At 70.7% G+C, this 115,343-nt stretch carries 76 protein-coding genes, 2 rRNA genes, 1 other RNA gene and 9 pseudogenes (2 of these 88 only partly in view); 48 read left to right on the forward strand and 40 right to left on the reverse strand.

The annotated features are described in order from the left end of the window. The 3 genes from KGS77_RS21990 to KGS77_RS22000 all read left to right on the forward strand — a co-directional run. Nucleotides 1–2,381, forward strand: a 23S ribosomal RNA gene (locus tag KGS77_RS21990); it begins 740 nt to the left of the window's first position. A gap of 75 nt (nucleotides 2,382–2,456) precedes the next feature. Beyond that, nucleotides 2,457–2,573 (forward strand): 5S ribosomal RNA (gene rrf / locus KGS77_RS21995). A 121-nt stretch (nucleotides 2,574–2,694) separates the two neighbouring features. Then, a complete protein-coding gene (locus tag KGS77_RS22000) occupies nucleotides 2,695–3,228 on the forward strand; it encodes a DUF1648 domain-containing protein (RefSeq protein ID WP_242584523.1) in 534 nt (177 codons plus the stop codon). Nucleotides 3,229–3,274: 46 nt separating this feature from the next. Here KGS77_RS22000 and KGS77_RS22005 read toward each other — a convergent pair. The 5 genes and pseudogenes from KGS77_RS22005 to KGS77_RS22025 all read right to left on the reverse strand — a co-directional run bounded on the left by KGS77_RS22005 (nucleotide 3,275) and on the right by KGS77_RS22025 (nucleotide 8,946). Then, nucleotides 3,275–4,584, reverse strand: a pseudogene (locus tag KGS77_RS22005) (DUF58 domain-containing protein). Nucleotides 4,585–4,595: 11 nt separating this feature from the next. Next, complete coding sequence (locus KGS77_RS22010; protein ID WP_242584525.1) at nucleotides 4,596–5,561, reverse strand: MoxR family ATPase; 966 nt, start codon at nucleotides 5,559–5,561, stop codon at nucleotides 4,596–4,598. Beyond that, entirely contained in the window at nucleotides 5,542–6,768 is a 1,227-nt protein-coding gene (locus KGS77_RS22015; protein ID WP_242584527.1) for a DUF4350 domain-containing protein, read from the reverse strand. Before KGS77_RS22015 ends, KGS77_RS22010 begins: the two co-directional genes overlap by 20 nt. Further along, a complete protein-coding gene (locus KGS77_RS22020; protein ID WP_242584529.1) occupies nucleotides 6,765–7,457 on the reverse strand; it encodes a DUF4129 domain-containing protein in 693 nt (230 codons plus the stop codon). Before KGS77_RS22020 ends, KGS77_RS22015 begins: the two co-directional genes overlap by 4 nt. A gap of 4 nt (nucleotides 7,458–7,461) precedes the next feature. Continuing rightward, nucleotides 7,462–8,946 (reverse strand): hypothetical protein, encoded by a 1,485-nt coding sequence (locus tag KGS77_RS22025; protein WP_242584531.1) that lies wholly within the window; start codon nucleotides 8,944–8,946, stop codon nucleotides 7,462–7,464. Between the two features lie 152 nt (nucleotides 8,947–9,098). On the opposite strand from KGS77_RS22025, the gene mtnA reads away from it, so the two are divergent. The 7 genes from mtnA (at nucleotide 9,099) to KGS77_RS22060 (ending at nucleotide 17,998) form a co-directional block, all read left to right on the forward strand. Further along, nucleotides 9,099–10,289, forward strand: coding sequence for an S-methyl-5-thioribose-1-phosphate isomerase (mtnA, locus tag KGS77_RS22030; protein ID WP_242584533.1), 1,191 nt, complete (start codon nucleotides 9,099–9,101; stop codon nucleotides 10,287–10,289). After that, nucleotides 10,286–10,963 carry a two-component system response regulator MtrA gene (gene mtrA / locus KGS77_RS22035; protein WP_242584551.1) on the forward strand — a complete coding sequence of 226 codons (678 nt, stop codon included), beginning with the start codon at nucleotides 10,286–10,288 and terminating at the stop codon, nucleotides 10,961–10,963. Before mtnA ends, mtrA begins: the two co-directional genes overlap by 4 nt. A 70-nt stretch (nucleotides 10,964–11,033) precedes the next feature. Continuing rightward, nucleotides 11,034–13,232 (forward strand): MtrAB system histidine kinase MtrB, encoded by a 2,199-nt coding sequence (mtrB, locus tag KGS77_RS22040; RefSeq protein ID WP_242584595.1) that lies wholly within the window; start codon nucleotides 11,034–11,036, stop codon nucleotides 13,230–13,232. An 85-nt stretch (nucleotides 13,233–13,317) separates the two neighbouring features. Next, nucleotides 13,318–15,117, forward strand: coding sequence for an LpqB family beta-propeller domain-containing protein (locus tag KGS77_RS22045; protein WP_242587616.1), 1,800 nt, complete (start codon nucleotides 13,318–13,320; stop codon nucleotides 15,115–15,117). A gap of 152 nt (nucleotides 15,118–15,269) precedes the next feature. Then, a complete protein-coding gene (locus KGS77_RS22050) occupies nucleotides 15,270–15,989 on the forward strand; it encodes a ComF family protein (protein ID WP_242584597.1) in 720 nt (239 codons plus the stop codon). A gap of 318 nt (nucleotides 15,990–16,307) precedes the next feature. After that, nucleotides 16,308–17,000, forward strand: a complete 693-nt coding sequence (gene raiA, locus KGS77_RS22055) for a ribosome-associated translation inhibitor RaiA (RefSeq protein WP_242584599.1) — start codon at nucleotides 16,308–16,310, stop codon at nucleotides 16,998–17,000. Between the two features lie 233 nt (nucleotides 17,001–17,233). After that, nucleotides 17,234–17,998 carry a response regulator transcription factor gene (locus KGS77_RS22060; RefSeq protein WP_242584601.1) on the forward strand — a complete coding sequence of 255 codons (765 nt, stop codon included), beginning with the start codon at nucleotides 17,234–17,236 and terminating at the stop codon, nucleotides 17,996–17,998. 208 nt (nucleotides 17,999–18,206) lie between these two features. Here KGS77_RS22060 and KGS77_RS22065 read toward each other — a convergent pair whose 3' ends face one another. Together KGS77_RS22065 and KGS77_RS22070 are read right to left on the reverse strand one after the other, a co-directional pair. After that, the gene (locus KGS77_RS22065) at nucleotides 18,207–19,403 is read right to left on the reverse strand and encodes a crosslink repair DNA glycosylase YcaQ family protein (RefSeq protein ID WP_242584603.1); all 1,197 of its coding nucleotides are present in this window, start codon (nucleotides 19,401–19,403) and stop codon (nucleotides 18,207–18,209) included. Nucleotides 19,404–19,584: 181 nt separating this feature from the next. Then, entirely contained in the window at nucleotides 19,585–20,172 is a 588-nt protein-coding gene (locus tag KGS77_RS22070; RefSeq protein WP_242584605.1) for a GNAT family N-acetyltransferase, read from the reverse strand. 238 nt (nucleotides 20,173–20,410) lie between these two features. Between KGS77_RS22070 and secA the strand changes: the two genes are divergently transcribed. Beyond that, nucleotides 20,411–23,254, forward strand: coding sequence for a preprotein translocase subunit SecA (secA, locus tag KGS77_RS22075; RefSeq protein WP_242584615.1), 2,844 nt, complete (start codon nucleotides 20,411–20,413; stop codon nucleotides 23,252–23,254). 182 nt (nucleotides 23,255–23,436) lie between these two features. Here secA and KGS77_RS22080 read toward each other — a convergent pair whose 3' ends face one another. Then, on the reverse strand, nucleotides 23,437–24,081 hold the full coding sequence (locus KGS77_RS22080) for an Rv3235 family protein (protein ID WP_242584618.1): 645 nt from the start codon (nucleotides 24,079–24,081) through the stop codon (nucleotides 23,437–23,439). 312 nt (nucleotides 24,082–24,393) lie between these two features. Here KGS77_RS22080 and KGS77_RS22085 point away from each other — a divergent pair, with 312 nt between their 5' ends. Together KGS77_RS22085 and KGS77_RS22090 are read left to right on the forward strand one after the other, a co-directional pair. Next, nucleotides 24,394–24,900 carry a hypothetical protein gene (locus KGS77_RS22085; RefSeq protein ID WP_242584620.1) on the forward strand — a complete coding sequence of 169 codons (507 nt, stop codon included), beginning with the start codon at nucleotides 24,394–24,396 and terminating at the stop codon, nucleotides 24,898–24,900. A 116-nt stretch (nucleotides 24,901–25,016) separates the two neighbouring features. Beyond that, nucleotides 25,017–25,685: an HAD family hydrolase gene (locus KGS77_RS22090; RefSeq protein ID WP_242584622.1), complete on the forward strand. Its 669-nt coding sequence runs from the start codon at nucleotides 25,017–25,019 to the stop codon at nucleotides 25,683–25,685. Between the two features lie 53 nt (nucleotides 25,686–25,738). Here KGS77_RS22090 and KGS77_RS22095 read toward each other — a convergent pair whose 3' ends face one another. Next, nucleotides 25,739–26,305: a DJ-1/PfpI family protein gene (locus tag KGS77_RS22095; RefSeq protein WP_242584624.1), complete on the reverse strand. Its 567-nt coding sequence runs from the start codon at nucleotides 26,303–26,305 to the stop codon at nucleotides 25,739–25,741. A gap of 462 nt (nucleotides 26,306–26,767) precedes the next feature. Between KGS77_RS22095 and KGS77_RS22100 the strand changes: the two genes are divergently transcribed. Next, a complete protein-coding gene (locus tag KGS77_RS22100; RefSeq protein ID WP_242584626.1) occupies nucleotides 26,768–31,753 on the forward strand; it encodes an NAD-glutamate dehydrogenase in 4,986 nt (1,661 codons plus the stop codon). Between the two features lie 248 nt (nucleotides 31,754–32,001). Here KGS77_RS22100 and KGS77_RS22105 read toward each other — a convergent pair whose 3' ends face one another. Together KGS77_RS22105 and KGS77_RS22110 are read right to left on the reverse strand one after the other, a co-directional pair. Next, on the reverse strand, nucleotides 32,002–33,843 hold the full coding sequence (locus tag KGS77_RS22105) for an FG-GAP-like repeat-containing protein (RefSeq protein ID WP_242584628.1): 1,842 nt from the start codon (nucleotides 33,841–33,843) through the stop codon (nucleotides 32,002–32,004). A 79-nt stretch (nucleotides 33,844–33,922) separates the two neighbouring features. Continuing rightward, nucleotides 33,923–34,453, reverse strand: coding sequence for a hypothetical protein (locus KGS77_RS22110; protein WP_242584630.1), 531 nt, complete (start codon nucleotides 34,451–34,453; stop codon nucleotides 33,923–33,925). A 388-nt stretch (nucleotides 34,454–34,841) separates the two neighbouring features. On the opposite strand from KGS77_RS22110, the gene KGS77_RS22115 reads away from it, so the two are divergent. Next, nucleotides 34,842–38,786 (forward strand): polymorphic toxin-type HINT domain-containing protein, encoded by a 3,945-nt coding sequence (locus tag KGS77_RS22115; RefSeq protein WP_242584632.1) that lies wholly within the window; start codon nucleotides 34,842–34,844, stop codon nucleotides 38,784–38,786. Then, the gene (locus tag KGS77_RS22120) at nucleotides 38,786–39,046 is read left to right on the forward strand and encodes a hypothetical protein (RefSeq protein ID WP_242584633.1); all 261 of its coding nucleotides are present in this window, start codon (nucleotides 38,786–38,788) and stop codon (nucleotides 39,044–39,046) included. Before KGS77_RS22115 ends, KGS77_RS22120 begins: the two co-directional genes overlap by 1 nt. A 106-nt stretch (nucleotides 39,047–39,152) precedes the next feature. On the opposite strand, the pseudogene KGS77_RS22125 reads toward KGS77_RS22120, so the two are convergent. The 6 genes and pseudogenes from KGS77_RS22125 to KGS77_RS22150 form a co-directional block, all read right to left on the reverse strand. After that, nucleotides 39,153–40,434 (reverse strand): annotated as a pseudogene (locus tag KGS77_RS22125) (site-specific integrase). 31 nt (nucleotides 40,435–40,465) lie between these two features. After that, nucleotides 40,466–40,671, reverse strand: a pseudogene (locus KGS77_RS22130) (helix-turn-helix domain-containing protein). Beyond that, nucleotides 40,665–42,113 carry a replication initiator gene (locus KGS77_RS22135; protein WP_347404519.1) on the reverse strand — a complete coding sequence of 483 codons (1,449 nt, stop codon included), beginning with the start codon at nucleotides 42,111–42,113 and terminating at the stop codon, nucleotides 40,665–40,667. The pseudogene KGS77_RS22130 and the gene KGS77_RS22135 overlap by 7 nt, the downstream one beginning before the upstream one ends. Before the next feature lie 164 nt (nucleotides 42,114–42,277). Then, nucleotides 42,278–42,966, reverse strand: a pseudogene (locus tag KGS77_RS22140) (IS630 family transposase); the annotation flags it as partial. Nucleotides 42,967–43,014: 48 nt separating this feature from the next. Then, a pseudogene (locus KGS77_RS22145) lies at nucleotides 43,015–43,790 on the reverse strand (ABC transporter ATP-binding protein). Then, nucleotides 43,783–44,721 carry an ABC transporter permease gene (locus KGS77_RS22150; RefSeq protein ID WP_242584635.1) on the reverse strand — a complete coding sequence of 313 codons (939 nt, stop codon included), beginning with the start codon at nucleotides 44,719–44,721 and terminating at the stop codon, nucleotides 43,783–43,785. The pseudogene KGS77_RS22145 and the gene KGS77_RS22150 overlap by 8 nt, the downstream one beginning before the upstream one ends. Before the next feature lie 127 nt (nucleotides 44,722–44,848). Between KGS77_RS22150 and KGS77_RS22155 the strand changes: the two are divergent. The 4 genes and pseudogenes from KGS77_RS22155 to KGS77_RS22170 all read left to right on the forward strand — a co-directional run bounded on the left by KGS77_RS22155 (nucleotide 44,849) and on the right by KGS77_RS22170 (nucleotide 50,056). After that, a pseudogene (locus KGS77_RS22155) lies at nucleotides 44,849–45,555 on the forward strand (TetR/AcrR family transcriptional regulator). A 195-nt stretch (nucleotides 45,556–45,750) separates the two neighbouring features. Beyond that, nucleotides 45,751–47,208 (forward strand): glycosyltransferase, encoded by a 1,458-nt coding sequence (locus KGS77_RS22160; RefSeq protein ID WP_242584638.1) that lies wholly within the window; start codon nucleotides 45,751–45,753, stop codon nucleotides 47,206–47,208. Next, nucleotides 47,202–47,366 carry a hypothetical protein gene (locus KGS77_RS22165; RefSeq protein WP_242584640.1) on the forward strand — a complete coding sequence of 55 codons (165 nt, stop codon included), beginning with the start codon at nucleotides 47,202–47,204 and terminating at the stop codon, nucleotides 47,364–47,366. The genes KGS77_RS22160 and KGS77_RS22165 overlap by 7 nt, the downstream gene beginning before the upstream one ends. A gap of 296 nt (nucleotides 47,367–47,662) precedes the next feature. Further along, the gene (locus KGS77_RS22170) at nucleotides 47,663–50,056 is read left to right on the forward strand and encodes a PIG-L family deacetylase (RefSeq protein WP_242584642.1); all 2,394 of its coding nucleotides are present in this window, start codon (nucleotides 47,663–47,665) and stop codon (nucleotides 50,054–50,056) included. A gap of 348 nt (nucleotides 50,057–50,404) precedes the next feature. Here the strand turns inward: KGS77_RS22170 and KGS77_RS22175 are convergent, their stop codons facing one another. From KGS77_RS22175 to KGS77_RS22190, 4 genes are all read right to left on the reverse strand, one after another. Further along, complete coding sequence (locus KGS77_RS22175) at nucleotides 50,405–50,830, reverse strand: GtrA family protein (protein ID WP_242584644.1); 426 nt, start codon at nucleotides 50,828–50,830, stop codon at nucleotides 50,405–50,407. A 44-nt stretch (nucleotides 50,831–50,874) separates the two neighbouring features. Continuing rightward, a complete protein-coding gene (locus tag KGS77_RS22180; RefSeq protein WP_242584646.1) occupies nucleotides 50,875–51,846 on the reverse strand; it encodes a glycosyltransferase family 2 protein in 972 nt (323 codons plus the stop codon). Between the two features lie 83 nt (nucleotides 51,847–51,929). Further along, entirely contained in the window at nucleotides 51,930–53,474 is a 1,545-nt protein-coding gene (locus KGS77_RS22185; protein ID WP_242584648.1) for a YfhO family protein, read from the reverse strand. Continuing rightward, on the reverse strand, nucleotides 53,447–54,862 hold the full coding sequence (locus KGS77_RS22190; protein WP_242584650.1) for a YfhO family protein: 1,416 nt from the start codon (nucleotides 54,860–54,862) through the stop codon (nucleotides 53,447–53,449). The genes KGS77_RS22185 and KGS77_RS22190 overlap by 28 nt, the downstream gene beginning before the upstream one ends. A gap of 135 nt (nucleotides 54,863–54,997) precedes the next feature. On the opposite strand from KGS77_RS22190, the gene KGS77_RS22195 reads away from it, so the two are divergent. Genes KGS77_RS22195 through KGS77_RS22205 form a run of 3 tightly spaced genes read left to right on the forward strand, consistent with a single transcriptional unit; the run spans nucleotide 54,998 to nucleotide 60,704 of the window. Next, nucleotides 54,998–56,629 (forward strand): hypothetical protein, encoded by a 1,632-nt coding sequence (locus KGS77_RS22195; RefSeq protein WP_242584652.1) that lies wholly within the window; start codon nucleotides 54,998–55,000, stop codon nucleotides 56,627–56,629. A gap of 47 nt (nucleotides 56,630–56,676) precedes the next feature. Continuing rightward, a complete protein-coding gene (locus KGS77_RS22200) occupies nucleotides 56,677–59,541 on the forward strand; it encodes a bifunctional glycosyltransferase family 2 protein/CDP-glycerol:glycerophosphate glycerophosphotransferase (protein WP_242584654.1) in 2,865 nt (954 codons plus the stop codon). 14 nt (nucleotides 59,542–59,555) lie between these two features. Beyond that, complete coding sequence (locus KGS77_RS22205) at nucleotides 59,556–60,704, forward strand: glycosyltransferase (RefSeq protein WP_242587617.1); 1,149 nt, start codon at nucleotides 59,556–59,558, stop codon at nucleotides 60,702–60,704. Nucleotides 60,705–60,800: 96 nt separating this feature from the next. Here the strand turns inward: KGS77_RS22205 and KGS77_RS22210 are convergent, their stop codons facing one another. From KGS77_RS22210 to KGS77_RS22225, 4 genes are all read right to left on the reverse strand, one after another. Continuing rightward, a complete protein-coding gene (locus KGS77_RS22210) occupies nucleotides 60,801–61,988 on the reverse strand; it encodes an acyltransferase (RefSeq protein WP_242584656.1) in 1,188 nt (395 codons plus the stop codon). 265 nt (nucleotides 61,989–62,253) lie between these two features. After that, nucleotides 62,254–63,177: an endonuclease/exonuclease/phosphatase family protein gene (locus KGS77_RS22215; RefSeq protein WP_242584658.1), complete on the reverse strand. Its 924-nt coding sequence runs from the start codon at nucleotides 63,175–63,177 to the stop codon at nucleotides 62,254–62,256. 66 nt (nucleotides 63,178–63,243) lie between these two features. Then, on the reverse strand, nucleotides 63,244–65,376 hold the full coding sequence (locus KGS77_RS22220; RefSeq protein WP_242584660.1) for a glycoside hydrolase domain-containing protein: 2,133 nt from the start codon (nucleotides 65,374–65,376) through the stop codon (nucleotides 63,244–63,246). A gap of 134 nt (nucleotides 65,377–65,510) precedes the next feature. Further along, the gene (locus KGS77_RS22225) at nucleotides 65,511–66,950 is read right to left on the reverse strand and encodes a VCBS repeat-containing protein (protein ID WP_242584662.1); all 1,440 of its coding nucleotides are present in this window, start codon (nucleotides 66,948–66,950) and stop codon (nucleotides 65,511–65,513) included. A gap of 752 nt (nucleotides 66,951–67,702) precedes the next feature. On the opposite strand from KGS77_RS22225, the gene KGS77_RS22235 reads away from it, so the two are divergent. Continuing rightward, nucleotides 67,703–68,890, forward strand: coding sequence for an FG-GAP-like repeat-containing protein (locus tag KGS77_RS22235; RefSeq protein WP_277994256.1), 1,188 nt, complete (start codon nucleotides 67,703–67,705; stop codon nucleotides 68,888–68,890). Nucleotides 68,891–68,966: 76 nt separating this feature from the next. Here the strand turns inward: KGS77_RS22235 and galE are convergent, their stop codons facing one another. The 8 genes and pseudogenes from galE to KGS77_RS22275 form a co-directional block, all read right to left on the reverse strand. Further along, nucleotides 68,967–69,956, reverse strand: a complete 990-nt coding sequence (gene galE / locus KGS77_RS22240; RefSeq protein WP_242584664.1) for a UDP-glucose 4-epimerase GalE — start codon at nucleotides 69,954–69,956, stop codon at nucleotides 68,967–68,969. Between the two features lie 220 nt (nucleotides 69,957–70,176). Then, nucleotides 70,177–71,927: pseudogene (locus tag KGS77_RS22245) on the reverse strand (glycosyltransferase family 2 protein). Nucleotides 71,928–72,111: 184 nt separating this feature from the next. Further along, the gene (locus tag KGS77_RS22250) at nucleotides 72,112–73,164 is read right to left on the reverse strand and encodes a class I SAM-dependent methyltransferase (RefSeq protein ID WP_242587619.1); all 1,053 of its coding nucleotides are present in this window, start codon (nucleotides 73,162–73,164) and stop codon (nucleotides 72,112–72,114) included. A 210-nt stretch (nucleotides 73,165–73,374) separates the two neighbouring features. Next, entirely contained in the window at nucleotides 73,375–74,256 is an 882-nt protein-coding gene (locus tag KGS77_RS22255) for a carbohydrate ABC transporter permease (protein ID WP_242584666.1), read from the reverse strand. Continuing rightward, nucleotides 74,253–75,533: a sugar ABC transporter permease gene (locus KGS77_RS22260; RefSeq protein WP_242584668.1), complete on the reverse strand. Its 1,281-nt coding sequence runs from the start codon at nucleotides 75,531–75,533 to the stop codon at nucleotides 74,253–74,255. The genes KGS77_RS22255 and KGS77_RS22260 overlap by 4 nt, the downstream gene beginning before the upstream one ends. A gap of 314 nt (nucleotides 75,534–75,847) precedes the next feature. Next, nucleotides 75,848–77,218 (reverse strand): ABC transporter substrate-binding protein, encoded by a 1,371-nt coding sequence (locus KGS77_RS22265; RefSeq protein ID WP_242584670.1) that lies wholly within the window; start codon nucleotides 77,216–77,218, stop codon nucleotides 75,848–75,850. A gap of 240 nt (nucleotides 77,219–77,458) precedes the next feature. After that, a complete protein-coding gene (locus KGS77_RS22270) occupies nucleotides 77,459–80,503 on the reverse strand; it encodes an FtsK/SpoIIIE domain-containing protein (protein WP_242587620.1) in 3,045 nt (1,014 codons plus the stop codon). Beyond that, nucleotides 80,500–81,480, reverse strand: a complete 981-nt coding sequence (locus tag KGS77_RS22275; protein WP_347404520.1) for an FHA domain-containing protein — start codon at nucleotides 81,478–81,480, stop codon at nucleotides 80,500–80,502. The genes KGS77_RS22270 and KGS77_RS22275 overlap by 4 nt, the downstream gene beginning before the upstream one ends. A 602-nt stretch (nucleotides 81,481–82,082) precedes the next feature. Here KGS77_RS22275 and KGS77_RS22280 point away from each other — a divergent pair. From KGS77_RS22280 to KGS77_RS22295, 4 genes are all read left to right on the forward strand, one after another. Further along, nucleotides 82,083–83,888, forward strand: coding sequence for a serine/threonine-protein kinase (locus KGS77_RS22280; RefSeq protein WP_242584680.1), 1,806 nt, complete (start codon nucleotides 82,083–82,085; stop codon nucleotides 83,886–83,888). 322 nt (nucleotides 83,889–84,210) lie between these two features. Beyond that, nucleotides 84,211–85,605, forward strand: a complete 1,395-nt coding sequence (locus KGS77_RS22285) for a serine/threonine-protein kinase (protein ID WP_242584682.1) — start codon at nucleotides 84,211–84,213, stop codon at nucleotides 85,603–85,605. A 230-nt stretch (nucleotides 85,606–85,835) separates the two neighbouring features. Further along, nucleotides 85,836–86,942, forward strand: a complete 1,107-nt coding sequence (gene prfB / locus KGS77_RS22290; protein ID WP_242584684.1) for a peptide chain release factor 2 — start codon at nucleotides 85,836–85,838, stop codon at nucleotides 86,940–86,942. 311 nt (nucleotides 86,943–87,253) lie between these two features. After that, entirely contained in the window at nucleotides 87,254–88,174 is a 921-nt protein-coding gene (locus KGS77_RS22295) for a hypothetical protein (protein WP_242584686.1), read from the forward strand. A 266-nt stretch (nucleotides 88,175–88,440) separates the two neighbouring features. Here the strand turns inward: KGS77_RS22295 and KGS77_RS22300 are convergent, their stop codons facing one another. After that, a complete protein-coding gene (locus KGS77_RS22300; protein ID WP_242584688.1) occupies nucleotides 88,441–88,635 on the reverse strand; it encodes a hypothetical protein in 195 nt (64 codons plus the stop codon). A 304-nt stretch (nucleotides 88,636–88,939) separates the two neighbouring features. Here KGS77_RS22300 and ftsE point away from each other — a divergent pair, with 304 nt between their 5' ends. From ftsE to ssrA, 5 genes are all read left to right on the forward strand, one after another. After that, the gene (ftsE, locus tag KGS77_RS22305; RefSeq protein ID WP_242584690.1) at nucleotides 88,940–89,629 is read left to right on the forward strand and encodes a cell division ATP-binding protein FtsE; all 690 of its coding nucleotides are present in this window, start codon (nucleotides 88,940–88,942) and stop codon (nucleotides 89,627–89,629) included. A 9-nt stretch (nucleotides 89,630–89,638) separates the two neighbouring features. Then, entirely contained in the window at nucleotides 89,639–90,550 is a 912-nt protein-coding gene (ftsX, locus tag KGS77_RS22310; protein ID WP_242584692.1) for a permease-like cell division protein FtsX, read from the forward strand. A 67-nt stretch (nucleotides 90,551–90,617) separates the two neighbouring features. Further along, nucleotides 90,618–92,081: a S41 family peptidase gene (locus KGS77_RS22315; protein WP_242584694.1), complete on the forward strand. Its 1,464-nt coding sequence runs from the start codon at nucleotides 90,618–90,620 to the stop codon at nucleotides 92,079–92,081. Nucleotides 92,082–92,099: 18 nt separating this feature from the next. Beyond that, nucleotides 92,100–92,603, forward strand: coding sequence for an SsrA-binding protein SmpB (gene smpB, locus KGS77_RS22320; protein ID WP_242584696.1), 504 nt, complete (start codon nucleotides 92,100–92,102; stop codon nucleotides 92,601–92,603). A gap of 91 nt (nucleotides 92,604–92,694) precedes the next feature. Continuing rightward, nucleotides 92,695–93,064: a transfer-messenger RNA gene (ssrA, locus tag KGS77_RS22325) on the forward strand. Nucleotides 93,065–93,200: 136 nt separating this feature from the next. Here ssrA and KGS77_RS22330 read toward each other — a convergent pair. After that, on the reverse strand, nucleotides 93,201–94,424 hold the full coding sequence (locus tag KGS77_RS22330) for an MFS transporter (RefSeq protein ID WP_242587621.1): 1,224 nt from the start codon (nucleotides 94,422–94,424) through the stop codon (nucleotides 93,201–93,203). A gap of 346 nt (nucleotides 94,425–94,770) precedes the next feature. Between KGS77_RS22330 and KGS77_RS22335 the strand changes: the two genes are divergently transcribed. Then, entirely contained in the window at nucleotides 94,771–95,799 is a 1,029-nt protein-coding gene (locus tag KGS77_RS22335) for a LysR family transcriptional regulator (RefSeq protein WP_242584698.1), read from the forward strand. A 64-nt stretch (nucleotides 95,800–95,863) separates the two neighbouring features. After that, a complete protein-coding gene (locus KGS77_RS22340) occupies nucleotides 95,864–96,376 on the forward strand; it encodes a DUF4232 domain-containing protein (protein ID WP_242584700.1) in 513 nt (170 codons plus the stop codon). Here the strand turns inward: KGS77_RS22340 and KGS77_RS22345 are convergent. Together KGS77_RS22345 and KGS77_RS22350 are read right to left on the reverse strand one after the other, a co-directional pair. After that, complete coding sequence (locus KGS77_RS22345; protein WP_242584702.1) at nucleotides 96,373–96,639, reverse strand: DUF397 domain-containing protein; 267 nt, start codon at nucleotides 96,637–96,639, stop codon at nucleotides 96,373–96,375. The two genes, KGS77_RS22340 and KGS77_RS22345, sit on opposite strands and share 4 nt — an antisense overlap. Further along, complete coding sequence (locus tag KGS77_RS22350; protein WP_242584704.1) at nucleotides 96,636–97,421, reverse strand: helix-turn-helix transcriptional regulator; 786 nt, start codon at nucleotides 97,419–97,421, stop codon at nucleotides 96,636–96,638. Before KGS77_RS22350 ends, KGS77_RS22345 begins: the two co-directional genes overlap by 4 nt. Before the next feature lie 153 nt (nucleotides 97,422–97,574). Here KGS77_RS22350 and KGS77_RS22355 point away from each other — a divergent pair, with 153 nt between their 5' ends. The 4 genes and pseudogenes from KGS77_RS22355 to KGS77_RS22375 all read left to right on the forward strand — a co-directional run bounded on the left by KGS77_RS22355 (nucleotide 97,575) and on the right by KGS77_RS22375 (nucleotide 102,213). After that, nucleotides 97,575–97,997, forward strand: a complete 423-nt coding sequence (locus tag KGS77_RS22355) for an ATP-binding protein (RefSeq protein ID WP_242584706.1) — start codon at nucleotides 97,575–97,577, stop codon at nucleotides 97,995–97,997. A 29-nt stretch (nucleotides 97,998–98,026) separates the two neighbouring features. Then, nucleotides 98,027–99,052, forward strand: a complete 1,026-nt coding sequence (locus tag KGS77_RS22360; protein ID WP_242584708.1) for a cation diffusion facilitator family transporter — start codon at nucleotides 98,027–98,029, stop codon at nucleotides 99,050–99,052. A gap of 191 nt (nucleotides 99,053–99,243) precedes the next feature. Beyond that, nucleotides 99,244–100,821: a nitrate/nitrite transporter gene (locus KGS77_RS22365; protein ID WP_242584710.1), complete on the forward strand. Its 1,578-nt coding sequence runs from the start codon at nucleotides 99,244–99,246 to the stop codon at nucleotides 100,819–100,821. Nucleotides 100,822–101,083: 262 nt separating this feature from the next. Further along, nucleotides 101,084–102,213: pseudogene (locus KGS77_RS22375) on the forward strand (uroporphyrinogen-III synthase). 121 nt (nucleotides 102,214–102,334) lie between these two features. Here the strand turns inward: KGS77_RS22375 and KGS77_RS22380 are convergent. Continuing rightward, nucleotides 102,335–103,114 carry a class I SAM-dependent methyltransferase gene (locus KGS77_RS22380; protein ID WP_242584712.1) on the reverse strand — a complete coding sequence of 260 codons (780 nt, stop codon included), beginning with the start codon at nucleotides 103,112–103,114 and terminating at the stop codon, nucleotides 102,335–102,337. A gap of 220 nt (nucleotides 103,115–103,334) precedes the next feature. Further along, nucleotides 103,335–103,796: a MarR family transcriptional regulator gene (locus tag KGS77_RS22385; RefSeq protein WP_242584714.1), complete on the reverse strand. Its 462-nt coding sequence runs from the start codon at nucleotides 103,794–103,796 to the stop codon at nucleotides 103,335–103,337. Nucleotides 103,797–103,868: 72 nt separating this feature from the next. Here KGS77_RS22385 and KGS77_RS22390 point away from each other — a divergent pair, with 72 nt between their 5' ends. The 9 genes and pseudogenes from KGS77_RS22390 (at nucleotide 103,869) to KGS77_RS22430 (ending at nucleotide 114,684) form a co-directional block, all read left to right on the forward strand. Then, nucleotides 103,869–104,237, forward strand: a complete 369-nt coding sequence (locus KGS77_RS22390) for a VOC family protein (RefSeq protein ID WP_242584716.1) — start codon at nucleotides 103,869–103,871, stop codon at nucleotides 104,235–104,237. A 157-nt stretch (nucleotides 104,238–104,394) separates the two neighbouring features. Beyond that, a complete protein-coding gene (locus tag KGS77_RS22395; RefSeq protein ID WP_242584719.1) occupies nucleotides 104,395–105,057 on the forward strand; it encodes an ABATE domain-containing protein in 663 nt (220 codons plus the stop codon). 167 nt (nucleotides 105,058–105,224) lie between these two features. Then, nucleotides 105,225–106,220 carry a MerR family transcriptional regulator gene (locus KGS77_RS22400; RefSeq protein WP_242584721.1) on the forward strand — a complete coding sequence of 332 codons (996 nt, stop codon included), beginning with the start codon at nucleotides 105,225–105,227 and terminating at the stop codon, nucleotides 106,218–106,220. A 342-nt stretch (nucleotides 106,221–106,562) separates the two neighbouring features. Further along, a pseudogene (locus tag KGS77_RS22405) lies at nucleotides 106,563–107,315 on the forward strand (MerR family transcriptional regulator); the annotation flags it as partial. 638 nt (nucleotides 107,316–107,953) lie between these two features. Next, nucleotides 107,954–108,493, forward strand: coding sequence for a sigma-70 family RNA polymerase sigma factor (locus KGS77_RS22410; RefSeq protein ID WP_277994257.1), 540 nt, complete (start codon nucleotides 107,954–107,956; stop codon nucleotides 108,491–108,493). After that, nucleotides 108,490–109,404 (forward strand): zf-HC2 domain-containing protein, encoded by a 915-nt coding sequence (locus KGS77_RS22415; RefSeq protein WP_242584723.1) that lies wholly within the window; start codon nucleotides 108,490–108,492, stop codon nucleotides 109,402–109,404. Before KGS77_RS22410 ends, KGS77_RS22415 begins: the two co-directional genes overlap by 4 nt. A 251-nt stretch (nucleotides 109,405–109,655) precedes the next feature. After that, nucleotides 109,656–112,055, forward strand: a complete 2,400-nt coding sequence (locus tag KGS77_RS22420) for a UvrD-helicase domain-containing protein (RefSeq protein ID WP_242584725.1) — start codon at nucleotides 109,656–109,658, stop codon at nucleotides 112,053–112,055. A 501-nt stretch (nucleotides 112,056–112,556) separates the two neighbouring features. Continuing rightward, nucleotides 112,557–113,993 (forward strand): NAD-dependent malic enzyme, encoded by a 1,437-nt coding sequence (locus KGS77_RS22425; protein WP_242584727.1) that lies wholly within the window; start codon nucleotides 112,557–112,559, stop codon nucleotides 113,991–113,993. A gap of 409 nt (nucleotides 113,994–114,402) precedes the next feature. Continuing rightward, entirely contained in the window at nucleotides 114,403–114,684 is a 282-nt protein-coding gene (locus tag KGS77_RS22430; protein ID WP_004571953.1) for an HU family DNA-binding protein, read from the forward strand. A 268-nt stretch (nucleotides 114,685–114,952) separates the two neighbouring features. On the opposite strand, the gene murA is transcribed toward KGS77_RS22430, so the two are convergent. Then, nucleotides 114,953–115,343: the end of a UDP-N-acetylglucosamine 1-carboxyvinyltransferase gene (murA, locus tag KGS77_RS22435; RefSeq protein WP_242584729.1), read on the reverse strand. 947 nt of this gene lie beyond the right edge of the window; only the last 391 of its 1,338 coding nucleotides appear in the window; its start codon lies beyond the right edge, outside the window — the gene reads right to left on this strand; the stop codon is at nucleotides 114,953–114,955.

A 115,343-nucleotide genomic window follows, 5' to 3' on the forward strand; every position in this document is an offset into this window, starting at 1 on the left:
TCCGAAGAGGGCGTTGAGTAGCGTGCCCAAGACCCGAAGCGGAGTGATCTAGCCATGGGCAGGTTGAAGCGGAGGTAAGACTTCGTGGAGGACCGAACCCACCAGGGTTGAAAACCTGGGGGATGACCTGTGGTTAGGGGTGAAAGGCCAATCAAACTCCGTGATAGCTGGTTCTCCCCGAAATGCATTTAGGTGCAGCGTCGTGTGTTTCTTGCCGGAGGTAGAGCACTGGATAGGCGATGGGCCCTACCGGGTTACTGACCTTAGCCAAACTCCGAATGCCGGTAAGTGAGAGCGCGGCAGTGAGACTGTGGGGGATAAGCTCCATGGTCGAGAGGGAAACAGCCCAGAGCATCGACTAAGGCCCCTAAGCGTGTGCTAAGTGGGAAAGGATGTGGAGTCGCAGAGACAACCAGGAGGTTGGCTTAGAAGCAGCCACCCTTGAAAGAGTGCGTAATAGCTCACTGGTCAAGTGATTCCGCGCCGACAATGTAGCGGGGCTCAAGCACACCGCCGAAGTCGTGTCATTGCGGTATTACCCCTAACGGGGATCGTGATGGGTAGGGGAGCGTCGTGTGCCGGGTGAAGCAGCACTGGAAGGTAGTTGTGGACGGTTCACGAGTGAGAATGCAGGCATGAGTAGCGATACACACGTGGGAAACGTGTGCGCCGATTGACTAAGGGTTCCTGGGTCAAGCTGATCTGCCCAGGGTAAGTCGGGACCTAAGGCGAGGCCGACAGGCGTAGTCGATGGACAACCGGTTGATATTCCGGTACCCGCTTTGAAACGCCCAGTATCGAGCCCATTAATGCTAAGGCCGTGAAGCCGCCCTGCGCTCTTCGGAGCAAGGGGAGTGGTGGAGCCGCTGACCCAAGGTGGTAGTAGGTAAGTGATGGGGTGACGCAGGAAGGTAGTCCAGCCCGGGCGGTGGTTGTCCCGGGGTAAGGGTGTAGGCCGTGCGGTAGGCAAATCCGTCGCACGTTAAGGCTGAGACCTGATGCCGAGCCGATTGTGGTGAAGTGGATGATCCTATGCTGTCGAGAAAAGCCTCTAGCGAGTTTCATGGCGGCCCGTACCCTAAACCGACTCAGGTGGTCAGGTAGAGAATACCGAGGCGTTCGGGTGAACTATGGTTAAGGAACTCGGCAAAATGCCCCCGTAACTTCGGGAGAAGGGGGGCCATTGCTGGTGAGGGGTCTTGCATCCTGAGCTGGTGGTGGCCGCAGAGACCAGCGAGAAGCGACTGTTTACTAAAAACACAGGTCCGTGCGAAGCCGTAAGGCGATGTATACGGACTGACGCCTGCCCGGTGCTGGAACGTTAAGGGGACCGGTTAGTGACCTTTCGGGGTTGCGAAGCTGAGAACTTAAGCGCCAGTAAACGGCGGTGGTAACTATAACCATCCTAAGGTAGCGAAATTCCTTGTCGGGTAAGTTCCGACCTGCACGAATGGCGTAACGACTTCTCGACTGTCTCAACCATAGGCCCGGTGAAATTGCACTACGAGTAAAGATGCTCGTTTCGCGCAGCAGGACGGAAAGACCCCGGGACCTTTACTATAGCTTGATATTGGTGTTCGGTTCGGCTTGTGTAGGATAGGTGGGAGACTGTGATCTCGTCACGCCAGTGGCGGGGGAGTCGTTGTTGAAATACCACTCTGGTCGTGCTGGATGTCTAACCTGGGTCCGTGATCCGGATCAGGGACAGTGTCTGGTGGGTAGTTTAACTGGGGCGGTTGCCTCCTAAAGGGTAACGGAGGCGCCCAAAGGTTCCCTCAGCCTGGTTGGCAATCAGGTGTTGAGTGTAAGTGCACAAGGGAGCTTGACTGTGAGACTGACGGGTCGAGCAGGTACGAAAGTAGGGACTAGTGATCCGGCGGTGGCTTGTGGAAGCGCCGTCGCTCAACGGATAAAAGGTACCCCGGGGATAACAGGCTGATCTTCCCCAAGAGTCCATATCGACGGGATGGTTTGGCACCTCGATGTCGGCTCGTCGCATCCTGGGGCTGGAGTCGGTCCCAAGGGTTGGGCTGTTCGCCCATTAAAGCGGTACGCGAGCTGGGTTTAGAACGTCGTGAGACAGTTCGGTCCCTATCCGCTGTGCGCGTAGGAGTCTTGAGAAGGGCTGTCCCTAGTACGAGAGGACCGGGACGGACGGACCTCTGGTGTGCCAGTTGTTCTGCCAAGGGCATGGCTGGTTGGCTACGTTCGGAAAGGATAACCGCTGAAAGCATCTAAGCGGGAAGCCTGCTTCGAGATGAGGGCTCCCACCTCCTTTGAGGGGTTAAGGCTCCCAGTAGACGACTGGGTTGATAGGCCAGATATGGAAGCGCCGTAAGGTGTGGAGTTGACTGGTACTAATAGGCCGAGGGCTTGTCCTCAGTTGCTCGCGTCCACTGTGTAGGTTCTGAAGTAACGAACTCGCCTGTGCTGGCTGGAGTTCATCTTCATAGTGTTTCGGTGGTCATAGCGTTAGGGAAACGCCCGGTTACATTCCGAACCCGGAAGCTAAGCCTTTCAGCGCCGATGGTACTGCAGGGGGGACCCTGTGGGAGAGTAGGACGCCGCCGAACAATAATTCAGCTCCGGTCCCTGAACCTTTGTGGTTCAGGGACCGGAGCTTTTTTGTTTTGGGCTGGACGAGTGGCCTGAAGAGTTCTTTCCGCACGTACGTCCGCGGTAGACGATCAATGCATGGTGTTCACTTCCCCCGTCCGACCGTGGTTGGTTTCCCCCATCATCCTCCTCGTCGCAATGACCGTCTGGGGTGTGCTCCGGTACGCCCATCTGCCGGATCAGATCCCGAAGCACATCGGCACGAGCGGAGTGGATGCCTGGACGGACCGGTCGATCGGCAGTGCGTTCCTGCTGGTCTTTGTGTACGTGGGGGTGACCGTACTGATGGTCGCCTGTGCCGAACTGACCCTGCGCGTGACACCACGCGACGAATTGCGGAGCGCGGCGCCGTTCGCCGGGGGACCATCCTCCTCCCTGGTGAACAGACCGGGCAGCCGCGCCTCGGCACGCCGGGCCGCCCGGGCCGTGCTGCTGCTCAACACGTCAATCGGCGTCTCCCTTCTCGTGGGCTGCGGGATCCTGTGGCGTTCCGCGCCTGATCCGGACATACCCCTGTGGATGTTCGCCGGAATGTTGATCCCGCTCCTTGCCGGCACCGCGGTCACGGTCGTCGTGGCCGTCAAGGACCGCTGCCGGGTGGAGAAACAGTAGATAGTGAGTCCCGGCCGCAGGCTGAGCGGCCTGCTGGACAGGCTTGCTACAGCCTGCCGCCGGCCTTGAGGGACAGGTAGGCATCCGCCAGCTCGGGGGCGAGGCGGGCCGGGGTGGCGTCGATGACGGTGACGCCGTGACGGCGCAGGCGGTCAGCGGTGAGGCGGCGGGCCGCGCGGCTCTGTTCGGCGGCGGCTGCGGCATACACGGCTTCGGGCGTGTGGCGGCCGGCGGCCATTTCCTCGATACGGGGGTCCGCGACGGCGGCGACGAGGACCTCGTTGCGCCGGGTGAGGCCGGGGAGCACGGGCAGCAGCCCCTCTTCGACCGGGGCCGTGTCCAGGCCGGTGAACAGGACGACGAGGCAGCGGCGTGGTGCGGCGCGGTGGATGGCCGAGGCCAGCCCGCGGGCGTCCGCCTCGATGAGTTCCGGTTCCAGCGGGGCGAGCGCGTCGGTCAGCGCGGGAAGCAGGTCGCGGGCCGTGTGTCCCTGGACCGAAGCGCGTACGCGACGGTCGTAGGCGAGGAGGTCCACGCGGTCGCCGGCGCGCGCGGCGAGGGCTGCGAGCAGGAGGGCCGCGTCCATGGAGGCGTCCAGACGAGGTGTGTCGCCGACGCGGCCGGCGGAGGTGCGGCCGGTTTCCAGCACCAGCAGGATGCGGCGGTCGCGCTCGGGCCGCCAGGTGCGTACGGCCACGCTCTGCCGGCGGGCGGTGGCGCGCCAGTCGATGGAACGCGTGTCGTCGCCGGGGCATAGTCGCGCAGGCTGTCGAACTCCGTGCCCTCACCGCGGGTCAGGATGCTGGTGTGTCCGTCCAGTTCGCGCAGGCGGGCCAGCTTGGCGGGCAGGTGCTTGCGGCTGGCGAAGGCGGGCAGGGCGCGCAGGGTCCAGGGGATGTGGTGGCTGCCCTGCCGGGCCGCCAGGCCGAGGGGGCCGTAGGAGCGGACCGTGACGCGGACGGCGCGGTGGTCGCCGCGGCGGGTGGGACGGAGCGCGGTGGTCACGCGGCGGCGTTCCGCGGCCGGGACCCGCAGGGCGTGGCGGGAGGCGGGTACCTCGGTACCGGGGTGGAAGGTGCTGGGCGGCCAGGCGTCGCGGAGGTCGGCACGCAAGGGGCGGCGAGCCGGGTTGGTGATGGTCAGGTGCACCTGGGCCGCCTCGCCGAGTCGAACGCACGTATCACCGGTTCGAGTGAAATGGAGCTTTCGCACTGGTGCGGCAAGGGCGAGATCGCACAAGATTGCTACGAGCAGGGAGAGTTGGACGGTGAGAATGCCGGTCCAGCTCGGGAGCAGCAAGCCGACGAAGAGAGCTCCGAGGGCGGCGAGGAGGGCGGTGCGTCCGGTCAGGGCCACGGTGCGCTCCGTCAGCGGGGGACGGGGAGGTGGGCGAGCACGGCGTTGATGACGGAGTCGGCGGTGACTCCCTCCATCTCGGCTTCGGGGCGGAGCTGGACGCGGTGGCGGAGTGTGGGCAGGGCGAGCGCTTTGACATCGTCGGGAATGACGTAGTCACGGCCGGTCAGCCAGGCCCAGGCGCGGGAAGTGGAGAGCAGTGCGGTGGCGCCTCTGGGTGAGACGCCCAGGGCGAGCGAGGGGGATTCGCGGGTGGCACGACAGATATCGACGATGTAGCCGGTGACTTCGGGAGAGACGGCGGTCTCGCCGACCGCGGCGCGGGCTGCTTCCAGGTCGGCGGGGCCGGCGACGGGGCGCAGGCCGGCGGCGTCGAGGTCGCGCGGGCTGAAGCCTTCGGCGTGCCGGGTGAGGATGTCTATCTCGTGCTGGCGGGTGGGCAGCGGAACCGTCAGCTTCAGCAGGAACCGGTCGAGTTGGGCCTCGGGCAGCGGATAGGTGCCCTCGTACTCGACGGGGTTCTGGGTGGCCGCGACGAGAAAGGGTTCGGGAAGCGGGCGGGGCGTTCCGTCGACGGTGACCTGGCGTTCTTCCATGGCTTCGAGCAGAGACGCCTGGGTCTTGGGGGGAGTGCGGTTGATTTCGTCGGCGAGCAGGAGATTGGTGAAGACCGGGCCGGGCTGAAAGGAGAATTCGGAGCTGCGGGAGTCGTAGACGAGCGAGCCGGTGACGTCGCTGGGCATCAGGTCCGGGGTGAACTGGACGCGCTTGGTGTCGAGTTCCAAGGTCGCGGAGAGGGCGCGTACGAGCAGGGTCTTGGCGACGCCGGGGACGCCTTCGAGCAGGACGTGCCCACGGCAGAGCAGGGCGACGACCAGGCCGGTGACGACCGGGTCCTGGCCGACGACGGCCTTGGCTATCTCGGTGCGCAGATCTTCCAGGGAAGCTCGGGCGCGCTCAGCGGTCGGGGTGCTCACGGGGGACGGGCCTCTCTTGGGACAGGATCGAGCGTTCGAGGTGGTCGAGGTCGTCGGCCAGGCCGACCAGTGCCTTGTCGTCCGCGGGCGCCGGGCCGAAGAGCAGCGCGCGCAGGCCGGGTTGCACGTCAGGGTCCGTGCCCAGGCGGGCGGCGACGGCCGGGAAGAGGACGTCGGGGGTGTGGGCGTGGGCCGGTGCCACACCGGTGAGCAGGGCGATCCGGGTGCGGGTGGCGGCCCGCAGGACGTCGCCCGCGCGGTCGCGGGCCTGCGCCTGTTGGTAGAGGCGCGCGTGGCCCTCGGTCGTCTCGGTGGCGGGGACGGCGACCGGAAGCCGTTCGGGTACCAGCGGGCCGAGACGGCGGGCCCGCCACAGGGCCGCGAGTACGGCGGCGATGGCCAGTTGGAGCAGCCCCCATCGCCAGCCGGAGGGGATCAGATCGAAGAAACCGCGCCGGTCGTCCGGGGTGGAGGCGGGATCGCTGACCGAGGGGAGGTACCAGACCAGATGCTTGTGGGAGCCGAGGAGCTGGAGGGCGAGCGAGGCGTTGCCGTGCTCGGCCAGACGCCGGTTGTAGAGGATGTCCGCGGAGCCGAGGAGCACGGTGTCGTGGCCGGCAGTGGCCGGCAGGCGCAGCAGGGTGGCCATGCCGTCGTCCGGGTAGCAGCGGTCGGCGTGCCGGTCGCCGGTGGAGTAGCGCGGGCCGCCCAGTTCGGCGTCGCCCGCGCGGCGGGCGGCGGGCAGGGCGCAGCCCGGCGCGCGGACCGCGACACCGGTGGGCGCGCCCGTGGTGACGCCGGGGGCGAAGGTGTCCAGGGCGGCGGGGCCGGGGGCGAGCAGGACGGTGCGGCCCGCGGTGTGCCCGGCGGTCGGGCCCAGAGTGGCCAGTTGGCTGGGGGAGAGCAGGTCGGGGTCGGTGATCAGGAGGGTGGAATCCGGCCCGGCAGACGCGGCGGCTTCGCGGGTGGAGGTGACGACCTCGGTGGTGACACCGCGGTCGGCGAGGAGCTTGGCCAGTGCGTGGCTGCCGTAGCGGTCGGCCGAGCGGGGGTCGAGCCGTCCGTGCTGTTCCCCGGACCGCAGGGTCGCCAGCAGGACGCCGCTCATCAGGAGGACGAAGAAGGCGAGCAGCAGCCCGCGGAACCGGGTCCACAGGTGCCGGGCCGTGAGGGAGACGGAGCTGGTGTCCGTGGTGGCCGCGCTCACAGGCCGCCACCCTGGGACGCGGCGGTCAACTGGGGCTTGGTATGCCGCAGGTCGGTGTCCAGGGTGGCCAGGAAGGTGTACTCCTGCTCGGTGCCGGGACGGCCGCCGTATGTGACGTCGTCGAAGGTACGGGCCGCGGTGCGCAGCCGGCCGGCGTGGGCGGGCAGGGTGCGGCCGGCCTCGGCGGCGGCCTCGTCGGCGGTGCGGCCGGGTACGGGAGTCAGCAGCGCGCGTTCCTCCAGGGCGAGGACCAGGGCACGCATCCGTTCCTGGACGGCCTCGGTCCACCGGCCGAGGGCCGCGTGCCGTTCGGCGGCGGCGCGGTGTTCGGCCGCGCTGTGCGGGCGGTCGTCGAAGAGCGTGCCGGCGCTGGTGGTGGCCCGGCGCAGCGCGCCGAGCCGGAGCCGCAGGGCGACGGCGAGGAGTACGGCGACGGCGGCGATGACGAGCAGCCCGACCCAGCCGCCCGGGCTGGTCCCGGCGGCTGCGGCGAAGAGATCGCCGATGCGGCGCCAGATCCACTCCAGGACGCGCTGGAGCAGGTTCGGGTCGTCCTGGTGGTACCGCGGATCGGACAGTTCACGTTCCGCCGCCTCCCGGGCGGGGCCGCGCGGGGTCCCCACCGGTACCTCGTCACCGGAGCGCGCCAAAAGGCGCGCGAGCGCCGACGTCCTCCCCGCCGCCGTCACGGCATCAGCCTCCCGAGGCGGTGCCGTCAGCAGGCCGGCCGACGCCGCCGGCGTCCGCGCCCTGGCCGCCGGCCGCGCCGGTCCCAGCCTCGTAACCGGGCAGTCCGGCGGCGCGGGCGAGTTCGAGGTCGAGGGCCTCGCGGCGGATGCGCTGGTCCATGTAGAGCAGCGCGGTGACACCGGCGCTGATGGGGAAGGTGATGGCCGAGCTGATCACGGCGCCGACCCCCATGCAGATCAGGAAGGTCCAGCCGGTGGTGCTGCTGTCCCCGTTCGCCCAGGCCGCCAGGTCCTCGCCGCCCAGGAGGTAGGCGACGATCGTGGCGGGGATCTGGACGATCAGGTTGACCACGGCGATCAGCAGGTAGGCCAGGAGCTGGACGCCGAGCACCCGCCACCAGGAGCCGCGTACGAGCTTGGCGGAGCGGCGCATCGAGGTCAGGACGCCCTGCTTCTCCAGCATCAGGGCCGGTGCGGCCAGGCTGAAGCGCACCCAGAGCCAGGTCACCACGGCAACGGCGGCCAGCCCCCCGATCGCGGCGAGAGAGACGCCCGCCATGGGCGAGGCGGTGACGGCCAGGATGACGCCGGGAGCCATACCGGCGGCCATGACCGCCGTCGCGATCACGGGAAGCAGCAGGAGGAGCCCGAGGAGCCGGGGAAGCTGGGCGCGGGAATCCTGCCAGGCTTCACGGGCGGTCACCTGACGGCCCAGGACGGCCCGGCTGACAACGATGGTGAGCAGCCCGGTGACGACCAGGGTGCTGAGCAGTCCGATCAGCGAGCTGACGCCCGCGCTGCCCAGGGCGTTGCCCAGGGTGTGGGCGGCGTCCCGGAACGACACGTCGGCGTTCTGTTCCAGGGTGACCGTGCTCGTTTCGGGGAACCACAGGCCGGAGACGAGGGTGACCGCGGTCTGCGAGAGAACCGCGACGGCCAGGGATATGCCGAGCACGGTGCGCCAGTGGGCGCGCATGGTGGACACCGCGCCGTCCAGTATCTCGCCGACGCCGAGCGGACGCAGCGGGATGACACCGGGCTTGGCGGCGGGCGGCGGGGCCCAGCCGCCCCAGCCGGCAGGCCCGTACCAGCCCGCCGGGCCGCCCGGGGCGCCCTGCTGGTGGGGTCCGCCCAGGCCGCTCTGCGCGCGGGACCGGTCGCCCGGACCGGGCGTGCCCGCTGCGGCGGACGGGCCGGGGCCGCTGGTTCCGCCGTCGTCCGTGCCGCCTGCGGGCGCGGACCACTGTCCGGCGGGAGGCCGGTCCTTGGACCACTGCGGCGGTATCTGCCGCCCGGCGGAACCGTGCTGATCCGCGGGCTCCTGCTGATCCGCCGTCTCGGGACGATCTGCGGTCTCAGGCCGGTCCGCTGTCTCGGGAGGTTCCGTGGCGCCGGACCCGCTCGTGGGGTGTGGCTGCTCCTTGGTGCCGCGGTCCGGCTCGTCGGAAGGGGAGGATCCGGGCGAGGCCCAGCCCGGAGAGTTGTTCATCGTCGCTCCTTCATGCTGCCCGTCCGCCTGCGCGGCCGGGGTCCGGGGTCCGCGGTGCCAGTCATCGTGTCATGGCGCGGGGGATGCCGTCCTTGGGCCCTTACCCGAAGAAGACCTTCTGCTCCACGTGCTGTCGGCGGCAGACTGGGCGGATGGCCGATCGGTACGAGGTATCTGTGGCGGGCGTCGCCGAGGCACCCGCAGTTCCGACACTGCGATGGGAGGAGCCGCCGGAGGGACCCGTACTGGTCCTTCTCGATCAGACGCGACTGCCCGCGGAGGAGGTCGAGCTCTTCTGTACGGATGTGCCGGCCCTGGTCCAGGCGATCCGGAGCCTGGCCGTCCGTGGGGCCCCGCTGCTGGGCATCGCCGGGGCGTACGGCGTCGCACTGGCCGCCGCCCGGGGGTATGACGTGGCCGAGGCGGCCGAGGCGCTGGCGCACGCCCGGCCGACGGCGGTCAATCTGGCGTACGGCGTACGACGGGCCGCCGGGGCGTACCGCGAAGCGCTCGACGGCCCCGGCGGGAACGGGCCGGGAGCCGTGGAGCGGGCCGCGGCGGCGGCGCTGGCCGAGGCCCGGGCGGTGCACCAGGAGGACGCGTGGGCCAGCGCGCGGATGGCGGAGCACGGTCTGGGGCTGCTGGACGAGCTGCTGCCGGGCGGCGGCCACCGGATACTCACCCACTGCAACACCGGCGCGCTGGTGTCCGGCGGTGAGGGGACCGCCCTGGCGGTGATCCTGGCGGCGCACCGTGCGGGACGGCTGCGCCGGCTGTGGGTGGACGAGACCAGGCCGCTGCTGCAAGGAGCCCGGCTGACCGCTTACGAGGCGGCGCGGGCGGGCATGGCCTACACGGTGCTGGCGGACGGTGCGGCGGGGTCGCTGTTCGCGGCGGGTGAGGTGGACGCGGTGCTGATCGGCGCGGACCGGGTGACGGCGGACGGGTCCGTCGCCAACAAGGTCGGCAGCTATCCGCTGGCGGTGCTGGCCCGCTATCACCACATTCCGTTCGTGGTGGTGGCGCCGACGAGCACGGTGGATCTCGGTACGGCGGAGGGAGCACTGATCGAGGTGGAGCAGCGGCCGGGACACGAAGTGACGGAATTCCCATTTCCGTTCGTCCCGGGGTTCGGGACCGAGCCCGGAATCGGGACCGCGGTGGCCCCGCTGGGCGCGCAGGCCTACAACCCGGCCTTCGACGTCACGCCGCCGGAGCTGGTGACGGCTCTGGTGACCGAAGCCGGGGTGGTGTCTCCGGTGACCCGGGAGGGCGTGGCGAAGCTGTGTTCCACATCACGATTGGGAAAGTCACGATCAGGTAATGGGATGATGGCCGAATGAAGGGACGCGTCCTGGTCGTCGACGACGACACCGCACTGGCAGAGATGCTCGGCATCGTGCTGCGCGGCGAAGGCTTTGAACCGTCGTTCGTGTCGGACGGCGACAAGGCTCTCGCCGCCTTCCGCGAGACCAAGCCCGACCTGGTCCTGCTCGACCTCATGCTGCCCGGCAGGGACGGCATCGAGGTGTGCCGGCTGATCCGGGCCGAGTCGGGCGTGCCGGTGGTCATGCTCACCGCCAAGAGCGACACCGTCGACGTGGTGGTCGGGCTTGAGTCGGGCGCGGACGACTACATCGTCAAGCCGTTCAAGCCCAAGGAGCTGGTGGCCCGGATCCGGGCGCGGCTGCGGCGCTCGGAGGAGCCGACGCCCGAGCAACTGGCGATCGGTGACCTGGTCATCGATGTGGCAGGGCACTCCGTCAAGCGGGACGGCCAGTCGATCGCGCTGACGCCGCTGGAGTTCGATCTGCTGGTGGCGCTGGCCCGTAAGCCGTGGCAGGTCTTCACCCGTGAGGTGCTGCTCGAACAGGTGTGGGGCTACCGGCATGCTGCGGACACCCGGCTGGTCAACGTCCATGTGCAGCGGCTGCGCTCGAAGGTCGAGCGGGACCCGGAGCGGCCGGAGATCGTGGTGACGGTGCGGGGCGTCGGTTACAAGGCCGGACCAAGCTGACATGACCCGGGACGACGGTGTGGCCCCGGAGGAAAACAGACGGGGGCGGGCCGTCGGCACGGCGGGTGAAATGTCTAACTCCGGACGGTTTATCGATCGGTGGTCCGGCCGCCTGCTGCGCGGCGGGCAACTGCTGCCCGACGGCGCGGCGAGCGGCCCGGTCCACCCCCTGCTCAGGCTCTTCGGCCGCTGGGTGCGCCGTCCGCTGCTGCCCGCACTGCGGCTGTGGCGGCGCAACATCCAGCTCCGGGTGGTCGCGACCACGCTTTTGATGTCCCTGGCCGTGGTGCTGCTGCTGGGCTTCGTGGTCATCGGGCAGGTGCGCAACGGTCTGCTGGAAGCCAAGCGGCAGGCGGCGCAGAGCCAGGCCGCGGGCGGATTCGGCGTCGCCCAGAAGATGGCCGACGGCGCCGGGGACGTACGGACCGACGACAGCGGGCGGACCGGCAACCGGGGCACGCAGGACTCCGCCACCTGGCTGACCAGCCTGGTGGAGCAGCTCGCCAGCGGTGGCCAGGGCGTCTTCTCCGTCGTGGTGCTCAGCTCCGGATCCGCCGCGGAGGAGCCCTTCGGCGACGGCAGCCCGGCCACCCGGGGCCCGCGGGCCTCCGGGGACGTCGACCCCGAGCGCAGCGTCCCCGCCGAGCTGCGCCGGGAGCTGGACAGCAAGGCCGGGACGTACCGCCAGTACACCCAGATCAAGCGCATCGGGTCGGACGAGGGCGAGCCCGCGCTCGTCATCGGCAAGCGCCTCAACGACGCCAACAGCAACCCGTACCAGCTCTACTACCTCTTCCCCTTCAGCCAGGAGGAGAAGTCCCTGAAGCTGGTGAAGGGCACGCTGGCGACGGCCGGGGTGTTCGTGGTGATCCTGCTCGGCGCGATCGCCTGGCTCGTGGTGCGCCAGGTCGTCACGCCCGTACGGATGGCCGCCGGGATCTCCGAGCGGCTGGCCGCCGGGCTCCTCCAGGAACGCATGAAGGTCACCGGCGAGGACGACATCGCCCGGCTCGGCGAGTCCTTCAACAAGATGGCACAGAACCTCCAGGTCAAGATCCAGCAGCTTGAGGAGCTGTCCCGGATGCAGCGCCGCTTCGTCTCCGACGTCTCGCACGAACTGCGGACGCCGCTGACGACCGTACGGATGGCCGCGGAGGTCATCCACGACGCGCGCGAGGACTTCGATCCGGTCACCGCGCGCTCCGCCGAACTGCTCAACGGACAGCTCGACCGCTTCGAGTCGCTCCTCGCCGACCTGCTGGAGATCAGCCGGTTCGACGCGGGCGCGGCGGCGCTGGAGGCCGAGCCGATCGACCTGCGGGACGTGGTCAACCGCGTCATCGAGGGCGCCGAACCGCTGGCCGAGCGCAAGGGCAGCCGGATCGTGGTACGCGGCGCCGAGCGGCCCGTCGTCGCCGAGGCCGACGCCCGGCGCGTGGAGCGCGTGCTGCGCAACCTCGTCGTCAACGCCGTGGAACACGGCGAGGGCCGGAACGTCGTGGTGCGGCTGGCGTCCGCCGGCGGCAAGAACGGCGGGGCGGTGGCGGTCGCGGTGCGCGACTACGGCGTCGGGCTCAAGCCCGGCGAGGCCACCCGCGTCTTCAACCGTTTCTGGCGCGCGGACCCCGCTCGGGCCCGCACCACCGGCGGTACGGGTCTGGGCCTGTCGATCGCGGTCGAGGACGCCCGGCTGCACGGCGGCTGGCTCCAGGCGTGGGGCGAGCCGGGCGGCGGCTCGCAGTTCAGGCTGACGCTGCCGTGTGTGGCCGGTGAGGCGCTGCGCGGCTCGCCGATACCGCTCGAACCGGAGGACTCGCGGCGCAACCGCGCGCTGGGGGGCGCCGGCCGGCCGCGCGGCACGGTCCGCAAGAGCTCCACGATTCCGGCCCAGAGCCGTGCGCCGGAGCAGCGCGGCGCGGCCCGCCCCGAGGCCGACCCGGCGGCCCTGCCCGGCAGCGGCGCCCGGGTGGTCGGCCCGACGGACGGCACGCCACGCGGTGACGTACGGGATGGCGTGCGAAGCAACGGCGTACGGGGCGATGGCGTGCGAAGCAACGGTGCACGGGGCGATGGCGTCCGGGGCAACGGCGTACGAGGTGACGGCGCGCGAGGCAGCGGCGTACGGAGCGACGGCGCGCCGACCGACGGCGTACACGTACCGGTCGATGGTGTCCGCGTACGGGATGACGAGGTGGACGGACGGAACGGTGGCGTGCCGGTGAGCAGGACGCCGGACGCGAACCGGGGGGATGAGCTGGGTGGCCGCTGAAGACGGACGCGAGGAGGCTGGGGTGCGCACCGGCGGCGCGGGCGCGCGGCGGCGCCCTGTCCACGCCCGCGCGCGCACCCGCCGTATCGCGCTGCTGAGCTGCGGCGCGCTGCTGCTGGCGGGCTGTGCGTCGATGCCGGACAGCGGCGAGGTGCAGGCGGTCGACCAGTCACCGCGCGCGGACGCCGACTCACAGGTACGGGTCTACGGCGTACCGCCGCAGGACGGCGCCCAGCCGACCGAGATCGTCAGCGGCTTCCTCGACGCGACGACCAGCGACGAGGTGGACTTCCGTACGGCGAGCCAGTACCTGGCCAAGTCGGCGAAGCGCAGATGGCAGCCGTTCGCGGCGACCAGTGTGCTCCAGGAACGCCCGAAGGCCGAGCCCAAGGGGCCGGCCAACCGTGAGGACCCCAACGGCTACACGGTCACGCTCTCCGGCAGCCAGGTCGCCACCGTGGACCGCAGCCACACCTACACGCCGCAGGAGAAGGCGTACAAGCAGAGCGTCCACCTGACCAAGGAGCGCGGCCAGTGGCGCATCGACCGGCTGCCGGACGGGCTGGTGCTCGGGCAATCCGACTTCCGGCGCATCTACCGTTCGGTCAACAAGTACTACTTCGCCAACTACAAGTCGGAGGCCCAGGAGCCCAAGGCGGGCCGTAACGTCCTGGTCGCCGACCCCGTCTACCTGCGCCAGCGGATAGACCCGGTCACCGCCAGCGTGCAGGCGCTCCTGGAGGGCCCCACGGACTGGCTCGACCAGGTGACCGCCACCGCCTTCCCGACCGGCACCCGCCTCAAGAGCCGCGCGCTGTCGCTGGACGACTCCAACGCCCTGAAGGTGCGTCTGAACAAGCAGGCGGCGCGGGCCGACGCCGGGCAGTGCCGGCGGATGGCGGCGCAGCTCTTCTTCACCGTCCAGGACATGACCCGGGCGTCCAAGATCAGCGAGGTGCAGCTCCAGGACGAGCACGGCGAGGAGCTGTGCGTCCTGACGCAAGGGCAGGCCGGGGCCTCCTTCGCCCCGTACCGGCGGGTGGGCCGGCCCGCCCAGGAGTACTTCATCGACGCCGGTCAGAAGGTCGTCAGCATGTCCGACACGGCCACGGACCCGCTGCCCGTACCGGGACCGTTCGGCCGTGGCAAGACCCCGCTGCGCTCGGTGGCGATCTCCCGCGGCGAGGACACCGCGGCCGGGGTCACCAGCGACGGCAGGTCGTTGTACGTGGCCGCGCTGGAGGACGGCGCCCAGCGCGGTCCCGCCCGGCTGACGAGCGCGGGCGGCGGCAAGGGCCCCGACGACGGGCTCACCGCGCCGAGCTGGGACGGACTGGGCGACCTGTGGATCGCCGACCGGGACCAGCGGGGCTCGCGCCTGCTGCGGCTGCGGGAGGGGCAGGGCGACCCCGAGCAGGTCGCGGTGCCGGGGCTGCACGGCCGGCGGATCAAGGCGATCAAGGTGGCCGCCGACGGCATACGGATCGCCGTACTGGTGGAGGACAAGGGCCGTACGACACTTCAGCTCGGCCGCGTGGAGCGGGGCGGCACGGCCCGTCACCCGGTGCTGGCCGTGGAGGAACTGCGCCCCATCGCCCCTCAACTGGAGGACGTGGTGGCCGCTTCCTGGGCGGGCGGCAGCCGGCTGGTGGTGGTCGGCAGGGAGTCCGGCGGCGTACAGCAGATGCAGTTCATGGAGACGGACGGTTCGGCGTCCAACGTGCAGACGGTGCCCGGCGTCAACGGGGTCAAGGCGGTGGCGGCGTCGGAGGACGACACCAGGCCGCTGCTCGCGGACGCGGAGGAGGGCATCGTGCGACTGCCTTCTGACGCGAACTGGAAGACGGTGGCGAAGGAGGGACAGGCCCCGGTCTACCCGGGATGAGGTTCCCCGGGCCCCGCCCCGCGCCCTTCCGTACGGCGGCCCCGCGGCCAGGGCCGCCCTGTGGCCACGGCGGCCCTGCGGCCCTCGCATCCCCCCGCGCGAGTTGTCCACAGCCCCTGGCAGCCCCGGCCGGGTGGCGGGAGAGTGGGGCCATGCGGGGAATGTGGCGGGAAATCGCCGGTCTGGTGCTGCCGGCCGGCTGCGCGGGGTGTGGCCGGCCGCGTACGGAACTGTGCGCGGCGTGCCGCGGGGCACTGCTGCGGGGCGCGGGCGGGCGAGGGCCGCGGCGGGTGCGCCCGGATCCGGCACCCGCGCGGCTGCCCCGGGTGTGTGCCGCAGCGCCCTACGCCGACGAGGTACGGGCGACGGTGCTGGCGCACAAGGAACGGGGCGCGCTGGGCCTGGCGGGGCCTCTGGGCGCCGCCCTGGCCGGAGCGATACGGGCCCTGCGGCCGGGCGGCGGACCGCTGCGGGGCCCGCTGCTGCTCGTACCGGTTCCCTCGGCCCGGCGTTCGGTGGCCGGGCGGGGGCATGACCCGGTGCGCAGGATGGCCCTGGCGGCCGGGCGTGAGCTGCGGCGGGGTGGTGCCGACGCCCGGGTGCTGGCGGTGCTGCGGCAGCGCCGCCCGGTGGCCGACCAGGCGGGCCTCAGCGCCTCTCAGAGGCGGCGGAACCTTTCGGGTGCCCTGGAGGTGGCGGCGGGCGGCGGAAGGCTGCTGATGGCGGCGCCGGTGGTGCTGGTGGACGATCTGGTGACCACGGGCGCCTCGCTGGCGGAGGCGGCACAAGTGATTGAAGGGGCCGGTGGGAGGGTAGTCGGGGCCGCAGTGGTGGCTGCGCCCACGCGCGCTTTCGAAACCAATTGGAACTGACCAAGAAAATTCATCGTTGCTGGTAACGAGGGCGAAAATTCACCGAAACGGAGCTAGCAGCCGTGAGGGGGTGCCGACACCCGTCCGGGCGAGCTATGTTCGGTTGTGAGGACTTGGCAGATGCTTTGCCGCAGATGCCGGGGATAGGTGCGATTGCTGTCCTTTGCAAGGACCTGCAAAGGCGCGCGTGGGGCCCCTGTCGACGGGGGAGGAGGAGGTGAAAGTCGCCAAGTCCGAGGCTTCGGCACTTACCGGAGTCTGGTGCAAGGAGGCATCGCCCCGCCCGCTGAGCGGAGCGATCCGGGAACGGAGTTCTGCGTGGACATCGTCGTCAAGGGCCGCAAGACCGAGGTGCCCGAACGGTTCCGCAAGCACGTGGCCGAGAAGCTGAAGCTGGAGAAGGTCCAGAAGCTCGACGGCAAGGTGATCAGCCTGGACGTCGAGGTGTCCAAAGAGCCCAACCCGCGGCAGGCCGACCGTTCCGACCGGGTGGAGATCACCCTCCGCTCCCGAGGCCCGGTCGTACGGGCCGAGGCGGCTGCCGCCGACCCTTACGCCGCGCTCGACCTGGCCACGGCCAAGCTTGAGGCGCGGCTGCGCAAGCAGCACGACAAGCGTCACTCGCGCCGCGGCAGCGGGCGCACCCCGGCGAGCGACGTCGCCGTGAGCGTTCCCGACGCGGCCCGTCTGAACACCCATGGTGAACCGGCCGGGGACGAGACGGCCGGGGAACAGGTCCCGACCACGAAGATGGGTTCGCTGGAGATCCAGGGCGAAGGGCCCCTGGTCGTACGGGAGAAGACCCACTCCGCCCCGCCGATGACCCTCGACCAGGCGCTCTACGAGATGGAGTTGGTCGGGCACGACTTCTATCTCTTCGTCGACGCCGAGACCAAGCAGCCCAGTGTCGTCTACCGGCGGCACGCCTACGACTACGGCGTCATCCACCTGAACCCCGACTCGTTCGTGGCGCAGGAACCGGGCGGCGCCGGGGGAGCGCTCGGCGGCTGAACCCGCCCAACTGGTGCCCCCGGTCGCCCGCCGGGGGCACCATCACGCCCGAGAAGACCAGGAGTTGAGACCGTATAGTGTTTGTGCCAGCCAGGGAGCGTTCGGGCACGAATCCGCGACATGCCGGGGAGACGGTCGTATGGCGTTGCTCGGGCCGACCGCCGCGGGCTGTTGTCAACCAGCCTTGTATCCAAGCTCCGGCCTGCCGGCCGGGTGGTTGACGGGGAGGGACGATGGGGGACAGCTTCGGGCCCATGCGTGACGGAGGGGACGACGACGAAGCCTGCGTGACCGGCGGCATCGGCACGGACGGGGCGGGGCCGGGCATGTCCCGCAAGGAACCCATCAGAGTACTGGTCGTGGACGACCACGCGCTGTTCCGCAGGGGCCTGGAGATCGTGCTCGCCCAGGAGGAGGACATCCAGGTCGTCGGTGAGGCCGGGGACGGCGCCGAGGCGGTGGACAAGGCCGCCGACCTGCTGCCCGACATCGTGCTGATGGACGTACGGATGCCCCGGCGCGGTGGGATCGAGGCGTGCACCTCCATCAAGGAGGTCGCCCCCAGCGCGAAGATCATCATGCTGACGATCAGCGACGAAGAGGCCGACCTCTACGACGCGATCAAGGCCGGGGCCACCGGCTACCTCCTCAAGGAGATCTCCACCGACGAGGTGGCCACCGCGATCCGCGCGGTGGCCGACGGACAGTCGCAGATCAGCCCCTCGATGGCCGCCAAGCTCCTGACCGAGTTCAAGTCGATGATCCAGCGTACGGACGAGCGCCGGCTCGTACCGGCACCGCGGCTGACCGACCGCGAGCTGGAGGTCCTCAAGCTGGTCGCCACGGGCATGAACAACCGGGACATCGCCAAGGAGTTGTTCATCTCCGAGAACACCGTGAAGAACCACGTCCGCAACATCCTGGAGAAGCTCCAGCTCCACTCCCGGATGGAAGCCGTGGTCTACGCGATGCGCGAGAAGATCCTCGAAATCCGCTGACCCGGGAAGGACGGGAGGGCGGGGCCGCGTCGGCCCGGCCGCGTACCGGGTCCGGCCCGAGCCGCGTACGGCCCGAGCCGCGTACGGCCCGACCCGCGTACGGTCACCGGTCGGCCCCGCCACGTACGGCCGACCGGCCCGGTCATTCCACGGTCCCGGCTGCCCCACGCCCCCGGCCGCCCCACGGCCCCGGCTTCCCGCGCCGCCGCTACCCCAGTTCCGCCGTCAGCGCGTCCGCCAGCTCGCGGTCGTCGCAGCGCTCCACCCGTACGGAGTCACAGTTCACCCACGCGGCGGCCTCGCGCAGGGCCTGCGCCATGGGGGTGACGGCCTTGGGTCCGCGCATCGAGACCTGGCGGGCGACGAGTGTGCCGCCCTCCCGGGCCGGGTCGACCCGGCCCACCAGTTGTCCGCCCGCCAGCAGCGGCATCGCGAAGTAGCCGTGGATCCGCTTGGGCCGGGGCACGTACGCTTCAAGGCGGTGGGTGAAGCCGAAGATCCGCTCCGTGCGCGGCCGGTCCCAGATGAGGGAGTCGAAGGGCGAGAGCAGGGTCGTACGGTGCCGTCCGCGCGGCGGGGACGCCAGCGCCTCCGGATCCGCCCAGGCGGGCTTCCCCCAGCCCTCGACCTCGACGGGCACCAGCCCCGAGTCCCCGATGACGGCGTCGACCTGCTCGGCCTTCAGGCGGTGGTAGTCGGCCAGGTCCGCACGGGTGGCCACCCCCATCGCCGCCCCGGCCTGGGCGACCAGCCGGCGTATGCACTCGGTGTCGTCGAGGTCGTCGTGCAGCAGCGGGTCCGGGATGGCCCGCTCGGCGAGGTCGTACACCCGCTTCCAGCCGCGCCGCTCCGTACAGACCACCTCGCCGGTGTCCAGCAGCCACTCCACCGCGATCTTGGTCTCGGACCAGTCCCACCACACCCCGCCGTTCTTGGCGCCGCCCAGCTCCGACGCCGTCAGCGGGCCGTCGGTCTTCAGACGGTCCAGGACCGCGGCACACGAGCGCGCGGAGTCCTCCATGAGATGCCAGCGGTATCCCCTGGCGCGCCGGGCGCGGCGCCGGAAGGCGAAGTGCGGCCACTCCTCGACGGGCAGGATGCAGGCCGCGTGCGACCAGTACTCGAAGCTGTGCGGTACGGTCCCGGACCCCGTGCGCGGCGTCCAGTACGCGGACTCCACCGCCTGCCGGCCGACCGCGCCGAGCCGGGCGTACGGAACGAGCTCGTGCGAGCGGGCCAGCACCGAGATCGTGTCCAGTTGTACGGCCCCCAGCCGCCGCAGGACGCCACGCACTCCCGCCCGGCGGTCCGGCGCCCCCAGGAAACCCTGGGCGCGCAGCGCCATGCGGCGTGCGTCGTCGGCGGACAGAGCGGTCACGGGCTTGGCGTACGTCACTGCTGTCATGCCGGACAGGGTAGGTGCGGGCACTGACAATGGCCGCCGCCGCCCGGACAGACGCCCGGACAATGGCCGCCGCCGCTTCGGACAACGGCTGCCTACGCCCGGACAACGGCCGCCGCCGCTTCGAACAACGGCCGTCGGCGGCCCGGGCCAGGACCGCAGCCGGCCCGGCCGCCGCCCGCCGTCACCCCGGGTAGGGAAGGTACGGCGTCGCCGAGCCGAGACCGAGGTCGGAAGGGAGCAGCGAGGCGCACCAGGCGTCCCGCCGGGTCCCCTGGTGCGGGATCTTCGCCCGGGCCGTCCCCTCCATCTGGAAACCGACCTTCAGGGCCACCGCCCGGGACCCCTCGTTCCCGGCCTCCGCGAACCACTCCAGCCGCTCCACCCCCAGGCCGGTGAAGGCCCAGCGCACGATCTCGCGGGCCGCCTCCACGGTGTACCCCCTGCCGCGGTGCTCCTTTACCGTCCAGTAACCCAGCTCCGCCTGCCGCTCGGGGGCGTGCAGCAGCGCCAGCCGGAGCAGCGCCATGCAGCCGGTCAGCGCGCCGTCGGCCTTGGAGATCATGGCGAAGGCGTACCCGGTGTCCGCACGCCACCCTTCCGGGCAGGACCGGCCGACGAAATCGACCGCGTCACCGAGCCCGTACGGCGACGGCACACTGGTCCAGCGCGGGATGTCGGGGTCCTGGCAGGCGGCGTGCACCGCCGCGGCGTCGCCGGGCCCGAAGGGCCGCAGGACCAGGCGCTCGGTGGTGAGGGTGACAGGTTCCATACAGGGAGTCTGCGGCTGCCGCGGTCCAGGGGCGAGAGGTTTTCCCCGCGCTCCCGGCACCTTCCGATGCCCTGACGCGTTCATCTGAAGAGGGGATGACGGCCTTCGCGGCGGTGGACCTCCCGGCCGGGCGGGGTCCTACCTTACGATGGCCGTTGCGGCGGGGCCTGCCCCTTGGAAAAATGCCGCGCCCGCGCACCGACCGTGCCAGGCCCGACCGGCAAGGAGACCAGCCCAAGTGTCCGTCTTCAACAAGCTCATGCGTGCAGGCGAAGGAAAGATCCTGCGCAAACTGCACCGCATCGCGGGCCAGGTCAACTCCATCGAAGAGGACTTCGCGGCCCTCTCCGACGCCGAGCTCCAGGCGCTCACCGACGAGTACAAGCAGCGGTTCGCCGACGGCGAATCCCTGGACGACCTCCTGCCCGAGGCGTTCGCCACCGTCCGGGAGGCCGCCAAGCGCGTCCTGGGCCAGCGTCACTACGACGTCCAGTTGATGGGTGGCGCGGCCCTTCACCTGGGGTACGTCGCGGAGATGAAGACCGGTGAGGGCAAGACCCTGGTCGGTACGCTCCCGGCGTATCTGAACGCCCTGTCCGGCAAGGGTGTGCACCTGATCACGGTCAACGACTACCTGGCCGAGCGCGACTCCGAGCTGATGGGCCGCGTCCATAAGTTCCTGGGGCTCACGGTCGGTTGCATCCTGGCCAACATGACCCCGGCGCAGCGCCGCGAGCAGTACGCCTGCGACATCACGTACGGCACGAACAACGAGTTCGGCTTCGACTACCTGCGCGACAACATGGCCTGGTCGAAGGACGAGCTGGTCCAGCGCGGCCACAACTTCGCGATCGTCGACGAGGTCGACTCGATCCTGGTCGACGAGGCCCGTACGCCGCTGATCATCTCCGGCCCCGCGGACTCGGCCACCAAGTGGTACGGCGACTTCGCGAAGTTGGTGCAGCGCCTGAAGAAGGGTGAGGCCGCCAACCCGCAGCGCGGCATCGAGGAGACCGGCGACTACGACGTCGACGAGAAGAAGCGCACGGTCGGCATCCACGAGTCCGGCGTCACCAAGGTCGAGAACTGGCTGGGCATCGACAACCTGTACGAGTCGGTGAACACCCCCCTCGTCGGGTACCTGAACAACGCCATCAAGGCCAAGGAACTGTTCAAGAAGGACAAGGACTACGTCGTCATCGACGGCGAGGTCATGATCGTCGACGAGCACACCGGCCGTATCCTCGCCGGCCGCCGCTACAACGAGGGCATGCATCAGGCGATCGAGGCGAAGGAAGGGGTGGAGATCAAGGACGAGAACCAGACCCTGGCCACGATCACCCTCCAGAACTTCTTCCGCCTCTACGACAAGCTCTCCGGCATGACCGGTACGGCCATGACCGAGGCGGCGGAGTTCCACCAGATCTACAAGCTCGGCGTCGTCCCGATCCCGACGAACAAGCCGATGGTCCGCAAGGACCAGCCCGACCTGATCTACCGCACCGAGGTCGCCAAGTTCGCCGCCGTCGTCGAGGACATCGTCGACAAGCACGAAAAGGGCCAGCCGATCCTGGTCGGCACGACCTCCGTGGAGAAGTCGGAGTACCTCTCCCAGCAGCTCAGCAAGCGCGGCGTGCCCCACGAGGTCCTCAACGCCAAGCAGCACGACCGTGAGGCGTCGATCGTCGCCCAGGCCGGCCGCAAGGGCGCCGTCACGGTCGCCACGAACATGGCCGGCCGCGGTACGGACATCAAGCTCGGCGGCAACCCGGACGACCTCGCCGAGGCGGAGCTGCGCCAGCAGGGCCTGGACCCGGTCGAGCACGTCGAGGAGTGGGCGGCGGCGCTGCCCGCCGCGCTGGAGCGGGCCGAGGCCGCGGTCAAGGCCGAGTTCGAGGAGGTCAAGGAGCTCGGCGGGCTGTACGTCCTGGGCACCGAGCGGCACGAGTCGCGCCGTATCGACAACCAGCTCCGCGGCCGTTCCGGCCGACAGGGCGACCCCGGCGAGTCCCGCTTCTACCTCTCCCTGGGCGATGACCTGATGCGCCTGTTCAAGGCCCAGATGGTCGAGCGGGTCATGTCGATGGCCAACGTGCCCGACGACGTACCGATCGAGAACAAGATGGTCACCCGCGCCATCGCCTCCGCCCAGTCGCAGGTCGAGCAGCAGAACTTCGAGACGCGCAAGAACGTCCTGAAGTACGACGAGGTACTCAACCGGCAGCGCGAGGTCATCTACGGCGAGCGCCGCCGCGTCCTTGAGGGCGAGGACCTCCAGGAGCAGATCCTGCACTTCATGGACGACACGATCGACGCCTACATCCAGGCCGAGACGGTCGAGGGCTTCGCCGAGGAGTGGGACCTGGAGCGCCTGTGGGGCGCGTTCAAGCAGCTCTACCCGGTCAGCGTGACCATCGAGGAGCTGGAGGAGGAGGTCGGCGACCGCGCCGGCATCACCTCCGACTTCATCGCCGAGGCGGTCAAGGAAGACATCCACAAGCAGTACGCCGCCCGCGAGGAGCAGCTCGGCTCGGACATCATGCGCGAGCTGGAGCGCCGGGTCGTGCTGTCCGTCCTGGACCGCAAGTGGCGCGAGCACCTCTATGAGATGGACTACCTCCAGGAGGGCATCGGCCTGCGCGCGATGGCCCAGAAGGACCCCCTGGTGGAGTACCAGCGCGAGGGCTACGACATGTTCACCGCCATGATGGAGGGCATCAAGGAGGAGTCCGTCGGCTACCTGTTCAACCTGGAGGTCCAGGTCGAGCAGCAGGTCGAGGAGGTCCCGGTCGAGGACGCCCAGGCGGCTCCCTCCCTGGACAAGGACGTCGCGGACGCGGTGCCCGCCGGCGCCGCCCGCCCCGAGATCCACGCCAAGGGCCTGGAGGCACCGCAGCGCCCCGACCGGCTGCACTTCTCCGCGCCGACGGTCGACGGCGAGGGCGGTGTCGTGGAGGGCGACTTCACGAACGAGGCCGCCGGTGACGGCGCGCCGGGCGGCACCCGCTCCGCCGCGGACGGCCTGACGCGCGCCGAGCGCCGCAAGGCCCAGAAGGGCGGCGGACGCCGCCGCAAGAAGTGACACCGGCCGGCCCGCGAGGGCCGGGCGGGTGACAGCCGGGGCGCCGCGACCTCCTCCTGGTCGCGGCGCCCCGGCTTTTCCCTGTGGTGCGGTGTGTGGCTGTGGCCCGGTGACAAGGGCCCGTACGGCCGGTATGGCTCGTACGGAACCTCATCTGTACGGAACCTCACCCGTACGGACCTTCATACGCGGGCCGGCTCGCCCTCCTGGCGGCGAGGGGCCCAGACGGCCACGGACGGACCGATGTCCAGGGCGGCGCAGCGCCAGCGGGAGTCGGCGCCCAGCTCCAGCCGGAAGGCCAGGGCCCGCAGCTTCTCGCCGGAGGCGATCCGTGCGAAGGCCTCGATGACGCCCTGGCGGGGCCGGCACAGTCCGCAGTCGCGGACCGAGGGCGCCGGGGCGGGCCGTCCCCGCCCGACGGGCTTCAGCGGCGCCTGCGGGGCCAGCTCCACCAGGTGGTCGTACGCGGCGGGCAGCGCGTGTCCCAGGAGGGCGTGTACGGGCCGCTGGCCGCTGAGCGTCAGCAGCAGTTGCTGGGCGAACCACTGGTGCGGCTGCCACTGCCGCGCGAGACGGCGCGCGCCGGGGGAGGGCGCCGCGGGCCGTACGGCCGGACGGGTGTCCGGGCGGCCGGCTGGAGAGGGCGTGGCGGGCGAGGTGGGGACGGTGGCGCTGCGGCCGGCCGGGCGCCTGCTGTCGCGGCGGCCCGGCGGCGCTCCGCGCGGGGGCCGGGTGGGCCCGGCGCTCCTGGAGGCCGTGACCGGCCGGGGCCCGGTGCGAAGCTGCGGAGCGGGCGTCGGCGTCGTGGATGTGCGGGAAACGGCCATGCTGATCTCCCCCGTCGTGCCGGGCCCGGCGGTATACCGGGCAGTAGCTTTTCGTTGCGGGATCTTCTACCGGTGGCGCCATGGCGGCGGCAAGGAGAGCCGGGGACCGTACTCCAGGGCCCGCGAATTCACCTATCCGGGTGACGGCTACGGAACGGTGGCCCGCCTCGCGACGGCGGACGGAGAGCGCGGGAGAACCGGCTCTGCCGGGCGGTGTACCGGGGGCGGGAGCGGCACCACGATGGGGGACGCACGGCCGTATGCTGACGGAGCAGTTCCCGGACCTGAGTGAAATGAGCGGAAGCAACCGTCATGCGCGTCTATGTTCCCCTGACCCTGCCCGGTCTCGCAGCGGCGCACGAGGCCGGTGAGCTGGGCCCCGGTCCGTTGGACGCCTACGCCGTCACGCCCGCGCTGCGCGAGTGGTACGTCACCGACGACATCGAGGAACTGGAGTACGCGGCGCTGAACCGGGCCGCCCAGGCGTCGCTGCGCCGGCTCGCCGCCGATCCGGACGCCGCCCGGCGGCGCGTGGTGGTGGCCGTGGACGTACCGGACGGCGCGGCGGTCGCGGACCCGGACCGGGGGCTGGACCAGTCGGCGCTCGGCGAGGTGCGGATCGCGGGCGCGGTGCCGCTGTCGAAGGCCGCGGCGGTGCACGTGGACTCCGACGACGCCGAGGAGGACATCGCGGCGGCGGCGCAGGCGCTGGGCGCGGCGGACCTCGGGGACGACGACGCCCGGTTCACGGTGGACGGCGCGCAGGACCACGAGCTGATGTGGTTCGGCGTGCAGGAGATCCCCCACCTCATCGCCTGACCGCCGGCCGGCCCCGCCCCGTCCGCCTGCCGGACGCCGCAGCCGTTGTCAGTGGGCACCGGTACGGTTTTCGCATCGGGAAGCACGCGGGGTAGACGGGGAAGACGGGGAAGCACGTGGGGAAGAACGCGACACACATCGTCTGGGACTGGAACGGCACGCTGTTCCACGACCTCGACGCCGTCATCGGCGCGACCAACGCCGCCTTCGCGGAGATCGGTCTCGCGCCGATCACGCTCGACACCTACCGGGAGCTGTACTGCGTCCCCGTCCCGCGGTTCTACGAGCGGCTGATGGGGCGGCTGCCGACGGAGGCCGAGTGGCTGGTCATGGACGAGGCGTTCCACCGTCACTACGCCACGCGGCTGGCGGGCTGCGGGCTCGCGGAGGGCGTGGAGCCGCTGCTGGAGGAGTGGGGTACGGCGGGGCACAGCCAGTCGATCCTGAGCATGTACGGGCACGAGGAGCTGGTGCCGCTGGTGCACGGCTTCGGTATCGCCGCGCACTTCGTACGGGTGGACGGCAGGACCGGCCCCTCGGGCGGAAGCAAGGCCGAGCACATGCTGCGGCATCTCGCCGCGCTGGAGAGCGCGCGGGTCGACCCGGAGCGTACGGTCGTCATCGGTGACGCCGTGGACGACGCGGTGGCCGCCCGGCACGCCGGAGCGCACGCCGTGCTCTACACGGGAGGCTCGCACAGCCGGGCGAGTCTGGCGACCGCGGGCGTGCCGGTGGTGGACACCCTCGCGGAGGCGGTCGAACTCGCCGGACGAATAGCCGCGTAACCCGCCGCGGGTCCGCCCGCCGCCCGTCGAGCCCGCCGATCGCGGCAGTCGGGTCAGGACAGCGGGGCCTTCGCGCGCAGCACGTTGATGAATTCCCGCATCCAGCTCGCGTGGTCGGGCCAGGCACGGGAGGAGACCAGCATGCCGTCCACGACGACCTCGGCGTCCCGGTAGGTCGCGCCCGCCGCCTGCATGTCCAGCTCCAGGGCGGGATAGGCGGTCAGCCGCCGGCCGTTGAGCCCGCCGATCGCGGCGGTCAGCAGCGGGCCGTGGCAGATCTGGGCGACGGGCTTGTCCGCGTCGAAGAACGCCTTGAGGATCTTGCGCAGCTCCGGGTCGTTGCGCAGATACTCCGGCGCACGTCCGCCGGGGACCACCAGGGCGGCGTACTGCCCCGGGTCGACCTCCGCGAAGGCGAGGTCGGCGGGCCAGGTGTAGCCGGGCTTCTCGGTGTAGGTGTCGAAACCCGGCTCGAAGTCGTGGACGACGAACCGCAGCGTCTTGCGGGCGGGGGCGGCGACATGGACGTCGTACCCCTCTTCGCGGAGCCGCTGATAGGGGTAGAGGACTTCCAGGGACTCCGCCGCGTCGCCGGTCACGATCAGGATCTTGGCCGCCATGCCGTCCACCTCCGGTCGCACCTCTCGCCGTTTCGCCCAACGTCCTGCGGTTCGCCGCGCTTGCCAAGACCTCGTGCGGCCTCCGCGTCGCTGTCGACATCGTCAAAGTTCGGGGTGAGGATTTGCACAGGGAACGCCCATGACGGCACCCATGCCAGGAGCGATAGCCTTACAGAGTGATCAGCGCGATAACCCGCGGGGGCATCGAAGCCCTTGCCGTGCGCCCGGGACACCATGGTGACCGGGCGGGTGCTGATCGTTGCGACCGGGCCCGTATGTCGACTTTGTCAAAGTTCACCGAATACGGCTCGGTCCTCTCCCATCGCGGCATAGCGTCGGTACCGACCGGAAACTCCCCTTCGCTTCGCTGGGGGAGTCCCCACGCGTCGCGCCGTCGCCGTGCAGCTTCCAAGGATCACTCCCACGACGTCACGCAACGGCGCGCGACAGGAGCCAGAGGACATGCAGACCAAGCTGGACGAAGCCAAGACCGAGCTGCTCACGAGGGCCGCCCGGGTCGCTGAAAGCAGCCCGGCCGGGGGGCAGACCCCCGTCCAGGGACTCGACCCGGAGACCCTCCTGGGATACCTCCAGCGGTACTACCTGCACACGGCCCCCGAGGACCTCACCGGCCGTGACCCCGTCGATGTCTTCGGCGCCGCGCTCTCCCACCACCGCCTCGCCGCCAACCGCCCCCAGGGCACCGCGAACGTACGGGTGCACACCCCGACCGTCGAGGAGAACGGCTGGACGTGCAGCCACTCCGTCGTCGAGGTCGTCACCGACGACATGCCCTTCCTGGTCGACTCCGTCACCAACGAGCTCTCCCGCCAGGGCCGCGGCATCCACGTCGTCATCCACCCGCAGGTCATCGTCCGCCGCGACCTGACCGGCAAGCTCATCGAGGTCCTGGACAACACCTGCGACGCCCACGGCACCACCGGCGCCGGCAAGGCCCGCGAGCTGCCCCACGACGCGCTCGTGGAGTCCTGGATCCATGTCGAGATCGACCGCGAGACCGACCGCGGCGACCTCAAGCAGATCACCGCCGACCTGCTGCGGGTCCTGTCCGACGTACGGGAGGCCGTCGAGGACTGGGGCAAGATGCGCGACTGCGCGCTGCGCATCGCCGACGAGCTGCCCACCGAGCCCACCGCCGACGACCTGCGCGACCAGGAGATCGAGGAGGCCCGCGAGCTGCTGCGCTGGCTCGCCGCCGACCACTTCACCTTCCTGGGCTACCGCGAGTACGAGCTGACCTCCGCCCCCGGTGAGGGCGGCGTCGCGGAGGACGTGCTCACCGCCGTACCCGGTACGGGCCTGGGCATCCTGCGCTCGGACCCCTCCCACCACGAATCCGACGACAGCCACTCCGGTTTCTCCCCCGCCTCGCCGTCCTTCAACCGCCTCCCCAAGGACGCCCGCGCCAAGGCCCGCGAACACAAGCTGCTGATCCTCACCAAGGCCAACAGCCGCTCCACGGTCCACCGCCCCTCCTACCTGGACTACGTGGGTGTCAAGAAGTTCGACGCCCAGGGCAACGTCGTCGGCGAGCGCCGCTTCCTGGGCCTGTTCTCCTCGGCCGCGTACACCGAGTCCGTACGCCGTGTCCCGGTCATCCGCCGCAAGGTCGCCGAGGTCCTGGAGGGCGCCGGCTTCACGCCCAACAGCCACGACGGCCGTGACCTGCTCCAGATCCTGGAGACCTACCCGCGCGACGAGCTGTTCCAGACCCCCGTCGACCAGCTCCGCTCCATCGTCACCAGCGTGCTCTACCTCCAGGAGCGCCGCCGGCTGCGCCTGTACCTGCGCCAGGACGAGTACGGCCGCTACTACTCCGCGCTGGTCTACCTCCCCCGGGACCGCTACACCACCAACGTACGGCTGCGCCTGATCGACATCCTCAAGGAGGAGCTGGGCGGCACCAGCGTCGACTTCACCGCCTGGAACACCGAGTCGATCCTCTCCCGGCTGCACTTCGTCGTCCGCGTCGAGCCCGGCGCGACCCTGCCGGACCTCACCGACACCGACGTCGAACGCATCGAGGCGCGCCTGGTCGAGGCCGCCCGCTCCTGGGCCGACGGCTTCGCCGAGGCGCTGACCGCCGAGGTCGGCGAGGAGCGCGCCGCGGCCCTGCTGCGCCGCTACAACCACGCCTTCCCCGAGGGCTACAAGGCCGACAACCCGCCGCGCAGCGCCGTAGCCGACCTCCAGCACCTGGAGAAGCTCACCGGCGCCACCGACGGCGAAGGCGGCAGGAACTTCGAGGTCAGCCTGTACGAGCCGGTCGGCGCGGGCCCCGGCGAGCGCCGCTTCAAGATCTACCGCACCGGCGAGCCCGTCTCGCTGTCCAAGGTGCTGCCCCTCCTGAACCGGCTGGGTGTCGAGGTCGTCGACGAGCGCCCGCACGAGCTGCGCTGCACCGACTCCACCGTCGCCTGGATCTACGACTTCGGCCTGCGGATGCCCGAGCGCCTCAACGGCGACGACGCCCGCGAGCGCTTCCAGGACGCCTTCACGGCCGTGTGGACCGGCCAGGCGGAGAGCGACAACTTCAACAAGCTGGTGCTGCGGGCCGGCCTGAACTGGCGCCAGGCCATGGTGCTGCGCGCCTACGCCAAGTACCTGCGCCAGGCCGGTTCGACGTTCAGCCAGACGTACATGGAGGACACCCTCTCCAACAACGTCCACACCACCCGCCTGCTGGTCAGCCTCTTCGAGGCACGGATGTCCCCCGAGCGGCAGCGGGCCGGCACCGAGCTGACCGACGGCATCCTGGAGGAGCTGGACGGCGCCCTGGACCAGGTCGCCTCCCTGGACGAGGACCGCATCCTGCGCTCCTTCCTCACCGTCATCAAGGCCACCCTGCGCACCAACCACTACCAGCGTGACGAGCACGGGCAGCCGCGTCCGTACCTGTCCATGAAGCTGGACCCGCAGGCCATCCCCGACCTGCCCGCGCCCCGCCCGGCGTACGAGATCTGGGTGTACTCCCCGCGCGTGGAGGGCGTCCACCTGCGCTTCGGCAAGGTCGCCCGCGGCGGTCTGCGCTGGTCCGACCGGCGCGAGGACTTCCGTACGGAGATCCTGGGCCTGGTCAAGGCGCAGATGGTCAAGAACACCGTCATCGTGCCGGTCGGCGCCAAGGGCGGCTTCGTCGGCAAGCGGATGCCGGACCCCGCCGTGGACCGCGACGCGTGGCTGGCCGAGGGCATCGCCTCGTACAAGACCTTCATCTCCGGTCTGCTGGACATCACCGACAACCTCGTCGGCGGCGAGGTCGTCCACCCCAAGGACGTCGTACGGCACGACGAGGACGACACCTACCTCGTCGTCGCCGCCGACAAGGGCACCGCCACCTTCTCCGACATCGCCAACGAGGTCGCCGAGTCCTACGGCTTCTGGCTCGGCGACGCCTTCGCCTCCGGCGGCTCGGCCGGCTACGACCACAAGGGCATGGGCATCACCGCCCGCGGCGCCTGGGAATCGGTCAAGCGCCACTTCCGCGAGCTGGGCGTCAACACCCAGACCGAGGACTTCACGGTCGTGGGCGTCGGCGACATGTCCGGTGACGTGTTCGGCAACGGCATGCTGCTCAGCGAGCACATCCGCCTGGTCGCCGCCTTCGACCACCGCCACATCTTCATCGACCCGAACCCCGACGCGGCCGTCTCCTACGCCGAGCGCCGCCGCCTGTTCGAACTGCCCCGCTCCTCCTGGGCCGACTACAACACCTCGCTGCTCTCCCAGGGCGGCGGCATCCACCCCCGTACCGCCAAGTCGATCCCCCTCAACGCGCAGATCCGCGCCGCCCTGGGCATCGAGAACGGCGTGAAGAAGATGACGCCGGCCGAGCTGATGCAGGCCATCCTCAAGGCGCCGGTGGACCTGCTGTGGAACGGCGGCATCGGTACGTACGTGAAGTCCTCCGCCGAGAGCCACGCGGACGTGGGCGACAAGTCCAACGACGCGATCCGCGTCAACGGCCAGGACCTGCGGGTCAAGGTCGTCGGCGAGGGCGGCAACCTGGGCCTGACCCAGCTCGGCCGGATCGAGTTCGCCACCGGCGGCGGAAAGATCAACACCGACGCGATCGACAACAGCGCCGGCGTGGACACCTCCGACCACGAGGTCAACATCAAGATCCTGCTCAACTCGCTGGTCGCCGACGGCGACATGACCGTCAAGCAGCGCAACAAGCTGCTCGCCGAGATGACCGACGAGGTCGGCGCGCTGGTGCTGCGCAACAACTACGCGCAGAACACCGCGCTGGCCCTGGCGCAGGCCCAGTCCTCCAGCATGCTCCACGCCCAGCAGCGGTTCATGCGCCGCCTGGGACGCGAAGGCCACCTGGACCGGGCGCTGGAGTTCCTGCCCACCGACCGCCAGATCCGCGAACGGCTCAACGCCGGCCGCGGCCTGACCCAGCCCGAGACGGCCGTACTCCTGGCCTACACCAAGATCACGGTCGCCGACGAGCTGATCCAGACCGGGCTGCCGGACGACCCCTACCTCCAGCGGCTGCAGCACGCCTACTTCCCCACCGCCCTGCGCGAGCGCTTCACCGAGCAGATCGACAGCCACGCGCTGCGCCGCGAGATCATCACCACGGTGCTGGTCAACGACACCGTCAACTCCGGCGGTACGAGCTTCTTGCACCGTATGCGCGAGGAGACCGGCGCCTCGCTGGAAGAGGTCGTACGCGCCCACACCGCAGCCCGCGCCATCTTCGGCCTCGGCCAGGTCTGGGACGAGGTCGAGGCACTGGACAACATCGTCGCCGCCGACGTCCAGACCCGTATCCGCCTGCACTCCCGCCGCCTGGTGGAGCGCGGCACCCGCTGGCTGCTCAACAACCGCCCGCAGCCGCTGGAGCTGTCGCAGACCATCGACTTCTTCAGCGAGCGGGTCGCCGAGGTCTGGGCGGAGCTGCCCAAGCTGCTGTGCGGCAGCGACCTGGAGTGGTACCAGCGCATCCTGGACCAGCTCACCGACGCCGGCGTCCCCGAGGAACTGGCCGCCAAGGTCGCCGGCTTCTCCTCCGCCTTCCCGGCGCTGGACATCGTCGCCATCGCGGACCGCACCGGCAAGGAGCCGCTGGCCGTCGCGGAGGTCTACTACGACCTCGGCGACCGGCTGCGCATCAACCAGCTCCTGGACCGCATCCTGGACCTGCCGCGCAACGACCGCTGGCAGTCCATGGCCCGCGCCTCGATCCGCGAGGACCTCTTCGCCGCCCATGCGGCGCTGACCTCGGACGTCCTGTCGGTGGGCAACGGCACCTCCACACCCGAGCAGCGGTTCAAGGCATGGGAGGAGAAGAACTCCGCGATCCTCAGCCGCGCCCGCACCACCCTGGAGGAGATCTACGGGTCGGAAGGCTTCGACCTGGCCAACCTGTCGGTGGCCATGCGCACCATGCGCACCCTGCTGCGTACGCACAGCTGAGACCGTTCGCCGTCGCGGTGGTGACGGCCGTACGGTGAGGAACGCCGAGGGCGGTCCCGGAGCCAACAGGGCTCCGGGACCGCCCTCGGCGTCTTCCGGGACAGCTCCGACGGTGTTGTGGTCCGGGCCTTGGACCATCCGTCGTTCGCTGAAGCGCCCGAGTAGCAACGCGCAGACCGCTGCCTCGTATGAAGCAGCGGTCGCTTTCGCCTTGGCAGTACCAAGCAAGGTCCGTTGGAAATGGGCCTTTACTTCGCTTGCTTGGTCCCCGGCGTGGACCAGGACTTGAGGGGGTTCTCGAAACCGCCGTCGGTGCGGGTCTGGAAGGTGAAGAGAGCCGAGCTGCCGTCGTCCTGGGAGTAGTGGGCGGCGACATCATCGCGGCCGTTGCCGTCGAAGTCACCCGCCGTGAGCTGGACGGAGCTGCCCCACCAGCTGTCGGCTGGTGCATTCCAGGAGCGGACGGGGTTTTCGAAGGTGCCGTCTGTCTTGGTCTTGAAGGTGTACAGGGCGGCCCGGCCGTCGCCGTAGCCGTAGAAGGCGGCGATGTCGTCGCGGCCGTTGCCGTCGAAGTCACCTGCGGCGATCTTCACGTTGCTGCCCCACCAGTTGTCGGCGGGTACGTTCCAGGAGCGGACGGGGTTTTCGAAGGTGCCGTCTGTCTTGGTCTTGAAGGTGTACAGGGCGGCCCGGCCGTCGCCGTAGCCGTAGAAGGCGGCGATGTCGTCGCGGCCGTTGCCGTCGAAGTCACCTGCGGCGATCTTCACGTTGCTGCCCCACCAGTTGTCGGCGGGTACGTTCCAGGAGCGGACGGGGTTTTCGAAGGTGCCGTCTGTCTTGGTCTTGAAGGTGTACAGGGCGGCCCGGCCGTCGCCGTAGCCGTAGAAGGCGGCGATGTCGTCGCGGCCGTTGCCGTCGAAGTCGCCCGCGGCGATCTTCACGTTGCTGCCCCACCAGTTGTCGGCGGGTACGTTCCAGGAGCGCAGCGGGTCTTGGAACCGTCCGTCCTTGAGGGACTTGAAGGTGTACAGGGCGGCCGATCCGTCGCCGTAGCCGTAGAAGGCGGCCACGTCGTCACGGCCGTCGCCGTCGAAGTCGCCCGCGGTGAGCTGGACGGCGTCGAAATTCCACTGACCCGGCTTGACGTGCCAGGATTTGCTCGGCCGCTGGAACCCGCCGTCGGCCTTCGCGAGGAAGGTGAACAGGGCCATGGATCCGTCGGAGAAGCCGTACATCACGGCCTGATCGGTGCGCTTGTCGCCGTTGAAGTCACCGGAGACGACCTGCTTGACGGACTTCGCGGCCGCATCAGCCTCGGAGCGGGTCTGGTGGACCCACAGGCTGGCGGTATCCATACGGACGTCGACGGCCTCGTCTTTCGCCGGGTTCTCCCCCAGGCAGCCGGCCTGCCAGGAGGTGCTATGGATGCCGACCAGTTCGGCCCGACCGCCGGCCTCGCGTACGGTGGGTCCGCCCGCGTCACCCTTGCAGATTCCGGTCCGCTCCTCCGGCGTACCGGCCAGGGAGACGGCCGTGTTGGTGGTGGCTCCGACGCTGGGGGTGGTGCTGTGGGCGCGATCGCTGAGCCAAGCGGTCTTGGTGCGGCCGTAGCCGATGGCCCGCAGCCGTTCGCCTTCAGCCGGTGCCGACAGGGAGACGTCGACCGGATCGACTCCCGGGAACGCAGGGGTCAGCGAGGTGGAGCCGCTGGGCACCGCGAGCCGGGCCATCACCAGGTCACGGTTGGAATAAGGGACCAGCTCAACCACGTCTACCGACCTGTTGTCGGCCGGCGCGCCTACGGTCACGGTCGTCTTCTGCTTCGGTTTGCCTTCCGCGACCTGGGCGCCCGGCTTGTCGGCGAAGCAGTTCTTCGCCGACAGCACCCACTGTGCGTCCACCAGGGCACCCGAGCAGACACGCTGGCTGTCGCCCTCGCCGATGGTGATCTTGGCGGTGAAGGCGTAGGTGCCGTCCTTTACGGTCGAACCAGCGGTGGCCGAGGCCGTGGGGACGGCCAGTAGGGCCAGGCTGACGCCTCCTGCCAGGGCGGCGGCTGCCACGGTGGCTCGGGATCTCTTTATTGACATGGAACTTCCTTGAGCGAGGTACAGACGGGTGCGGCCAGGCGTGCTGGCTGGGGATGAGCGGCTCCTGCGGATGTACCCGTCAGCCGTTGACGCGGAGTTCGACGAGGACGGAACGCTTGTGGGTGTCCCCGGTCTCTCCCATGGTCGTGTACTTGTACTCAGGAGTCTTGGGAGCCTTGACAACGGTGGTCTTGCCGGTTGCCTCCGCGACGATTTTGGCCTGTACCGGGTGTCCCTTGGTCCACATGGCGTAGGCGTCGGGCAGTTCCATGGTCAGGTAGCCGTCGTTGCCGCTGACGGTGAAGCAGAAGAAGTTGTCGCCCGTACGGGATTCAACTTTGATGTCGTGGCGCGCATTGCAGTCGGACAGCATGATGTGCCCATCACCGCGCTTGAGGGTGATTTCCCTCTCCTGAAGGAGCTTCGCCGCGCCGGGGTAGGTGAAGTCCTCGACGACCGGAGGCATGTCACCGGATGCTGCCGTGCCTGCGACGGCGGGTGTTGGCTGAGGGGCCGCCTGGGCTACCGACAGGGTCGTCAGCCCGGCACACGCCAATGCCGCTGCGACGCCGGTGATGGCCAGTGCTTTGGGGCCAGGGGATATTGCCACGTTGCCTTCCAAGGTGGAGGAGTGGGGCGCACGTTGGGCCCCGGATGCGCGAAGTAAATCATATGTAAGATGTCTGCGAGTTTGCCCTCGAACGTCGTGTTTCGGAGGGTTCTCATAGCACTGCCGTACGACAGCCGGACTGCCGCTTGCCTGGATGCGCGGCCGTGCTTACTTCCTCCCTGACCTGATGAACGGACACCTGGCTGGAAGCCGGTCTCTCTGGCGCTGGCGCGGTGGCGGCTGGGCTCTCAGAGAGGAAACCGACCGGGTGAAAAGACCACCATCAAGCGCTGCGCGGGGATCGCAGCGCCACAGAACAGGCCGCAGAGGCGCGAAGAGACCGTTCGGGCGGCGTGCCGTCTCCTCGGCGGTCCTGCCCGTCGCGCTGATGGCGAGCCTGCTGGGCGGCGCGCCGGCGTATGGCGCCGACAGCGACATGCTGCAGGTGATCAATGCCGCAATGAATCGAGGTCATGCCGTTCGGCTATGGCAGAGCGGCGGAGCGGGCATCAAAGAAGCCGCCGAGAAGGCTCTACTGGGGACCGATGAGGACGTCGCGAACTTCCTCAAAGGCAAGGATGCCATCCAGCGGATCGACGACCGGGTCGCTGTCGGCCGGATGATCAACGTAGCTGGCCCCTCGGTACGCGAAGCTGCCCTCGCAGCGCTCAGTTCGCAGAACCCGGATGATGTCCAGTCTTTCCTCGAGGATGGTTGGAAGAAGCCGCTGCAGGTGGACCGGCGCGTCGAGGCCGGCAAGGTCATCAACGCCGGTGACACCGGGGTCAAGGAGGCCGGCGAGAAGGCCTTGAAGGGCACGCCCGAGGATGTCGTCCGGTTCCTCAACGTGGGCCAGTACAAAGCTCGGGAGACCGACAACCGGGTGGAGGCCGGCAAGATCGTCAACACCGGCGGGCCGAACGTCAAGGCAGCCGGCACGACCGCGCTGCAGGGCACCCCCAACGATGTCGCCGAGTTCCTCGAAGTCGGTCAGTTCGTGGCGCGCAACCGCGACCAGGAACATGCCAGCATCGAGGAGCTAGCCGAGCAGGCCGAGAAGGCGGGAGCGCGGGCCAAGGAGGCCGCCGAGGCGTCCATCGAGGCCAAGAACCGCGCCGTGACGGCTTCGAAACTGGCCAAGGAAGCCGCGCAGGACGCCGCCAAGGAGACCCAGGCGGCCAAAAATGACGCGAAGACGGCGGCGCTGAAGGCAAAGCAGGCCGCCAACGCGGCCAAGGCCGCCGCCGAAGCAACCCAGCGGGCCATCGACTCGGCCAACGCCGCCAACCGGGCCGCCCGAGTCGCCGCGCTGGCCGCCGCACGAGCCGCGAACGCCGCCATCGGCGCGTCCAACGCCGCCTCTCGTGCCTGGAAGGCCGCCGCTGCCGCCGCCAACGACGCAACCAAGGCCGAGGACGCCAAGAACGCCGCGGCGCAGGCCCATACCGCGTCCATCGGTGCCAAGAAAGCCTCGCAAGCGGCGGAGAAAGCCAGCCAGGCATCGGTGGCGGCCGCCCAGGCAGCCCAAGCGTCGCTGAGTGCCAGCTCCAATGCCGAGGACGCCGCCGACGCTGCCGATGAAGCCGACAGGTACGCGAGCGACGCGGGATACCACTCGAGCCAGGCCAAGGCGGCCGCCGCGGAAACCCGTCGGCACGCCCAGGAGTCTCGGCGAGCCGCCAATGCCGCCGTAGCGTTCGCCAACCAGTCGGCGACGGCCGCGCGCGAAGCCCGGGATGCTGCCAACAGCGCGGCCACCCATGCCGAGAACGCAGGTAAGGCGGCGGAAGAGGCCGCCAAGCACGCCGGCGAAGCAAAGACCGCGGCAAAGGAATCGGCCAAACACGCGGCCGCGGCCAAGGACGCAGCCGACTCGGCTACCGCCGCGGTGACCATTGCCAAGACGGTCTTCAAGCTGGCACGGGAGATCGAGGCGCAAGACCTTTCCATCCGCACCGCAGCCGCCATGGAACGCGCCGCGTCGCAAAAAACGGCGACCGACGAGTTCACCACCAAGACGGCAGATGTGGTGGTGGAAGGCAAGGCCATTGAGAAGGACATCACCGACCTGGCCGCCCAGGCCGACAAATCCGACGCCGACACCAAAACCCTCGCCGCCCAGGGGCGCGCCGTCGCACTGCGCGTACTGAAGCATTTCGGTTCCTGGCGCCAGGAGGCCGCCACCCAGGCCCTGTCCGGCACTGACGACGATGTTCTGGAATACCTGCGGACCGGCTGGAAGCGGGGCGAACAGGACGAAACGCGCCAGCAGGTGACAGACCTTGCCGCTCGGAGCCCGTACGAAGCCGTGCGTACCGCCGCCACCAAGGCGTTGGAGGGCACCCCGGAGCAGATCCGCGACTTCTACATCACCGGCCAGTACAAAACCGCCAACGTCGAATACCGTGTCCTCATTGGCAAGATCGACAACGATGGCGGGCCTTCCGTCAAAGAGGCAGCCGAGAAGGCCCTGGCCGATGGCAGCCCCCAGGCCATGCTCACCTTCCTTAACAGCGGGCAGTACAAGGCGCGGCATATCGATCAACGGGTCGTTGCCGGCAAGCTGTTCAACGACGGCGGTCCCGAGATGCAAGCTGCGGCGAAAGTTGCGCTGGCCGGGTCCGCAGGACAGCTGGACGACTTCATCCAGGTCGGCCAGTACATGGCCGACCGCAAAGACCAGCTCGCCACGGTCCACATCAACCAGGTCCAGCGTCTGATCCAAGAAGCCGACGTGGTAGCGGCCAGGGCCCAGCAGAACCGCTGGCTCGCCGCCAAGGCCGCCGCCGACGCCAAGCACGCCAAAGATGAAGCCCAAAAGGCCGCCACGCAGGCCAGCAAGTTCGCTGCCGACGCCGACGGGTACGCCACCGACGCCCGCAATTCCGCTGAAAGCGCTACAACCAGCGCCAAAAAGGCTGGCAAGTCCGCTGTCACCGCTGTCAATGCCGCCAACCGCGCCGACCGCGCCGTCGCCAACGCCGACGAATCCGCCGCACAGTCTGAATTCTCCGCGAACTACGCACACGACTCTGCCTACTCCGCCAGGAACGCGGCCTCCGAGGCCCAAATTTCGGAGATGGACGCGGGGAAGAGCTTGGAGGAAGCCAACACTGCTGCTGCGCAGGCGTGGGGAGAGGTCGTCAAGAAGCGCGAAGCGGAACTCACTCAAGCTCGCCGTCAAGCTGAGGAACAGCGAAAGCAGGAACGGGCGAGCCGGGATAAGAAACCCTGCGTCCTGAACTACTACCGCGACTCCGTGGAATCCTGCGTATGGGCCATGGCCAGCGGGTCGGACGAGTACGTCCTGAAAGTGCCCGAGATCGACCCGACGATGAAGGCAATCGTCTGGGAAGTCTTCGGCCTCAACGACGTCAAGGAATGTGCCAAGGATCCCAGCTTCGGGCACTGTTCGATGGCCGCCATATCGGTCCTGCCCATCGGCAAGTGGAAACTCGCCAAAAAAGCCTACGACGGCGTAGAAGACATCGCCAAGGGCTACCGGTACGTGAAAAAGCTGCCGACCTGCAAGAAGTGCTTCCTTGCCGGCACGAAGGTGCTCATGGCGGATAACTCGACCAAAAACATCGAGTCCGTCAGGGCGGGCGAGCTAGTCGTGGCCACGGACCCACTCACCGGGCAAACCGCGCGACGCAAGGTAACCGCCCACATCATTACCGAAGACGACAAGTCCTTCAACGAGCTTACGGTCACCACTCGGCAGGGCCGCGAGCGGCTCACCGCTACACACGAGCACCCCTTCTGGTCACCCTCTCAGAAGGAATGGGTCAAGACTGCCGACCTCAAGGCGGGAATGACCCTGAAATCCGTCAGCAAAGGCACCGTCACAGTCCAGGCGAACCACCCCTTCGCCGAACACGCCCGGACCTACAATCTCACCGTCGAGGGCCTGCATACGTACTATGTGCTGGCAGGCGCCACCCCGGTCCTGGTTCACAATTGCGATGGCATTGTTCATTGGGTCAATGAGAATGCCAACATGAGCTCCGCTGCTCGCGCTTACGATGCTGGAGCTACGGGTTCCAGGGCGGGCTTGGCGCCAGCGCTGCAATACTACAAGGCTGGCGCGAGCAAGTTGTCGGATATCAAGTTCGACGGGTTTGATGCAACAAACGGTGTAATGATTGATCGGAAGGTCAGCGTCACGACCTTCAACAAGACCTACCGGCAGGCTATGAACCAGTCCCTTGCGCTTGAGCAGAACGGCTACACGGGACGGTGGGAGGTTCCCACCGAAGCTGAGGCAGTGCGAGCGCGTAGGGTTCTCGGAAGCCTCCTGATAACCAACATTCGAGTGAGGGTGGTGCCCTGATGGATGTCAACCAGGTCCTGGCGCAAGCATTTGCAAGCGTTGTGGTATCGATCGACCTGACCGAAGACGGAGATATCGACCCTGATGTCGCCACGGATATTCTTGAGCCAGCTGCTGCCCTCTTCCGAGGCCTCTCGGAAGAGGGGCGTCGGGAGGTCGCTTCCTTGATGCTTCAGTGTGCCGAGCTTGAGGATAATCCGGAGCGCAAGAGGGCAATTCTGGAGCTTCCTGAAGCTATCGGCCTTCTTAGCGAAGACTGATCCCCAGGATTTCCCTGGACTGAGATCGAACGTGCATGAAGCCCTCCCTGGGAGTGATTCCAGGGAGGGCTTCATGACGTCTTGACGGCAGTAGTTGACGACAACGTCAGCGTACGGGTGCTGCACAAACCGTCGGTTCGTCACCGTCGTCGGGCTCGGTGGCGGCCGCTGAGTGCTTTCCCAGCGTGCGGCTGAGAAGGTCGATGGCGTCGCGTTGGAGGCGGAGCCGGACGTGGGCGTAGACGGTGGCGGTAACGCCGATGTGGGCGTGGCCGAGGAGTTCCTTGATGACGACGAGTTCGACGCCCTGTTCCAGGAGGAGGGTCGCGGTCGAGTGTCTCAGGTCGTGAAACCGGATCGCCCGCAGGCCGGAGTGGCGGAGCAGCGCGTTGAAGTGCCGTGTGAGGGTGTCGGGTTCGATGGGGTGGCCGTCCGGGCGGGTGAAGACGAGGCCGGTATCCACCCAGCCTGCGCTGGCCTACTGCTTGTCTCGGGCCTGCCGGTCGTGGTGCACGCGGAGCGAGGTGACGCAGGCGGCCGGGAGGGCGATGCGGTGCTCCGAGCTGATTGCCTTGGTCGGCAGGGGGGCAGGCCGCCGGCACGTGTGCGCTGGAGGGTGCGGCGGATGGCGGCGGTGCTGGTGTCGAGGTCGAGATCTTCCCAGCGCAGGTCGAGGAGTTCGCCCTTGCGGAATCCCCTGCGGAGGGCGAGTTCGAACAGGGCGTGCAGGCGGTGGCCCTGCGCGGCAGTGAGGAAGGTGCGGGCCTCGTCGGCAGTGAGCGGGTTGAACGGCGCGGCCGGGGAGTGCCGGTGCGAACGTTGCGGGCGACGTTGCGCGGGATCTCCTCCTCACGCACGGCACAGACTTGAGCACGGAGTGGATGTAGGCCAGCGTCAGCGGCGAGAGGTGCTTGCGGCAGCACTTGCCGATAGCGCAGCAGCGCGGTCGGCGGTCGGCCTGAGCATCAGACTTCCGGCGGGCGTCGATGCCGCGTGCGCAGCACTGGCAGACGGTCCGCAGCCCGTTCAGCCAGCTCCGGACGTCCTTGGCGGTGAGCTTGGCGAGCTTCTTCTTGCCCAGGCCCGGGGATGAGGTACTGGCTGACGCAGGTGGTGTAGCGGGTGTGGGTGGTCTCGCGGAGCTGGTGGACGGCGACGTTCTCCAGCCAGTACGTCAGGTAGGCGGGCAGAGTGCCCTGGACAGAGACGACCGGGAGGCCGCGGTTGCTGGCGGCGATCTTCTCGGTGAGCTTGGCGAGGGCTTCCTTATGGGTGGTGCCGTAGATGCGAACGCGCTTGCGGGTGTTACCGGGGGCGAGGACGTATCCGGCGGCTTCCCAGCGGCCGTCCTTGCACTGGTAGACGGTGCCGCCGCCGTTGACGCGGATGCGGCGGGAGGTGGGAGTGCCGCGGGGGGCATCAGGCGGCTTCCTGTTCGAGCCGGGTGCGGATGAAATCGGTGAGGGCCTCGGGCTGGGACCCGGCGGGCGCAGCCGAGAGTGATGGAGGCGAGCTGCCGGATGCGGAGCAGGTCGTAGACAGCGGAGCGGCCGAGCTGGAGACGGGCCATGACCTGGGGCCGTCAGCAGGTCGCCACCTGGCCCCGGGAGTGGGGTTATCAGCAGCCGCCCTCTGCGGTGAACTGCCGTTGCAGTTCTCTGCGGTGCCAGACAGCGGCGGCGAGGAGTTCCGCGCCGGGGCTGTAGCCCGAGCCGTGGTAGGCCCAGTGGCCGATGACGAGGGTCGTGCCTGGGTCGAGGCCGGGCAGGCCGGCGTGTGCGCGGGCCTCTTCGGTGCGCCAGGCGCGGCGGTCGTCGCGCAGCGCGCCGAGGGTGACGGAGTAGCAGCGGGACTTGGTGGAGAAGTGGCCCCGGAAGCCGAGCATGTGTGCCCACTGCCACAGCTTGAGGTCGGCGAACTCCGGGTGCTTGCCCAGCTCCCAGCAGGTGCGGATCATCTGGCACACGTGGCGTTTGACGGCGAGGCGGGGCAGCGACCGAGCCTGTCCGGTGCCAGTGCAGGCGGTGCACGTGACCGGGGTCCCGTGTGCGGCCAGGGTCATGCCGCGTCCCTGGCAGGGGTGGCAGAACAGGGCGCGGTCGAGAGCGCCGGATGAGTCGGCGGACTTGGTGGCGTACTTGGCCACGTAGGCGGCGACCGCGTGATCGATGAGCTCGGTGTCGGTGCCGAAGGCGGCGATCTCGCGCACGTCGAGCTGTTCGCCCCAGGCGAGTTCGCGTTTCCCGACCGCGTCCGAGACGACTCTGCCCGAGACGCGGGCTGCGGCGGCTCGGATGGCGTCGGCGAGTATGGCCACGGTGGCAGACGGGGGCGGAGGCTGGGTGCTGCCGTCCGGGCCGTCGAGGCGGATGACGGCGTGGAAGTGGACCAGGCCGCGCTTCTGGTACTCGGCGACCTTGGCGAAGGAGACGCGCAGCACTGCGCGGGCCGCCTTCTGGGTCAGGGCGAGCCGGACGGCGATCTCGCGGCGCAGGTAGATCGTGAAGCGCGCCCACAGGGCGGAGGCGTGGGCGTTGAACAGGACCTTCGCCCAGGTAGTCATAGGTCTTCGGGTCCAGCGGAGTGCCGAGCAGCACGTTCGCGGGTTCGTGGAGCTTGCCGCAGCGGCAGGGTCGGAGGACACCGCCCGCGTCGGTGGGGCGGTTGTGGACGGGGCCGAAGGACGGGCGCGGTGAGCGTGGCGAACACGCGAGGATGGGTGCGGACGGTGTCCGGCACGTTCCTTGCCACCGGTCAGGTTTGCCCGGATGAGCTGGAACGTGTCGGCGGCGTAGACGCGGGAGCAGGCCGGGCGCCGCGAGGTGCGGCGGTTGCCGCAGCGCGTCAGCAGGCTGCCCGTGGGCTCATCGGCGGTGCTGTAGGAGCGCAGCACCTCACCGGTTGCCGTGTCGATGGTGGTGGTCTGGCCGAGCAGGCGCACGGGCTCGGTGCAGCCGCCGAGGCGGTCGATCTGCTGGTGTGCGCGGTCGAAGTCGGGCAGGTTGACCAGGTGGATCAGGTCCCGCAGGGCGGGGCTTGCCACGTGGCGCAGGTCCAAGGTGACCATTCGGGGCGTGTCCCTTCTGTGGGTGGGTAGCCCCGAGCAGCAACCAGCCGGGTGGGAAGGCGTGTTGGCGCTACTTGGGGCATGACGAACCGAGCCCGGTCGGGCGGGGCGGTGGGTTGGGAAGAGGCCGACGAAGCTCAGGCGGAGAGCTGAGCGTGTGCGGCGGTGGCCAGCTGCAGCGCGGCGAACAAGGTGGTCACGCCGCCGGGCACATAGTCATGGGTGCGGCGCTCGGGCATGCCCGGCATCGTCGGCAGCACCGGCGCCGACCGGTCCAGCGCCTGGATCTGCGTCTTCTCCTCGACGCACAGAACCAGCGTGTGCGCGGGCGGAGCGAGATACAGCCCGACCACGTCGCGGACCTTCTCCAGAAACTGCGGATCCTTGGAAAGCTTGAACGTCTGCACCAGGTGCGGCCTGAGCCCGAAGGCCCGCCAGATCCGCGCGATGGCCGACTGGGACAGCCCCACCTCCTTGGCCATGGACCGCGTCGACCAGTGCGTGGCGTCCTTCGGCGTGGCCTCCAGCGTCTTGACGACCACTTCCTCGACCTGGCCGTCGGTGATCTTCCGTGGTCCCCCCCGGACGCGGGCCGTCGGCCAGGCCATCCAGCCGGTCCCGGACGAACCGGGCCCGCCACCGGCTCACTGTGTGCGCCTCAGCACCCAGCCGACTGGCAACGTCGTTGTTCGAAGCACCCGTCGCGCCTTCCAGCACGATCCTGCACCAGAGCCAGTGCCTGGGAGGACGTCCGGCGTCTCGCCCAGCGCGTCAACGTCGCGCGCTCGCCATCGGTCAGCACCAGCTCGGCCTTCGGCCGTCTTCGGCCGTCCCGTCCTCGCCATCCGACCATCATGCCGAACCAGCACCGACTCACGCAGCAAATTCCCGACTCAGGACACTAGCCGCGGGTGAACTCCTCGTACGCGCCGAGGACGTCCTCCGTCGGGCCGTCCATGAGGAGTTCGCCCTTCTCCAGCCACAGCACCCGGTCGCAGGTGTCCCTGATCGACTTGTTGTTGTGGCTGACCAGGAAGACCGTGCCCGCCTCCTTGCGCAGCTCGCGGATGCGTGCCTCGGAGCGCTTCTGGAAGGCCCGGTCGCCGGTGGCCAGCGCCTCGTCGATCATCAGCACGTCGTGGTCCTTGGCCGCCGCGATGGAAAACCGCAGCCGGGCCGCCATCCCGGAGGAGTAGGTGCGCATCGGCAGCGAGATGAAGTCGCCCTTCTCGTTGATGCCGGAGAAGTCCACGATCCCCTGGAACCGCTCCCGGACCTGGTCGCGGGACATGCCCATCGCCAGCCCGCCCAGGATCACGTTCTTCTCCCCCGTCAGGTCGTTCATCAGCGCCGCGTTGACCCCCAGCAGCGACGGCTGCCCATGGGTGTAGACCCGGCCGCGCTCGGCCGGCAGCAGCCCCGCCACCGCCTTGAGCAGCGTGGACTTCCCCGACCCGTTGGATCCGATCAGCCCGATCGACTGCCCCGGTAGGCGGTGAAGGACACCCCGCGCACCGCGTGCACCTCCCGCACCCCCGCCGCCGGCCTGCGCCGGATGATCCGCCGCAGCGCCGCGGTCGCCCCGCCCTTGCCCGCACCCGCCCCGTACACCCGGTACACGATGTGCAGATCATCCGCGATCACGGTGGGGGCCTGTGTGCTGCCGGTGTCAGCCACGTCCGTACTCCTCCTCGGCCTTCCAGAAAAAGATGTAGCCGCCGACGCCGGCGACCAGGGCCCAGCCCAGTGCCAGCGGCCAGACGTGCGGCGGCAGCCCGCCGGATCGCACGCTGTCGATCAGCGCGTACCGCGCCAGGCCGGTGTAGATGAACGCGGGGTTGCAGTTGAGCGCCGCCGCGACGGCGTCGGGTGCGTGCCGGGTGAGGGCCGACAGGTCGTAGAAGACCCCGGAGGCGTACATCCAGGTGCGCAGGACGAAGGGCATCAACTGGGCGGTGTCGGTGCTGCGGGCACCGATCCGCGCCATGATCAGTGCGAGTCCGGCGTTGAAGAGGGTCTGGAGCGCCAGGGCCGGGACCAGCAGCAGCCAGTGCCAGGTCAGCGGGACGCCGCAGAGCAGCACGATGCCCGCGAGCACCCCCATCGAGAACAGGAGCTGCTGGAGCTGGACGAGGGTGAGGGCGATCGGCAGGCTCGCGCGCGGGAAGTGCAGCGCGCGCACCAGGCCCAGGTTGCCCGAGATCGCCCTCGTGCCGGCCAGCACGGTGGACTGGGTGAAGATGAAGATGAAGATGCCGGTGCACAGGTAGGGGACGTAGTCGGCGATGCCGTGCCGGGTGTTCAGCAGCTCCCCGAAGATCAAGTAGTAGACGCCGGCGTTCAGCAGGGGCGTCAGGACCTGCCACATCTGGCCGAGCCGGGCCGAGGTGTAGGCCGCGGTTGCCCGGGCGGAGGCGAACGCGGTGATGAAGTGCCGCCGTGCCCACAGGTGGCGGGTGTACTGCCCCGGTGAGGGGCGGGCGCCGCTCACCGTCAGGCCGTACCGGGCGGCCAGGGTGTGCGGGTCGGGGGCGGCTGCGGCGCGGGCCGCGGACGGCGTCGGGTGCGGTGCCGGGGCGCGGCCCGGGGGAGCGAGGGGTGGAGTCATGGGGCCGCTTTCGTACGGGGGCACGGGGCGTTTCCACGACGGAACGGGTCCGTATCGTCGCGTCGCCGAGAGTAGAGGCGCCCGACGTCGAGACGCAACCGTAGCGACGTGACGCTATGCTCAAGCCATGGCAAAGGGCAGCTCGCAGCAGTCGGCAGGACGGGAAGAGGCGCAGGGGGCGTGGGAGACGGGCGCATCACGCCGGGCGCCCGCCGGTGCCGCCGTACTGCGCGCCGAGAAGACCGCCGCCATCCGCGCCGCGGTCTTCGCCGAACTGGCCGCGGTCGGCTTCGCGCGGATGTCGATCGAGGGCATCGCGCGCCGGGCCGGGGTCGGCAAGACCGCCGTCTACCGCCGGTGGCGCTCCAAGCTCCACCTGGTCCTGGACGTGGTCTCCGCGCTGGCCGTCGAAGGCATGCCGACGCCGGACACCGGGTCGCTGCGAGGAGACGTACGGATGCTGCTGGAGGTCGCGGCCCGGGCACTGCGGCACCCGATGGCGGCGCAGATCGTCCCCGACCTGCTGGCCGAGGCGGCCCGCAGCCCCGAGATCGCCGACGCGCTCAAGGCCGCCCTGCACGACAGCCAGGAAGGGGTGGCGGCGGCGGTGGTCGCCCGCGCCGCCGAACGCGGCGAGATCCCCCGGACGTGGACGCCCGCCTCGCCCTGGACCTGATGACGGGGCCGCTGTACTGGCGGCTGCTGGTCGTGCGCGACGAGCTTCCGGCCGGTTACCTGGACGAACTGGCCACGGCGGTGACCGCCGCACTCGGCGGGGAGGGAGCGGGCGCGGCAGGGAAAGGCGGGGCGCGGCAGGAGAAGTCAGCCTCCTGAATGTGCGCCGACTCCTGATCGGACAACGCCCGATGTGTCATTGATCTGGTGGACCTGCGCAAGCACCGCCGGGATCCGGCTGCGCGAATACCTCGCCACCACCGACGCCGATGTCGTCATCAGCTCCAACCCCAAGATCACGATCATCCTGGCGCAGGCCCCGGCAGCTTCCTCAAGGTCTGCCAGGAACACTCCATGCCGACGAAGTTCGGCCCGCACATCAAGAAGCCGCTGTACGAGGCGTACCCGGCCATCGACGCCATCACCGTCCTGACGCCGGAGGAGGAACGCACCCTCGGCGCCGAGATAGCCGCCTGCCGGGACCGTATCGCCGTCATGCCCAACTGCATCCCGCCGGTCGGCGAGCAGCGGGCGACCGGGCTGAACAAGATCGTGGTCACCGCCGGTGTGCTCAAGTCCCACAAGGGCTTCGACGACCTGATCGACGCCTTCGCGATCGTGGCGGACAAGCACCCCGACTGGCAGTTGAGGATCTACGGCGACGGGCCCGAGAAGGGCCGGCTGCGCCGCAAGATCGAGGAGCTGCACCTTTACAGCAGCGCGCTGCTGATGGGCCCGGCGGCGCCGGTGGCCCCCGAGTTCGTCAAGGGTTCGATCTTCGTCCTGCCCTCCAGGCGCGAACCGTTCGGAAACGTCGTGGTCGAGGCCATGGCGAGCCGGCTGCCAGTCGTCAGCGCCGACTGCGACCACGGCCCGCGCAACATTCTCACGCCCGGCGAGGACGGGACCCTGGTCCCCGTCGGTGACAGCAAGGCGATGGCTGGGGCCATCCTGGAGCTGATCGAGGACGAGGAGCGGCGCCTGCGGATGGGCCGGGCCGCCGAGCGCAACGCGGAGCGTTTCCAGCCCGCGGCCAGCGCGGACCGGTTCGAGGCCATTCTGGAGGAGGCACGGACCCGTAAGGCGCTGCCCACCGGAGCGGTGTGCCGGGTGGACGAGGGGGGCGACGTCCACGTACGTATCGGCGCCCTGCTCGACGAGCAGGGCGCCGGGAAGGGCGCCGAGTTGGTGTGCCGCGACCCGAAGGGCCGTAACGAACCGGTGGCCTACCCCTTCTCCGCGGACCGGGAGGCCGTCGTCCCCTGGCACGGCGGACCGGCCGAGGGCGAGTGGGAGCTGTCGCTGCGTACCGCGCAGGGCCACGAGGTGGCGCTGCGGGCCGACGCCGACGGCTGCGACGTCCTGAACGTGCTGTCCCTGCCGCTGCCGCGCACCCAGGGCCCGGCCTTCGCCATGCTGCTGCCGCACCTCGGCGCGGCCGGCCGGCTGTCCCTGCGCAGCCTGACCCGCGACCGGCACTGCGAGCTGGACACCCTGGTCGTCTCCCAGGAGCGCATCGAGATCCGGGCCCGGCTGTGGGGCGCGGTCCTGGGCGACGGCGCCGAGGTACGGGCCGTGCACCGCGCCGACCAGGCGCGGAACGTCACCGTCCGCGCGACCGCCGGCGAGGGCGACCGGCTGCGGGCCGAGCTGCCGTGCGCGACGCTGGCAGCGGCCCACACGCCGGGTGCCGAGGACATCTGGGACCTGTGGCTGCTGCCCGCGAAGGACGCCGAGCCCGTACGGATGTGCAAGCTGGCGACCGACGTGCTCCGGCCGATGGACGTCTTCGTCTTCCCCGGCCGGTGCTGAAGACCGCGGCGCCCGTGCAGCCCGCCCCCGCGCCGGCCAAGGGGCTCTTCGGCAAGAAGGCGCCCGTCGCCGCCCCGAAGGCCGTCGCCGCGTGCGAACTGCGCCCGTACTACTCCAGCGCCGGGCAGCTCTCCGTGAAGGCCCTGGACAAGAAGTGACCCCGTGGGCGCCCGGGCCGCCCGCGCAGTCGCCGCCTCCCCTTCCGCGACGTCGCGCGCTTTGGTCCGGGCGCCCTGGCCTGGACGCCCTGGTCCGGGTGTCCTCTGCCACCCGTCTCCTCATCCTTTCCGGCCCGGCCGGGACCAATCGAACGAGCGGAACGCCCAGCACGTCCCAATACTGGGATCCGGGACGTACTGCTGGTCAGGTGGTCAGTGGCCGGGCGTGACCTGACCTGATGTGATCGGTTTGCCGGAAGGCGGGCGCTGCCGGGCGTCCAGAAGGGGAGCCGTACGTGAAGCCGCCGCACGTGAAGCCGTCGCACGTGCCGCAGAGCCCGCCCGGCGTCCGTCGGCGGCACCTGCTCCAGGCCGCCGCCGGCGCGACGGCCGCGGCGTCGGCGGGCGCGGGTCTGTGGGCGTGGCTGGCGCCCGTCGGCGGCTCAGGAGGAGGCTCCGGCGAAGGCTTTGGAGGAGGTTCCGGAGAAGGCACACCGCCTCCGCGGCCGGACGCCGGACGCCCCGAAGCGGCGGCGGCCGGCTCGGGCCAGGCGCATCTGCACATCATCGCGCACGCCGACGACTCGCTCTATTTCATGAACCCCGACCTGGAGCAGTCCGTGCGCGGCGGGGCGCGCACGGTCACCGTCTGCCTGACCGGCGGCGAGTCCGACGGACGCAATGCCGCCAAAGGCCCCGGCTTCCGCGACACCCCCGTGGACCGGCCCGGCTTCGTACGGGCCCGTATGAACGGGCTGCGTGCCGCCCACGCCGAGATGGCCACCGCGCACCGCGACAGTCCCTGGGACGTGGAAGCGGTGTCCTTCCTGCCCGGCTTCCAGGTCGAGGTGCAGACGCTGCGCGCCGCCCCGCGCCACCAACTGATCTTCATGGAGCTGATCGAGGCCCGCCATCTCGCCCGCCCCCGGCCGACCTCGCTGCGCGGCCTGTGGCTCGGTGCCGCCGAGACCCTGCCCACTCTCCGGCCGGCCGGCACTCCCGTACGGCAGAGCTACGCGTACACCCGTGACCAGGTCATCGAGACGCTGATCGCGATCCTGGACCGGGTGCGGCCCACCGTCGTACGGACCCTGGACCCCAACGCCGTACACGCCCCCAGGGAACCCCTGCCCAGCCCCGACCCGCGTCTGCGCGGCCCCTTCTACTACGACCACCAGGACCACACCACCTCGGCCTACTTCGCCCAGGCGGCGCTGGCCGGCTACTGGGGACGGGCCCGCGCGGGCCGCGGCGGGACCGTACGTCACGTGCCGGCCGTCGTCGAGAACTACCTGGGGTACGAGGTCGGTGTCCTGCCCAACAATCTCGACATCCGCACCGCCCGGCGCAAAGGCGACCTGCTGTCGGTCTACGGCTGGGCGGACCACCGCGCCTGTGCGGACCCGGCGGGCTGCGGTGACCGCAAGGTCGGCGGCGAGGCGTTCGACGGATGGTCCAGGAACTGGACGCGCAGCACCCGGCTGCGCGCCCCCGGCTCCAACGCCTGGCTGCGGCCCGGCAAGGACGGCCGGCTGGTGGCCTTCGCCGTCCTGGACGGGCAGGCGCACTGCTGGGCCGAGACCTCCCCGGGCAGCGGGTCCTTCCGGGGCCCCTACCCGCTGGGCGGCGACCTCCTCCAAGGCCAGATCCACGCGGTCCGCCACCCCGGCGGCACGCTTCAGCTCTTCGCCACCCGTACGATCCTGCCGGGCCGCGACCGTGACCGTGGCCAGGACGGGGACGGTGACCGTGCCCACCGCCGGGAGGTGGTCGCCGCGCTGCAGACCGGTACGGCCCAGGACGGCGTACCGACGTTCGCCGCCTGGGAATCGCTGGGCTGCCCCGACGCCGATCCGGTGAAGTCCCTGGAGATGGGGTTTCCGGCCGCGGTGGCGGTCGCGGACGGCACCGTACACGTCTTCGTGCGCGACCGGGACGGCCGCATCGCCTGCCGCAGCGGCGCGCACGGCGGGCGGTGGTCGCCGTGGCAGCGGCTGGAGCGCCCGGCGGGACCGTCCGTGGCGCCCGAGCAGACCCCGCAGGTCATCGACGGTCTGGACGCGTGCGTGGACTCCGACGGGCTGGTGCACCTGGTCGCGCCGAGCGGCAACTCCGTACGCCACTGGGTGTCGCAGGCCGCCGGACAGCTTCCCCGGCCGGCCGCGGCCACCGGCCTGCCGGAGCCGGCCGGCCCGGTCAGCGTGGTGGCGCTGGACGACGGAGCCGTACGGATCGCCTTCCGCCAGCCGGCCACCGCCCGGATCCTGCTGGCCGAACGGCGCAGGACCGGCGGGGTCTGGCATGTGGTGGCCCAGTGCGAGCCGGCAGGCGGCCATGGGAGGGTGGCCATGGCGGCTGTGGGGGGCGCGGGAGGTGCGGCGGGCAGCGCGCGGGGAGGGGAGCGCGCCGCCGCGGGCGGGTGGATGGTACTCGCGGCCCGCGACGACGCGGGTCTGGTACGCGTCGCCCTGGCCGGCACGGCACGCCGCACCCCGCAGCCGTGGCGGACGGGAAAGGTACTGCACTCGGCGGCGCCGGGCGTCGCGGCGGACGCCCGGGGCCGCGCGGTCGCGGTCGCCCTGGGCAACGACGGCAGGCTCTACGCCACGCGGCAGAAAGAGCCCGGCACGGACGACGCCTTCGGGCCCTGGACGGCCCAGGTGGCCTCCGGAACCGAACAGCACCCCTAGATGCTCCACCGTCGGTGGGTCAGGGATCGTTCCGGGAATTCCCCGATGGTCCGGGCACCCGGCACATGACACCGTCGTGGTGGAAGAGAAGCACACCACTTCACTTCCCTGAGAAGAGTGCGAGGTGGGCACGTTCGGGCTGAGAGCTGAGAGCTGAGGGAGGCGTGAAAGGCGGGGAAGGCGCGGGCTCACGCCGGCCCGCGGCGAGGCACTGATTCCGTTGCTGCGGGATGCATCCCGGGGGCGCCCAGGAAGGCGACCGGGCGGCACCCAGGGAAGCACCGCGGGAGGCAACCCGGGGGCGGGTGAGCGGGCGCACTCGAAGCTAAGGGGAGGCGGGCGTGAGTCTTACGCCGGTTCGTGGTGGCGGGCCGGTTCTGGGGGTGGGGGAGGCGGGGGCGGAGTGGGGAGGAGGATGCGGAGGGTGACCAGGTAGGTGAAGGGGATGGCGAGGATGGCTGCTACGAGGGGGGCGAGCTTGGTGTTTAGGCCGGACCAGTGGACCAGCGAGAGAAGGGCGACGCTCTGGATCAGGTAGTTAGTGGCCTGTGTCAGGGGGAAGAGCAGGAACTTCTTCCAGGTCGGGTGGGTGCGGTAGGTGAAATAGGTGTTCAGGAGGAAGGAGCCGGCCATGCTGAGGAGGAACGCGAGGGTGTACGCGAGGAAGTACGGCATCCAGGGGTGCAGAAGCAGGTAACAGGCGTAGAACGTGCCGGTGTTGATACCGCCGACGACGGCGAAGCGGGCGATCTGCCAGAGCCGGCCGGCGTGCATCCGACGGCTTTTCGGCGGCCTGTCGTCTGACGGGTGGTTCGGCATCAGTGGGTTTTTCCGATGACGCTGCGGGCTGTCGGGGTTTCTTTGGGGACGGTGCCGTTGGTTTCCTTGACCAGGAAGTGCGGGCGCCGCTTGGACTCGTAGTAGATGCGGCCTATGTACTCGCCGATCAGGCCGAGCATGACCATCTGGAGGCCGCCGAGGCCGACGACGATGGCCACCAGCGTCACGTAACCGGGTGCCGTGACGCCGCCGACCACGGCGGCACCGATGATCCACAGGGTGTACGCGGTGGCCAGTGCGGCCAGGCTCAGGCCGGCGTGGATGGCCAGGCGCAGCGGACGGCAGTTGAAGGAGATCATGCCGTCGATGCCGTAGTTGAGCAGCGCGCCGAAGCGCCACTTGGACTCGCCCGCCTCGCGTGCGGCGTTGCGGTAGTCGAAGGTGACGGTGTCGAAACCGATCCACGAGAACAGGCCCTTGGAGAAGCGGTTGCATTCCGGAAGGGAGGTCAGCGCGTCCACGGCCGTACGGGAGAGGAGCCGGAAGTCGCCCACCCCGTCGGTGAGTTCGACGTCGACCCACTTGTTGACGGCGCGGTAGTAGAGGCGGCTGAGCGTCGTGCGCAGCGGCTTGTCGCCGTCGCGGCTGCGCTTGGCGACGACCTGGTCGTGGCCCAGTTGGTACAGGTCGAGCATCTTCTCGATCAGTTCGGGCGGGTGCTGGAGGTCGGCGTCCATGATGATCACGGCGTCGCCGCCCGCCTCCCGCAGACCGGCCAGCATCGCGGATTCCTTGCCGAAGTTACGGCTGAAGGAGAGGTAACGGGTGGTCGTGGTGTGCTGCTGGGCTATGGAACGCAGCCGGTGCAGTGTGCCGTCGGAGCTGCCGTCGTCCACGTAACACAGCTCGTAGGTGACGGCCAGCTCGTCCAGCACCGTGCGGACCGTCGCGTCGAAGCGGCCTATGACGGCTTCCTCGTTGTAACAGGGGACGACGACTGAGAGCTTCATGTGCGGGCCTTTTCGCCGGGGCGGGGACGGCTCGGTGCTACCGGTCTCCTGAGAGCAAGTCTCACAAAATGTGCTGGATGTCTCTATTTGGGGGAGATGGGGGAGGGGACGGGAGAGCTGGGGAGCTGGTCGGCTGTTCTCCGACCGCGGCGGCGCGGCCTTCCCGGGCCGGTGCCTGCCACGGACCCCATGGCCCCCATGGTCGCCACGACGGCCACCGTCAGGGCGGCGGCGCCGCTCGCCACCAGCCCGGCCGTCAGACCGGGCGCGGCATAAGAGCAGGTCAGCCGGGTGGCACCGGCGCCGAGCGGTACCGCCATCAGCCCCTCGACGGCCCGGGGCGGGCGGTCTGGCCCGCCGTCCACCGCGCAGGTCCATCCCTCGACGGCCGGCACCGCGACCACGGCCGTACCGGTGCTGTGCGCTCGCAGCTCGGCCGTCAGACCGTGGCCGCCGGCCGACAGCCGCACCGGCCCCTGCGAACGCAGCCGTCCGACGGCGGCGTCGAGCCGGCGCGGGGACAGGCAGCCGATGGCGTGCTCGGGGATCTTCTGGGGCGCGGGGGAACGGAAACGTACGGTCAGACGGCCGTCGGCGGGCACCTTGCCCAGCCGTCTGACGGGGTTGGCGGTCATCTCCCGGTCGCCGTAGCCGGGTGAGGTGGCCCCCGCGGCGCTGACCTCGCCGGAGTACCAGGGGGCGTACCAGTACGCGGTGGTGCCGGGGGTGCAGCGCGCGGTGAAGGCCGGGGCGACGGCGCTCTCCTGTACGGCGGCGCTCGCCGACACGGCCGCGGCCCCGGGCGTCGCGGGCAGCGACCACCCGCCGTCCGCCGGAACCGGGGCACGGCCGGCAGGGTCCTCGGCGGCTCCCGTTCCAAGGGGACGGCCGGGAGGCGGGAGCGGGCCGAGGTGGTGGAGGGGAGCGGGAGAACTTAGGGGCTCAAGGGTGTCCAGATGCTCGGTGGAGGCGGTGGAGGCGGTGGAGTGCAGGGAAGCAAGGGGGTCCGGTGTCGCTCGTACGGGTACGAGCTCGGGCACCTCGTAGACGTCGGCGCCCAGGGCCGCTTCCTGGCGGTCGAAGACGGAGCGGCCGGTGTCGCCGTCGTCGGTGGTGGTGGCGGTGATGGCGGGGCCTTCCGCCCCTTTCGCACCTTGCGCATCTTCCGGCCGTACGGTCACCAAAGGCGCCCCGGTGGTCCGGTGCACGGTGACGGGCCGCCCGACCGGGCCGGTCCGGAAGCTGCTGACGCCCATGAGCGCGCGCCCGGCCGGATCGTCGAAGCTCAGCGTGTGGCGTCCCTGGATGTACCAGCCGGCGCCCAGCCCGCGCAGCGTGCGCGCGGTCGCCGCGGGCAGATAGCTGCTGTAGTACGAGCCGCCCTCGCCGCCGAGCAGCAGGGGGTCGTTGTCGGCGAACTCGTGCGGGCCGGGGTCGGTGCGCGTCAGCGGCCAGTTCTCGTGTGCCTTGATGTCCTCGTACGCCGGGCCGGTGAGCGTGGCGTCGCTGAGGGTCGTCTTCGGCCGGTACCACTCGATCCGGTCGCGGGCGGCCGTGACGGAGTAGGCGGCGTAGGCGGAGCCGAGGAAGACGGCGCAGGTCAGGACCGCCACGGCGGTCGGGCGCACATACGGACGCGGACGGGTACGAGTCCGGGCCCCCGCCCCGAACCCGCCCCCACACCCGGGCTCGCCCCGCCACCAGGACCTGCCTCTCCAGCCGGGCCCTTCCCCGTACGCGGCCGATGCAGCACAACGAGCGCGCCCAGCACCACCGTCCCGCTGCCCGCCACCAGGACCCAGGTGGCGGCCCCCACCGACTCGCGGCCGTGGCACAGCGCGGCCAGCAGTGCGACGAGCCCCGCGCCCGCCATCAGCTCGCGCGGGCGCGGACCGTAGGAGAGGGCCAGCCAGGCCATGATCACCAGGAGGGCGCTGAGGGTGAAGGCGGCACGGTACGGACTGCCGTTGGGCAGCGCCAGGCCGTGCCACAACAGGATCGTCGGTTTCCATACGAAGGACAGGGCGACCCCCGCCGCCAGCCCGTACCACCCGGCGCGCACCCGGGGCGGCACGCCCCGCATGAAGGGGAACGCGGCCACCAGCAGCAGTCCGAGCATCCCGATGAACAGATGCGGCGCGGGGACCTGGCCCCGGCCGCCGGGCAGCAGTTGCGCCAGGTAGTCCAGCGTCGGCGGACGGCCGCCGTAGTGGGCTTCGGGGGCGGGCATGGACGCCTTGCCGGCCTTGAAGCCGACGGTCAGCGCCGGTGCGGCCAGCAGGACGCCGGTCGCCGTCATCGAGGCGGCGCGCGCCAGGGACCGTACCCGGTCGCGTACGGGGATGTGCGCGGCGAGCAGCAGGCGCAGGCCCAGGACCAGCGCCATGGCCAGGGTGCCCATCGCCGCGGTGTAGAAGTTGCCGGCCCAGGCCGCCGCCACCAGAAGGGTTCCTGCCACCCAGCGGCGGCGGCGCAGACACCAGTCGGCGGCGATGCCGAGCATCGGGAGCGCGGCCAGGCCCCACATCCACATGGGGTCCGCGGTGCCGTCGCGCAGCACCCAGGCGCACAGCCCGTAGCCGGCCGACAGGAGCGCGCGCGGCCAGGCCGGGCCGGGGCGCAGCCGGCCCAGGAGGACGGTCATCAGCGCCGAGCCGAGGCCGATGCTCAGGAGGGTGACGAGGAAGACCGGGAGGTCGGCCAGGTGGCGGGGGAAGAGCCCGACGAGCCAGGAGAACGGGTTCATCAGGTAGGTGAGGAAATCGGCGAGGAAGGGGACGCCGTAGCCGCTGTTCCAGTTGAAGAGCAGGTCACCGGTGGTGTTGCCGTGCATGAGGTCCCACAGATGGGCGTGGAACGGTACGAACTGGTTGCCCAGGTCGTTGACGGCGCGCGAGCGGGAGCCGAAGGGGTAGCTGTCGTGGACGGTCAGGGCCAGGCAGTACGCGCCCATGGACAGCGCCGCCGCGAGCGCCGGGCCGGCCGCCCGCCGCACGGTCGCTGTGCCTGTCACCACCGCGCGCTCCCCGGATCGCCTCGGGTGTCATCCGTCGGCAGGTCATGCCATCAATTGCCTGCTGTGCGGTATATGCACTGTAAGGCATATGTCGGTAATCTCCGGAACCTCCGGCCGGGCTGACGGGACGTGGGCATGACGGAAACAGCGCCGCCCGCCACCGCCGCCCGCACGCCCTGGTACGCCCGGGGCGCCGACCTCTCCCCGCGGTCCACCGCCGCCCTGGGCCTCGCCGTCTTCACGGCCGCGCTCGCCCTGTTCCTCCTGCGCTTCCTGGTGCCCGTCCCCGTGGGCTCCGCCAACCAGGGCGACGGCGCCCGCGCCACCTGCACGCTGGGCCTGATGCCCACCACCCACGGCCTGCCGCGCTTCAAGTCCTACGTGTTCAGCGAGCTGCGCCCGGCCCCCGCGCACTGCGGCACCCGCGTCGTTCCGTACTGGACCAGCCAGACCCTGCTGTTCGGCCTCGGCCGCCCGTTCACCCGGCTGTTCGGCCTCCGCGGCGAGATCAACCTGTTCGCCGTCGGCCTGGTGGCCTGCCTGGTCGCCGCGGTGTGCCTGGCCGTCCTGGCGGCGGCGCTGCGGCTGGCGGTCGCCGCCCGGGTCGCCGTGGCCGCCGCCGTCTGGCTGATCGTCGCCGACGCCGCCTATTTCGACTACTTCGCCTCTCCGCTGAGCGAGACCGCCGGGCTGCTGGGCATCCTCCTGGTCTGTACGGGCATTCCGCTGCTGGGCCGGGGGCCGGTGGCGGGAATCCCGGGGCTGGTGGCGGTCGCCGGGGGCGGCATGCTGGCGACGGGCGCCAAGACCCAGTTGCTGGGCCTGGCCGTGCCCGTCGTCGCCGTACTGCTGCTGCGTACGGTCCGCCTGCCCGGCTTCCGTACGGGCCCCAACGCCGCCACAGGCCCCAGCGCCGCCACAGGCCCGGGCGCCGCCACGGGCCCGGACGACACCGCCGGCCCGGACGGCAGCCCCGGACGTACGGCCTCCCGCCCGGCCCGCCTCCTGCTGCCCCGCCTGCTCGGTGCCGCGGCGGCGCTGGCCGTTCTCGTCGTAAGTGCCCACGGCTATGCCGCGCAGCGCAGTGATTCCGCCTATCTGAACATGAACGGGGTCGATACCGTATTCGCCGGAATTGTCGATGGTAAACATGACACCGCGGCCGACCTCAAAGCTCTCGGACTGCCCCAGGAATGGTCCCGTTATGCCGGCCATACTTATTGGACCCACGGCCAGGCCGTCTCCCGTGATCCGAAGTTCCGCGCCTACAGGGGCGAACTGGGCATAAGGAACATCGCTCGTTATTATTTCCACCACCCCGGCCGTACGGTGGAAATCCTGCAACTGCGGGCCCGCCAGTTGCTCGCCATGCGCCCCGGCTACCTGGGCAATTACCCGCCCGTCGCCCACCGGCCGCCCGGCGCGCAGGAGCACCGGGTGACGCTCGCCTCGTCCGCCGGTCTGCGCCTGCGCAAGGCCGGGCTGCTGCTGCTCGTCCCGCTGTGGGCGCTCGCGGCCCGGGCGGGTCTGCGCGCGGTGCGCCGCCGCCGTACCCATCTGGAAAGATCGCTGGGCGCGATGGCGCTCTTCCTCCTCGCCACGGCCGTTTCGCAGTACCTGACCGCCGCCCTCGCCGAGGCCATGGAGAACGAGAAACACATGGCCTTCGCCTCATTCGCCACTTTGTTGCTGTTGCCCGTACTGTTCGCGTCGGCCTTGGCCGGCCGGGCCTCGCCCGCGGACCGAGGGCCCTCGCGCACAAGGTAGTTTTGGTGCGTCGCAGCGCAGATAAGCAGACGAGGATCGAGGTTCCTGTGCCTGACGTCTCCGTAGTGGTGATCGTCTACAACGACGCGGAACGGCTGCCCACGGCCGTCGCGTCCGTCCTGGATCAGACGCTCCACGGTGTGGAAGTCCTGATCGTCGACGATTGCAGTACTGACGCATCGTTCTCGGTGGCCCAGAAGCTGGCCGCGTCCCACCCGGACCGGGTGCGCGCCTTCCAGCTCCCCGAGAACAGCGGCGGATGCGGAGCTCCCCGTAATGAGGGAGTGCGCCAGGCCCGTGGCAAGTACGTGATGTTCCTCGACAGCGACGACGTCCTGGAGCCGAACGCCTGCCGCAACATGCTGGAGGCCGCGGAGCGTACCGGTTCCGATCTCGTCTCCGGAATGTGCGTACGGGTACATGTTGATTCCCGTACCAAAAAGACCGTCGAGTGGTACCCCTGGCTCTACTCGCGCACCCGTACGCTGGAATCCGTATCCGAACTGCCCGACTTGCTGGTCTTCGACACCCTGTCGACCAATAAGTGTTACCGCCGGGACTTCCTCGTCGAACAGGGCCTCGAATTCCCGGTCGGCATTCATTACGAGGACCTGCTCTTCTCGGCCCAGGCGTACGTCGCGGCCCGCCGCATCACGCTGATCCCCAACCACGTCTACTTCTGGAACGTCTTCGAAAAGGCCGCGACGAAGTCGATCAGCAACCGCCGGCACGAGATCGCCAACTTCGCGCACCGCATGGAGATCCACCGCCGGGTGGACGACCTGCTGGCCGAGAACGGCATGGAGGACCTGAAGTTCCACAAGGACGTCAAGTTCCTCAAGCACGACCTCGTACTGCATCTGCGCGATCTGCCGCTGCTGGACCAGGAGTACCGCCACCGCTTCGCCGAGATGGCCAACTCCTACCTCGCGGGCATCGCCCCCGAGGCGTACCAGGAGGTGGAGCCCATCCAGGGCATCTGTGCCTACCTCCTCGGCAAGGAGGACTGGGCCAACCTGCTGCCCGCCGCGGACACCCTCACCAACCGCAACAAGCTCTCCTCCCCCCTCGTCGAGCGCGACGGACGCATCTACTGGTGCGCCGAACACCTCGATGACCCCGAGGGCCGCCGGGTCCTGGACGTCACCGACCTCGGCTACCACGTCCGCCCGCTCGGCACGCTCTTCCTGCGCAACCGGCTCAGCGCCTACAGCGACGACGGCCGCGGCACGATCCGTCTGTCCGGCACCGTCGTCAACCCGCTGGACCGGATCACCCCCCAGGCGCGCGTCCGCGGACAGCTCGAATTCCGCGCCCGCCGCCGCAGCCTGCAGACCTTCACCTTCCCGCTGACCTCGCTGCGCCGCACGGGCGACGGCCTCCAGTGGGACGCCGAGGTGGACCTGGCCGCCAAGCTGCGCCCGCTGGGCATCATCGACGCCGTATGGGACGTCCGTCTGATCCTGGACGTCGACGGCACCGTCCTGCGCACCCGCCTGTCGGTCGACGGACTCGACCTGGACGAGGCCGCCAAGCTCAAGATCCGGCCGCGGCTGACCCGGCTGGTCTCGGACCGCGTGGAACCCTCGGTCTCCAAGCGCGGCCACCTCAGCTTCGTGCTGATCTCCGAGGGCCAGGCGGCACGGCGCACCCAGAAGCTGGTCGGTGCCGCGGTCGCCGGCCGCGCCGGAAAGCTGGCCAAGACCTCCGTACGCAAGGTCCGCCAGACCAAGCGCAAGCTCAACTCCGGCGAGACCAAGATCCGTACGTACCACGAGCTGCTCAGCAAGCTGCCGGTACGCAAGGGACTGGTGGTCTTCGAGAGCCACCTGGGCAAGCAGTACAGCGACAGCCCCCGGGCCATCTACGAGGAGATGCGCCGCCAGGGCGTGGAGTTCGAGGCCGTGTGGTCCTACGCGGGCGGCCGGCCGCAGGGCTTCCCCGAGGACGCCACCCTCGTACGCCGCTGGGGCTGGCAGTACCTCAAGGCGCTGGCGCAGGCGGAGTTCTGGATCGACAACCAGGGCTTCCCGCTGAAGCTGACCAAGCGCCCGGAGACCACCTACATCCAGACCTGGCACGGCTCGGCACTCAAGCGCATGGGCTTCGACGAGCCGAACTACAAGCTGCGCAGCCGCCCCGCCCAGGAGGAGTACCAGAAGGTCCTGGACCGCTTCGACCACTTCCTGGTCCGCACCGAGCACGACGTACGGACCCTGGCCAAGGGCTTCCGGCTGCGTGACGAGGTGCTGCTGCGCACCGGCTACCCGCGCAACGATGCACTGGTCACCGCACGCCGCGCGGAGAGTGAACGCGGCCGTCGCGAGCGCGGCCCGCTCGCCCAGGAGCTGGGCATCCCCGAGGACCACACCGTCCTGCTGTACGCGCCGACGTTCCGGGCCACCCGCACGGGCAAGGTCCGCGGCTTCGAGCTGCCCTTCGACGTGGAGGAGTTCGCCCGCCGGTTCGGCGACCGCTACACCCTGCTGATCCGCTCGCACTACCTCAACCACGTCGTGCTGCCGCCGTCGGTGCGCGGCAAGGTCATCGACGTCACCGGCCACCACGACATCACCCCGCTGCTGGCCCTGGCGGACGGCCTCATCACGGACTACTCGTCGGTGATGTTCGACTACGCGCTCCTGGACCGGCCGATGCTCTTCTTCGCGTACGACTACGAGGAGTACGCCAAGGAGAGCCGCGGCACCTACTTCGACCTGATGGAGAAGGCGCCCGGCCCGGTGGTGGCCACCGAGGAGGAACTCTTCGGCGCGATCGAGGAGTTCAAGGCGGCGGACGGCCCGTACGCCGAGGCCCGCAAACGCTTCGTCGGCGAATTCGGCGAGTACGACCAGGGCGATGCGGCACGCACCATCGTCGAGAAGTTCTTCACCCGTGGGAGCGGCAAGTGACCGAGAAGCCGGCCATGTCGAGCGGTCGCGACATCTTCTTCGTCTCCAACAGCGTCAACGAGCTGGGCGGTGTGACCACCTGGTCGCACCAGATGGCCCGGCTGTTCATGGAGCGCGGCCACCGGGTCCACGTCATCGGCATCACCGAGCCCGACGTCCCGCAGGACCTGGGCGGCGAGCTGCCCTACCCCACCACCACCCTGTACGACGTCAAGCCGCCCAAGGTCGGCTCCGGGCGCGGCATCAAGGCCAAGCTGGACCTGGCCGAACAGCGCCGCCGCCGCAGCCGGGCCGCGGGCATGGTGGAGAAGGCCGCCCGGCTCACCGCGATCTTCCGGGCGGCCCGGCCGGGCGCCATGGTCATCGTCACCCAGGTCTGGGCCATGGAGTGGGTCAAGCTCGCCGACACCCGCGGGCTGAAGGTCATCGGCATGAGCCACGAGTCCTACGAGTACTCCCGCGCGACCTCGCGGTTCGGCCGGGTCAAGCAGCACTACGCCGACGTGGACCGGCTGCTGCTGCTGACGCAGGAGGACGCGGACCTGTGGATCAGGCAGGGCCTGGACAACGTCGGCTTCATGCCCAACCCGCTGCCCTTCATGCCCGAGGTGCCCTCCGAGCGCACCGAGAAGGTCGTGCTGAGCATGGGGCGGCTGACGGACCAGAAGGGCATCGACATGCTGCTCGACACCTGGGCCGAGGTCGCGCCGCTGCACCCCGACTGGACGCTGCGCATCTACGGTGACGGCGAGGACGAGGAGGCGCTGAAGAAGCAGTGCACCTCGCTCGGCCTGGACGCCTCGGTGCAGTGGATGGGCCGTACGGGAGACGTGCCCGGGGCGCTGCGCGGCGGCTCGATCTTCGTGCAGTCCTCCCGGGGCGAGGGTTTCCCGCTGGCTCTGATGGAGGCGATGGCCGCGGCCGTTCCGTGTGCCGCCTTCGACTGCGCGCCGGGCGTGCACGAGATCATCCGGGACGGCGAGGACGGGCTGCTGGCGACGCTGGGCAACACCGGCGAGCTGGCCCGCAGGCTGGACACCCTGATGTCCGACAAGGAGCTGCGGGACAAGATGGGTGAGGCGGCGCGGCAGAACATCCGCCGGTTCACCACCGAGGAGATCGTCCGCCGCTGGGAGGAGCTCTTCGCGTTCCTGGAGCGCTGAGGCTTTTCACGCGGTCGCGATACGGCACCGGCCCCCACGGGATTCCCGTGGGGGCCGGTGCCGTATCGCGCTTCGTACGAGGACCGGGGCCGGTCTCTAAAGAGAGGAGGCCGGCCGCAGTGTGGTCATCGGCTGTTTCAAGGACGCGGGCATGACCTTGTTCCACCACAGCGCGGCGGGCTCCTCCACGTACCGGAACAGCGCCCAGGCCAGGCCGGTGGCCACCGTGCCCATGCCGAGCATCGCGAACAGGGCGCTGCCGTTGTCGATGCCGCGGCCCCAGGTGTAGATGGCGAGCCGGATCACGCACTGGTGGATGAGGTAGAAGCTGTAGGACCACAGGCCCAGCAGCACCAGCGCGCGCTTGTTGAGCAGGCCGCGGTGTCCGGCGATCTCCCGCTGGACGAACGCCACGATGATCAGCGCCGCGAGGACGGCGATGACGGGCCGTACGGCGAAGTCGAGCTGTTCGACGATCTCGGGGGCAAGCTTTTCCCGCGCCTGGTAGTAACCGGCCACGTAGATCGGCAGCACCAGCAGGGGGAACGCCGGGTGCAGGGAGAACCGCCAGCCGCGCTTGATCGCCACGGACACCGTCACACCGAGCAGGAACTGCGGGAGGTAGACCAAGGGATGGCGCATGATCCAGCCCTCGGTGGCATCGGAGAAGTACGCCGCCGCACACCAGTTCACCGCCCACATCCCCACCAGCCCGACGCCGGTGAGCGCGACCAGGGTTTTGGTGCGCAGCCGCAGCAGCCCCCGGATGAGCAGCGGGAAAAGCGCGTAGAAAAGGACTTCCACGCTGAGGGTCCAGGTGACCGGATTCCCCGGCAGCGTCGGTGTGACGTTTGGGAACCATGCCTGCACCAGCAGCAGCGAGGAAAGGACGCTCGGCCAGTCGATGTGTTCCTCGGCGCAGATATAGAACACATATATGGCCGGTACGCTCATCAGGAGGTGGGCCGGCCAGATACGTCCGATACGCCGCCAGTAAAACGCGGCGGGGCGCTCCGACGGTTTGAACACCCAGGTCAGCAGGAATCCGGAAAGCACGAAGAAAAAGGTCACCCCGTGCCCGCCGATGGTCGAGTACGGAAAGAGTGAGGGAACCCGTGCGAAGCCCGTCGCCCCACCGAATCCCGAGAAGTGGTGGGCGAAGACCGCGCCGGCCGCGAAGAAACGCAGGCTCGTCAAGGAGTCGAGCCGTCTGGGAAGCTTCTGGTCGTCGGGACTGCGGCGCACGGGTTTGGGAGCGGAGCGGGCGGTGGTTATGGCGGGCACGGCAGCTCTCAAGGGTGTGGGGGTGGCCCATGATAGCCACGGCCTGTGTCGAGGCCGTGATTACACGCGTATACAAAAGGAAATGGTCTGGTATGACAAACCGCATGGGGCGGCCGAAGCACCGTATGGTGTCGGCCGCCCCACTGACAAGACGGTCTTCTTCCGGGACGGGTTCACCCGCCGGGCGGTTTGTCCAGTTCCTGATGTATGACCGGCAGCCGCCGGACCGCTGCGCGACGCGGCGCACGTGCGCCGCTCACGGTCCTCAGTTCGCCCAGGCAGCCGCCCCGCGGATCATGCGGTGGTCGGAGACCTGGGGGTCTTCCGGGAGCACATCGCCCTTGACGTTCCGGAAGTGCTTCTCGTCGAAGAACAGGTAGTCGATCTTCATCTCGTCGTTCGTCGCCGCACTCCCGATGGTGGGCGCGCCCGACCGGCAGCGGCTCTTGACCGAGGGGTCGCACACCTCCCGGTTGAAGTGCTCCTTGTCCGTCTCGTCGGCCTCCACGAAGGCGCCGACGCCCCCGTCGTCGATGCCGGCGCTGTAGAACTCGCTCAGTGCGTCGGTACGGGGCGTACGGTTGAAGTCGCCGCCCAGGACGACCGGCGTCCCCTGGTCGCGCCACACCTTCACCTGCGCCGCCAACTGCCGGGCCTCCGCCACGTTCAGCTTCGCGTCCCGCCAGTACAGGTGCACCGAGCACGCCCAGTTGAGGCGGCCCTGAGTGGTGCTCTTCACGCAGGGAACGGTGATCGGTTCGGCCTCACCGCCCTGGGTGAGGTCGAGCACCTGGTATTCGCTGATCCGGCCCTTGACGAATATGGCGACACCGTACTGGGAACCGCCACAGACACTGTCGTTGCCCGATATCGTGGGCGTGAAACGGCCCTGCAGGCCCATGGGCCGCAGACGGTCCGCGATGACGTTGAACTGCGGGCGGCAGACTTCCTGGAGGAATATCTGGTCGGCCTTCCAGCCGCTGCTCTTCGCCTGGTCGACGACCGAGTCGATGCGCTGCTGGTTGTCGTACGGCGCGTTCACGCACATATTGCCGCAGATGTTGTACGAGACGAAGCGCAGGGGCGGCGCGCTTTCCGGCGGTACGGTATCGGCGTGGGCCGTCGTGACGGTACCGGCCAGGACGAACGCCGCGGAGCACAGCGCCGTCCAAAGATGTCTCAGACGCATGGGTCTCTCATTCCGTGAAAGGGCTGGCGGTGGAAAGAGCGGCCGGTCGGAACCGGTCGGCACCGGTCACCAATTCGTGCCGATTTCCTTGCGGGTGGACTGGCCACCGACGTTCCCGGTGCCGTCCCCGGCGTAAAGGAAGAGCTTCTTGGTCCCGCTCTCCACGGCCAGCAGATCGGTCTTTCCGTCGCCGGTGAACTCACCGGCGGTCAGACCGCGCATGCTGTCCCAGTTCGTACCGATCTGCTTGCGGGTGGAGCCGCCGCCGATGGAGCCGGTGCCGTCGCCGGCGTACAGGAACAGCTTGCCTTCGTCGTCCTTCTCGACGCCGATGAGGTCGGTCTTGCCGTCGCCGTTGAAGTCACCGGCGGTCAGGCTCTGCATGGAGGTCCAGTTGGTGCCGATCCGCTTGCGGGTGGACTCCCCGCCGATGTCGCCCGTGCCGTCACCGGCGTAGAAGAAGAGTTCCCCGCTGTCGGTCTCGACGCCGATCAGGTCGGTCTTGCCGTCCTCGTTGAAGTCACCGGCCACCAGGTTCTGCATGGAGGTCCAGTTGGTGCCGATCTGCTTGCGGGTGGAGCCGCCGCCGATGCTGCCCGTGCCGTCGCCCGCGTACAGCCACAGGATGCCGCTGGACCGCTCGACGCCGATCAGGTCGGTCTTGCCGTCGCCGTTGAAGTCGCCCGCGGCCAGGTCCTGCATGCCGTTCCAGCCGCCGGTGCCGATTTCCTTACGGGTGGGGCCGCCGCCGATGGAGCCCTTGCCGTCGCCGGCGTAGAGCCACAGCTTGCCGCTCTCACTCTCCACGCCGACGACATCGGTCTTGCCGTCGCCGGTGAAGTCGCCGGAGACCAGGTCGTGCATGCCCCCCAGCTCACGCGAGGCGCCCACGTCGACGTAGTTGCGGTCGATCTCCAGCCGCACCCCGCCGTACGTCTCGGCTATCTGGCCCTTGTACTGGTGGACCCGGCGCCCGTTGGTCCACTGCTGCGTGCCCTCGGGGAGGCCCATCGAGCCGTCGCCGACACCGGCCACGCCGTTCCAGTTGGCCGCCCACACGACGTCGGGCATGCTGTACGTCCCCGACCCGTAGTTCGCGCTCAGCGCCTTGATGCCGCTTAGCGCGTGGACGTACGCGCCCGAGCGGTAGCCGAGCTGGTGCACGCGCTCGGTCCACGCGTCCAGATAGGACAGCACCGGCTTGTCCCACCGGGAGCGGTTGTTGTAGTGCTCGATGTCGCTGTAGATCACGGTGCCGGGGTCGAAGCCGAGGTTCCTGGCCGTGGCCACCGCGTCGTCGGCGCCCTTCCGGCCCAGCGCAGCCGCCTGGGAGGGAACGTCGGGCAGCGTCTTCTCCGGCTGCTTGTCCACCCAGATGGGCATCTGGTGCCAGCCGGCCGCGGCCTGGGCCCGTACCCACTCCGCCGAGAGCTGCGGCTGCGCGCAGGCACGCTTGGCGCCGCCGATGTAGATGCCCACGGCGCGGTACGGGGAACTCGCGCGCCAGGTGTTCATCTGGGACTGGGTGGGGGCGGTGCAGGCGTCGAAGCCCGCGCCCCGGTAGGCGCCGGGCACGAAGGAGGCGGCGGCAGCGGCGGAGCGCGGGGGCGCGACCGGGCGCTGCGGGGCCGCGGGACGCGCGGTGGGCAGGATCTCGGCCTTCTCCACGACCCGCTCGACCGCGTCGGGCTTGGCCGCGTACGAAACGGTGGCCAGCAGACCCGCCTGCTTCAGGGCGTAGCGGACCTCGTTGCTCGGTGCACCGTTGCGGGAGTCGGGCAGGTCGGTGCCGGAGGAAACGTTGACGGTGGGAATGTCCGCACGCCACGGCGCGCCGGTGGCGGGCTCCAGGTGCAGGGTGTCGGCACGCTCGGCCACCGCGCGGCCCGTGCACCGGGACTGGCCGCCCGCGTGCCCGAGGTAGAGGGTCGGCTTGTCCAGGCGCAGACAGGCTTCGGGGTCCTTCTCCAGGTCGACCACGCGCCAGCCCTGGGGGACGGTCAGGCGCAGTCCCCGGTACGTGACGGTGTCGCCGTCGACGGACGTGGCGGAGCCGGTCGTGGCGCCGGTCGCGGACGCCGCGGCGGCCGGTACGGCCACGGAGAGCAGCATGACGGGGGCCAGGGCGGCGCCGAGAAGACGCCGGCGCGCCGGTGCGCGGGCCGGTTGGGGGGCTTGCTGGGCAGGCCGGGCTGACATCACAACTCCAAAGACAGGGAGCACGAGGGGACCGGGCGCTGCCGTACGCACGGATGAAGGGCCGTACGGCAGCACCCGGAGCGGGGAGGATGGTCAGGCGAAACGATTCGCCAGGGCGGGAACGCGGCAGGCGGTTACCAGTTGACGCCGATGTTCTTGCGGCTGCCGCCGGCCCCGACGCCCCCGGCGTTGTCACCGGCGTAGAGCCACAGCGTCTTGTCGTTGTTCTGTACGGCGATCAGGTCGGTCTTGCCGTCGCCGTTGAAGTCACCGCCCGTCAGCTCCCGCATGCTGGTCCAGTTGCTGCCGAGCTGCTTACGGTTGCCGCCGCCGCCGATGGAGCCGGTGCCGTCACCGGCGTACAGGAACAGCTTGCCTTCGTCGCCCTTCTCGACGCCGATGACGTCGGTCTTGCCGTCGCCGTTGAAGTCGCCCGCGGTCAGGCTCTGCATGGAGTCCCAGTTGGTGCCGATCCGCTTGCGGGTGGACTCGCCGCCGATGTTGCCCGCGCCGTCACCGGCGTAGAAGAAGAGTTCCCCGCTCTCGGTCTCGGTGGCGATGATGTCGGTCTTGCCGTCCTCGTTGAAGTCACCGGCGACCAGGTTCTGCATGGAGTCCCAGTTGGTGCCGATCCGCTTGCGGGTGCTGCCACCGCCGATGCTGCCCGTACCGTCACCGGCGTACAGGAACAGTTCGCCGGAGGACTCCTCGACGCCGATCAGGTCAGCCTTGCCGTCGCCGTTGAAGTCGCCGGCGGTCAGCTCGTGCATGCCGTTCCAGCCGCCGGTGCCGATCATCTTGCGGTTGCCGCCGCCACCGATGCTGCCCTTGCCGTCACCGGAGTAGAGCCACAGCCTGCCCGTGTCCTGCTCCGCGGCCACCACGTCGGGCTTGCCGTCGCCGTTGAAGTCGGCGCTGGTCAGGTCGTGGGTGCCGATGTCGTAGCCACCCGAGCCGTCGTCCTTGATGTTGTTGAAGCGCATGGGCCGGTAGTTGCGGGCGTCGTAGCGGGCATAGTAGGGGTAGTCGATGACGCGGTGGTGCACGCCGGAGCTGCTGAACTCATAACCCCAGTACTTGGACTTCGTGGAGTCGGTCCACTCCTCGAAGAGGGTGACGTGGCCGTACTTGCCGGGGTTGGGGTTGTTCAGCGCGTCACCGGGCTTGAGCTCGTCCTTGGTGATCCAGTGGGCTGCGCTGGGGACGAAGCCGTCGGTGGTGAGTCCCTTCTTCGGCAGACCCAACGCCATGGAGACGTAACCGGAGCAGTCCGTGCGGTAACCCTCGTAGGTCGTCCCGTCCATGCTGTAACGCAGGCCCTTGTTGACCCAGCTCTTCGCGCGCTTGATCACTTCAGCGCGGGCGATGGCCGGTGACGCGGCGATGCGGGCCCCCGCCGCGGCGGCGCTGGGGCCCTGCCCCGCGCTGGGGTTGTCGTGCTTCAACTTGTGCGCGGGGACTGCCGAAGGAGCCGCGTAGGCGCCCGGCGCGGTCGCCGCGACGGTGCCGAGGGTCACGGCCGCGACCGTCAGCACGGTGAACGCGGATCTCTGGGCTATGCCGGCGATCTTCAAGGTTCTTCTCCTGGATGCGGGCAGCCTTCAGTCCGACGACGGGGGCGAAGGCTGCGGTGCGAGCGCGCCGGGCGCCGGCTCGTTCGGTGTGCCGCAAGGCCGTCGGCCTGCGGATTCCGGGCGGCGCCGTGAGGAGCGGCTCAGGACGTGTGGGGCCTGATGCCACTCGTGAGAAGCGCGGGATGGAAGGGAACGGCAGGGACGTTAGAGACCGCGGGCCCGGGGCACAAGGCTGTTTCCATATGCGCTTTTTTGCTGCCGGATCGGGCTAATTGCCGCCGTTTCCAAGAGAGTTGCGCCAGGGGTGCCGAGGGTGCAAATGACGGAACGATTGCACTTGCGCACAAACCGACCGCCCGGCTGGTGCCCCGCTTGCAGGCCGCTTGAGCCACTCAAAATTTTCACTTGAGGAACACTTGAGAGACGGAAACGGCGGCGGACACAAACCGGTCGGTACGGCAAGGCATGACCGGTCGGTTTTAAAAAGGGGAAAGCCGTTCGGATTCGTTATCGTCCCGTTACCTCAAAAAAGATCAACATTAAACTCTGGGCCGGGCGGTCGGCTTTTTTCAAAGACCTGTCTTGCGGCGCCAGGGGAAACCTGTATGGTGAACCGCCACATGGCGCCGCCGCATCGGATCGTGCTTTTGCGTTGCACTGCGGCCATGTAATTCCCGGTTCCCTTCGGCGGATGACCGCCCCAGCCGCGGATTCGCCTTTCTCCGGCCATTTTTCGATCAAAGGATCGGTCCATGACTGCTGCCCGCATTCCCAAATCGGCCCGCACCGCCATAGCCATCAGCGTGTTGGCACTGGCCGCCGGCTCCGTTTCCGTATCGGGCGCGAACGCCGCCTCGGTGAGCACCTGGGACAAGGTCGCCCAGTGCGAGTCCAGCGGGAACTGGAGCATCAACAACGGCAATGGCTTTTCCGGTGGACTTCAGTTCACGCTGTCCACCTGGCGGGCCTTCGGTGGTACCAAGTACGCGCCGATGGCTTATCAGGCGACGAAGAAGCAGCAGATCCTCATCGCGGAGAAGGTGCTCGCCGTTCAGGGGCCGGGTGCCTGGCCGAACTGCGGGCGGAAGAACGGTCTGGGCACCGACCACGCCGACCCCTACCCCGAGCGGCCGGAGTACGAGGTGGGCATGCACGACCTGGTCTCCGGTGATTTCAACGGGGACGGCAAGAGCGATGTCATCGGGGTCCAGCAGGACAAGGGCGAGCTCTGGTTCTACGCCGGTGACGGCGAGGGCAGTATCGGCGGCGGGCGGACGCGCAAACTCATCGGTACCAACTGGAACAGCATGCAGGACCTGACCGCCGGGGATTTTAACGGTGACGGAAAAACCGACGTCGTAGGGGTGGAAACCGATAGCGGGAAGCTGTGGCTGTACCCCGGTGACGGCAAGGGCGGCATCGGCGGCGAGTCCACCCGCAAGGAGATCGGCTCCAACTGGACCACCATGCGTGAGCTGACCGCGGGCGATTTCAACGGTGACGGCAAGGTCGACCTCCTCGCCGTGCAGAACAAGGACGGGAGTCTGTGGCTGTATGCCGGCGACGGAAAGGGGAGCATCGCCGGCGGCGGTGCCCGCAAGCAAATGGGAACCAACTGGAACACCATGCAGGATCTCACTGCCGGTGATTTCAACGGTGACGGCAAGGTCGACCTCATCGGCGTCGAAGAATCCAGCGAAATGCTGTGGTTGTACACCGGGGACGGCAAGGGCGGCATCGGCGGCGAGTCCACCCGCAAGAAGATCGGTACCAATTGGACCAGCATGCGTGAGCTGACGGCGGAGGACTACAACGGCGACGGCAAGGTGGATGTGCTCGCCGTCGAGAACGAGAACAAGAAGCTGTGGTTCTACGCCGGTGACGGCACGGGCAGCATCGGCGGCGGCGCCACCCGGAAGAACATCGGCAGCAATTGGTGACACCCCCGGCGCGGTGCGCGCGGGGAAGGAAAAAGGGGGCGCCGTATAAATACGGCGCCCCCGGTAAGGGCATGGCTCACGCGTCGCGTCGGGCCTGCGGGTGGTGCAGCAGCCAGCCGGCCCACGCGGAGGTGATCATTTCGCGGACGTCGTGCCGCGCCTTCCAGCCCAGCTCGGAGCTGATGCGGTCGGCGGCGGCGACCACGCGGGCGGGGTCACCGGCGCGGCGGGCGGTGACCTCGGCCCGGGCGTCGGTGTAGCCGGTGATCTCGGCGATCAGGTCGACCATCTCGCGGACCGAAACGCCTTCGCCACGGCCGATGTTGAGGGTCAGATCGCGCACCGGGCCCGGCTCGGCGAGCTTGCGGGCCGCGGCCAGGTGGGCATCGGCCAGGTCGGCGACGTGGATGTAGTCACGGATGCACGTGCCGTCGGGCGTCGGGTAGTCGTCGCCGAAGATCCGCGGGGACTGCCCGTCGGTGAGCTTCTCGAAGACCATCGGAACGAGGTTGAAGATGCCGGTGTCGGCCAGCTCCGGCGCGGCGGCGCCGGCCACGTTGAAGTAGCGCAGGCAGGCGGTGCTGATGCCGTGCGCCTTGCCCGCCGCGCGGGCCATCCACTCGCCGACCAGCTTGGTCTCGCCGTACGGGCTCAGCGGCAGGCAGGGGGTGTCCTCGGTGACCAGGTCGACGTCGGGCATGCCGTAGACCGCGGCCGAGGAGGAGAAGACGAACCGGCCGACGCCGCCGGCGGCCATGGCCTCCAGGAGGGTCTGCAGGCCGTGCACGTTCTCGCGGTAGTAGTGCAGCGGCATCTCGACGGACTCGCCGACCTGCTTCTTGGCGGCGAGGTGGATCACGTCGGTGACGCCGTACTCGGCGAAGGTCGAGTCCAGCAGCGCGCGGTCCAGCGTGGAACCGACCACCATCGGCACACCCTCGGGGACCCGGTCGGCCACTCCCGTGGACAGGTCGTCCAGCACCACGACCCGCTCACCCGCCTGCACCATGGCCCGTACGACGTGGGCGCCGATGTATCCGGCGCCGCCCGTGATCAAGTAAGACATATCGCCATCCTAAAGTGCGGTGCGAGAAGCGGTCCGGGGCCGGCCCCCGGCGCTTTGGACCTTCTGAGACGGTTCGGGCGGTTCCAGCGGTTCCAACGAGCCGGGCGGGTCCGGCGTTGCTCACATTTCCGCGCGCGTCGGCGCGCGCCGAAGTGACGCTGCTCACGATGGCGCGACCCGATGTGGCCCGACATGGCCTGTATGTCCGGCGCGTTGGGGTTTATCGGGTCTTCGGGGCCTTGCGGCGTAGTTTGCGGGCGGCGATGTTCCACGCGCTGCGCGGTCCGGTCGCCAGGCGCAGCGCGAGCGCGCCGCCCGTGGTCGCGTACGGCTGTACGAGCAGCACCGTGTGCCGCAGGCTGGGCACGGCGAAGCGGCGCAGCCCGGGTCCGGTGGCTCGCAGGGAGACGCGGACGCCGGAGCCGTCGGCGCAGCGCACCCGCGCCATCAGGTCCCAGGGGTCCGGGCCGGCGGCGCGGCGCCCGCCCCGGATGACGAGCGCGCCGAGGTCGAGCAGCACCTCGGCGGTCCAGAGGGAGGGCGTTTCCATCTCGGCGGAGCCGGGTGATCCGGATGACTCGGAGGCGTCGGTCGAGGCGCGGGTCGCGGGGTTGAGCGCCGCCGTACGGACCGGTGCCGGCCGGTCGTCCAGACGGCGGCGCAGCTCCACGTCGATGCTCGCCGGCCCGGCCGCGGCCAGCCGCCCGTACAGGTCGTGGACGCGCAGCCGCAGCAGGCACCGCGTACCGGTGATGACCGGCTCGGCCTCCACCGCCACCGGCAGTTGGTCCACGGGCAGCGGCTCCGCGGGCAGGCGGCCGTCCGCGGAGTCCGCGGGCCCCGCCGCGATTCCGTCCAGCTCGGCCCCGGGCAGCTCCCGCGACCACACGGGACGGCCGTTGTGCCGTACGTACGGCGGCAGCAGTCGGCCGGGCCGGCCCGCGAGGTGGGTCAGCCGCTCCAGGTCCACCGGCGCCTGCGCGGCGAGCAGGACCCGGGCGGCCCAGCGGGCGGGGGCCTGGGCGCCCAGCAGCTCGGACTCCTCGAACCCGGCGAGGTACTCCCGCGTCAGCCGCCACCACTCCCGCCGGTACTCCTCGCCCCGGGTGTGCAGCTCGCGCACGTACATCCGCAGGTCGTGGTCGAGGAACTTCGAGCGGGCGGCGTGCGCCAGCGTCTTCCGCCCGGCGTCCAGGAAGATCCCCACGCTGGTGCGGTGGGCCTCGATCCGCGCTTGCCAGTTGGCCACCTGGTCGCGGTCCAGCGAGATGGAGGGCTTGGCGGCCCGGCGGCGCACCTGCCAGACGTAGACCTGGTCGGGGACGGTGGCGATGCGCGGCGCGGCGGCGAGCACCCGCGCGGTGAAGACGAAGTCCTCGTAGGTGAAGCGGCCCTCCGGGAAGGCGATGCCGTGGTCCAGGAGGAAGGAGCGCTCGTAGAGCTTGTTGACGCACAGTGTGTCGTGGACCAGCGGCGGATGGGTCTCGGGGGAGCTGTGGACGGCGGCCTCGGCGTACAGGCCGGGCTGCCAGGGCACGTCGCGGCGCTCCGGCAGCTCGCGGCGTACGCACGCACCGGCCGCGACCGGGGCGTCATGGCGCAGCGCGGCGGCCAGCAGGGCGTCCACGGCGCCGGGCGGCAGGACGTCGTCGCTGTCCAGGAACATCACGAACCGGCCGGTGGCCGCCCGCAGACCCTCGTTGCGCGGGGTGCCGCAGCCGCCGCTGTTCTCGCTGCGGTGGATCACCCGCACCCGGGGGCGGTGCGGGCCAGCTCGTCCAGGACGCGGCCGGTGTCGTCGCGGGAGGCGTCGTTGACGGCGATGACCTCGGTGACGGCGTCGCCCTGAGCCAGCGCCGAGCGCACGGCGTCACCGACATGTCCGGCGTCCTCGAAGGCGATGACGACGATGCTGACCGGTGCGGTGGGCGTGAGAGTGGGCCCGCGCCGCGACTCAAGGGCTTCATTCACAGTCACTAAATCTACATTTCGTATCGGTGTGTGCGCACTGATCGCCGACGGGCCGCTGCCTTGGGTCCACAGGGACAGAGGACGAAAGCCGCCGCGCGGGGCGATCCGGCTCCCCGGACGGTAGCGCGTGTCCCCGGACGGTGGCTCGTACGCGTAAGAGCCTGTCACAGGCACCGGCGGCCGGTCACGAGGACCGGGATTTCCTCCGGGCGGCGGCGACGGCCTTGGTCAGGACCGGTGGCAGGACGTTCACCGCGACCCGGCGCAGCGGGGAACGGCGCGGATGTACGGCGGCGGGGCGGCGCGCCGCGTCCTTCCTGCGGGCCGGGGCGGCGGGCCGGGCCGCGTCCGCTCCCTGGACCGTGTCCGGAACCCGGCTTGTACCCGGCGCCTGACCGGCGTCCGGTGCCTGACCGGTATGCGCGGCCTGACCGGCGTTCGCGGCCTGACCGGCGTGCCGGCTCCGGTGGCGGGAGAGAGGGTGCGCGGGCTCCTCGGCGCCCTTCGCACTCAGCCGGATCAGCGGTGCGCCCGCCACCTCCTGCACCTCGTGCCACAGCCCCGCCTCGCCGCGCAGCCACTCCCGCAGTTCGGCCTGTACGGGCGCCGGGTCGCCCCACGTGCCGTAGAACTTGGTGCCGGTGATGCAGACGGGGCGCAGCCCCTCGTTGGCGACCGCCTGCCAGGTGGCGGCGGCCACCCCCGGGCAGTGCTCGGCGCGGTAGTCGTCCAGGACGGCGATGCCGCCGGGGGCCAGCAGTTCGCGCACCGCGAGGATGTCGCCGTACACGTGCTCGTACAGATGTGAGGCGTCGATGTGCGCGAACCGGCAGCTCCCGTCCTCGACATGGTCCCGTACGACCGAGCTCGGGCCCTGCACGATGTGGGGAAGCTCGTCATGGAAGGAGAGGTAGTTCGCCTCGAACGCGCGGCGGGTCAAGGTGGAGTAGGACTTGGCCATCTCCTTGGAGTTGGAGGCGTCCTCGGCGGGCGAGTCGAACAGGTCGCAGACCGTGAAGCGGTCCCCGGGGCGCAGCCGCGCGCCGGTGAATATGGCGCTCTTGCCCATGTACGCACCCAGTTCAAGCAGGTCACCGGGCTCGCCCCGGCGCTCCTGGCGGGCCAGGAACCAGTCGAAGAGCAACTGGTCGACGGCGAAGAACCACCCCTTGACGTCGGCCAGCCGGGTGGGGCGCGGGAGTTGTTCGGCACGGTGGTCCGCGGCGCGTGCGGGCATGCGGGCAGTCATGTGCGGTCCGTCTCCAGACGGTCGGGGGCAGGGCCGATGAGCCGCCGTGCTCGCGCGGACGGCGGCTCGGGACACGGCCGTCATCGTAGGAGCGGGAAGGTGAACGGAAGATGGCAGGAAGGACGGCACCGCGCGGACGGGCCCTACGGAATTCGCAAAGTCCCCGCATGCGCGAGATCCCCGGCCGCCGTGCCGCGGTCACTTCACCGCGCCGGCCATCACACCGCTGACGAACTGCCGCTGGAAGGCGAAGAAGACCACTAGGGGAATCACCATCGAGATGAAGGCACCGGGAGCCAGGACGTCGATGTTGTTGCCGAACTGGCGGACCTCCTGCTGGAGGGCGACGGTGATGGGCGGATTGCCGCTGTCCGCGAAGATCAGGGCGATCAGCATGTCGTTCCAGACCCACAGGAACTGGAAGATGCCCAGGGAGGCGATGGCCGGCCCGCCCAGCGGCAGTACGACCCGCGTGAACAGGCGCACCTCGCCGGCCCCGTCCAACCGGGCCGCCTCCAGCAGTTCGCGGGGGATCTCGGCGAAGAAGTTCCGCAGCAGGAAGATCGCGAAGGGCAGGCCGAAGGCGGTGTGGAAGAGGACCACACCGGGTGTCGTCTCGAACAGGCCGACGGCGCCGAAGAGTTTGGCGACCGGGATCAGCGCGACCTGCACCGGGACCACCAGCAGCCCCACGACCACCAGGAACCACCAGTCGCGGCCGGGGAAGTCCATCCAGGCGAAGGCATAGCCCGCCAGCGCGCCGATGACCACGACCAGCAGCGTCGCCGGCACCGTGATCAGCGCCGTGGTCAGCAGCGAGTCCATCACCTTGGCGTTCTCCAGCAGCTTGCCGTAGCTCTCCCAGGTGAGCTGGGCGGGGTCGGTGAAGACCTTCCACCAGCCGGTTGCGCCGATGTCCTGCGGCGTACGCAGCGAGGACAGCAGCAGGCCGACGGTGGGCATCAGCCAGAAGAGCCCGACCAGGACGAGGAAGACGCGCAGCGCGCCGCCGCCCGTGCGGGCCGCGATCCGTGCGGGCAGGGACTGCTTGGCCCGTACGACGCCGTCGGCGGTGGTCATCGGCGACGCTCCTTCCGAATGCGCCGGAGATTGACGTACATCACCGGCAGGACGAGCAGCAGCAGGAAGACGGCGATGGCGCTGCCCAGGCCCTCGTTGACGTCCGTGCCGAAGGAGGACTGGTAGAGCTGGAGGGCGAGCACGTTGGCGTCCTTGATGCTGGATCCCGGCGCGATGATGTAGACCAGGTCGAAGATCTTCAGAACGTTGATCATCAGGGTGACGAGGACGACCACCAGGACGGGCGCCAGCAGCGGCACCGTCACCCGCCGGAAGACCTGCCACTCACTGGCGCCGTCCACCCGGGCCGCCTCCAGCAGTTCGCGGGGCATCCCGGCCAGACCCGCCGCGATCAGCACCATCGCGAAGCCGGCCCACATCCAGACGTACGAGCCGATGATGGACGGGGTGACCAGGGTCGGGCCGAGCCAGTCCACGCCGTTGTACGCCAGGGCGAAGTTCGAGGCGGGCAGCCGCAGACGGGCGCCGGTGGCCTTGTCGGCGGGCAGGCTGTACGTGCCGTCGGCGGCCGTGGTCGCCGAGGCGAGGACACGGCCGTCCTTGACCGCCTCCACCTTCAGTCCGGCCAGCGCCTTCTCGCCCTTGTCCAGGACGTTGCGCCGGCCGCCGCCGCCCCGGGAGAAGTCCAGCCACGCGGTGCCGGTGATCTGGCCCGGCCGCGGCTCGGCGGCCACCGCGGGCCGCGCCCCCCGGATGTCGGGCGGCTTGACGCCGACCAGCGGCAGCCCGGCGGGGCCGCCGGGGCGCAGGGCCGTACGGCCGGTGAACGCGCCGCCGCCGGACGCCTTGAGGTCGGACCGCAGCGGCGGCCGGGCACCGGGGTAGGGGGCGGGCTCGGCGAAGGTGTCGTGGATGCTCACCCATACGGCGTTGGCGACGCCGCGCTCCGGGTCCTGGTCGTACACCAGGCGGAAGATGATGCCGGCCGCCAGCATGGAGATCGCCATCGGCATGAAGACGACGAGCTTGAAGGCGGTGCCCCAGCGGACGCGTTCGGTGAGGACCGCGAAGATCAGGCCGAGGGCGGTGGAGACGGCCGGAGCCACCACGACCCAGATGACGTTGTTCTTCAGGGCCGTACGGATCCGCTCGTCCGAGAACAGCTCACCGTAGTTGTCCATGCCCACGAAACCGCTGCCCGCGGCGTCGAACAGGCTCCGGTAGACCGAGAAGCCGATGGGATAGACGACCAGCGCGCCCAGGAGGACGAGGGCGGGCAGCAGGAACATGGCCGCCGTCCACGGGCGGACGCCCATGACGCTCCTGGGTTTCGCGACACCCCCGGCCGGGCCGGATGTGCGTTTGGCCTTACGGGGCCGCTCCGGGCCCGGTGGGCCCCCGCGGTCACAACCTTCATGGTGACGGTCCCCCGGTCCCGGTCGAGGCGGTCAACTGTGGTGAGCCCGTACCGCCACCGCGGGGGTGACGGTACGGGCGCGGTGGTCGCCGGCGTGGCGGCCGGGTGCCGAGCGCCGACGGTTCTCCGGCGAGGGCCGAGGGCCGGCGAACGGAGGCCGAGGGCTGCCGGACACGGAGGCCGTCAGCCGCCGGACGGAGGCGGTCAGCCGCCTCAGCCGCCGAATGCCTTGGCGGCGTCCTGCTCCAGCTTCTGCTGGGTGCCCTTGACGTCCTTGGGGTTCTTCAGGAAGTCCTGGAGGTCCTTCCACTCGCCCTGGCCGGGCTTGCCGCCGAAGCTGGCCGGCGCCTGGTCGGACATGTCGAAGCGGAAGTCGTCACCCGCCGCGATCAGTGCGGCGGCGATCGTCCGCATCACGGCGTTGGGGTAGGCCGACCGGTCCAGCTCCTTGTTGGGGGATATGAAGCCGCCGGCCTGCGCCCAGATCTTGGCGGCGTCCGTGGACGCCAGGAACGTGAGCAGCGCCTGCGAAGCCTTGTTGTCCTTCAGCGCCACGGCCACGTCGCCGCCGGTCACCACCGGGGACTTGGCGCCCACGGCGGGGAAGCGGAAGACCTTGGCGTCCGTGCCGAGCACGGCCTTGGTCTGGGTGATGTTGGCGGCGGCGAAGTCGGCCGAGGAGACCATCGCCGCCTTGGGCTGGTCACCGCCACTGAAGGTCTGGGTGACGGAGGTGGGGAACTGCGTCTGGATCGCGCCGCTCGCCCCGCCGGCGATCAGGTCGTTCTTGCCGAAGAGCTGGCCCAGGGTGGTCAGCGCCGCGGTGACCGACGGGTCCGTCCACTTGATCTTGTGCTGCGCCAGTTGGTCGTACTTCTGCGGACCGGCCTGGGAGAGGTAGACGTTCTCGAACCAGTCGGTGAGCGTCCAGCCGTCCGCGGCGCCGATCGAGACCGGCGGGACACCGGAGTCGGAGATGGTCTGCGCCGTCTTCAAGAAGCCCTTCCAGTCGCTGGGCTCGCTCACCCCGGCGTCCTGGAAGACCTTGGTGTTGTACCAGACCAGGGACTTGTTGCTGGCCTTGAAGTAGACGCCGTACTGGGTGTTGTTGTGCGCGCCCAGGTTCCGCCAGCCGGCGCTGTAGTTCTTGGTGAGCTGTTCCTTGGCGCCGCTGCCCAGCGGCTTGAGCCAGCCCTTTTTGGCGAACTCGTTGAGCACGCCGACCTGTTGGAGCAGCGCGATGTCCGGCGGGCCGCCACCGGCGATCTTCGAGCCGATGAAGCCGGCCATGTCGTCGCCGCTGGGCACGTAGTTGATCTTGGCGCCGGTGCGCTTCTCGAACTCCGCGAGCACCTTCTCGAAGTTCTTGCGCTCCGGGCCCGTCCAGACCGCGGTGACCTGGAGCTGCTGGCCGTCCAGCTTCGGCAACTGGACGGTGGCCGCGGTGCTCCCGCCGCCGTTGCCCTCCTTCTTGCCGCCGCCGTTGTCACCGCTGCAGCCGGCGAGTGCCAAGGCTCCTGCCGCCGCGACGGCCAGTGCGGTGCCGGTGCGCGTCGTCGCGCGCCGTACGCGTGGTGTGCGCATCCCCCTCGCCCCTCCCGTGCCGGTGCGCTGTGCCGGGTTGTTCCTGGGCTGTACATTCCCTGCCGTCCGACAGTCCTACGCCCTGATCACTGGCCCCGCAATACCGCGTTACGCCGCAACTCGCCTTTTGTGACCGGCCCGTTACCCTGGGAGAGCGGTTCCCGGCCGGGATGACAAACGACTGTCGAGGGTGGTTGTGAGGGTGGTTGTACGGATATCCGTACGTGCGCCCGTACCTGGTCACAGCAGCGGCGGGGCCGGCTCGGCTCCGGAGGACTGCGCGGCCCGTTGCAGCGCGCTGGCCAGGAGGGCCAGGTCCGTCGGCCCGTTGCCCAGCTCGCGCAGCGGGCGCCGTGCGGGCGGGTCCCCCATCCGCTGCCACTCCAGCGGTACGACCGTCGGCCGCAGCGTGGAGGTACGGGGTATCCGCCCGGTCACCCGGCCGGCCTGGAAGGGCGTGGCGGAGTCCTCTTCGGCGCGCAGCAACCGCCCGCGGCCCGGGGGGACCGGCTCGGCGGTGTCGGACGGGGAGCCCAGCTCCACGCGCAGGCCCGCGCGTTCGCAGGCCGCCGTCTCCGCCGTACGTCCCGGGTGGCCGGTCGAGGCGATCAGGTGCACGCCCAGCCGTTCGCCGTCGCGGGCGACCGCCTCCAGGGCCCGTACCACCGAGCCGGCGGCCGGCCGGCCCGTACTGCCCAGGGCGGGGGCGACCAGCGCGTCGAAGTCGTCGACGAGGACGAACAGCCGGGGCATCGGCGCCGTGCCCTGCGCGGCGCCGCCCGCGGCGCCGCAAGCGCCGCCCGCCGGACCGGTGACGCCGCCCGCGGCTCCCGGAATGCCGCGGGCCCGCAGCCGCAAGGTGCTCGGCGAGGACTCCGCCTCGGCGCCACCCGGGGCGGTGGCCGGCGTCCCCGGTCCGGCGGCGTCCGAGGTGGCCGCGCCCGAGCCCCCGCCCGGGCCTGCGCCCGTGTTCGGCGAGCTGCCCTCCGGCGTACGCCGGGACGGCGCCGTCCGCTGCGCCGGAAGGTGCTGCCGGGCCCGCCACTCGGCGAACTCCGTGCCCTCCAGCGTCTCCGCGCGGCGCTTCAGTTCGGAGGTCAGGGCCTGTGCGAACTCCCGCATCCGGACCGGGTCGGAGGCGGCCAGATACGTCGTGACGTGCGGCAGGTCCGTACACATCCGCAGTCCCTCACCGCGCTCCGCGCCACCGCCGTCCACCAGGACGAGCGAGAGCAGGTCCGGGCGGTCCGCGGCGGCGAGCGAGGCCGCCAGCGACCGCAGCAGCTCCGTCTTGCCGCTGCCCGGCCCGCCCGCCACCACCAGGTGGGGGCCCTCGGAGGCGAGGTCCGCGCAGAGGGGGCCGTGCGGACCCGCGCCCAGTACGGCCGTGGCGCCGGGCCGGTCGCTGTCCCCCGCGGCGGCCCAGCGGGCCATCAGGGACGCGGGGGTGGCGCGGGCCAGGCCCAGTTCGTCCAGCAGCCGGGAGCTGTCGGGCAGCGGTACGGCCGCGCGGCGGGCCGAACGGCCGCCGGTGCCCGGGTCGGCCTCCCGCAGCGGGGCCAGCGCGCGGGCGAACCGCTCCGCCCAGGCGCCGGAGACCGCGTCCACCGTGGCGACCGTGCCGTTGGGGCCGGTGCCGGGCTGGACGACGCGCAGCGCCGTGGCGACATCACCGCTCAGCACGGCGACCGCCCCGCACTCGCCGAAGGCGGGCGAGGCGGCGCGGGCCGCCTCGTAGGTCGCGGCGAGCGGGAAGGACGGCGAGGAGGCCGGTGTCTCCGTCAGGCAGATCAGGTGGATACCGGCCGCGGCGCCGGCCGACGCGAGGCGGGCCGTGGTCTCGCGCAGCCCGCTGGAGCCGGGGTCACCGTCCACGACCACGACGGTGTACGGGCCGGTGTGCTGTGCCGCCGCCGCGGCGACGGACTGCCGGTCGGCGGCGGCCCAGTTCAGGCCGAGCGGGCTGTCGTCCAGCCGCCGCACCAGTTCCGTGGTGCGGGCCGTGGCCTGCTCCTTGTCGTAGGCGAGCAGCAGCCGGCAGTCCTGGCCGTGGGTGGGGCGGGTGTGCGGGAGCCAGCCGAGCCAGGACCAGTCCGCCAGCCGCTCCTCCAGGGAGCGGCCCCGGTCCGTGGCCAGCAGCACGATCTCCAGGCCGGTGGGGGAGTGCAGCGCGGCGAGCTGGGCGAGCGCGGAGCGGGCCAGCCCGGCCAGCCGCGCGCGGGGACCTGCGAGGCCGAGCGAGCCGGCGGTGCGCAGCGCGACGGTGACCGGTACGACGGCCCGGCCGCCGTGCTGGGGCGCCGTACCGAGCCGTACGGTCAGCGCGTCGGGGTGGTCGGCGGCCCGCTCCCAGAGCCGGGGGCCGGGGCCGAGCGCCGTCAGGAGCACCGTGGCGGCGTCCGGCCACCTCTCGTACGCCTCCGGGCCGCCCGGCGGAGCGGCGGGGCCCGGACGGGCGGAGCCGGCGGCGAAGGCACCGGGCCCGCCGCCGTGCGGCCACTCCTCCCGCGCTCCGGGCGCCTCCTCCCAGGTCTCCTGCCCGGCGCCCGGCGGCGCGGCGGGACCGGCCCCGGCGGGGCCGGTGGCGGAACGGTCCGCGGCGGCACGGCCCGCGGCCAGCCGCCGGGCCCAGGCCCCGATTCCGCGCCGGCCGCCTTTACGGCCGGCGGGCTCGTCAACGGACTCCTCGGCGTAGGCCGGGGCGCTCGGATGCTGCTGCCGGGCGTGCGTCGGCTCCGTGTCCCCGCGCCGGGCGGTATCGGCCGGCGCCGCTCCCGGGTGCGCGGCCGGGGTGCGGCCTTCCCAGGAGGCGGCCTGCCCGGCACGTCTGTCGTACGGGGCCGGGCCGTGCTCGCCTTCGTCCGCGTACGAGGACGGTGACGATGGGGCAGCGGCCGGGGCGCCACTGGTCCCCGCCCCGGCTCGGGCGAACCCCGCCGAGGACGCGAGCGCGGCCAGGGCGGCGTCCCCCGAGGGGGAGGCGGTCGCCGCGGGAGCCGTACGGGTGGCGGTGGCGCCCGGAGTGCCCTCGGCCGGGGCGGAGCCGTACGGAGCGGCTGCGGAACCGTAGGAAGTGGCCGGGCCGCCGGAGCGCGCGCCGGGCCGCTTTGCCCCGCTCCCGGCGGCGGGAGAGGGAGCGGGCAGGGGCAGGTCGGTGCCGCGGACCGGTGTCTCCCGGCGGCCGGGAGCGCTCCGGGGGCCGGGCACCTCGTACGGCGGGCTGTACGGGACGGCGGCGGTGCCCGGACCGGGGGAGCCGGTGCCCGTACCAGGAGCGGCCTTCATAGGGCGCGCGGAGGCACCGGACCCGGCGGCGGGCCCGGCCAAAGACCCGGGGGCGGAGCCCGAGGCGTACGGACCCGGCGCGGCCGACGCGACGTCACGGGCGGTGCCGGCCGGGACCGGGGAGGCGGCGGAAGCGGGCCGCTCGTCGTGGGCGGCGGCCCGCATCCCGGGCAGCCCCGGGGCGGAACCGGAGGCGAAAGCCGTGGCGCGCCCCTCGGCGGTGCCGGGGACGGAATCATGAGCGGCGGAGACGGGGGAGACGCGGAGGTGGCCTTCACCGTCGGACGCGGCCGGCAGGGCCGGTTCCGGGACCGCGGGGGAGGACCGGAGGCACAGGGCGGACTCGCCGATGCGCAGCAGGGCCCCGAGGGCAGCGGGGCGGGCCGCTCGTCGATCTCCGTACCGTCCACGGAGGTGCCGTTGGTGGAACGCAGGTCGGCCACCAGCACCGAGCCGTCCGGTTCCAGTGTCACGGCGCAGTGCAGCCGGGAGACGTCCGGGTCGTCCAGCGGGACGTCCGCGTCGGCGGAGCGCCCGATGCGGATCTGGCCGCCGTGCAGGAGATGGACGCCGCCCGCGTCGGGACCCGAGACGACCTGGAGGCGGGCCGCCGCCTCGGGCAGGCCGTGCGCCGGGGCGGGGCCGGGGCCCTGGAGGGAGAGCACCGCGCCGTCGATCAGCGGCGGCTCACCGAGCGCGGCCCGCTGCGCGTCCAGCCGCTCGGCTCCCGCGTACAGGACCACGGGTCCGCTGCCGCCGGTGCCGGCGGCCCCGCCGCCGCTGCCGGTGTCCGCCGCGGATCCGGCCACGGCCGCGGCCAGACCTCCGGCGACCGCCGCGAGCGCCGTACCGGCGGGGGCCGTGACGAGCACGTCGCAGGCGCGCGTGGTGTGGCCGCTGCGCGGCCCGAGGACGGTCAGCCGGATCTGCATCGCCGTCAACGGTCCCTTCTGCCCGGACGGTTCCGGCGGGGGCACCGCTTCCTCCCCCACCGCACCCGGGCACGTCGGCACGTACAAGTCCCTGGTCCCACGTCGCGGCGGGAGCCCCGCGCCCCCTCCGCTTCCGTGCTGGATGCATCCTCGCACCTGCCGCTGACAACACGCCCGCCGACCATCACTCAGTGATCTTGATTGGTCGGCTAAGGATGCAAAAGTGCCCGCTTCTATCCCATGAACGGCCTGTTTTCGATCACGACTGTCGGTTCTGTGACTCGATGTGCACACAGCCCGAGGGCCGTACCGCGCACCGGCCGGGAGCCGACCGTGCGCCGACCGAGGGCGGTGACGTACCGGTGGAGCCCTCCGCATCCATCCCGGCGCCCGCCCCCGGTGACCGCCCCCGGCCATCACCTCCGGTAGTCACCCCTGATACCCGCTGATGGCCGCCCCCTGGCAACCATCCGCCCCCACCGCGCGTCTTCCTCCCAGCCCCGCCCGCGACGCCCGGGTCCCGCCCGGCCTGTCCGGGCCGCAACCCGCTCGGCGGAACCAGGGGCGGCACTACAGTGGGGCGGACGGGCGACCACCCCGTCCACGGGGGCCCGGAGAAGTTGGATCACGACCAGGGAGCGCATGACGTGCGGCCGGTAGGCAGCAAGTACCTGCTTGAGGAGCCGCTCGGACGCGGCGCCACGGGCACCGTCTGGCGTGCCCGCCAGCGTGAGGCGGCGGGCGCCGAGGCCGCCGTGGCCGGAGAGCCCGGCGAGACCGTCGCGATCAAGGTCCTCAAGGAGGAGCTGGCGCACGACGCGGACGTGGTGATGCGCTTCCTGCGGGAGCGCTCCGTCCTGCTGCGCCTGACCCACCCGAACATCGTGCGGACCCGTGACCTGGTCGTCGAGGGCGATCTGCTGGCCCTGGTCATGGACCTGGTCGACGGCCCCGACCTGCACCGCTACCTGCGCGAGAACGGCCCGTTCAGCCCGGTCGCCGCCGCCCTGCTCACCGCGCAGATCGCCGACGCGCTCGCCGCCAGCCACGCCGACGGCGTCGTCCACCGCGACCTGAAGCCCGCGAACGTACTGCTGGCCGGCGCGGACGGGGCCGGCGAGATGCACCCGATGCTGACCGACTTCGGCATCGCCCGGCTCGCGGACTCGCCGGGGCTGACCCGTACCCACGAGTTCGTCGGCACCCCGGCCTATGTGGCGCCTGAGTCCGCCGAGGGCCGCCCGCAGACCTCCGCCGTGGACATCTACGGCGCCGGCATCCTTCTGTACGAGCTGGTCACCGGCCGGCCTCCCTTCGGGGGCGCGACGGCCCTGGAGGTGCTGCACCGCCACCTCAGCGAGGAGCCGCGCCGCCCCACCACCGTGCCCGAGCCGCTGTGGACGGTGATCGAGCGCTGTCTGCGCAAGGAGCCGGACGAGCGGCCCAGCGCGGAGAACCTGGCCCGCGCGCTGCGTACGGTCGCGGCGGGCGTCGGCGTGCACGCCACCCCGGCGCAGGCCGAGGCCGCGCTCGGCGTGGCCGCCCTGCTCGCTCCCGACCCGGCGCCCGCGCCGGTCCCGGGCACGGGCCTGGACGGCGGCGGCCACGGCACCGGCGACGCCGACCCCACGCAGGTGCTGCCGACCAACGCCGGTGCCGGCTCCTACGACCCGGCGGCGGCGACCAGTGTGCTGCCCTCGACCCAGGGACAGAACGGTCACGGCGGGCCCGGCGGCCCGAACGCCGACCCGACCCAGGTGCTGCCCGCGGGCTCCGGCCCCGGGGCGCGCGACCAGGGTTACGGGCCCGGCGGCCCGGACGCCGACCCGACCCGCGCCATGCCGCCCGTACCGCCGGGGCCGCCCGGGAACGGCCAGCCTCAGGGGCCGCATCCGTGGGAGTCCCAGATGCGTGCCGCGCGCGACCGCAACGAGCAGACGCAGATGCAGTACCTGGACCCCGACCAGGACCCGCTGCGCCGTCGGCCGCACCGCAGGCCCGCGCCACAGCCCCAGCAGCAGCCTCAGCCGTCGCAGCCCCAGCAGCTTCCGCCCCGGCGGCCCCAGCAGCAACAGCTCCCGCAGTACCAGCAGCAGGCGCCGGCGCCGTACGTACCGCCGCACCAGCCGCCACAGCAGCCCCAGCGGCGTCAGCAGCCACCCCAGCAGCCGCCGCCGCAGCGGTACGAGCCGCAGCGCCCGCCCGCGCCGGAGCCCAGGCCGCGCCGCGAGCCGCGGCAGCGCAGCGCCAACCCGATGCGCATCCCGGGCCTGGGGTGCCTCAAGGGCTGTCTGTTCACGCTGCTCATCCTCTTTGTGGCGAGCTGGCTGATCTGGGAGCTCACCCCGCTCCAGGAGTGGATCGGGACGACCAAGAGCTTCTTCGCGCAGATTGGCGACATCATCGGCAAGGTGCGTGACTTCGTCGACAGCTTCACGGGCTCGGGCAAGTAACCGGGCGTTGAGCGACGGCCCGGGCCGTCGGGCGTCCGGCGGTGACGGCGGTCCGGCCTGGCTCGGCCCGGCCCGGCAGCCCGGCGTCCGGCGGCGCATGCCCGTACGGCAGCGGGAAAAGCCAGGTGAGTGGCCCTTCGGTGTCCCGGAGGGCCACTTCGGCAAACGACCTTGGCGATTTGTCGACTTACAAGGGCGATTTCGCCCACAGAAGTGAAGGATGACGCCATCCTGGGCACCGAACCCCCTGGCACCCGCGTAGCTTTGACGCCAACTTCAGCCCTCTGGGAACACTCGGCGGGCCCGACACGTCGGAGCAGACTTGGCACGGAAGATCGGCAGCCGGTACACCGCCCACCAGATCCTTGGCCGGGGCAGTGCCGGCACGGTGTGGTTGGGCGACGGCCCTGAAGGAGCCGTCGCCATCAAGCTGCTGCGCGAGGACCTGGCCTCGGACCAGGAACTCGTCGGCCGCTTCGTGCAGGAGCGTGCGGCCCTGCTCGGCCTGGACCACCCACGGGTCGTCGGGGTCCGCGATCTCGTGGTCGACGGCAACGACCTGGCGCTGGTCATGGACCTCGTACGGGGTACGGACCTGCGCACCCGCCTGGAGCGCGAGCGCCGGCTCGCCCCCGAGGCCGCCGTCGCGATCACCGCGGACGTCGCCGACGGCCTGGCCGCCGCGCACGCCGCCGGCATCGTGCACCGCGACGTCAAACCCGAGAACATCCTGCTGGACATGCAGGGCCCGCTCGGCCCGGCCGGCGCGCACCCGGCGCTGCTGACCGACTTCGGCATCGCCCGCCTCGTGGACTCCCCGCGCCGCACCCTCCCCCAGCCGCCGGCCGGGGGGTCCTCCGCCCCGCTCCGTTCGACGAAGGTCATCGGGACCCCCGACTACCTCGCGCCCGAGATCATCGAGGGGCTGCCGCCACGGGCCTCCGTGGACGTCTACGCCCTGGCGACCGTCCTGTACGAACTCCTGGCCGGCTTCACGCCCTTCGGCGGCGGGCATCCGGGCGCCGTCCTGCGCCGCCATGTCACCGAGACCGTCGCCCCGCTGCCCGGCATCCCGGACGAGCTGTGGCAACTGCTCCTCCAGTGCCTGGCCAAGGCGCCCGCGTCCCGGCTGCGCGCCCCGGAACTGGCGGCCCGGCTGCGCGAGATGCTGCCCGGCCTGGCGGGGCTGCCGCCGCTGGACATCGACGAGCCCGGCAGCGAGGACCCGGACGGCCCGGAGGGAGCGGCAGGGCCGGCCGGGCCGGGTGCGCGGGCCGAGGCCGGCGTCCGTACCCGAGCGGCATCCGGTCCGTACGAGGACGCCCGCCGCGCCGCGCCGAGCCCCGGGGAGGGCCGGCCGCGCGGCGCCGTCCCGCTGGTCCACGGCGCCGTCCCCGACTCGAACCGGGACACTCATACGAGCATGCGCGTCCCGGGGCCCGAGGAACTGGCGGGCGGCGCGCACGGCACCGCCCGCGCCCCGCGCGCGGCGGGTGAGCGCCGCGCCGGGTCGGCGCGCCACCGCTCCTCCCCGGAGGCCGTACGCCGCCGCCGTATCAAGATCGGAGTGGCCGCGACCGCCCTGCTCGCCGCCGTCGGCGTCGGTGGCTGGCTGGCCACGTCCCAGGACGACGGCGGCAGCGGCAAGCCCGCCGGCACCCAGCACTCCAAGCCGGCCCGGTCCGGTCCGGCCCACTCCGAGCCCCGCGTCCCTTGACCGTCCGGCCGCCTGTCCCGCCGGCTGCCTGTCCGTCCGGCCGTCTGTCCCGCCGGCCGCCGACCGTCCGCCGCCTGTCCGGCCGGTCGACGTCCCAGCGTCCTTCGAGCGCGCCCCGGGCACCCCGGTGCCGTCCCGGACCCGCCGGGACGGTACGCGCCGGGCGGGTCCGGCGGGCTGCGCCGTGAGGGCAGGGGCGGGGATGCGGCGGCAGCCGTTAGGCTGGGTGCGTGGCAGTCGTCGATGTATCCGAAGAGCTGAAGTCCCTCTCCTCGACCATGGGGTCGATCGAGGCCGTCCTGGACCTCGACAAGATGAGGGCCGATATCGCCGTGCTCGAGGAGCAGGCCGCGGCACCGTCCCTGTGGGACGACCCGGAGAGCGCGCAGAAGATCACCAGTCGGCTGTCCTACCTCCAGGGCCAGCTCCGGCGGGCGGAGGAGCTGCGCGGCCGGGTCGACGACCTGGAGGTGCTGTTCGAGCTCGCCGAGGCCGAGGGCGACGAGGACGCCCGCGGTGAGGCCGAGGCGGAGCTGGCGTCCGTCCGCAAGGCGGTGGACGAGCTGGAGGTCCGTACGCTCCTGTCGGGCGAGTACGACTCCCGCGAGGCCGTGGTCAACATCCGCGCCGAGGCCGGCGGGGTGGACGCCGCCGACTTCGCCGAGAAGCTCCAGCGCATGTACCTGCGCTGGGCCGAGCGGCACGGCTACAAGACCGAGGTGTACGAAACCTCCTACGCGGAAGAGGCCGGCATCAAGTCGACCACCTTCGCCGTCCAGGTCCCCTACGCCTACGGGACGCTCTCGGTCGAGCAGGGCACCCACCGCCTCGTACGCATCTCGCCGTTCGACAACCAGGGCCGCCGCCAGACCTCCTTCGCGGGCGTCGAGGTGCTGCCGGTGGTCGAGCAGACCGACCACATCGAGATCGACGAGTCCGAGCTGCGGGTGGACGTCTACCGCTCCTCCGGCCCCGGCGGGCAGGGCGTCAACACCACCGACTCGGCGGTCCGTCTGACGCACATCCCGACCGGCATCGTCGTCTCCTGTCAGAACGAGCGTTCGCAGATCCAGAACAAGGCGACCGCGATGAACGTCCTCCAGGCCAAGCTCCTTGAGCGCCGCCGTCAGGAGGAGCAGGCGAAGATGGACGCCCTCAAGGGCGACGGGGGCAACTCCTGGGGCAACCAGATGCGCTCCTACGTCCTGCACCCGTACCAGATGGTCAAGGACCTGCGTACCGACCACGAGGTCGGCAACCCGCAGGCCGTTCTCGACGGCGACATCGACGGCTTCCTGGAGGCCGGTATCCGCTGGCGCAAGACGCAGGAGAAGTAGCCCACATACGCCGAAACAACTGCCGTATCCCGTACGGCAGTTGTTTTGTGCTGTCGTGGTTTGGTCACAGTCGTACGTCCATGTGACTGCCAACTCCCCACAATTCGGGCATCAAGCCTTTATTCGAGCTTGACGGAGTTGTGAGAACTGGGAAGGGTGGAGCGCGGCATGCGTATGTCTGGGGCGCGTGTGAACGGGGAGACGAGTGGTCCGCCGATCCGGCGGGACTGCGACTCGGGTATTCCCGCATCGGCCGTGGCCCCGTACAGCGATGCTCCATTGACGAGTACAGCTACTGGGGGTAGCAGCACATGACAAAGAAGACGCGGCTGCGCGTGGCGCGCATTGCGGCCAGTGCGGTGATCGCGGCCGGTGCGTCGCTCACCGCGGCCGGTGCCGCCTCCGCGGTCGGCCAGACCGGTGGTACGGGTTCGGACGGCGGCCTGATCGGTGGCATCTTCGGTGACGGCAGCAGCGACGGCAGCACCAACGGTGGCACCGCCGAAGGCACCGACAGCGGCGGCACCGACGCCGGTACGGACGGCAGCCTGATCCAGGGCCCCGACGGCGGCACCGACACCAACGGTCCCTCGACCAACGGTGGCAATGGCAACGGCGGTAACGACGGCGGCAACGGCAATGCCGGCGGTAACGGTAACGCCGGTGGCAATGGCAACGGCGGTAACGACGGCGGCAACGGTAACGCCGGCGGTAACGGCAATGCCGGTGGTAACGGCAACGGCGGTAACGACGGCGGCAACGGCAATGCCGGCGGTAACGGTAACGCCGGTGGCAATGGCAACGGCGGTAACGACGGCGGCAACGGCAATGCCGGCGGTAACGGTAACGCCGGTGGCAATGGCAACGGCGGTAACGACGGCGGCAACGGCAATGCCGGCGGTAACGGTAACGCCGGTGGCAATGGCAACGGCGGCAATGGCGGCCACGGTGGCGGCGGCAACTCCGGCGGCACCACCGACGGCGGCAGCACCGGCGACGGCACCGGCACGGACAACGCCGGCAGCAAGCCGGTCGAGCAGCCCGGCAAGGGCAAGGAGCAGATCGTCAGCACGCCGGGCGAGTCCAAGCAGCAGGCCAAGGGCGAGCTGGCCGAGACCGGTGCTTCCGGTACGACCTTCCTGCTCGTCGGCGCGGCCACGATGATCGCCGGTGGTATCGGCTTCCGCCTGATGCCGCGCTTCATCAACAACCGCGGCGGCGCGGCGGCCTGACACCGTCTACGTACCTGGCGTGACGGCGACGCCCCGGCGCGCCGTCACGTCCGTACGGACCCGGACAGACGCCACAGTCACAGGTACGGGTACAGGTACAGCCACAGGTACACGGCAGGGGCCCGGAGTGCACGAGCGCACTCCGGGCCCCTGTTCGCGTACGTGCGCTCCGCTGCCCTGTCGGTCCCGGCGGCCCCGTCTCCGTCAGCCCGTAGGCTCCGTCAGCCCGTAGGCTCCACGCTCCCGCGGTGTCGCGGCTCCGGTGACTACGCGGCCTGGTGCAGCAGCACGGCCAGCGCGACCAGCGCCACCAGCAGCACCGCCAGCGCCGCGGGCGTGAGCTGCCCGAAGATTCCGCCTTCCTGGTGCTGCAGCCGTTCCCTGCTCGCCCGGCACACAGGGCAGCGGCCCTCACTCACAGGGGCCGCGCAGTTGGCGCACACCAGTCGGTCGTACGTCATGCGACCTCCTTCTCGACAGCGCCAACGCACCGGGGACCGTATTCGTTCCCCTACCACTGTGCCAGCTCCCGGGCCATTCGGCGCGCCCTGTGGAACGCCGGCGGGAAGTGGAGGGATGCTGTGGGCGCCGATACCGCCCAAGAGCCGGAATGTGCTGGATTTGTCCCCCTAGGGGCCGTGAATAAACGCACCAACCCCGGACGGCGACTGCGCCGTCGCGCGAGGTTCGCGTATGGTCACGCTCACCGACGGGAGCCGCCAGCCGGCATCCCGTGCCGCTACCCAGGTCGACCGTGGTGCATCAGTGATCCGATTCGACAACGTCTCCAAGACCTACCCGAAGCAGAACCGCCCCGCCCTCAGGGATGTCTCCCTGGAGATCGAGCGCGGTGAGTTCGTCTTCCTGGTGGGCTCCTCGGGCTCCGGCAAGTCCACCTTCCTGCGCCTGCTCCTGCGGGAGGAACGCGCCAGCCATGGTGCCGTACACGTGCTGGGGAAGGACCTCGCCAAGCTCTCCAACTGGAAGGTCCCGCACATGCGGCGCCAGCTCGGCACGGTCTTCCAGGACTTCCGCCTGCTCCCCAACAAGACCGTCGGGCAGAACGTCGCCTTCGCGCTGGAAGTCATCGGCAAGCCGCGCGGCCAGATCCGCAAGACCGTTCCCGAGGTCCTGGACCTCGTGGGCCTGGGCGGCAAGGAGGACCGGATGCCGGGCGAGCTGTCCGGTGGTGAGCAGCAGCGCGTCGCCATCGCCCGTGCGTTCGTCAACCGCCCGCTGCTGCTCATCGCGGACGAGCCGACCGGCAACCTCGACCCGCAGACCTCCGTGGGCATCATGAAGCTGCTGGACCGGATCAACCGGACCGGTACGACGGTGGTCATGGCCACCCACGACCAGCAGATCGTCGACCAGATGCGCAAGCGGGTCATGGAACTTGAGAAGGGCCGGCTCGTACGCGACCAGTCACGCGGCGTGTACGGCTACCAGCACTGAAAGGACGCCATGCGCGCCCAGTTCGTCCTGTCGGAGATCGGCGTCGGTCTCCGCCGCAACCTCACGATGACCTTCGCGGTCATCGTCTCCGTGGCCCTCTCGCTCGGCCTGTTCGGCGCCTCGCTGCTGATGCGCGACCAGGTCGACTCGATGAAGGGCTATTGGTACGACAAGGTCAACGTCTCCATCTTCTTCTGCAACAAGAACGCGGCCGTCACCGGCGGCAAGTGCGCCAAGGGCGCGGCCACCGAGCAGCAGAAGCAGGCCGTCAAGGCGGAACTGGACCGGCTGCCGCTCGTGGAGAGCGTGCAGTACGAGTCCAGCGACCAGGCGTACAAGCACTACAAGGAGCAGTTCGGCGACACCCCGATCGCCGGGCTGGTCACCCCTGACCAGCTCCCCGAGTCCTACCGGGTCAAGCTCAAGGACCCGACGAAGTTCACGGTGATCAGTACGGCGTTCTCCGGGCGGCCCGGGGTCCAGGAGGTGCAGGACCAGGAGGCGGTGGTCAGACCTCTGTTCAACCTGCTGAACGGCATGAACGTGGCCGCGTTGTGCGTGATGGGCCTGATGCTGGTGGTTGCGCTGATGCTGATCGTCAACACCGTGCGGGTCTCGGCGTTCAGCCGAAGGCGGGAGACCGGCATCATGCGGCTGGTGGGTGCCTCCAGCTTCTACATCCAGATGCCGTTCATCCTGGAGGCCGCCATCGCCGGCTTCCTGGGCGCGGTGTTCGCCTGCGTGCTGATCGTCGGCGGCAAGGCCGTCCTGGTCAACCAGTGGCTGGCGGAGCGGATCAAGGTGATCAACTTCATTGGCTGGGACTCGGTGGTGGCGGTGCTCCCGCTGGTGCTGCTGATCGGTCTGTTGATGCCGGCGCTCGCCGCGTTCTTCGCGCTCCGCAAGTACCTCAAGGTGTGACGTACGCCTAGGGCGCCGTACGGTCAACTCCCCGTACGGCGCTTCTTTCTGGCCTAGACTCACCGGCATGTCGGGCCCGTGTCTGTTCGTCCGGCCCCGCCGCAGCCGCCGCGGGGCGGCGCTGACGTTGGCCGTCGCGAGCGTGCTGGTCACCGGCGCCGCGGCGGGCACCTGGGCCGAGGCCGGATCGCGCATCGCGGAACGGCGGATACCGGCCCGCGGACCCGCCGACTCCCGGCTCCCCGTGGCCCGGCACGCCGACCGCGCCGCCGTCGCGAAAGCCGCCGCCGCACCGGGGAAGGATGACGGTCGTGCCCGGGACTCCGGTTCCCGGGCGGCGGCCGAGGCGGCCGGCCGCGGCGGCGATCCCTGGTCGGCGGTCTATACGGCGGACGAGTACGAGGGCCTGCGCCGCGAGCTGGACGGCGCGTACGTGGGCGTGGGGCTGTGGGTCGGACAGGCGGCGGGCGGCCGGGTCGAGGTGACCCGGGTCCAGCCCGGCAGCCCCGCCGCGCTGGCCGGCATCCGCCGCGGGGACGTGCTGCGCGCCGTCGACGGCGGACCGACCGAGGGCCGGCCGGTCACGGACGTCGTGGCCCAACTGCGCGGCGACCCAGGCGCCGACGGCGGGTCCGGTGAACGGTCCGGGGAAAGGTCCGGGGAGCGGTCCGGGAAGCGGCCGGACGAACGGTCCGAGGAGCAGCCCGGGAAGCAGTCCGGCGAGCGCTCCGATGAGGGGCCCGATGACGCGCGGCGCACCGACGGCGGGCAGCACGCGCCCCGTAACCTCCGCGAGCCCGCACAGCCCCCGGAGCCCGGACAGCCCACGCAGCTCGCACACCCCGCACACCCCGCACACCGCGACACGGCCGCCCCCGTCGGCAGCCGGGTCGCGCTCGACATCGGGCGCGGCACCCGTACCTGGACCGTGGTCCTGCGCCGGGCCCGCCTGAAGACGCAGAACGTCACCGTCGACCGGCCCGCGGGCGCGGACGGCCCGACCCGGATCAAGGTCGGTGCGTTCACCAAGGGCGCCGGCAAGGAGGTCCGCCGGGCGGCGCGTACGGCGTCCCCGCGCGGCGGCGTCCTGCTCGACCTGCGCGGCAACCGCGGCGGCCTGGTCGGTGAGGCGGTGACGGCGGCCTCGGCCTTCCTGGACGGCGGCCTGGTCGCGACGTACGACTACCACGGCAGCCAGCGCGCCCTGTACGCCGAGAGCGGCGGCGCCACCCAGGCCCCGCTGGTCGTCCTGGTCGACGGCGGGACGATGAGCGCGGGCGAGCTGCTGACCGGCGCCCTCCAGGACCGCGGCCGGGCGATCGTGGTGGGCTCGCCGACCTTCGGCAAGGGGTCGGTGCAGATGCCCAGCGAGCTGCCGGACGGCTCGGTCGCCGAACTGACGGTCGGCCATTACCGCACCCCGTCGGGCCGTGGCGTGGACGGGAAGGGGATCACGCCCGACCTCGCCGCCGAGGACGCCGCCGAGCGCCGGGCCCGTACGGTATTGAGTGGCCTTGGAGGCGGTGCGTAGTGCGAAAATGGCCGCACTATGGCTAAGGACAAAGGCAAGGGCAAGGACAAGGACGGCGGGCGCAAGCTCGTCGCGCAGAACAAGAAGGCGCGGCACGACTACCACATCCTCGACACCTATGAGTGCGGTCTGGTGCTCACCGGTACCGAGGTGAAGTCGCTGCGGCAGGGGCGGGCGTCGCTGGTGGACGGCTTCATCCAGATCGACGGCCACGAGGCGTGGCTGCACCACGTCCACATCCCCGAGTACGCCCAGGGCACGTGGACGAACCACAGCGCACGGCGCAAGCGCAAGCTGCTGATGCACCGCGCGGAGATCGACAAGCTGGAGTCCAAGACCCAGGAGACCGGCCACACGATCGTGCCGCTGTCCCTGTACTTCAAGGGCGGCCGGGCGAAGGTCGAGATCGCGCTGGCCAAGGGCAAGAAGGAGTACGACAAGCGGCAGACGCTGCGTGAGCAGCAGGACCGGCGCGAGGCGGACCGGGCGATCTCGGCGGTACGGCGGCGGCAGCGGGCCTGACCGGGGGAATACGCTGGCATCGGCGTGCGTTGGTCACGTACGATGGGATCGCACCCCGCGAGGGTGTGCAGCACCTTTGAAAACACAACATGGGGATGATCGGTTTCGACAGCGGATGTCGAAGCAGGGGAAGCGAGTCGAGGAAGCGGCAATGATCTCGTAAACCATGTGTCGCAAAAAATAATCGCCAACACCAAGCGCGATTCCTTCGCCCTCGCTGCCTAAGTAGCGACCTGCGAAGTGTCAGCCCGGGGCTGTTCCCGACCCGGATCCTGGCATCAGCTAGGGAACTAAACTTCTAGACCCGGTCACGGGGCCTGGAAGGAAATCAAACAGTGACTGAGCCCGTCGGAGACTTGTCCGCGTGATCTCCGGGGCCGAGAAAATCGCAGCGGACTGCACTCGGAGAAGCCCTGTTTCCGCACCGTTGGACGCGGGTTCGATTCCCGCCATCTCCACTCATCCCATGTGAGGCCAAGGCCCCGTGTGTCCGCCCGGACACCGGGGCCTTTGTCGTGCGGGGCTTTTGTGGCGCGGGGTCTTCGTCGTGTGGGGTTTTCGTCGTGCGGGGCCTCTGTTGCTGTGGCGCCCCCGACGTCACTCCGTATGCCGCGTACGGGAAAAGGCGCGGCCGGGGTCCGGGACGCGCCGGGAGCTGACGGCGCGGGCCGCCGCCGCGACCAGGGTGACGGCGAGGGCCAGCAGCGCCGCGGCGGCGGGCACGGTGTACGCGGCGGCGGTGGCGGGCAGATGCTCGACGCCCCAGCCGCCGGCCGCCGAGCCCGCCGCGATACCGCCGAGCAGACCGGTGACGGCCAGGGTCATGCCCTCGTTGAGCTGGGAGGGCGCGACGCGGGACTGGACCAGGTTCATGCCGGTGACCATGGTCGGCGCGGTCGCCATGCCGGCCACCAGCAGCGCGCCGGCCAGCACCGGCAGGCTCCCCGTCGAGGCGGCGAGCAGCGGCAGCAGCATCAGTACGGCCATCGCGGCCACACAGCGCGCGAAGCGCCGCCCGACCGGGCCCGCCGGCCGCAGCAGCCCGTACAGCAGGCCCGCCGCGCAGGAGCCGGCGGCCTGGAGCGCCAGGACCACACCCGTCGTGCCCCGCTGCCCGAGCCCGTCCGCGAAGCCGATCGTCACCACCTCCAGCGACCCGAAGACCGCGCCGGTGGCGAGGAAGGTGAGCAGGAGCGCGGCCAGATGGGGGTCGCGTACGGGGGAGCGGGCGCCGGCGCGCGGGGCGCAGACCGGGGGCTCGGTACGGCGCTGGGCAGCGAACAGCAGCACACCGGTCAGCAGCAGGACGGCCCCGGTCAGCGTGCCGGCCTCCGGGAAGAGCGAGGTGCACAGGAAGACCGCGAGGACCGGCCCCAGCATGAAGCACACCTCGTCCGCGGCCTGTTCGAAGGAGTTGGCGGTGTGTACCGCGGCCGGGTCGTCCCGGAAGAGGTGCGCCCAGCGGGCGCGGGACATTCCGCCCGTGTTGGGCGTGGTGGCGGTGCAGACGTAGGCGGCGAAAAGGGTCCAGTCCGGCGCCCCGAGACGTACGCACAGCACGAGCGCCAGGGAGCCGGTGCCCGCGATCAGCGTCGCGGGCACGGCCACCCGCGCCTGCCCGTACCGGTCGACCAGCCGCGCCGTCCACGGTCCCAGGACCGCCGTCGCCGCCAGCCCGGTCGCGGTGACCGCGCCGGCCAGCGTGTACGAGCCACGGGAGCCGACGATCATGATGACCGCGCTGACGCCGAACATGCCCATGGGCAGCCGCGCGACCAGGTTCCAGCAGGTGAACGCGCGGGCGCCCGGGACGGCGAAGATCCGTCCGTACGCGCCGAAGCGGGAGCGTGAGCCGGAGCGCGGACCGGCGGGCGGACCGGAGCGTGAGCCCGGGTGCGAGCCGGAGCGCGACCGCAGCGTACGCGGGCCCGAGCGCGGCCGGACGCCGGATACGGGCCGGGCACACGGAACGCGCCGGGCGGTCACCGGGCGGGAGGCGAGGAAAAGGATCACCCCTCCACGGTCGCGGCCCGCCGTACCCTCCGTCCAACACCTTCCCGGCGCCCATTGACGCACCCCGGTTGTCAATGCCGGTGATGCCGGTGATCAGCACGTCACCGGGTGGTCAGCACATCACCGGCAGCTCGCCGGCTGGCACGATGACCGCGTGCCGCACGACATAGATCCGCGACTGCTCCGCGCGTTCACCGCCGTCGCCGAAGAACTCCACTTCACCCGCGCCGCCGCCCGCCTGTACGTCGCGCAGCAGGCGCTCAGCCGCGACATCCGGCGCCTGGAGCACACGCTCGGCACCGACCTGTTCACCCGTACGACCCGTCAGGTGGCCCTCACATCCGAGGGCGCGCGGCTCCTCCCGTACGCCCGGCGCGTCCTGGAGGCGCACGACGACCTGTCCGCCGCCTTCGGCCCCGACCCCCGGCGCCCTCCGCGCCCGCTCCTGGTCGATGTCGGCGTCCCCATGGGAACCGCCCACGAGATTCTGGAGGACGCCCGCCGGGCCGCCCCCGACATCGAGCTGATCGCGCGCTACCACACCGGTCTGACGGGCGCCGCCGCCGAGTTGCTCGCCGGGCGCCTGGACGTCTCCTTCGGCCGTGTCGCCGGCCTGCCGCCCGAGGTGCGCTCCCGCCTCGCCCACCAGCCCGTACGGTACGAGGCGATGGCCGTACTGCTGCCCGCCGACGATCCGCTGGCGGCGCGGCCCGCCGTCCCGCTGGACGCCCTGGCCGGCCGGACGCTGTACGCGGGCGCCGGGAACCCGCACACCGCCGAGTGGACCGATCTTGCCGAACGCCTCTTCGCCGGGCGCGGTATCGCCGTGGCGGCGCCCTTCCCGGAGATCGACGGCTCGGCGGAGTTCATGCGGGTGGTGCGCAAGCACGGCTGGTCGGTCCTGGCCACCACCGAGTTCATCGACGTCCCCGGCACGGTGCTCCGCCCCATCACCGACCCCGTACCGCTGTCCCCGGTCTCCATGGTGTGGCGGCGCGGGCTGCGCCACGGGGGTCTGGACGCGCTGCGTACGGCGGCCCGGGCCCGCTCGGCCGGCAACTGCTGGCTGGAGCGGCCGGATCACGGAACGTGGCTGCCCGACGCCGATACACAACTGATGTCTGAATCTCATAAGGATGATCGCCCGAAGAAGCAACCTTCACGGCCCCTTATGCATCCCTAACCAAGGAGCGATGCCAGAACAAGCAGGGGGTCCCGTGCGCAAACGTTCACTTATCGCGGCTTCCATGGCCGCGCTCACACTCAGCGTCGGGCTGGTCGGGTGCGACGAGCCGCGCGCCACCGCGCTGCGCGCCGACTGCACGACGAAGAACCTCCAGTGGAAGGTCACCGTCCTCAAGAAGAAGCCGGCCGACGGCATCCACCACAGAGCCCGCCTCACCGCGAAGAACACCGGTTCGCGCGAGTGCTCCTTCCGCGGCTTCCCGAAGCTGGAGGTCCGCGTGGGCAAGGGCCCCTCGGTCAGCGGCAAGGGAACCGGCACCGTGCTCCCGGTCAGCGTGGCCACCGGCAGCTATGTGTCGCTCGACCTGCGCTACGACGACGCCACGCGCAAGGGCGGCGGTCCCGAGGACTGCTCGGTCCAGAACGGCGCGGCCTACGCAACGGCCCCGCACGACAAGCAGGTCCGCGGCATCGGTTCGATACCCGTGGTGGACGAGAAGGGCGGCCCCGCCTCCTTCAACGTCTGCAGCGCCACCGTCCGTATGTCCCCGCCCAAGCGCCCGGCGGCGAGCTAACCTTTCCGGACAAACCCGGTGAACGCCCCCCAGGTCGCCGCCCCCACCGCAATCCGCGGCCCCTCAGGATCTTTGGAGTCCCGCACCAGCACCACGGCAGGCAACGCGGCAACCTCCACGCACGCGTCGCCTTCGCTTCCACTGCGGCGCGACTTACGCCAGTCGTACGCGACCTCCACGCACGCGCCGCCCTGGTCGCTGCTGTGGCTCGACTTGAACCACGTCAACTCGGGTGAGGTGGAGGGAGAAGGCGTGTTCATCATGTCTCTCCTAGCAGCCGATCCAGCAGATTTCGGGTTTCTTCGGCGTTGAGAGCCTGCATTCGCAGCATTCCGTACTTCTGAGTGAGGATGCTGACGTCGTCGGGGTTGGCCGTCAAGTGACTCCCGAGGTAGGTCTCGGAGTAGGCGAGATGCTCATGGTCGGGTGTCTCCAGCAGAACGAAGGGTCCTGCAAGCCCCGCATGGCTTTCGCGGTTGAGTGGGAGAGCTTGGATTGAGACCCCTGGAAGGTTCGAGCAGGTGAGCAGGAAACAGATCTGCTCGCGCATCACATCCCGACCTCCGAGAAGGCCGATGAGGACTGCCTCGGAGACGATGAAACTGGCCAGGGGTGGCGGCACGTGACGCAACACCTCCTGCCGCTCCAGCCGAGCGGCCACCCGTTGCTCGATCTCGGCGTCGGAGAGAGGCGGCACGAAGCTGCGGAACGTGGCTCGCGCGTACTCCTCGGTTTGAAGCGGCCCGGGAAGCACGGCGTTTTCGAACCAATTGAGTGCGATCGCCTCCTGCTCATACAGGATGAAGTCCTCGGCCCACACCGGGTACTTGTCCCGCTCCGGTTGTTGTTCGACGCCTACGGCCAGCGCGCCGCCCGTGTTCAACAATTTGTCGAGATGTTCCGCGAAGTCCGGGAGCAAGGGACGCCGTCCCTGCTCGATGGAGGCGATCGTCTCCTCGGAGCTTCCGGCCAGTTCGGCCAGGCCCTGCTGCGTCAGGCCCGCGTTCTTGCGGAAGAGTGCGACCTGGGCGCCGATGAGGCGCATCGCGGTTGCGTGCTTCCGGGACTTCTTTTGTGGGCGCATGATGTGGATTCCCCCTTGTGGCGGGCCGCTTGACGCCGGTTCCGGATCCGTACTCCGGATTTGTACGCGTTGACCCTCTGTTCAACCCTAGTTACGCAGTGCGACCGTTGTCTCATGAAACAGGAGATCCACCTCCTCCGTGCCCGCGAGCGGTTCTACCGGCGCGAGAGGCGATCCATCCCGCTGGCCAGGGATTTCGTACATCAGGCACTGGTCGAGTGGGGGGTGGGGGAGCGTACGGACGAAGTGTTGCTCTGCGTGAGCGAGCTGACCACGAACGCGTTGCAGCACGGTGTGCCACCGGGGCGCGGCTTCCGGCTGCACCTGTGGGTCACGGATGAGGGAACGTTGCGGCTGGAGGTGCACGACAGCGGCGCGGGCCACCCCCGCGTCCGCGCGGTGCCCGAGGACGCCTCCGACGGCGAGAGCGGCCGTGGGCTGCTGCTCGTGGAGACGCTGGCCGACCGCTGGGGGGTGGGCCGCCGCAACCCGGGCAAGACCGTCTGGTGCGAGTTCGAGGTCCGTGGGTACTCGTAGGTCTCCGTGCGAAGGGAGACCGGTCACCCATGGCCGAGGAGAGCGCAGCCAGCCGGCGGGACAGCAGGACCAGGATCACGGTGTGGGTGGCTCTCGTGGCCAATCTGGCCATCGCGGTGGCGAAGGCGGCCGGCGGCGTGTTCGCCGGTTCCCCGGCGCTGCTGTCCGAGGCCGCCCATTCGGTGGCCGACAGCCTCAACGAGGTCTTCCTCCTGGCCTCCTTGACCCGCAGCAGGCGGCCCGCGGACGCGGCCCACCCCTTCGGCTACGGCAAGGAACGGTTCTTCTGGTCGCTGCTCGCCGCCGTCGGCATCTTCGTGACCGGAGGCTGTTTCTCCTTCTTCCAGGGGATCGAGGCGTTCTCCTCCGGGGGCGGTGAGTCCCGGACCGGGTACGTCGTCGGGCTGGCGGTCCTCGGGATCGCGCTGGCCGCCGAGGGCACCTCGCTCGTACGGGCCGTACTCCAGGCGCGCGGGCAGGCGCGTGCCGCGGGCCACGGCACGCTGCGCGAGGTGCGCACCGGCCGGGACCCCGCGCTGCGTACGGTGCTGGCCGAGGACAGCGCGGCCTGCCTGGGTGTCCTGCTGGCCCTGGCGGGCATGGCGCTGCACATGACCACCGGCGAGGTGGCGTACGAGGCGGTGGCCTCGCTGCTCATCGGCGCCCTGCTGGTGTACGTCGCATATCTGCTCGGCAAGAGCGCGCGGGACCAGCTCATAGGCGAGGCGGCGGACCCGCTGCTGCGGCAGGAGATCCACGAGTTCCTCGACGAGCAGCCGGAGATCGACACGGTGACGGCGGCGCTCTCGATGCGGCTGGGGCCGGACTCGGTGATGCTGGCGGTGAGCGTGGACCTGGTGGGCGGGCTGGACAGCGAGCAGGTCGAGGAGGTCCTCGTACGGATCAAGTCGGCGATCAAGGAGCGCTGGCCGGAGGTCGGGCAGCTCTTCCTGGACGTCACCGACGCCTCCTCGGACGACCGGCGGCGGGCCGGGCGTGAGCGGCGGGAGCTGGATCTGGCCGTCCGCAGGGCGCGGGAGGCGGGCGGCGGCTGACCCGCCCTGTCGACGACCCGGCCTGCCGACGACCCGCCCTGTCGACGACCCGGCTTGCCTCAGCGGCTCACCGTCCTCGTACGTGCGCCGTGAGAGCACGTTTTCGTGGCGGTCACCTGTTGGTACGGAGCGGAAACGAACCGTCCTTAGCGTCGTGGGCAGGGAGTTCCCCCCGACGCCCGGGAGGCGCGATGACGGCGGAGATCACCACCCGCACCGGTACCCCCACCCACACCGATACCCCCACTCACACCGATACCACCGCCGCCGAAGGCACGGATACCACCGCCCCTCGTTCTCGCCGGGGCCGCCGCTGGATCGAGCACTGGGACCCGGAGGACGAGGCGTTCTGGCAGGCCGGGGGCAAGCGGGTGGCGCGGCGCAATCTCGCGTTCTCCGTGCTGTGCGAGCACATCGGGTTCTCGGTGTGGAGCCTGTGGTCGGTGATGGTGCTCTTCATGGGGCCGGAGTACGGGATCGACCCGGCCGGGAAGTTCCTGCTGGTGGCCGTCCCCACGGTGGTGGGCGCGGTGCTGCGGGTGCCGTACACCTTCGCCGTGGCGCGGTTCGGCGGACGCAACTGGACGGTGATGAGCGCGGCGCTCCTGCTGGTGCCGACCCTGGCGTCGGCGTACGTGATGCGGCCGGGGACCTCGTACACCACGTTCGTGCTGGTCGCGGCGCTGACCGGGGTCGGTGGCGGCAACTTCGCCTCGTCCATGACCAACATCAACTCTTTCTACCCGCTGCGCGAGAAGGGCTGGGCACTGGGGCTGAACGCGGGCGGCGGGAACATCGGCGTACCGGTGATCCAGTTGCTGGGCCTGCTGGTGATCGGGACGGCCGGAGCCGCCCACCCGCGCCTGGTTCCCGCCGTCTACCTCCCGCTGGTGGTGCTCGCCGCGCTGCTGGCGGCGCTGCGGATGGACAACCTCGGGCCGGTGGCCAACGACGGCGGGGCGGTACGGGAAGCCGTCCGGGATCCGCACACCTGGATCATGTCGTTGCTCTACATCGGGACGTTCGGTTCCTTCATCGGCTACAGCTTCGCCTTCGGGCTCGTCCTGCAGAGCCAGTTCGCGCGTACGCCCTTGCAGGCGGCGTCGCTGACCTTCATCGGGCCGCTGCTCGGCTCGCTGGCACGGCCCGTCGGCGGGCGGCTGGCGGACCGTTTCGGCGGCGCCCGCGTCACATTGGTGAACTTCGCGGCCATGGCCATCGCCACCTGTGTGGTGATCGCCGCGTCGGCGGCGGGGTCGCTGCCGCTCTTCCTCGTCGGCCTCATCGCCCTGTTCCTGCTGACGGGCCTGGGCAACGGGTCCACGTACAAGATGATCCCGGCGGTCTTCCACGCCAGGGCGGTGGCCGGCGGCCTGGCGGGGGAGCGGGCGGCGGCGTACGGGCGCAGGCTCTCCGGCGCCGCCATGGGCCTGATCGGCGCGGTCGGCGCGCTCGGCGGCCTCGGCATCAACCTGGCCTTCCGCCGGTCCTTCGCGGTGGCCGGGTCCGGCACGGCCGCCTTCGTGTCCTTCCTCGCCTTTTACGGGCTGTGCTCCGCGCTGACCTGGGGGGTCTACCTGCGGCGTAAGGGCTGGGCAGCGAATCCGGGGGCAGGGAAGTCCTCCCGGCTACTCGGGCGTAACATCCGGGAAATACCGGTGAACCAGGCCCGACATGCGTACTTGGGAGAATTGGACCATGCACGACGAGGAGAGGCAGGGCGGGAAGCGGCAGGGCGGGAAGCGGCAGGGCGAGGGGCGGCCGGGTGAGCCTCGGCGGGGCGGTGGAGAGCAGGACACGGTCCACCAGGACCAGACACGCCACAACCGGGCACATCGGGGCCAGATGCAACAGGGCCGCATGCAACAGGGCTCGGTGCGACAGGGCTCGGTGCAACAAGGCTCGGTGCAACAAGGCCGGGAGCAACAGAGCTCGGCGCAACAGAGCTCGGCGCGCCAGGGCCGGGAGCAACAGGGGCAAGCAGGCCGGGACCAGGCACACCAAGGCCAGGAGCCGGGCCCGGCGCGGTCCGTGGCCGTACGCCCCTTAGAGGGGTTCACGGTCGGAGTGACCGCGGCCCGCCGCGCCGACGAACTGGGCACGCTGCTGGAACGGCGCGGCGCGCACGTCCTCCACGCCCCCGCGCTGCGCATCGTGCCGCTGCCCGACGACACCGAACTGCTCGCCGCGACGAAGGCGCTGACCGCACACGCGCCGGACGTAGTGGTGGCCACCACCGCCATCGGGTTCCGCGGCTGGATCGAGGCCGCCGACGGGTGGGGGCTGGGGGAGGCGTTGCGTGAACGGCTGGCCGGCGCCGAGCTGTTGGCGCGCGGACCGAAGGTGAAGGGGGCCATCCGGGCCGCCGGCCTCACGGAGGAGTGGTCGCCCCCTCGGAATCGATGGCGGAGGTGCTGGACCGGCTGCTGACACGCGGTGTGGCGGGCCGGCGGGTGGCGCTCCAGCTCCACGGCGAGCCGCTGCCGGGCTTCGTGGAGTCGCTCCAGGCCCAGGGGGCGGAGGTCATCGGCGTACCGGTGTACCGCTGGATGCCGCCACGGGACATCGCCCCGGTGGACCGGCTGCTGGACGCGGTGGTGGGGCGGTCGGTGGACGCGCTGACCTTCACCAGCGCGCCGGCCGCGACCTCGTTGCTGAACCGGGCCGAGGAGCGCGGCATGCGGGAGGAGTTCCTGGCGGCGCTGCGGCGCGATGTACTGCCCGCGTGCGTGGGACCGGTCACCGCGCTGCCGCTGGAGGCACACGACGTGCCCACCGCGCAGCCCGAGCGGTTCCGGCTGGGGCCGCTGGTGCAACTGCTGTGCCGTGAACTGCCCGGCAGGGCCCGTACGTTGACGGTGGCCGGCCGGACGGTGGAGATCCGCGGGCACGCCGTCCTGGTCGACGGTGAACTGCGCCCGGTGCCGCCCGCGGGGATGGCGCTGCTGCGCGCGCTCGCCCGCCGCCCCGGCTGGGTGGTCGCCCGCAGGGAACTGCTGCGGGCCCTGCCGGGGGAGGGGCGGGACGAACACGCGGTGGAGACCGCGATGGCCCGGCTGCGGTCGGCGCTGGGGGCGCCGAAGCTGATCCAGACGGTCATAAAGAGGGGGTACCGGCTGTCGCTGGACCCGCGGGTCGGGGCCAAGTACGGGAACGTGTAACAGCGTTACGCAGGCCCGGCCGGGAGCCTGTCGGCCTGCTTGCCCGCCTGCCCGTCCGCCTGCCGTGGCCGTCCGCCCGCTGCCGTACGTCGGGTTGCCGTGGCCGGGCCGGCCGCCCCGGTCAGGACCGAGGCTTGCGGACGCGGATCTTGGACTGGCCGTGCGGCCGGGACTCCCAGTCGTCCATGAAGCGGGCGTCCAGGCCGTGCTTGCGGGCCAGCGCCAGCAGCGTCTCGGTGCGGTAGTAGAAGTCCTCGCGCAGCACCTGGTGTTCGCTGCCCTCGGTGCGGTCGAAGGTGAAGTCGAAGAAGCCGTCCGGGGCCAGGATGCGGCCGACGTGGGCGAGCGCCTCGTCGATGACCGGCAGCGGCGAGTGGGAGAAGACGCTGTGCGCGTGCACGACGTCGAAGTGCCCGCTCGGCAGGAAGTCGAAGGTCAGGTTCTGCGTGATCGTCAGATGCGGCAGCTTGTCCTGCAACTCGTAACGGGTCAACGTTCGCTTCGCCGCTATGAGGATGTCGGGCGAGATGTCGATCCCGTAGTAGTGGCCGGTGTCCAGGTACGAGATGAACCGCCAGCCGGCCCGCAGGTTGCCGCAGCCGATGTCCAGCATCCGGTTCTCAGGCGCGAGGCCGTGTTCCTTCAGGTAGTCGAACTGCATCGCCCCCAGCGCCAACCACCGGTCGTGGCTGCGGCTGCCGACCGCCGCCTCCGGGTTGCGGCTGGTGTCCGAGGCCATCACCGCCCGGTAGTAGGCGACGTGGTCGGGGTGCTTCAGGCGCAGCCAGGTGTCGCGCGCGGTGCGCTTGAGGTACGGGGTGATGCGGTCCGGATTCTGCACCGCGTAGCGGACCTTGTGGGTGAGGCTGGCGCGGTTCTTGAGCATGGTTCTGGGCGGCATGGAGACTCTCGTCCGTGGGGAAGGCGACACATGGCTGGTCCCGCAGCCGACGTTGGCGGCTGCTGACCGTCGTCACTTCCACGACTGTACATCATGCGTATACATCCGCTGTATACGTGTCATGCATACATGCTGTGTATACCTGCATGCATATGTGCCGTGCCTGCACGCGCGTCACGCATGCATCCACCGCCTGCGCGGCGGTCCCGCATGTGGGCCGTCAGCCCTTCAGTGCCCGCGCCATGCGGTCGAGGTCTTCCAGGAGGCCGGGCAGGCGCTCCTCCGGGACGGCCTGGATCATGCGGGACTCGATCGCGTACACGGCCGTCTGTGCCGCGTGCAGCCGGCGCCGCCCTTCGTCCGTGAGGGTCGCGGGGCGGGCGCGGCCGTGGTCGACGGCATCGGGCCGGGTGAGCAGTCCGCTCTCCTGGAGTCCGCGCAGGACGACGTTCATGGACTGGCGGGTGACGAAGGTGGCCCGGGCCAGCTCCGCGTTCGACAGGCCCGGGCGGGCGGCGAGGACTTCCAGGCAGGCGTACTGCGGCACGGTCAGGCCGTGGTCGCGCAGTACCTGGTCCATGGCGCCGCGCAGGGCGGCGTGCGCGCGTTTGAGGCGGTATCCGACGTGATCGAGGACGTCGTCGGCCGGGTGGGGCGGAGCCTCGTGCTTCTGCATGTCCATATTTTGACATCCACTGACGGGCGGCGTTAGCGTCATTGATGTCAAAGTCCTGACATTCAGAAGGAGAACGCCATGCCCGTCAGCATCGACGGCCCCGACTTCGTGGCTCTGCAGGTCCGCGACGTCACGGCCGCGGCCGACTTCTGCGAGAAGCACCTCGGCCTGCGCCGCGTACCCGCCTCGCCTCCCGGGGCGGTGGTGTTCGACACCAAGCCCTGCCCGATGGCCGTACGGGAACCGCTGCCCGGCACCGACCTGGACGCCGGCCGCCCGGGCCTCGGCGTCGCCTTGTGGTTCGCCACCTCCGACGCCCCGGCGCTGCACGAGAAGCTCACCGCGGCCGGCGTCGAGATCCTCACCCCGGTCACCGAGAGCCCGTTCGGCCCGACGTTCTCCTTCGTCGGCCCCGAGGGCTACGTCCTGACCGTCCACGGCGCCTGACGGGGCCTGGCCCCCGTTCGCCCCGGCCTCGCCGCCCCGGCCTCGCCGCCCCGGCCCCCGGACAGCTCCACGCCCGCCGGTACCGAGGGTTCCGGACCGGGGCCGGGGCGGGCACTCTGGGAGAACACATGTTGTCTCCGTAAGGAGTGGCAGGCACATGGCGGCGCCTTACGACCTGCGGTTCGACTGCGGGCGGATCTGCCTGGACCTGGTGGCCACCACCGGGGGCCCGCACGCCGAACGGCTCGTCGGCCCCGAGCAGTTGACGGCCTGGCTCGTCGGCGCGGGGGTGGTCCCCGGCGGCGCTCCGATCGCCGGCGTCGACACCGCCTGGGTCGCCCGTTTCCGGGCCCTGCGCGAGCTGCTGCGCCGGGTGCTGCACGACGAACTCACCGACCGGGCGGCCGATGCCGACCTGACGCTGCTCAACGACACCGCCGCGCCCGCGGTGCCGCCCGTCCGCGCCGTACGCGCCGAGGGCGGCGACCTGGTCCGTACGCTGGCCGGCCCCGCCGACTGCGCCGGGCTGCTGGCCGCGGTGGCGCGGGACGCCATCGGACTGCTGACGGACGCGGTGGCGCGCGGCCAACTGCGCCAGTGCGAGGGCGAAAGCTGCTCGCTGGTCTACCTGGACACCTCACGCGGACGGCGGCGGCGCTGGTGCTCCAGCGAGGTGTGCGGGAACCGGGAACGGGTGGCCCGTCACCGCCGCCGCGCCACCCGCCGCGGCACGGATACCGCCACCACGTCCGTCCAGGGCACCGTCCCGGCACCGTCCCCCGCCGCCACGCCCACGGGCGCCCCCGCCGCCGTACGGTGAGGCCCGCGCGGCCGGAGCCGAGGGGCAGAGGAGCCGAGGGGCAGAGGCGCGCCGGAGCGGGAACCGGCGCCGGAGCGGGAACCGGCGCCGGACCGCGGCCGGCCGGCCCGAAGCGGCTTGACCTTACCCTCAAGGGCAAGGTCTAGCGTTCTTCGAGGTGAGCGGCAATGCGGATCGGTGAGCTGGCGCGCCGTGCGGGTGTGACGCCCAAAGCGGTGCGCTACTACGAAGCGTTGGGGCTGCTGGCACCGGAGCGGCTGGCCAACGGGTACCGGGACTACGGCGAGTACGACGTACGCGTCGTGCGGGAGATAAGGGCACTCAGCGGTCTCGGGATTCCCGTCGAGCGCACCAGGCCGTTCCTGGACTGCCTGGCGGCCGGCCACCGGCACGCCGACGACTGCCCCGCCTCGCTGGCCGGATACCGGGACGCCATCGACGAGCTCACGCAGCGGATCGAGGGGCTCACCGCCCGCCGGACGGTGCTGCTCGCGCACCTGCGGGAGGCCGCCCACCGCAACAGCCGGGTCTCACCGGACGACGAAGAAGAGGACCTGATGACCACACACGCAAGCCTGCCCGCCTCATACACCACCCTGCCCGCCGGCCTGCCCGTCCCCGAGGACGACGGCGCAGCCGCGCATCTGCCCGGCATGAAGGTGCCGCCCCTGGAACTCCGGGGCACCGCGGACACCGCCGTCCGCCTCGACGCGCTCGGCACGGGACGTACGGTGATCTACGTCTACCCGCTGACCGGCCGCCCCGGCGCCGACCTGCCCGACGGCTGGGACTCGATCCCCGGGGCGCGTGGCTGCACTCCCGAGGCCTGCGGCTTCCGCGACCACCACCGAGACCTGCTGGCCGCCGGCGCGCACGGCGTGTTCGGCCTGTCCAGCCAGGACACCGACTACCAGCGCGAGGTCGTCCAGCGTCTCCACCTGCCGTTCCAGATGCTTTCCGACCCCGAGCGGAGCCTGGCACAGGCGCTGGGCCTGCCCACGTTCGTGACCGGCGGGCTGACGCTCTACAAGCGGCTGACCCTGATCGTCCGCGACGGCGTGATCGAGCACGTCTTCTACCCGGTCTTCCCGCCCAACGAGCACGCCGCACAGGTCCTGACCTGGCTGCGGGACAACCCTCTGGAGACTCCCGGTAAAAGGTAGTAGAAGTGCGTGGAAGGGCGCGCCCCAGAGCTGGTCGACCAGCACTTCGGGGTCGATGCCGACGCGCAACCGGCCCCGCACCTGGGCGCGGCACATGGCCTTGGGCGCGAGCGTGGACGTAACCGTCGAGGGCGAGCGTGCCGCGTGAAGGCCACCACCTCGGCGCGCACTTCGTCCGCGGGACGCCGTCCTCGTCCGCGCCGTGCCGGCGTACGCACCGCCTGCTGGACTGATGACCTGCTTCGACCTGCTTCCACCGTGCTCCGACTCAAGGCGAACGGCGAGCCCGCCGGGCAGGTGGTCAGGTGCTCAGGTGGTCAGGTGGGGGCAAGCAGGCCGCTTGTGATCACCGTCCGCGCGGTCGCCCGGATGTCGGGTGTGACGGCCCGGACACTGCGGCACTACGACGACATCGGCCTGTTGCCGCCGGCCTGGGTCGGGGCCAGCGGCCACCGTTACTACGAGGAGCGCCAACTGCTGCGGCTGCAGCAGGTTCTCGTGCTGCGGGCGCTGGGCCTGGGGCTGCCCGAGATCGGCCGGATCCTGACCGCGCAGGTCGACGAGCTGGAGGCCCTGCGGGGTCATCACCGTCGGCTGCTCGCCGAGCGTGACCGGCTGGACGCCCTGGTCGGCACCGTCGCCCGCACGATCACCGAGCTGGAGGAGTCCAGGAAGGACGGCACTGACATGATCAGCATCAGCCGGCCGGAGAACCTGTTCGAGGGCATCCGGTCTGCCCAGTGCATAAAGGTCGTGCACGGTTTCCCGAAGGTGGTCGGGGCCGTCGAGCGGCATACCGCGGCATTGAGCAGGGCCGAGATCGAGGCCGACGGGCGCGAGCGCACGGCGCAGATGGTCCGGCTGGCGGAGCTGCTGGCCACCGGTCTGCCCGCTGACGCCGACGCGGTGCAGGCCGAGACCGACGCCCAGTACCGGACGCTGGCCCGGAGCCGGGCAGCCACCGCCGAGGAGTACCGCGCGATCGGGCGGTGCTGCGTGGAGAACGAGCACTGGCGCACGGCGTACGAGTCGATCGCGCCGGGCCTGGCCGCATACCAGCGGGCCGCCATCGAGGCGTACGCCGCAACTCGGCTGCGCCGAGCCGGGACGGGGCCGCCGCCACGGTGGTGCGGCGGCCTTGCCGGATCTCGTGAACAGAACCAGGTGGGCGCCGCGCGTCCCCGGTCACCGGGGCGCGCGGCGCCGCGTTCGAGAGGCAGCAGGCCGCCGCCCGGCGTGAAGGGGTGGAGCGTGGGGCGGCGCCGTGACCCCCGTTCGCGGCGCCGCCTGGTCCGTGGGCGGTGGTACGGCTGCCACGGGCCGTACCACCGCCTCTTCTTCGTGCGGGCCTCGGCGTGCGCCTCGGCCACGGGTGCGCGCTGCTGCACGGCGGCCCTTCATCGATCCCCCGATCCCCCGATGAGCCGGTGTCCCGCAGCGGCCCTACGGGAGGCTGTACGCAGCGGGCTCGCGGCCCGGTTCACCGTACGGACGAGTTGCGAATGAGTGCTGCGTCACACCCTGCGGGCTGAACGCGGCGGGGGCGGAGTCCGTATAGGGGAAATCCGTGAAGGGCGCCTGCCACGCGCGGGCGGCCGTTGCGGAATTCTTCGTGCCGCCTCTGAGTCGAGGCCCGGATCGGCGCGTACTGAGGACCGAGGGGCCGGCCGGCCCCGCCCCGTACGAATGGGGATCGCAAAGGTCCGACTCGGGCTATCGACCGGGGAGTTGGCGTGCGCAAGGATGCCGTCGTGGCCGACAGGGCGAGACCCGACGAGGAACTCATGCGGGCTCTGTACGAAGAGCACGCGGGCCCGCTCCTCGCCTTCGTCCTGCGCCTGGTGGCGGGCGACCGTCACCGCGCGGAGGACGTGGTGCAGGAAACCCTGCTCCGCGCCTGGCGCAACGCCGAACAGCTCCAGCGCGCGACCGGTTCCATACGCCCCTGGCTGGTGACCGTCGCCCGGCGCATCGTGATCGATGCCCACCGCAGCCGCCAGGCCAGGCCGCAAGAGGTGGATGCCGCTCCCTTGGAGTCGATGCCGGCCGCCGACGAGATCGACCGGGCCCTGCGCCTGATGACGATCTCCGAGGCGCTGGGCGACCTCAGCCGGGCTCATCGGGAGGCCCTGATCGAGACGTACTTCAAGGGACGTACGGTCAGCGAGGCGGCGGAAGTGCTGCGCGTACCGGCCGGGACGGTCAGGTCCCGGGTCTTCTACGCCCTGCGCTCCCTGAAGCTCTCGCTAGAAGAACGAGGAGTGACGGCGTGACCCCGCCAACGCAGCCGATTCACCACACCGACGTCGGCGCCTACGCGCTGGGCGTCCTGGACGCCGCGGACGCGGCACGGTTCGAGGAGCACCTCGCCGAGTGCGAACGGTGCGCCGCCGAACTCGACGCGCTGATGGACCTGCCCCCGCTCCTCGCCGAACTCGCCGCTCCGCGACGCGAGGACGTGGGGGAGGACGGCGTGTGGGGAGACAGCGTACGAGGGGACGGCGTACGAGGGGACGGTGTTCCGGGGAACGGTGCGCGGGAGAACGGTGCTTGGGAGAACGGTGTCCGGGGCGACGGCGTACGGGAGGACGGTGCGGGGCGCCGGGCCGCCCGCCCCGTACCGGATCTGGAAGCGCTCACCCCGGCCCCGGGCCCCGGGCTCCTGGACGGGCTGCTCGACGAGGTCGCCGCCGCCCGCCGCACCCGGCACCGGCGCCGGCTCTACCTGGTGGCCGCGGCTGCCGCGCTGATCGTCGGCGGCCCCCTCGCGACGGCCGCCCTGACCTCCGGCTCCGGAGGCGAGGAGACCCCGGAATCCCTGGCGGGCTACGCGCGGACGGTGTACGAGTACGGCGAGAAGGCGGGCACGGTCGACCCCGTGACCAAGGTCGCCGCCAGCGTCGCGATGGAGCCACGCCCCTGGGGCACGCACGTCGCCCTCAAGCTCGGCAACGTCAAGGGCCCGCTCACCTGTGATTTGGTGGCCGTCGGGAAGAACGGCGCGGAACAGACCGTGACGACCTGGGCCGTACCCAAGGGCGGCTACGGCCTGAAGGACGGCGCCGCGAAGTGGAACAGGGAGCCCCTCTACACCCACGGCGGGGCGGCCATGAACCGCCGGGACATCGATCACTTCGAGGTCCGCACCCTGGACGGCAGGCGGCTGGCCGAGGTCAAGGTCTGACCGGCCGACGACCGGGGCCGACCGGCCGCCGACCGGGACCGACCGGCCGACGACCGGAACCGGCCGGCCGCCGCCGGGCTTCGCCCGGCCGCTCGCCCCGGGGCACCGGACGCAACCCCCCGCAGTCGGGATCCCGCCCCGGAAAAATCTCCGGGCCGCGTTGCCCGTTTCCGTCCGAGAAGCCGGATGCGCCCGGTGCCCCCATCGCGTACGGTTGACGGCTGCCCTACGCACAGCAGAAGGGGGCCTGGGTGGCCGCGCAGAACGCCACGCACGCGCCGGATTCCGTTCGCGACCGCGAGATCGAAACCGAGCAGACGCACCTCGACCGCGTCTACCAGCGTCTTGAGGAGAAGATCCACGAGGCCGAGTTCCTGATGGACGACGCCGCCAAGCGCGGCCAGGTCGGCACGCCCGGCGCGCTCGCCGAGCGGGACGCCCAGGTCTTCCAGGCCGGCGTCCATCTCCACCGGCTCAATTCCGAGTACGAGGACTTCCTCTTCGGCCGTATCGACCTGCTCCTCGGCAAGGACGGCAAGAAAGGGCCCGACGGCGCGTACACCTCCGTCGAGCCCGCCGACGGCGCCATCGCCGACGGCCGCGCCGAGATCGCCGAGACGCTGCACATCGGCCGTCTGGGCGTCCTGGACGCGGACTACAGCCCGCTGGTCATCGACTGGCGGGCGCCGGCCGCCGCGCCCTTCTACCGCGCGACGCCGGTCGCGCCGGGCCGGGTCGTACGCCGCCGGGTCATCCGCTCCAAGGGCCGCCGGGTCCTCGGCGTCGAGGACGACCTGATGCGCCCGGAGATCACCGCCTACCTGGACGGCGAGGAGCTGCCCGCGGTCGGCGACGGCGCGCTGATGGCCGCGCTGGGCCGGGCCCGCAGCCACTCCATGCGGGACATCGTCTCCTCCATCCAGGCCGAGCAGGACCTGGTCATCCGGGCGCCCGCCGCGTCCGTGACGGAGGTCGAGGGCGGGCCGGGCACCGGCAAGACCGCGGTCGCCCTGCACCGCGCCGCCTACCTGCTCTACCAGGACCGCCGCCGCTACGCGGGCGGCATCCTCATCGTCTCCCCCACGCCGCTCCTGGTGGCGTACACCGAGGGCGTGCTGCCGTCCCTGGGCGAGGAGGGGCAGGTCGCCATCCGGGCCCTGGGCTCCCTGGTGGACGGCGCCGAGGCGACCGCGTACGACACGCCTTCGGTGGCCCGGATCAAGGGGTCGAGCCGGATGCAGAAGGTGCTGCGCAAGGCCGCCCGCGGGGCCCTGGAGCTGTCGGGCGCCACCGTCCACGGGACCGGCTCCGGGACGGCCGGCGGACAGCTCGCCTTCGGTGACGTGGAGGAGGCCGCGGACGGACCGGCCGCGCCCGCCGGCCCGCCCGACCGGCTGCGCGTCGTCGCCTTCGGCTCCCGTATCGAACTGGACGCCGAGGAACTGCGCCGCATCCGGCACACCGCCCTGGGCGGCACCGCGCCGGTCAACCTGCTGCGCCCGCGCGCCCGCCGGCTGATCCTGGACGCCCTGTGGTCCAAGTCCGGCGCCGCCAGGCGCTACACCGACCCGGAGCTGGCTGCCGAGGCGCGCCAGGCGTTCGACGAGGACATCACCACCGAGCCGGACTTCGCGGACTTCCTCGCCGCGTGGTGGCCCGAGCTGACCCCGCGCCGGGTGCTGGCGGCCCTGGCCGACGAGCGCCGGCTCGGCCGCTGGGCCCGCCGGGTGCTGAACCCGCGCGAGGTGCGTCAGCTCGCCCGCTCGCTGCGCCGCCTGGACGACCGGGGGCAGGGGCCGCTGTCGGTCCACGACGTGGCCCTGCTGGACGAGCTCCAGTTGATCCTGGGCGCCCCGCCCCGGCCCGCCCGGCCGCGCGAGGCCGACCCGCTGGACCAGCTCACCGGCCTGGAGGAGCTGACGACGTTCGCGGACCGTCATTCCGGTGGCCGCGGGCGGCGCGAGCGGCTGGAGGAGGAGCGTACGGACTACGCCCACGTCATCGTCGACGAGGCACAGGACCTGACGCCCATGCAGTGGCGGATGGTCGGCCGCCGCGGCCGGCACGCCACCTGGACGGTCGTCGGGGACCCGGCGCAGTCCTCCTGGTCCGACCCCGACGAGGCGGCCGAGGCCCGCGACGAGGCGCTGGGCACCCGCCCCCGCCGCCGCTTCACCCTCACCGTCAACTACCGCAACCCGGCGGAGATCGCGGAGCTGGCCGCCAAGGTGCTGGCCCTGGCCATGCCGGGGATGAGCGCGCCGACGGCGGTCCGCTCCACCGGTCTGACGCCGCGCTTCGCGGTCGCCGGCGAGGACCTGGCGCAATCCGTACGGGAAGAGGCCCGGCGGCTGCTGGCGGAGGTGGACGGCACGGTCGGCGTGGTCGTGGCGATGAACCGCCGGGCGGAGGCCCGCCGCTGGCTGGCCGGTCTGGGCGACCGGGTCGTGGCGCTGGGCTCGCTGGAGGCCAAGGGCCTGGAGTACGACGCCACGCTCGTGGTCTCGCCCGCCGAGATCGCCGACGAGTCCCCGGCCGGTCTGCGGGTGCTGTACGTGGCGCTGACCCGGGCCACCCAGCAGCTCACCGTGCTCTCCGGCCGGCGGGACGAACCGGATGCGCGGGGGGTTCCGGACCTGCTTCGCGACTGAGGTCGCGGGACGGGATTCGCTTGGGGAGATGGTTTGTTAGCCTTGGTGGTGGCACCGGCTCGATCCAAGCCCCCGGGCCCAACCATAGTCGCTACGAGCGACCACTTGCCGCGAGGCGAGCATGGCGGGTCGGTGCCGCCTTACGTACGCGAGGGCGCCTGTCATCAACGCATGACAGGCGCCCTTCGCCGTTCCCGGGGCTGCTTCCCGCCGCGTCGCCCCCTCCCTGCCGCGCATCGCTCCGGGGTCTGTAGACGGCCGTTGCCGCGGGCTGCTGCGAACCGTTGCGACACCAAATCCCGCCGCGCCGCGAGCCTTCCGCCGCAACGATCATCTCTCGTATGGTGGAAGTACCTTTCCGTAAACCAGGGCAGGGCGGGCGGCTGGTTACCACGTACCGGCTGGTAGGTGGGACGATCGGACGACGCTCCGCGGACCCGGCCCCGGCCGGCCACGGAGCGGCGTGCACAGGGAAACAAGGGAAAGCAGAGGAAGTCGGCCATGGCAACGGCGCCTAGCGTCTCGTATTCGATGACGGTGCGACTGGAAGTCCCCGCGAGCGGCACGGCCGTCAGCCAGCTCACCACGGCTGTGGAGTCCTCCGGCGGTTCCGTCACCGGCCTGGACGTGACCGCCTCCGGCCACGAAAAGCTCCGGATCGACGTCACCATCGCCGCGACCTCCACCGCCCACGCGGACGAGATCGTCGAGAAGCTGCGCGGCATCGAGGGCGTGTCGCTGGGCAAGGTCTCCGACCGTACGTTCCTGATGCACCTCGGCGGCAAGATCGAGATGTCGTCCAAGCACCCCATCCGCAACCGCGACGACCTGTCGATGGTCTACACGCCCGGCGTCGCCCGCGTCTGCCAGGCCATCGCGGACAACCCCGAGGACGCCCGCCGGCTGACCATCAAGCGCAACAGCGTCGCGGTCGTCACGGACGGCTCCGCCGTGCTGGGCCTGGGCAACATCGGCCCCAAGGCCGCCCTGCCCGTCATGGAGGGCAAGGCCGCCCTCTTCAAGCGCTTCGCCGGCATCGACGCCTGGCCGCTGTGCCTGGACACCCAGGACACCGACGCGATCGTGGAGATCGTCAAGGCCATCGCCCCGGGCTTCGCCGGCATCAACCTGGAGGACATCTCCGCGCCCCGCTGCTTCGAGATCGAGGCGCGGCTGCGCGAGGCCCTGGACATCCCGGTCTTCCACGACGACCAGCACGGCACCGCCATCGTGGTCCTGGCCTCGCTGACCAACGCGCTGCGCGTGGTCGGCAAGAAGATCGGCGACGTACGGGTGGTGATGTCCGGCGCCGGCGCCGCGGGCACCGCCATCCTCAAGCTGCTGATCGCCGCCGGTGTCCGGCACGCGGTCGTCGCCGACATCCACGGCGTGGTGCACGCGGGCCGTAAGGACCTGGTGGACGCCGACCCCGACTCGCCGCTGCGCTGGATCGCCGACAACACCAACCCCGAGGGCGTCACCGGCACCCTCAAGGAGGCCGTGGTCGGCGCGGACGTCTTCATCGGCGTCTCGGCCCCCGACGTCCTGGACGGCGACGACGTGGCGAAGATGGCGGACGACGCCATTGTGTTCGCACTTGCCAATCCGGACCCGGAGGTCGACCCGGCGGTGGCCCGGCAGACCGCCGCGGTGGTGGCCACCGGCCGCTCCGACTTCCCGAACCAGATCAACAACGTGCTGGTCTTCCCGGGCGTCTTCCGCGGCCTGCTGGACGCCCAGTCCCGTACGGTGAACACCGAGATGATGCTGGCCGCGGCCCGCGCCCTGGCGGACGTCGTCCTGGACGACGAGCTGAACGCGAACTACATCATCCCCAGCGTCTTCAACGACAAGGTCGCGGGCGCGGTGGCCGGTGCGGTGCGCGACGCGGCGAAGGCCGCCGGCTCCGCCGTGACGGCCGACACGGCGTCCGCCTGAGCGGCGGGCGGGCCCGGCGGCGTGGCAACGGCGCCGGGATGCGGCCTGACGGCGGCCTGACAGCGGCGTGGAGGCGGCCTGTGACGGTTGCCACGGCGGCTCCCGCACGGCGCGTCGCGTGACACGGCGCCTGTAGGGCCCCCATAGGGTGGCGGGCAGCAAACGGCCGCAGCCCTGTGGGGCCGGTCCTGAGCGGCACGGTGCGGAACGTCACCACTATGAGGCAGTGGCGCTTTTCGTGTGACCCTCCAGGGTGCCGGATTGGCTTTACCGCCGCAGGTGGGGGCAGGATGCGTATTCGGGCGCGAGGGTCTGTCAGCAGACCCGGGTCCGGGGACTGTCCTAGGACCCTGGCAGCATCGGCTTCGATCTCACGCCTCATTGGCAAGAAGAACACGGGAGTACATACATGAACCGCAGTGAGCTGGTGGCCGCTCTGGCCGATCGCGCCGAGGTGACCCGCAAGGACGCCGACGCCGTTCTGGCCGCGCTCGCCGAGACCGTCGGTGAGGTCGTCGCCAAGGGCGACGAGAAGGTCACCATCCCCGGCTTCCTGACCTTCGAGCGCACCCACCGTGCCGCTCGCACCGCGCGCAACCCGCAGACCGGCGACCCGATCCAGATCCCGGCCGGCTACAGCGTGAAGGTCTCCGCGGGCTCCAAGCTCAAGGAAGCCGCCAAGGGCAAGTGATCCGGCGCCCCTGTGACGACGGGGGTGCGGGAGACAAATGACCTGAGAGGCAGCCGTCCGGCGCGGACGGCTGCCTCTCGCGTATGCGGAGAGTCAGGTACGAGCCCTGCGTGCCGCCAGGGCCTCACGGGGCCCGTCGGCAGCCGTACGGCCCCACGGGCCCCGGGCGCCGCGCAGGCCGCGTACGGCGCCTTCAGAGCCCGCAGGACCGCGAAAAGGGCGGCCACCCGGTCTTCGGATGGCCGCCCTCTTGGCGTACGGAGGCGGATCAGGCGCCGACAGCGCCGTTCGGCAGCTCCACGTGGGCGCCCAGGGAGGTCAGCTTCTCCATGAAGTTCTCGTAGCCACGGTTGATCAGGTCGATGCCGTGGACCCGCGAGGTGCCCTGTGCGGCCAGGGCGGCGATCAGGTACGAGAAGCCGCCGCGCAGGTCGGGGATGACCAGGTCGGCGCCCTGGAGCTTGGTGGGGCCGCTGACGACCGCGGAGTGCAGGAAGTTGCGCTGCCCGAAGCGGCAGGCGCTGCCGCCCAGGCACTCCCGGTAGAGCTGGATGTGCGCGCCCATCTGGTTGAGGGCCGAGGTGAAGCCGAGCCGGGACTCGTACACCGTCTCGTGGACGATCGACAGGCCGGTGGCCTGCGTCAGCGCGACGACCAGA

Origin of the sequence: Streptomyces sp. MST-110588, from assembly GCF_022695595.1 — a bacterium.
Classification (GTDB): domain Bacteria; phylum Actinomycetota; class Actinomycetes; order Streptomycetales; family Streptomycetaceae; genus Streptomyces.

Bases quoted from the DNA above. Each gene is read 5' to 3' on its own strand.
- KGS77_RS22000 (WP_242584523.1), top strand. From the start codon at position 2,695: ATGGTGTTCACTTCCCCCGTCCGACCGTGGTTGGTTTCCCCCATCATC.
- KGS77_RS22025 (WP_242584531.1), bottom strand. From the start codon at position 8,946: ATGAACAACTCTCCGGGCTGGGCCTCGCCCGGATCCTCCCCTTCCGAC.
- mtnA (WP_242584533.1), top strand. From the start codon at position 9,099: ATGGCCGATCGGTACGAGGTATCTGTGGCGGGCGTCGCCGAGGCACCC.
- mtrA (WP_242584551.1), top strand. From the start codon at position 10,286: ATGAAGGGACGCGTCCTGGTCGTCGACGACGACACCGCACTGGCAGAG.
- mtrB (WP_242584595.1), top strand. From the start codon at position 11,034: ATGTCTAACTCCGGACGGTTTATCGATCGGTGGTCCGGCCGCCTGCTG.
- KGS77_RS22050 (WP_242584597.1), top strand. From the start codon at position 15,270: ATGCGGGGAATGTGGCGGGAAATCGCCGGTCTGGTGCTGCCGGCCGGC.
- KGS77_RS22060 (WP_242584601.1), top strand. From the start codon at position 17,234: ATGGGGGACAGCTTCGGGCCCATGCGTGACGGAGGGGACGACGACGAA.
- KGS77_RS22065 (WP_242584603.1), bottom strand. From the start codon at position 19,403: ATGACAGCAGTGACGTACGCCAAGCCCGTGACCGCTCTGTCCGCCGAC.
- KGS77_RS22070 (WP_242584605.1), bottom strand. From the start codon at position 20,172: ATGGAACCTGTCACCCTCACCACCGAGCGCCTGGTCCTGCGGCCCTTC.
- KGS77_RS22080 (WP_242584618.1), bottom strand. From the start codon at position 24,081: ATGGCCGTTTCCCGCACATCCACGACGCCGACGCCCGCTCCGCAGCTT.
- KGS77_RS22085 (WP_242584620.1), top strand. From the start codon at position 24,394: ATGCGCGTCTATGTTCCCCTGACCCTGCCCGGTCTCGCAGCGGCGCAC.
- KGS77_RS22095 (WP_242584624.1), bottom strand. From the start codon at position 26,305: ATGGCGGCCAAGATCCTGATCGTGACCGGCGACGCGGCGGAGTCCCTG.
- KGS77_RS22100 (WP_242584626.1), top strand. From the start codon at position 26,768: ATGCAGACCAAGCTGGACGAAGCCAAGACCGAGCTGCTCACGAGGGCC.
- KGS77_RS22105 (WP_242584628.1), bottom strand. From the start codon at position 33,843: ATGTCAATAAAGAGATCCCGAGCCACCGTGGCAGCCGCCGCCCTGGCA.
- KGS77_RS22115 (WP_242584632.1), top strand. From the start codon at position 34,842: ATGGCGAGCCTGCTGGGCGGCGCGCCGGCGTATGGCGCCGACAGCGAC.
- KGS77_RS22120 (WP_242584633.1), top strand. From the start codon at position 38,786: ATGGATGTCAACCAGGTCCTGGCGCAAGCATTTGCAAGCGTTGTGGTA.
- KGS77_RS22135 (WP_347404519.1), bottom strand. From the start codon at position 42,113: ATGGTCACCTTGGACCTGCGCCACGTGGCAAGCCCCGCCCTGCGGGAC.
- KGS77_RS22150 (WP_242584635.1), bottom strand. From the start codon at position 44,721: ATGACTCCACCCCTCGCTCCCCCGGGCCGCGCCCCGGCACCGCACCCG.
- KGS77_RS22160 (WP_242584638.1), top strand. From the start codon at position 45,751: ATGCCGACGAAGTTCGGCCCGCACATCAAGAAGCCGCTGTACGAGGCG.
- KGS77_RS22175 (WP_242584644.1), bottom strand. From the start codon at position 50,830: ATGCACGCCGGCCGGCTCTGGCAGATCGCCCGCTTCGCCGTCGTCGGC.
- KGS77_RS22180 (WP_242584646.1), bottom strand. From the start codon at position 51,846: ATGAAGCTCTCAGTCGTCGTCCCCTGTTACAACGAGGAAGCCGTCATA.
- KGS77_RS22195 (WP_242584652.1), top strand. From the start codon at position 54,998: ATGACGGAAACAGCGCCGCCCGCCACCGCCGCCCGCACGCCCTGGTAC.
- KGS77_RS22205 (WP_242587617.1), top strand. From the start codon at position 59,556: ATGTCGAGCGGTCGCGACATCTTCTTCGTCTCCAACAGCGTCAACGAG.
- KGS77_RS22215 (WP_242584658.1), bottom strand. From the start codon at position 63,177: ATGCGTCTGAGACATCTTTGGACGGCGCTGTGCTCCGCGGCGTTCGTC.
- KGS77_RS22220 (WP_242584660.1), bottom strand. From the start codon at position 65,376: ATGTCAGCCCGGCCTGCCCAGCAAGCCCCCCAACCGGCCCGCGCACCG.
- KGS77_RS22235 (WP_277994256.1), top strand. From the start codon at position 67,703: ATGACTGCTGCCCGCATTCCCAAATCGGCCCGCACCGCCATAGCCATC.
- galE (WP_242584664.1), bottom strand. From the start codon at position 69,956: ATGTCTTACTTGATCACGGGCGGCGCCGGATACATCGGCGCCCACGTC.
- KGS77_RS22250 (WP_242587619.1), bottom strand. From the start codon at position 73,164: ATGCCCGCACGCGCCGCGGACCACCGTGCCGAACAACTCCCGCGCCCC.
- KGS77_RS22255 (WP_242584666.1), bottom strand. From the start codon at position 74,256: ATGACCACCGCCGACGGCGTCGTACGGGCCAAGCAGTCCCTGCCCGCA.
- KGS77_RS22260 (WP_242584668.1), bottom strand. From the start codon at position 75,533: ATGGGCGTCCGCCCGTGGACGGCGGCCATGTTCCTGCTGCCCGCCCTC.
- KGS77_RS22265 (WP_242584670.1), bottom strand. From the start codon at position 77,218: ATGCGCACACCACGCGTACGGCGCGCGACGACGCGCACCGGCACCGCA.
- KGS77_RS22270 (WP_242587620.1), bottom strand. From the start codon at position 80,503: ATGAAGGCCGCTCCTGGTACGGGCACCGGCTCCCCCGGTCCGGGCACC.
- KGS77_RS22295 (WP_242584686.1), top strand. From the start codon at position 87,254: ATGACAAAGAAGACGCGGCTGCGCGTGGCGCGCATTGCGGCCAGTGCG.
- KGS77_RS22300 (WP_242584688.1), bottom strand. From the start codon at position 88,635: ATGACGTACGACCGACTGGTGTGCGCCAACTGCGCGGCCCCTGTGAGT.
- ftsX (WP_242584692.1), top strand. From the start codon at position 89,639: ATGCGCGCCCAGTTCGTCCTGTCGGAGATCGGCGTCGGTCTCCGCCGC.
- KGS77_RS22315 (WP_242584694.1), top strand. From the start codon at position 90,618: ATGTCGGGCCCGTGTCTGTTCGTCCGGCCCCGCCGCAGCCGCCGCGGG.
- smpB (WP_242584696.1), top strand. From the start codon at position 92,100: ATGGCTAAGGACAAAGGCAAGGGCAAGGACAAGGACGGCGGGCGCAAG.
- KGS77_RS22340 (WP_242584700.1), top strand. From the start codon at position 95,864: ATGGCCGCGCTCACACTCAGCGTCGGGCTGGTCGGGTGCGACGAGCCG.
- KGS77_RS22345 (WP_242584702.1), bottom strand. From the start codon at position 96,639: ATGATGAACACGCCTTCTCCCTCCACCTCACCCGAGTTGACGTGGTTC.
- KGS77_RS22350 (WP_242584704.1), bottom strand. From the start codon at position 97,421: ATGCGCCTCATCGGCGCCCAGGTCGCACTCTTCCGCAAGAACGCGGGC.
- KGS77_RS22355 (WP_242584706.1), top strand. From the start codon at position 97,575: ATGAAACAGGAGATCCACCTCCTCCGTGCCCGCGAGCGGTTCTACCGG.
- KGS77_RS22360 (WP_242584708.1), top strand. From the start codon at position 98,027: ATGGCCGAGGAGAGCGCAGCCAGCCGGCGGGACAGCAGGACCAGGATC.
- KGS77_RS22365 (WP_242584710.1), top strand. From the start codon at position 99,244: ATGACGGCGGAGATCACCACCCGCACCGGTACCCCCACCCACACCGAT.
- KGS77_RS22380 (WP_242584712.1), bottom strand. From the start codon at position 103,114: ATGCCGCCCAGAACCATGCTCAAGAACCGCGCCAGCCTCACCCACAAG.
- KGS77_RS22385 (WP_242584714.1), bottom strand. From the start codon at position 103,796: ATGGACATGCAGAAGCACGAGGCTCCGCCCCACCCGGCCGACGACGTC.
- KGS77_RS22390 (WP_242584716.1), top strand. From the start codon at position 103,869: ATGCCCGTCAGCATCGACGGCCCCGACTTCGTGGCTCTGCAGGTCCGC.
- KGS77_RS22395 (WP_242584719.1), top strand. From the start codon at position 104,395: ATGGCGGCGCCTTACGACCTGCGGTTCGACTGCGGGCGGATCTGCCTG.
- KGS77_RS22400 (WP_242584721.1), top strand. From the start codon at position 105,225: ATGCGGATCGGTGAGCTGGCGCGCCGTGCGGGTGTGACGCCCAAAGCG.
- KGS77_RS22425 (WP_242584727.1), top strand. From the start codon at position 112,557: ATGGCAACGGCGCCTAGCGTCTCGTATTCGATGACGGTGCGACTGGAA.
- KGS77_RS22430 (WP_004571953.1), top strand. From the start codon at position 114,403: ATGAACCGCAGTGAGCTGGTGGCCGCTCTGGCCGATCGCGCCGAGGTG.